Here is a 111,337-nt window from a genome sequence, read left to right as displayed (position 1 = left end):
GAGATGGCGGAGGGCGTGAGTACGTCCTGGAGGAGGCCATCACGACCGACTTCGGCCTGGTCCGTGCCTGGAAGGGCGACCGGCACGGCAACCTCGTCTTCAAAGACTCCGCCCGCAACTTCAACCCGCTCGCCGCGATGTGCGGGCGGATCACCATCGCCGAGGTCGAGGTGCTCGTCGAGCCGGGCGAGATCGAGCCCGACGACGTCCACACCCCCGGCGTCTACGTGCAGCGCGTGGTCGAGCTGACGCCGGCCCAGGCCGCGGACAAGCGCATCGAGAAGCGGACCGTGCGTCCGCGGTCGGAGGAGAGCTGACATGAGCTGGACACGTGAGGAGATGGCCGCCCGTGCGGCCTCGGAGCTGAGCGACGGCTCCTACGTCAACCTCGGGATCGGGTTGCCGACGCTGGTCCCCAACTACGTCGCCGACGACGTCGAGCTGGTGCTCCAGTCGGAGAACGGTGTGCTGGGGACCGGAGCCTGGCCGATCGACGGCGAGGAGGACCCCGACCTGATCAACGCCGGCAAGGAGACCGTCACCCTGCGCAAGGGCGCCTCGATCTTCGACTCCGCCATGTCGTTCGGGATGATCCGCGGCGGCAAGATCGACGCCGCGATCCTCGGAGCCATGCAGGTCTCGGCCGCCGGAGACATCGCCAACTGGATGATCCCCGGAAAGATGGTCAAGGGGATGGGTGGCGCGATGGACCTGGTCCACGGCGCCAAGCGGGTCATCGTGCTGATGGAGCACGTCGCTCGCGACGGCTCCTACAAGATCGTCGACGAGTGCTCCCTGCCCTACACCGGCCGCGCCGTGGTCCAGCGGATCATCACCGACCTCTGCGTGATCGACGTGCTGCCCGACGGTGGTGGGCTCACGCTCGTCGAGCTCGCCCCCGGGGTCACCGAGGACGAGGTGCGCGAGAAGACTGAGCCGACGCTGGTCTGAGGGCGGCCGTCACCGGGTGTGTCCCTGTTGAGACCGAAGCGCACTCATCTGCTTGTTATGCACGTGCACTCCTCCTACCAAGCGGGGTCTGCTCTCCGGAGGGCGCTGACCTCGTCGTGTATACGCCGCAGCAGCGCCCTGACCTCGTCCCTGTTACCGCCGATTCAACTGTGGAACTCCCAGTCTTCGATGGCTTCCGGACCGCCTATGACCTCGTTGAGCGCGTTGTTCATCCAGACCATCTCATCGCGGGTGAAGTCCATGTGCTGACGTTAGAACGGAACAGCCAGCGGCGTCGCTAAGCGTCTGACGGATCCTGGAGGGACCGGCCACGGCCTTCCGGGTCCGACGTCGATGACCGCGGGGCATAGGGCGCTGAACAGTGCGGTGGATCGCACGTGCCTGGTACGTGCGATCGACCGCACTGTCGAGATCCGTCCGCTTCTGCCGCGCACCGCGCGGTTCGCGACGACCGCGGGTGGTCGAGCTGCGACCGCGACAGGATGCTCGCGCTCGCTCTCGTACAGGGGGCGCAGCGTCGTGGCGATGCAGGCGACCTCCACCCGCCAGGCCGGAGGGCCGGCTGCGTTTCGTCCCACCTGACCCGACAGACCTCGAGGTCGTGGTGGTGACCGCATGTGCGGGCCGCAGCAGCGGTGACCCCCCGTCCGCGAGGAGCAACTCGGGCCCACCGCTGACGCCCTGCCGGGTCAGGTGTTCCAGCATGAGCTCGCTGGACCGGCTCTCGTGGATTGAGGCGGGCACCACCGGCGCGTTGAACGCCGGCTCCAGCAGGTCCACACGTCGTCGGCCAGGTCACGGGGGTACGACATGCCTCGCGCGGTGCCCACGTGGACCGGCCGTGCGTGACGGACACCTAGTCAGAGCTGCCCGAGCCAGGGGTGCCCCGGCGAGGTCAGGGTCAGGGACCGCACGAGCCACGCCCGCTGGTCCGGGTCGAGGACGTGCTTCATCACCCGGAGGTCCGCCTCGTCCTTGGGGCGCGGGGTCTTGCTCTTCTGGAGGAGCTGGATCTCCGGGCTGAGCACGCGCGGGTCGCCCTGGCAGGCGCCTCCGTCGAGCTCGGCGACCGGGCGCCGGATCCTGGCGTCCCGGCGATAGGTCCAGGTCCCGCCCTCCGCGTCGTCGATCATCACCTGTAGCGACCAGGGCGACGCCGGCGTGCGTCGGCACCAGACGTCGTGCACCGCGGCCGGGAGGATCTCGCCCGGACGCCACGGCCGCAGGCTCCCCGGCGGGTCGGCGGCATGGAGGTCCCACCCGACCAGGGCCTCCTGCATCGCCAGCTGGTCGGCGCGGAGGACCAGCACGTCGGTGTCGTCGTGGGGGCGGGTCTGGCGTCCGAGGTGGAGGTCGAGGGCCCAGCCGCCGGCGATCCACCAGGGACGATCGATGGTCCTGAGGAGGTCGGTCACCTCGGACGGCGCCATCGGCTCCCAGGGCCCGAGGTCGGAGGTCATGGGCGGACGCTACTTCGGCGGCAGACCGTGCACGACCGCGACGCCGCGGGCGACCCAGGCCACGAGGGCCTCGTCGGAGGCCACCGCGGCGGGTGCCACCTGGAGCCACGTGCGGGACTCGCGCCCGGCCATCGCCATCGGGGTCACGTGGGGCGGGTCGAGGAGCGCGTCCCGGTCCGGTGCGGTGACCCGAACGAGAAGGCCGCCATGGGCGCTGACGCAGACGGCCAGGTGCCCGCGGACCATGAAGGAGAGCCCGCCGAACGTCAGCTTCTCCTCGACCAGCCCGTGCTGCTGCACGAGCGGCCGGACGCGGGCGGCGAGGTGCTCGTCGTACGGCATGGCTCCATTCTGCGTCCCTGTGCGAGGCTGCGCCGGTGAGGATCGCAGTTGCCGGTGTCACCGGCGTGGTCGGCTCGTACGTCGGGCAGGTGGCGCAGGAGCGCGGCCACGAGGTCGTCGGCCTCGCCCGGTCCCTCGGGGTCGATCTCACCAGCGGCGCCGGTCTGGCCGAGCGCCTGGACGGGGTCGACGCGGTCGTCGACGTCACGAGCACCCCGGCCCAGAGGCGTCGGGATGCCGAGGCGTTCTTCGGCGGTGTCACGCGCCACCTGCTGGCGGCCGAGCAGGATGCGGGGGTCGGGCACCACGTCGCGCTGTCGATCGTCGGCATCGACCGCGTGCCGACCGGCTACTACCAGGGCAAGCTCCTGCAGGAGCAGGTCGTCGCCGCAGGGGCGGTGCCGTGGAGCATCCTGCGCGCCACCCAGTTCCACGAGTTCGCCCAGCAGGCACTGGGGTTCGTGCGCGTCGGGCCGCTTTCGCTCGTGCCGTGCATGCTCAGCCAGCCGATCGCTGCGGTCGAGGTCGCGCACGCGCTCGTCGACCTCGTGGAGGCCGGCCCCGCCGGTCGGGTCGACGACCTCGCCGGACCGGAGGTGCACCAGATCACCGACCTCGCCCGCCGCGTCTCGCAGGCCCGTGGCCTGCGCCGCAGGGTCGTGCCCGTGCGGCTGCCCGGAGCGGCCGGCGCCGCGATGCGTGGGGGCGGCCTGCTCCCGGTCATGGACGCTCCGAGAGGCACCCTGGCCTTCGACACCTGGCTGGCCACCTGAGACCGGAGCGGTGATGATGGCCCGATGGTTCTTCTCGGGACAGTCCATTGACCACCGACCGCACGGCCGACACGACTGACACGACGGCTGGTGAGCGACCGCCGAAGTGGCGGATCGTCGGGCCGGGTCTCGTCGTGGCCGCGACCGGGGTGGGGGCGGCCGACCTCGTGGCGACGCTGGTCGCCGGCGCGAAGTTCGGCTACACGCTGCTGTGGGTCGCGGTGCTGGGCGCCGTCATCAAGGTCGTGCTGGTGGAGGGCGCCGGGCGCTACTCGCTCGCGACCGGCCGCACGATCTTCGAGGGCTGGCGCAGTCTGGGGCGCTGGACCACGTGGTACTTCGCGCCCTACATCGTCATCTGGGGCCTGGTGTACGGCGCCACGGCGATGTCGTCGTCGGCGCTGCCGCTCGTGGCGCTCTTCCCGGACCTCTCGCTGCGGTGGACCGCGATGGCCATCGGCGTCGTCGGGCTGGTGCTGGTGTGGTTCGGCACCTACGCGTCGTTCGAGAAGATCATGGCGCTCCTGGTCGGGGTCATGTTCGTGACCGTGGTCGGCGCGGCCCTGCTCGCGACCCCCAACCTCGGCGAGATCGCCCTGGGCCTGCGCCCGATCTTCCCGGACGACTCGGTCGTCAACGTGCTCGCGATCGCCGGTGGTGTCGGCGGCACGATCACCCTCGCCGCCTACGGCTACTGGCTGCGCGAGAAGGGCTGGAGCACGCCGGCGTTCATGCGGGTGATGCGCATCGACAACGCCGTCGCCTACGTCGTCACGGGCGTCTTCGTCGTGGCGATGCTCGTCGTCGGCGCCGAGCTCTACTACTCCATGGGCATCGCCGCGGAGACCGGCGACCAGGCGCTCGTGCAGCTCTCCGGGATCCTCGACGAGCGCTACGGCGAGGTGTTCGGCAAGGTCTTCCTGCTCGGGTTCTTCGCGTCCTCCTTCTCCTCGCTCATCGGCGTGTGGAGCGGCGTGAGCCTGATGTTCGCCGACTACGTCGGCAACCTGCGCGAGCTGCCGTCGGGTCACCCCGACACGCGCACGGGCGGCCGCTTCTTCCGCGCCTACATGCTGTGGCTGACCTTCCCGCCGATGCTGCTCCTGCTGCTCGACGAGCCGATCGGGCTGATCCTGGCCTACGGCACCCTCGGTGCGCTCTTCATGCCGTTCCTCGCGATCACCCTGCTGGTGCTGCTCAACAAGCGCCGTGAGGGCGCGCTGCCGCACTCCGACGTGCCGGCCGAGTGGCGCAACGGCTGGATCTCCAACGGCCTGCTCGCGCTCTGCGCGGTGCTCTTCCTCGCCCTGGGCATCAACGAGCTCCGCGGCGTGATCAGCGACCTGGTCAACCTCTTCTAGCCGCTCCGGGCCGCGAGGGGTCCGGCGTACGCCCCGAGTAGGGTGCGAGGCATGACGAAATGGGAGTACCTGACCGCGCCGATCCTCACGCACGCGGCCAAGCAGATCCTCGACAACTTCGGGGCCGATGGGTGGGAGCTGGTGCAGATCGCGCCGGGCATGAACCCCGAGAACCTGGTGGGCTACTTCAAGCGGCCCCTCCAGTGACCGACGAGGCGGTCCGGACGCCGGAGCAGCGCCTCGAGGCGATGGGGCTCGCGGTCCCCGAAGTCGCCAAGCCGGTCGCGGTCTACGTGCCGGCCGTCCGCAGCGGCCACCACGTCTTCACGTCGGGCCAGCTGCCGATGCGCCGCGGTGAGCTGATGCTGACCGGCAAGGTCGGCGGCGAGGTGTCGGCCGAGGAGGCCTACGCGTGCGCGCAGCAGTGCGCGCTCAACGCGATCGCCGCTGTGAAGGCCCAGGTCGGCGAGCTCAGCGCGGTCAAGCGGATCGTCAAGGTCGTCGTCTTCGTTGCCTCCACCCCCGACTTCACCGGCCAGCCCCAGGTCGCCAACGGCGCCTCCGAGCTGTTCGGGGAGGTCTTCGGCGAGGCCGGGATCCATGCCCGGTCGGCCGTCGGCGTCTCGGTGCTGCCGCTCGACTCACCGGTCGAGGTCGAGATCCTCGTCGAGGTCTGAGCCGTGAGGATCCCGCTGCCACCGGTGCCGCTGCCCGAAGGCCTGATCGAGGTCGCCCGCGAGTTCGAGGACGGCTCGAAGACGCCGGCCGAGCCGCGCAACGCGGCCACCGTCGTCCTGATGCGTCCCTCGCCCGACGGCCCGGAGGTCTACCTCCTGCGGCGCCAGGTCTCCATGGACTTCGCCGGCGGCATGTGCGTCTTCCCCGGCGGCGGGGTCGACCCTCGCGACTTCGACGCGGCCGTGGCGTGGGCCGGTCCCTCGCCCGCCGAGTGGGCCCGTCGGCTCGGCACCGACGAGGAGACCGCGCGGGCGCTGGTCTGCGCCGCGGTGCGCGAGACCTTCGAGGAGTCCGGGGTGCTCCTGGCCGGAGCCTCGCCGGAGACCGTGGTCGCCGACACCACCGGTGATCAGTGGGAGGCCGACCGGCACGCGCTGGAGTCCCGCGAGCTCGCGATGACCGAGTTCCTCTCCCGTCGCGGGCTGGTGCTGCGCACCGACCTGCTCGGCACCTGGGACGGCTGGCTGACACCGGTCTTCGAGCCCAAGCGCTACCGCACCTGGTTCTTCGTCGCCCTGCTCCCCGAGGGACAGCTGACCCGCGACGTCTCCACCGAGTCGTCCTCGGTCCACTGGGTCCCGGCCCGGCTGGCCGCCGACCAGGCCGACGGCGGGGAGCTGGCGATGATGCCGCCGACGTACCTCACCTGCCTCGAGATCGGCCAGGAGTCGTCGCCGACCGAGGTCCTTGCCGTGGCCGAGGGACGCACGGTCGACATGTTCACCCCGTCGGTCGAGCCGTTGGGTGACGGCTGGACCCTCTCGATGCCCGACCGGATGCGTCCCCTGGTGGCCGATCGGCGTCGTCCGTGAGCGCGGACGGCGCCTGGAACGGCGGGTCCTTCGGGGAGCGGGCGCGCTGCGTGCTCGCGCCCAACCCCAACATGATGACCCTCGACGGCACCAACACCTGGGTGCTGCGTGAGCCGGGCGCGCGACGCTCGGTCGTGATCGACCCCGGTCCCTCGATCGAGTCGCACCTCGGCGCGATCGCTGAGCAGGCCGGCGAGGTCGCCGTCGTGCTCCTCACCCACCACCACCACGACCACGCCGAGGCCGCGCAGGAGTTCGCGGAGCGGATGGGCTGCGGCGTCCGCGCGCTCGACCCCGCCTACCGCCTCGGCTCCGAGGGTCTCGGCGACGGTGACGTCGTCGATGTCGACGGGCTCGAGCTCCGCGTGATCGGTACGCCGGGCCACACGGCCGACTCCCTCTCCTTCTTCCTGCCGGCCGAGGCCGCCGTCCTCACCGGCGACACGGTGCTCGGTCGGGGCACGACCGTGGTCGCCCACCCCGACGGCCGGCTCGGCGCCTACCTCGACTCCCTCGACCGGCTCCACGCGCTGGCCGCGTCCCACGAGGTCGCCTCGATCTGGCCCGGCCACGGCCCCGTCATCGGCGACGCCCTCGGGGTGCTCGACTTCTACATCGCGCACCGCAAGGATCGGCTCGGCCAGGTCGAGGCGGCGGTCGCCACCCTGCGCGACACGCCGCACCCCGAGGGGGTCGCGGTCGACGAGCTGCCGCGCCAGGTGGTCGAGATCGTCTACCAGGACGTCGACCCGGTGCTCTGGGGTGCCGCCGAGCTCTCGGTCCGCGCGCAGCTGGCCTACCTGGCCGAGCGCCGCTGACGGCGCCTCAGCGGCTCGACACCTCGGGCGTGCCACGCGCGATCAGCGACTCGCGGGTGTCCCGACCGCCGACCTGGAGTTCGCGCAGCAGACGCACCAGCGCCGGTCCGTCCGCGAGGAGGCCGGTGCGCAGCTCGATCCCCGGCTCGTGGGGGACGTGGTCGAGCGGGAGCAGCGAGGAGCGGGAGCGCACGTGGTGCGTGGCAGCGCCGGAGGCCGCGCCGATGCGCAAGGCGGCGCGTCGGGTGCCGACGTGGGCCCACTCGACGGTCGTGACGTCGTCCCAGTCAAGATCGACGAGGACCCCGGCCCCCTCGTGACGGAGCTGGTCGACACCGACGAGCAGGGCGGGCCTCCGAGCGGACACCCGGCCGAGCTCGCCTGCCAGCAGCAGCACGGCGGCGGCGATCAGCCCCACGACCACGGCTCCGACCAGCGAGTCGCCACCGACGGCGACGGCGCCGAGGGCCAGGGCGAGGCCGGTGGCCGTCAGGACCGCCACGACCGTGAGCGTGGCGGGACGACCGGGTCCCAGGCGCAGCCGCCAGGCAGGTCGCCCGTCGAGCTCCGCCGTCGACCAGACCCCTGGCTCGCGGACCAGGCTGACGAGCATCATCAGCGACACCGCGCCGGTGAAGAGCGCAACCGCGACCGAGCCCGCGCGGCCCTCCGGTTGGGTGACGGCGCTCCAGGTGGTGGCGGCGCACACCAGGGCGGTGATCGCCGCGGTGAAGAGGCCGACCGGGGTGGAGCGGTGCCAGCGAGGGGGATCAGAAGATGGAGTCAAAGACCTCGCCTGCTCCCTCGGCCAGGCCGCTGACCGTGTCGGCGATCTCGTCGGCTCCGTCGGCGACGGCGCCGCCCCAGTCGCCCAGGGAGTCGGCCCCGGACTCGAAGAGGCTGTCGACCGCCCCGGAGGTGAAGGCGCCGACGACGAGCCCGACGCCCGCGCCGACGACGACACCGGCGGCGGTGCCCACGCCGGGCACGGGGATGAAGGTGCCGACGATCGCGCCCGTCGCGGCGCCGGCAGCGACACCCGAGGCGATCGAGGCCGCGGCCGGGACCGCGTTGGAGGTGATGGCCTGGGCCGGCCCCTCCTCGTCCCAGTCGGAGTGGATGCTGTAGCCGGCGGCCGCCACGTCGAGGACCCACAGCCCGCGGGTCAGGCCGCGCGGCAGCTCCCAGCTCGGGAGGTTGCCGCGGGCTGCCGGGTGGGCGTCGTCGAGACGGTCGGCCTGGTCGAGGAGGTCGTAGAAGCGGGAGGGGTCGGAGATCTGCCCGTCCGGCGTTCGCAAGGCGTCGGCGTGGGCGCGCAGCTCGGCAGCCCGCGTCAGCATCGAGTCGACCTCCGCGGTCAGGATCGGCGTCGTACGACGGATCAGCTCGACCTGGACGCCCGCGGACAGCAGCTGCGCGGCGATGCCGACGTACTGCGAGTCATGGTCGGCCCAGGCGGAGCCGGCCGTGTCGAGCGCGGCCTGCCAGGCTTCCCACGCGGCGGTGGCGTCCTCGACGCACCGGTTCCACACCCGGACCCTGTCGGGGTGCTCCTGCACAGCCGCGTCGGGGTTGCGCACCCAGAACCCGTCCACCACCAGCTCGCCGACACAGGCAGCGACCCGGACGTCGGCCATTGCCTGTTGGGCGGTCCCGAGCGCCGTGGCCAGGGTCTCGACGTCATCCGCGACCTCACCGGTGATCTGGGCGCCGTCGTCGGCCGAGGTGGTCAGGGTGCCGGCTCGCTGGGCGAAGGCACTGCCGGCCTCGCCGTCCCAGTCGCCCTGAGCGGCCGAGCGCTGGGCGGCCACCGCGTCGCTCAGGTCGCCCAGTCCCGGGCGCAGGTCGCGGGTGAGCCAGGTCGCAACGCCACGGATGGTGGCGACACTGCCCTCGATCTCGGTGTCGAGATCGCTCACGGCGTGCCGCCGTCGACCAGGAAGGAGGCCGCGGCCTGGGAGTCTGCGGTCTGGACCGCGACGTTGCAGTCCTCCACGGCAGCCGCCAACCTCGACGACTCGAACGACAGTCGGCCAGCCGCCTCGCTCGCGGCGGCCAGGATCATCAGCAGCAGGGGCTCGGCCTGGCCGGTCCCTCCGGCGGACGGTCTGGTTGACCCGGCGGCGTCGAGATCACCCGCCGCGGTGCCCAGGCGGGCGGCGACCTGGGTGAGGGTCCCCGGGTCCACGACGAGGCTCGAGGGCGCCCCGCCGCCACCGTCCTCGGCGGCGTGGTTCATCCGGTGGCCCTCATCGGACCGGCCTCGGCGGGGTGGGCTCGCGTCGTTCCTCGGGGACGTAGACGTCGGTGCGGACGACGTCGAAGGGGCGCACGTCGTAGAGCCGCTGGAGCTCGTCCGTGGGCAGCCCGAACCACGGCTGCTCCTCGCCGCAGCAGGCGTGCAGGCGGTCTAGCGCGGAGTAGACCAGCAAGGCGCTGCGGCCGTCCTGGGTGGTGCGGTAGAGCGCCTCCGCGCCGGAGGCCTCCTGCACGTGCTCGCGGCACGGGATGTAGAGGAACGGCGGGTAGTCGCGGGGGATGGGACGGATGACGGGCTCCGAGTCAGCGGGTCAACGAGTGCGGTGGCCGCGGGTGCGACCGGGGGATCAGCGGGCGCGACGGGCCAGGCGCTCGACGTCCATGATCACGACCGAGCGGGGCTCGAGGCGCAGCCAGCCGCGCGAGGCGAAGTCGGCGAGCGCCTTGTTGACCGTCTCGCGGGAGGCGCCGACCAGCTGGGCGAGCTCCTCCTGGGTGAGGTCGTGGTGCACGTGGACGCCGTCGTCGGCGGTGCGGCCGAAGCGGTCGGCGAGGTCGAGCAGCGCCTTGGCGACACGGCCGGGGACGTCGGAGAACACCAGGTCGGCGACCACGTCGTTGGCCTTGCGGAGCCGACCGGCGAGCTGCGCGAGGAGGCCGCGCGCCACGACGGGGCGGCCCTCGAGCCAGCGCAGGAGGTCCTCGTGGGACAGCGAGGCGAAGGTGGTGTCGGTGACCGCGGTGACGGTCGCCGAGCGCGGGCCGGGGTCGAAGAGCGAGAGCTCGCCGAACATCTGGCCCGGGCCGAGGATGGCGAGGAGGTTCTCGCGTCCGTCGGACGACGAGCGGCCGAGCTTCACCTTGCCCTCGAGCACGATGTAGAGCTTGTCGCCCGAGTCGCCCTCGTGGAAGAGCACGTCGCCGCGGCGCAGCCGCGTGTCGGTCATCGAAGCCCGCAGTGCGGTGGCGGCCTCGTCGTCGAGAGCGCTGAACAGCGGGCCCTGACGGAGTACGTCGTTGTCCACGGATCCTCCTGGTGTGGTGTCACCGGTGATCCTATCCAGTGGGCGATCTCACAGAGAAACCCAACCCGCCCGAGCGGGGCTCGAGTTTCCGTGCGGGATGTCGACGTGGTCCTGTCAAGGGTGCTGTCCCCGGTGCGCCGTAGGCTGTCGGGGTGCCCGCGACCGAGACCCACACCGGCCTGGTGCGTCGGGCACGCAAGGTCGACCGGATCCTTGCCGAGACCTACCCCGACGCCCGCTGCGAGCTCGACTTCGAGAACCCCTTCGAGCTGCTGGTCGTGACGGTCCTGAGCGCGCAGACCACCGACCGGCGGGTCAACGCGGTCCGGCCCACCCTCTTCGCCGCCTACCCCGGTCCCGAGGCGATGGCCGCCGCCCCGCGGGAGCACCTCGAGCAGATCATCGGCCCGCTCGGCTTCTTCCGGGCCAAGACCGAGTCGCTGCTCAAGCTCAGCGCCGCCCTCGTCGAACGTTACGACGGACACGTGCCGGGGCGTCTCGACGACCTCGTGACGCTGCCGGGCGTCGGTCGCAAGACCGCCAACGTGGTGCTCGGCAACGCGTTCGGCGTGCCCGGCATCACTGTCGACACCCACTTCGGACGGCTCGTGCGGCGCCTGGGCTGGACCGAGGAGACCGACCCCGTCAAGGCCGAGCACGCGGTCGGGGAGCTCTTCGCGAAGCGTGACTGGACGATGCTGAGTCACCACCTCATCTGGCACGGACGGCGCCGCTGCCACGCCAAGAAGCCCGCGTGCGGTGCCTGCCCGCTGGCGCGACTGTGCCCGTCGTACGGCGAGGGCCCGACCGACCCGGTCGCCGCCGCGGCCCTGGTCAAGACCCAGGGGCCCGCGTGAGACGACTCGTCGTGGCGCCCGTCGTGGCGCTCGCCCTCCTCCTGTCCGCCTGCACCGGGGGCGACGACCGTCCGGAGGTGACGACCCTGCCCGAGGTCAGCCTGGCCGGCTTCGACTCCGCCGAGGAGGTCGACCTCGCGATGCTCCAGGGCCCGATGGTCGTCAACCTGTGGGCGTCGTGGTGCGGGCCGTGCGCGCGCGAGATGCCGGTGCTGGCCGACTTCGACGAGCGCTACGGCGACCAGGTCGCACTGCTCGGCATCAACCACCTCGAGACGCGACAGGACAGGGCCGAGGCGCTCGTGGCGAGGAGCGGAGTCACCTACGACCTGCTGGCCGACCCCGAGGGCCTGGTCAGCGACTCGCCGCCGTTCCCGTTCATCCAGGGCCTGCCGTTCATGGCCTTCGTCGACGCTGACGGCACGGTCGTGCACATGGAGTTCGTGGTCATCGAGTCGGTCGACGAGCTCAAGGAGCTCTCCGAGCGCTACCTGGACGTGACCCTGTGAGCGACCTTCCCGAGTGGCTGAGGCCCGTCGAGGAGGGCGCGCGCTCGATCACCGTCCACGAGCTGACCCGCTTCATGCCGCCCGAGGACTCCGAGCCCCGACGCGGTGCGGTGCTGATGCTTTTCGGCGAGACCGAGGCCGGTCCCGACCTGCTGCTGACCGAGCGGGCCCACCACATGCGCTCCCACCCCGGGCAGGTCTCCTTCCCGGGCGGGACGATCGACCCCGGCGAGACCCCCCGCGAGGCCGCGCTGCGCGAGGCGCAGGAGGAGACGGGTCTCGACCCGGCGGGCGTCGACATCTTCGCCGAGCTGCCCGAGCTGTGGCTGCCGCCGAGCAACTTCGCCGTCACCCCGTTGCTGGCGTGGTGGCGAGCGCCCAGCCCGGTCTCGGTGGTCTCCCCCGACGAGGTGCACGCGATCTACCGCGTCCCGCTGCGCGAGCTCGTCGAGCCGACCCACCGGATCAACGTGCGCCACCCCAGCGGGTTCACCGGTCCCGGGTTCATGATCGGTGACGACAAGGACGTGATCCTGTGGGGCTTCACGGCCGGCATCATCTCGCGGCTCTTCGACTTCCTCGGCTGGAACGCCCCCCACGACGACCCGCCGGTGCGCGAGCTCCCGTCCTACATGCTGCAGGGTGAACCCACTCGCCGCGACTTCGCGCCCAACACCCGCTTCGAGGAGCGCCCGTGAACGCCCTCGACTGGCTGCTCGTCGTCCTGGTCCTCGCCTACGCCCTCTCGGGCTACTGGCAGGGCTTCGTCACCGGGGCGTTCGCGACCACCGGCCTGCTGCTCGGCGGCCTGCTCGGCGTCTGGCTCGCACCGATCGCGCTGGGGGACGCCGACCCGTCGCTGATGGTCTCGCTGGGCGCGCTCTTCATCGTGATCCTGGCCGCGTCGCTGGGGCAGGCCGGCTTCCAGTACGCCGGCGCGCGGATCCGTGACCGCATCACCTGGCAGCCCATCCGGGCGATCGACGCGATCGGCGGTGCCGCGCTCAGCGCCCTCGCGGTGCTGATCGTCGCCTGGGCACTCGGCGTCGCGATCTCCGGCTCCCGGATCGGCTCGGTCACCCCGCTGGTCCGTGGCTCCACCATGTTGAAGGCCGTCGACTCCGCCCTGCCCCAGTCGGCCTCGGGTGTGCTCCAGGCCTTCAACGACGTCGTCGGCACGAGCTTCTTCCCGCGCTACCTCGAGCCCTTCGCGCCCGAGCGGATCGTCGAGGTCGGGCCAGGTCCCCAGCGTCTGCTGCGCGACCCGGACGTGCTCGACGCGGAGCCGTCCGTGCTCAAGATCCGCGGCACCAACGACTGCGGGCGTGGTGTCGAGGGCTCCGGCTTCCTCTTCTCCGAGGACCGGTTGATGACCAACGCCCACGTGGTGGCCGGCGTCGACGACCCTGAGATCATCATCGGCGACTCCTCCGTCCCGGCCGAGGTCGTGGAGTACAACCCCGACCTCGACATCGCAGTGCTGGCCTTCGAGAGCGACGACCTGCCGGTGCTCCGCTTCGACCTCGAGGTCGTGGCCGAGGCCGGTGTGGCGATCCTCGGCTATCCCCAGGACGGCCCGTTCGACATCCAGCCCGGGCGCATCCGCTCCGAGCAGCGCCTGCGCTCGCCCAACATCTACGGCGACGGCACGGTCATCCGTGAGGTGTTCTCGCTGCGTGGCCTGGTGCGGCCCGGCAACTCCGGCGGCCCGATCATCACCTCCGCCGGCGATGTCGCCGGCGTGGTGTTCGCGGCTTCGGTGACCGACCCCGAGACCGGCTACGCGTTGACCGCCGACCAGGTGGCCGACTCTGCCGCGATCGGGGTCACCAACACCGAGGCTGAGTCGACCGGAGACTGCGCGGGCTGAGGTCGGCCGTCCGACCCCGTCCGTCGAGACCTGCTGCGGCGGCGTACGGCCTTGGACCTGGCGCGCGAGTCTGTCGCTTGAGGGGTGTTGCACCACCCCTCAAGCGACAAAGTCCCCGGACATCCGGGTACTCATGCAGCCCACGACAGAGAGCGCGGAGGCTAGCTCTTGCCCTTCAGGGCACCAGGGATCCGCTTGCCCTGCCGGATCGCCTTCTCGGGCGCCTTGACCTGCTTGACCTTCTTGATGCCGACGAAGACCAGCAGCCCGGCGATCGCGAGGTAGAACGCGAAGACGATCAGGAATGCCCAGTGCAGCTCGAGGCCGTGGTCGTTCCAGTGGATGAAGTAGGCGAGCGCGACCGAGAGCATGATGATCGCGAGGACCGCGACGAACGCCGCCGCGGCGAACATCGCGACGCCGATGCCGCCGGCGGTGACGCTGACCTTCAGCTCGCTCTTGGCGAGCTCGATCTCCTTGGAGACCAGGGTCGAGATGTCGCGACTGGCGTCGGCGACGAGACGTCCGATGGTGGGATCGCCCTCAGCGGGCGGTGCCTTGACCGGTTCGGTTGCCATGCAGGGTCCTCTGGGCTCGGAGTGTGAGCCCGACCCTACAGAACGACGAGGGGTGGGTGCCCCGTCAGGAGGGGTGAGAGTCGTCGTGCTGGAAGACGTCCGGCACGCCGTCACTGTCCTCGTCGCGCTCCTCGAGCTCGCAGATGCGCCGGTAGACGCGGTTGCGCGCCCGCAGCACGATGGTCGCCAGGAGCGCCGCGGTCAGTGAGCCGACGAGCACCCCGACCTTGACGTGGTCCTCACGCGCGCTGCCCTGACCGAAGGCGAGCTCGCCGATCAGCAGCGAGACGGTGAAACCGATGCCGGCCAGCATCGCCATGCCGGTGACGTCGACCCAGGAGAGCTCGTCGTCGAGGTCGGCGCGGGTGAAGGTCGCCAAGAGCCAGGTGGAGCCCACGATGCCGACGGTCTTGCCCACGACGAGCCCGCAGACGATCCCGAGCGCGACGGGGTCGCGCAGCGAGTCGGCCAGCCCACTGAACCCGCCGACGGTCACCCCGGCGGCGAAGAAGGCGAAGACGGGCACCGCGAAGCCGGCCGAGATGGGCCGGACCAGGTGCTCGAGGTGCTCGGCCAGCCCAGGCTTGTCAGGGTCGGAGTCACGGCGCAGCACAGGCACGGTGAAGGCGAGCAGCACCCCGGCGACGGTGGCGTGCACGCCCGACTCGTGCACCAGCGCCCAGGCGACCAGGGCCAGCGGGACGAGCAGCCAGCCGCTGTGGATCCGCTTCTGCACCAGCAGGCCGAAGAGCCCGATCGGCACGAGCGCGAGCGCGAGGAACGCCAGGTCCAGCTCGTCGGTGTAGAAGATCGCGATGATCGTGATCGCCAGCAGGTCGTCGACGACCGCGAGCGTGAGCAGGAAGGTGCGCAGCCCGCTCGGGAGGTGGGTGCTGATCACGGCCAGGATCGCCACGGCGAAGGCGATGTCGGTCGCGGTCGGGATCGCCCAGCCGCGCAGCCCGCCGTCGCCGCCGAGGTTCCACAGCACGAAGATCAGCGCCGGCGCGGCCATGCCGCCCATGGCCGCGGCGACGGGGACGGCGGCCCGACGCGGGTCTCGCAGGTCGCCGGCGACGAACTCCCGCTTGAGCTCGAGCCCGGCCACGAAGAAGAAGATCGCCAGCAGCCCGTCGGCCGCCCACGTGCCGAGGCTCAGGTCGAGGTGCAACGACTCCGGGCCGACCCGCACGTCGCGGATCGACTCGTAGACGTCGGCCCACGGGGTGTTGGCCCAGACGATCGCGACCGTCGCGCCGATGATGAGCAGCAATCCGCCGGTCGTCTCTGCGCGGAGGATCTCAGAGACCCGGGAGTTCTCCAGGAAGGTGCCGCGCGAGAAGAGGCGGTGGCTCGTCGTACGGCCCGATGGCGACGGCGGGGTGGTCACAGGTGCGGCTCCAGACAATGGGGTCGGTCAGGTCGTTGCCGACCAGACTTCCAGGCGCACCAAAATCAGCCTATCGCGGTCGGGACGAGCGCCCGATTCCCCGAACGAGGCCGAGTCGGCACGATGGTGCATGCAACATCGCGCCGACTCGCCATGGTGGGTCAGTCGGCGGCCTTGCCGGAGGAGACTCCCTTGCTGATCAGGTCCATGACGGCGCCGTCGGCGAGGGTGGTGACGTCGCCGACCTCGCGGTGCTCGGCGACGTCCTTGAGCAGGCGGCGCATGATCTTGCCCGAGCGGGTCTTGGGCAGCTCGGGGACGACCAGGATCTGGCGCGGCTTGGCGATCGCGCCGATCTCCTTCTGCACGTGCTTGCGCAGCTCCTCGACGATGTCGGCGCCACCGTCACCGGCGGAGTCGCGCAGGATCACGAACGCGCAGACCGCCTGGCCGGTGGTCTCGTCGGCCGCACCGACCACGGCCGCCTCGGCGACCTTGGGGTGCGAGACCAGCGCCGACTCGATCTCGGTGGTGGAGAGCCGGTGGCCGGAGACGTTCATGACGTCGTCGACGCGGCCCAGCAGCCAGATGTCGCCGTCGTCGTCCCTCTTGGCCCCGTCGCCGGCGAAGTAGTAGCCCAACTTGCGGAAGCGCGCCCAGTAGGTCTCCTTGAACCGGTCGTCGTCGCCCCACAGGGTGCGGAGCATCGCGGGCCACGGCTCCTTGATCACCAGGTAGCCACCGGAGCCGTTGGGCACAGACTCGCCGTCGTCGTTGACGACGTCGACCTCGATGCCGGGCATCGGGGTCATCGCGGAGCCCGGCTTGCCGGCAGTGACGCCGGGGAGCGGGGAGATCATGATCTGGCCGGTCTCGGTCTGCCACCAGGTGTCGACGATCGGGCAGCGCTCACCGCCGACGACCTCGCGGTACCACATGTAGGCCTCGGGGTTGATGGACTCACCGACCGAGCCGAGGAGGCGCAACGAGGACAGGTCGAAGCCGTCGGGGATCTCGCGGCCCTGCTTCATGAAGGTCCGGATCGCGGTGGGCGCGGTGTAGAAGATGGTCACGCCGTAGTCGGCGATGATCTCCCACCAACGGCCCCGGTGAGGAGCATCGGGGGTGCCTTCGTACATGACCTGGGTCGCGCCGTTGGCGAGCGGGCCGTAGACCATGTAGGAGTGGCCGGTCACCCAGCCCACGTCGGCGGTGCACCAGTAGACATCGGTCTCGGGCTTGAGGTCGAAGACCGCGTTGTGGGTGTAGGACGTGCCGGTGAGGTAGCCGCCCGTGGTGTGCAGGATGCCCTTGGGCTTGCCGGTCGTGCCGGAGGTGTACATGACGTAGAGCGGGTGCTCGGAGTCGAAGAACTCGCAGTCGTGCTCGGCGGAGGCGTTGTCGACGACGTCGTGCCACCAGACGTCGACCGCGTCGTCCCAGCTGACCTCCTGGCCCGTGCGTCGTACGACGAGCACATGCTCGACGTCGAAGCCCTCGCCGGAGGCCTTGGCGCGGGCCTCGTCGACCGCTGGCTTGAGCGCCGAGGCGCTGCCGCGCCGGTAGCCGCCGTCGGAGGTGATGACGACCTTCGCGCCGCAGTCGACCAGCCGGGAGGCCAGCGCGTCGGAGGAGAAGCCGCCGAACACAACCGTGTGGGGGGCGCCGAGGCGGGCGCAGGCCAGCATCGCGACGACGGTCTCGGGGATCATCGGCATGTAGATCGCGACCCGGTCGCCGGCCTTGACCCCCAGGTCGACCAGGGCGTTGGCGGCACGGGAGACCTCGGCCTGGAGGTCGGAGTAGGTGATCGTGCGCTTGTCGTCGGCTGGCTCGCCGACCCAGTGGAAGGCGACCCGGTCGCCGTTGCCTGCCTCCACGTGGCGGTCGACGCAGTTGTAGGCGGCGTTGAGTCGCCCACCGACGAACCACTTCGCGAACGGGGGGTTGTCCCAGTCGAGGACGCGCTCCCAGGTCTGGTCCCAGGACAAGCGCTCGGCGGCCTCGGCCCAGAAGACCTCGCTGTCGCCCGCAGCGGCGTCGTAGGCCTCGGCCGTCACGTTGGCCGAGGCGGCCAGGTCTGCCGGCGGGGCGAACGTGCGCTCCTCGCGGGACAGGTTGGTCAGGGTCTCTTCGCTCACGATGTTCACTCCTGGACGTGCGGGTGGGGTGGCGCTCGCCACACTAGGACGCTTCGACCCAGGGTGCAGGTCGAGGGTTGCTTCGAGGTTGCTGCACTGCGAACGGCGCCTGCCGCGACGATGCCGGGCGGCCCTCCCCCCGGAGGGATCCACCCGACATCGGTTCAGGCGGGCGACGGACTCAGTGGATGATCGCCTTCTCGGAGCCGGCGCCGGTGAGGGCGCGGACCTCGAGCTCGGTGAAGCGTTCCTCGGCCTCGGGCTCGCGACGGCTGATGGTGCCGAGGTAGCCGAAGAGGAAGCCGAGCGGGATCGAGAGGATGCCCGGGTTCTCCAGGGGGAACCAGGAGATGTCGATGCTGGCCGGGAGCAGGCTCTGGTTGACGCCGTCGATGACGCCCTTGCCGGACATGACCGGGCTGAAGAACACCAGCAGCAGCGACGAGGCGAGGCCGCCGTAGATGCTCCACGTCGCACCGCGGGTGTTGAAGCGGCGCCAGAACATGTTGTAGACGATCGCGGGCAGGTTGGCCGACGCCGCGACCGCGAAGGCCAGCGCGACGAGGAACGCGATGTTGAGGTTCTGCGCCGGGATCGCGAGCAGGATGGCGACCAGGCCGATGGTGAACGCGGCGATGCGCGTCACCCGGATCTCCTGCTTCTCGGTGGCCTTGCCCTTCTTGATCACGTTGTTGTAGATGTCGTGTGCCACGGACGCCGACGACGTCAGCGTCAGACCGGCCACGACTGCGAGGATCGTCGCGAACGCGACTGCCGCAATCACCGCCAGCAGGATCGCGCCGCCCGTCGAGCCGGCACCACCTCCGACGGCCTCGGCGAGCAGTGGCGAGGCCAGGTTGCCCTTGCTGGTCGCCACCTCGGCGGCCTTGTCACCCTTGAGCAGCGCCGCGGCACCGAAGCCGAGGACCAGCGTGAAGAGGTAGAAGACACCGATTAGGCCGATCGCCCACAGCACTGACTTCCGGGCGTCGCGCGAGGTCGGCACCGTGTAGAAACGGATCAGGATGTGGGGCAGACCTGCCGTGCCGAGCACCAGGGCGATGCCGAGGCTGATGAAGTCGATCTTGCTGGTCGTCGAGACGCCGTACTTCAGGCCGGGCTCCAGGAACGCCTGGCCCTTGCCGGAGTTGGAGGCTGCGGCGCCGAGCAGGTCGGAGAGGTTGAAGTTGAACTTGGCGAGCACCAGGACCACGATCACCGCGGAGCCGGCCATGAGCAGGACGGCCTTGACGATCTGGACCCAGGTGGTGCCCTTCATGCCACCGACGGTGACGTAGAAGATCATCAGGATGCCGACGCCGAAGATGACGAGGTTCTTGACGGTCTGGCTGTCGACGCCGAGGAGCAGGGCGACGAGCGTGCCGGCGCCGACCATCTGGGCGAGCAGGTAGAAGATCGACACGACGACCGTCGAGGTCGCGGCCGCCATGCGGACCGGTGTCTGCTTCATCCGGTAGGCCAGCTGGTCGGCCATCGTGTAGCGACCCGAGTTGCGCAGCATCTCGGCGACCAGGAGCAGGGCGACGAGCCACGCGACCAGGAAGCCGATGGAGTAGAGGAAGCCGTCGTAGCCGGACAGCGCGATGGCGCCGGAGATGCCGAGGAACGAGGCAGCCGACATGTAGTCGCCGCCGATGGCCAGGCCGTTCTGGATCGGCGAGAAGGAGCGTCCGCCGGCGTAGAAGCTGTCGCTGCCGGAGTTGTCGCGGCTGGCCCAGAAGGTGATGCCGATGGTCAGGGCGACGACCGACATGAACAGGGTCGTGGTGAGGACTTGGTGATCCATGTCAGCGGCCCTTCGCGTTCAGGCCGGCTTCGTAGCGGTCGTTGAGGTCGCGAGCCAGCGGGTCGAGCTTGCTCGTCGAGAAGCGGCTGTAGACCCAGGCCAGCAGGAACGTCGTCACGAACTGCAGCAGCCCGAAGACCAGGGCGACGTTGATGTTGCCGAAGAGCTGGTGGTTCATGAACCCCGTCGCCCAGTTCGACATGAGGACGTAGAGCAGGTACCAGGCCAGGAAGGCCACGGTCGCTGGGAAGACGAACCCGCGGTAGAGCCGGCGCAGCTCCACGAACTCGGGGGTCACCGCCAGCTCGGCGTAGAGCGGATCGTGCGGTTCGGACTGGGTGTGAGCGGTGTGGACGTCGGACGTCACGGTGGGCCCCTTTCACGCGGGATGTGATCGTCGTCACCGTAAGAGGGTGAGTCGGGTCGCGTGGAGGGGTGTGCGCCGCCCCTGCGGCCAGCGGGAGCGGCGTTGCGCCGAGCGGTCGCCGCCGTACGACGAACGGTCGCGGCTGTGGGGTCGTGAGGACTGTGAGGCCGTGAGGACAAGTTGACCTCTCGGGTGTGCTCGTCCGCGGGCCGGCGAAACCTGCGCTGCCTTTGATGAGCGCATCCCGACGTTCCCAGGAGCCCTCACATGACCATGACCAGCACCCCGCCGGCCGAGCAGGCCACGGCGGCACCTCAGCGCAGGACCGGTCGGTGGATCGACGACTGGCGCCCTGAGGAGCCCGAGTTCTGGGCCGAGACCGGCCAGACGGTGGCCCGGCGCAACCTGGTGTGGTCGATCTTCGCCGAGCACCTCGGCTTCTCGGTCTGGCTGATCTGGAGCGTCTCGTCGGCGTTCCTCCTGGCCCAGGGCTTCGAGTTCACCGCGCAGCAGCTGTTCCTCCTGGTCGCCATCCCCAACCTGGTCGGCTCGCTGCTGCGGGTGCCCTACACCCTGGCGGTCGGCAGCTTCGGCGGTCGCAACTGGACGATGGTGAGCGCCGCGCTGCTCCTGGTGCCGACGCTCGGCTTCGCGGTCGCGGTGACCAACCCCGCGACGCCGTACTGGGCCTTCTGCATCATCGCGGCCACTGCCGGCTTCGGTGGCGGCAACTTCGCCAGCTCGATGGCCAACATCAACTTCTTCTACCCGGCGGCGAAGAAGGGCGCGGCGCTCGGCCTCAACGCCGCCGGCGGCAACCTCGGCGTCGCGCTGATCCAGTTCTTCCTGCCGGTCATCGTCGGCGGCGCCGGCATCTTCGGCCTGGTCAAGGCGAGCGAGGGCGGCATCCACCTCGAGCGCGCTGCCTGGATCTACGCCGGTCTGGCGGTCGTCGCGACCGCGGCGGCGTACTTCCTGATGGACAACCTCGGCACCGCCAAGGCCGACGCCCGGTCGCAGCTCGCGGTGCTGAAGAGCAAGCAGACCTGGGTCATGTCCTTGCTCTACATCGGCACCTTCGGCTCCTTCATCGGCTACTCCGCGGCGATGCCGCTGCTGATCAAGCTCAACTTCTGGCGCCAGCCGGTCCCCTCGATCCCGGGCATCGGCATCAACTTCGTCTTCTACGCCTTCCTCGGCGCGCTGGTCGGCTCGATGGCCCGCCCGCTCGGCGGCTGGCTCGCCGACAAGTACGGCGGCGCGCGGATCACCCTGGTCGCCTTCGGCGGCATGATCGCCGCCACCCTCGGCGTCCTCCACACGGTCAGCCTGCTCCAGCCGGTGCCGCCGCCGCCGGCTCCCGAGGTTCTCGCGCAGATCGCGGCCGACCCGGCGTCGTTCGACTACCCGCCGGCCGTGCTCGACGCGGTCAACGCCAACTCGGAGATCTTCCCGTTCTTCCTCGGCATCTTCCTGCTGGTCTTCGCCTTCAGCGGGATCGGCAACGGCTCGACCTACAAGATGATCCCGGCGATCTTCAAGACCGAGGCCGACCGCATCGGCGTGGACGGCAGCCCCGAGCGCAGGCACGCGGTGCTCAACGCCACCAAGCGGGCTTCCGCCGCGATCGGCATCATCGGAGCGGTCGGGGCGATCGGCGGCTTCCTGATCCCGATCACGTTCGGCTCGCCCTGGGTGAGCGACCCGATCGACGCCACCAAGGTCGCCTTCGTCATCTTCACCGCCTTCTACGTGGTCTGCGCGCTCGTCACCTGGACGGTCTACCTCCGCACGCCGGCCGAGGACCAGGCCGCGACCAGCTATGCCGGGGTCGGGATCTGAGGCATGACGGCCACTGCGACCCACTGCCCCTACTGCAGCCTCCAGTGCGGGATGACGCTCGTCCGTGAGGGTCGTGCCGCCCTCGCGGTGCAGGCGTGGCCCGCGTTCCCCGTCAACGAGGGGGCGCTGTGCCGCAAGGGCTGGAGCGCGGTCGGGCTGCGGGGCAGCCGCGAGCGGCTCACCAGCCCGCTCGTGCGTGACCGGGAGACCGGCGAGCTCCGCACCGCGTCGTGGGACGAGGCGCTCGACCTCGTGGCGTCGCGGGTGCGGTCGCTCCAGGCGGCCCACGGCGCGGATGCGATCGCGGTCTTCGGTGGCGGTGGGTTGACCAACGAGAAGGCCTACCAGCTCGGCAAGCTCGCCCGAGTCGCGCTGGGCACCTCGCAGATCGACTACAACGGCCGCTGGTGCATGTCCTCCGCGGCCTCCGCAGGCAACCAGGCCTTCGGGATCGACCGCGGGCTGCCGTTCCCCCTGGCCGACATCGAGGAGGCCGACGTCGTCGTGCTCGTCGGCTCCAACCTGGCCGAGACGATGCCGCCGGCGACGCGCCACCTCGACCGGCTGCGCGCTCGCGGCGGGCACGTGGTGGTGATCGACCCGCGTCGTACGCCGACCGCCGACCGCGCTGACACCTTCCTCCAGCCGGTGCCCGGCACCGACCTCGCGCTGGCGCTGGGGCTGCTCCACCTCGTGGTGGCCGCCGGCGACGTCGACGAGGCCTACGTCGCGGCGCGCACGACCGGCTTCGACGACGTACGCCGTTCGGGCGCCGCCTGGTGGCCCGAGCGGGTCGAGCGCGTGACCGGCGTGCCCGTCGCTGAGCTGCGGGCGCTCGCGTCGCTGCTCGGCCGCTCGGTGCGTGAGTCGGGCAAGGTGATGGTGCTGACCGCGCGCGGCGCCGAGCAGCACAGCCAGGGGACCGACACGGTGCTGGCCTGGATCAACCTGACGCTGGCGCTCGGCATGCCGGGTCGGCTGGGCGGGGGCTACGGCTGCCTCACCGGGCAGGGCAACGGCCAGGGCGGCCGCGAGCACGGTCAGAAGGCCGACCAGCTGCCCGGCTACCGGATGATCGACGACCCGGCCGCGCGCGAGCACGTGGCGCGGGTGTGGGGCGTCCCCGCCGCCTCGTTGCCAGGCAAGGGACGCTCGGCCTACGAGCTGCTCGACTCCCTCGGTCAGGACGGTGGAGCGAAGGCGCTGCTGGTCTTCGGCTCCAACGTCGTCGTCTCCGCCCCCAACGCGACCCACGTGACGTCGCGGCTGGAGTCGCTGGACCTCCTGGTCGTCGCCGACATCGTGATGTCGGAGACCGCGGCCATGGCCGACGTCGTGCTGCCGGTCACGCAGTGGGCCGAGGAGACCGGCACGATGACCAACCTCGAGGGTCGGGTGATCCTGCGCCAGCAGGCGGTCCCGCCGCCCGACGGGGTGCGGAGCGACCTCGAGGTGATGGCCGGGCTGGCGTCGCGGCTGGAGTCCGCCGGGGTCTTCTCGACCGATGCCGAGGAGGTCTTCGGCGAGCTGGCGCGGGCCTCGGCCGGCGGCAGGGCCGACTACGCCGGCATCACCTACGACCGGATCCGCAGCGAGCACGGGGTGTTCTGGCCGTGCCCGTCCGCGGACCACCCGGGGACCCCGCGGCTCTTCGCGTCCGCCTTCGCGACGCCCGACGGTCGCGCGCGGTGCGTGGCGGTCGAGCACCGAGGTGCCGCCGAGGTGCCGTGCGACGACTATCCGGTCCACCTGACGACCGGAAGGGTGCTCGCCCAATACCAGTCCGGCGCCCAGAGCCGCCGCATCCGCGACCTGCCCGACACCGGCCCGTTCGTCGAGCTGCACCCGATGCTGGCCGACCGGATCGGCGCCCACGCCGGCGACCTGGTCGTCGTGGCCACGCGCCGCGGCGAGCTCAAGGCGCCCGCGCGCGTGGTGTCGACGATCCGGCCGGACACGGTGTTCGTGCCGTTCCACTGGGTCGGCGCCAACCGGCTCACCAACGACGCGCTCGACCCGTCGAGCCGGATGCCGGAGTTCAAGGTCTGTGCCGCGGCGGTGCGGACATGAGCGCCCGTCGCGTCGTCGTCGTCGGCAACGGCATGGCTGCGACGCGGCTGGTGGAGGAGCTGGTCAGCACCGGCCGCGGGGGGCCTGCGCAAGCGCTCCACCTGACGGTGCTCGGCGACGAGGACCACCCTGCGTACAACCGGATCCTGTTGTCGGCCGTCCTCGAGGGCACGTACCGCCTCGACGCGCTGACGCTGCGCGCACCGGAGTGGTACGCCGAGCACGGCGTCGACCTGCGCCTCGGTGCACGCGTGCTCGGGGTCGACCGGGAGCGCCGCGACGTGATGCTCGTCGACGGCACGGTGCTGCCCTACGACCGGCTCGTCCTTGCCACGGGCTCCATCCCCAGCCTCCCGCCGATCCGCGGGCTGGTGCGTCTCGACGGCCGGCTGCACGAGGCCGTCCACGCGTTCCGCTCGCTCGACGACTGCCTTCGGCTGATGGAGGCGATCCGCCCTGACCAACGAGCGGTCGTGGTCGGCGGCGGCCTGCTCGGGCTGCAGGTGGCGCGGGCGCTGAGCGTGCGCGGCCTCGACGTCGAGATCGTGGAGGGCGGTGAGCACCTGCTGCGCAGCCAGGTCGGCGGCCCGGCCGGGCAGGTGCTGGCCCGCGACCTGCGTCGCCTCGGCACCACCGTCTACACGGGGGCGCGTGCGGTGCGGCTGAGCGATACACCCTCGACGAGCGGCGGTGAGGGCGCGGTCGGTCTGCGTCTCGACAACGGCTACACCCTCGACACCGACCTGGTCGTCCTCACGGCGGGCGGTCGTCCCTCGACCGCCCTGGCCCGCGGCGCCGACCTGGAGGTCAGGCGCGGCATCGTGGTCGACGACCACCTCGCCTCGGTCACGGACCCCGACGTCTTCGCGATCGGCGACTGCGCCGAGCACGACGGCCGCACGACCGGTTTCGTCGGACCGGCCTGGGAGCAGGCCGCACTGCTCGCGCGGCGCCTCACCGACCCCGACGCAGACGCCACCTACACCGGCAGCCGCAGCGTCGCACGCCTGCGCGCCACGGGCCTCGACGTCGCGGTCCTCGGTGACCCCGAGCGCGCGACCGCCGACGGGGGCGAGGTCGTCGAGGTCACCAACCCCATCGTCGGGTCGCACCGCAAGCTCGTCCTGCGCGACGGCGTCATCGTGGCCGCCACCCTGGTCGGGGACCTGTCGCGGATCGGCCTGATCACGCAGTACTTCGACCACGGCACCCGTCTCGCCGGCACCGAGCCCGCAGCCCTCCTCATGGGCGACCGCATGGCCCCGCCCGCGCGACTCGCCGACGACGCCGAGATCTGCGCCTGCGCCGGTGTCAGCGCCGGTCGGATCCGCGCCTGCTCCTCGCTCGACGAGGTCCGTGCCACCACCCGCGCCACCACCGGGTGCGGCGGCTGCTCGTCGTCCGTCGCCCAGGTCCTCGCCAGCCGTCCAGCCCTCACCGCAGCACCCTGACCCGCAGCACCCTGAAGGAGATCACCATGACCCCCACCCCGGACCACAAGCGACTGACCCTGGTCGTCGTCGGCCACGGCATGGTCGGCCACCGCTTCGTGCAGGCCGCGATCGAGCGCGGGCTCACCGAGACCTACGACGTGATCGTCGTCGGCGAGGAGTGCCGCCCTGCCTACGACCGCGTCGCTCTCACCTCCTTCTTCGAAGTCGGCGCCGAGGAGCTCTCGCTCCTGCCCGGCGGTGCGTACGACGACCCGCGGGTGCGGCTGGTCACCGGCACCGAGGTCACGGGGTTGGACACCGAGACGCGCACGGTGCTGCTCGCCGACGGCGAGGTGCTCGGCTTCGACGAGCTGGTGCTGGCCACCGGGGCGGCGCCGTTCGTCCCGCCGATCCCGGGCAAGGACCTGCCGGGCTGCTTCGTCTACCGCACCATCGAGGACCTCGAGGCGATCCGCGAGGCAGCGGCCGGTGCCACGGTCGGCGCGGTCGTCGGCGGCGGGTTGCTCGGGCTCGAGGCGGCCAACGCGCTGGCCCAGCTCGGCCTGGAGACCCACGTCGTGGAGATGGCGCCACGGCTGATGGCCGTGCAGGTCGACGACGCCGGCGGCGCCATGCTGACCCGCCACATCGAGAAGCTCGGGCTCACCGTGCACACCGGTGCGGCGACCGAGGCCGTGCTCGGCGAGTCGCACGTCACCGGCCTGGCGCTGCGCGATCGCGAACCCATCCTGGCCGAGGTCGTCGTCTTCTCCGCCGGCATCCGCCCCCGTGACGGCCTGGCCCGCGACGCCGGCCTCGACCTCGCCGAGCGCGGTGGCGTCCTGGTCGACGAGCAGTGCCGCTCCTCCGACCCACACGTCTGGGCGATCGGTGAGTGCGCGGCACCGGCCGGTCGGACGTATGGCCTCGTCGCCCCCGGCTACACGATGGCCGAGGTCGTCGTCGACGCGCTGCTCGGCGGACCCGGCGCGTTCACCGGCGCCGACATGTCCACCAAGCTCAAGCTCCTCGGCGTCGACGTGGCGTCCTTCGGCGACGCCCACGGCACCACGGAGGGCGCCCTCGAGCTGGTCTTCGCCGATGCCGTCGCGGGCCACTACAAGAAGCTGGTGGTGAAGGAGAACCCCGACGGGGACGGCACGATCCTGCTCGGCGGGATCCTCGTCGGCGACGCCTCGGCGTACGGCGTGCTGCGGCCGATGGTCGCCGCCGACGGCACGAGCGGCATCGAGCTCCCGCCCAACCCCGAGGACCTGATCCTGCCCGCGAGCCGCGGCGCGGTCGAGATCGGCCTGCCTGACGAGGCGGTGGTCTGCTCGTGCAACACCGTGACGAAGGGCGAGATCCTCGCGAGGGTCTCGACCGACGGAGCGGGCGACGCCGAGCCGTGCACCGACGCGACCTGTGTCACGAGGTGCTCAGGGGCGGGCAGCACCTGCGGTTCGTGCAAGCCCACGGTGAAGAAGATCGTGGAGGACCACTTCGCCTCCGTGGGGAAGGTCGTCGACCGGAGCCTCTGCGAGCACTTCGGCCTGACCCGCCAGGAGATCTTCGACGTCGTCGCGGTCCACGGCTACACCCGCTTCGACGACGTGATGGAGGGGCACGGCACCGGCCGCGGCTGTGACATCTGCAAGCCGGTCGTCGCCTCGGTCCTGGCCTCCCAGCTGGGTGGGCACGTCCTCTCGCCGGCCCACCGGCCGCTCCAGGACACCAACGACGCCTACCTCGCCAACATCCAGAAGAACGGCACCTACTCGGTCGTCCCACGCATCCCCGGCGGTGAGATCACGCCTGCGAAGCTGATCGTGATCGGCGAGGTCGCGCGCGACTTCAACCTCTACACCAAGATCACCGGCGGCCAGCGGATCGACCTCTTCGGCGCCCGGATGGAGGAGCTGCCGCTGATCTGGCGTCGGCTGGTCGACGCCGGCTTCGAGTCGGGGCACGCCTACGGCAAGTCACTGCGCACGGTGAAGTCGTGCGTCGGCTCGACCTGGTGCCGCTACGGCGTGCAGGACTCCACGTCGCTGGCCATCATGCTCGAGGAGCGCTACCGCGGGCTGCGCTCGCCCCACAAGCTCAAGGGCGGCGTCAGCGGCTGCGCCCGCGAGTGCGCGGAGGCGCGGTCCAAGGACTTCGGCGTCATCGCGACCGAGAAGGGGTGGAACCTCTACGTCGCCGGCAACGGTGGCGCCGCGCCGGTCCACGCCCGCCTCCTCGCTGGTGACCTCGACACCCAGACGCTGGTTAGCTACCTCGACCGCTTCCTCATGTACTACATCCGGACCGCCGACAGGCTCCAGCGCACCGCCCTGTGGGTCGACAGCCTCGACGGCGGCCTCGACCGTGTCCGCCAGGTGGTCGTCGAGGACTCGCTCGGGCTCGGCAGCGAGCTGGAGGCGGCGATGGACGCCCACGTCGACGGCTACTTCGACGAGTGGGCAGCCACGCTCGAGGACCCCGACAAGCTGGCGCGCTTCGTGTCGTTCGTCAACGCGCCCGGCACGCCCGACCCGCACATCACCTTCCGCGAGGAGCGCGACCAGATCGCCCCGGCCGACGCAGACGGTCCGGTCGTCCTGGGTGCCACCATCGCGGTGGGCGCACCTCTCGGCGCCGTGGCGGGGACCCGATGACGACCACGAGCCAGGCCACGAGCAGCGACCCCACGACGTACACGGTGGTGTGCCGGCTGGACCAGGTCGAGCGCGAGGGCGGCGTCGTGGCGCTGGTCGGTGGGGCCGCGGTGGCGGTCTTCCGGACCTACGACGACGAGGTGTTCGCCCTGGACAACTACGATCCCTTCTCACGGGCCTCGGTGCTGGCCCGCGGCATCGTCGGCACGCGGGGGGACATCTCGTTCGTGGCGTCGCCGATGCACAAGCAGGCGTTCGACCTACGCACCGGGCACTGCCTCGACGACGCGGCGGTGCGGGTCCCGGCGTACGACGTGCAGGTCACTGGCGACGGCCAGGTGCTGGTGGGAGGCGTGAGATCGAACAGCTAGACGGGACGACGGCCTCCCTGACCGGTTTCCGGATCGGGGTCACCGCCGCGCGCAAGGTCGAGGAGCAGGTCCAGCTCTTCGAGCGCCGGGGCGCCAGCACGGTGTGGGCGCCCGCGCTCTCGCTCGGTGCCAACCTTGTCGACGACGCCGTCCTGCGCGCCGCGACCGACGAGGTGCTGAGCCGCCCCGTCGACGTCTTCCTCGCGACGACCGGCATCGGCATGAAGGGCTGGTTCGCGGCCGCCGAGGGCTGGGGTGTCATCGACGACCTCCTGGCCGCGCTGGGGCGCGCCGAGATCCTCGCGCGCGGGCCCAAGAGCGTCGGCGCGCTGCGCAGGCGCGGGCTGCGCGAGCTGTGGTCGCCGGCCTCCGAGGAGTTCGAGGACGTGCTCGAGCACCTGCGCGGGCGCGACCTCACCGGCCTGCGCATCGTCGTCCAGGAGCACGGGCAGTCGCTGTCGATGGTCGCCCACGCGCTGCGGCGCCGGGGGGCGGACGTGACGACCGTGACGGTCTACCGCGTGGTGGCGGCCGAGGACCCCGAGCCGATGTTCCACCTCATCGACGAGATCGCCGACCGGGCCGTGCACGCGGTGACCTTCACCTCGGCCCCCGCCGTGGCCGCGCTGATGGACGCCGCCGGCTCGACGGGTCGGCGCGAGGACGTCGTCGGGGCCTTCCAGGCCGACGTGATCGCCTCGTGTGTCGGACCCGTCACCGCGGCCGCCTTCGAGATGTGGGGTGTGCCGACGATCTATCCCGAGCGCTCGCGGCTGGTCGCGATGGTCAAGCAGCTCGAGACCGAGCTGCCCTCACGCACCAGCGGCCAGACCCTCGAGGTCGCTGGCCACACGCTGCTGCTGCACGGCGACCTCATCCTCCTCGACGGCTCCGAGGTCAAGCTCTCGCCCGCCCCGTGGGCGGTCCTTCAGGCGCTGCTGGTCAACCCCGGTCACGTCGTCTCCCGTCGTGAGCTGCTCGCGTCGTTGCCCTCCGGCATCGCCGGCTCCGAGCACGCCGTCGAGATGGCCGTCGCGCGGCTGCGGGCCGCGATCGGGACGCGGATGATCCAGACGGTCGTGAAGCGCGGTTACCGGCTGGCGGTGAGCACGTGACGCGCCGCCCCCGGCTGGTGACCGTGGCGCACGGCACCCGCAAGAGCGGCGGCAACGAGGTCGCCCGCCAGATCACGCTCGCTGCGGGCCTCGCCCTCGGCGTCGAGGCGGTCTGCTCCTACGTCGAGCTGTCCGATCCCCTCTTCGAGGACGTCGTCGCGGCCGATGTGACCCCTACCGTCGTGGTGCCGCTCCTGCTCTCCACCGGCTTCCACCTCCGCCAGGACCTGCCGCGCATGGCTTCTGCTGCTGCCGGTCCGCTCGTCCTCGGACGCCCCCTCGGGCCGCACCGGCTGGTCGCGCAGGCGCAGCTGGAGCAGCTCGCGCGGGTGGGGGCCCGGCCCGGTGACGGGCGGCTGGTGCTCGTCGCTGCCGGCTCCTCCGACCCGCTCGCCACCCGCGACCTCACCCGTGCCGCCGAGCTGCTCGGTCGGTCGTGGGGCTCGGCCGTCGAGGTGGCCACCCTGTCCGCGCTGGGCCGTCGGCCCGCCGAGGTCGTGCGCGCGGGCGACGTCGTGTCGCCCTACCTGCTCTCGCCGGGCTTCTTCGCCGACCGCGCCCGAGACGAGTCGCTCGCCGCCGGGGCCGCGGTCATCGCCGACGTCATCGGCCCGCACCCCCTCGTCGTCGACCTGGTCGTGCAGCGCGCGCACGCGCTGGAGAGCGTGCGGCAGACCGCCTAGCCGCTCGGGAGGCGGACCTGGGGTGTGCCTGGTCGCCTGGGGTGCCCGGTCGCCTGGGGTGCCCGGTCCGCCGCTGGCCGGTCGTGTGCCGCCTGCAGCGCTGGCCCGCTGCCTCCGGCACACGAACCTCACGCCGGCCACCATGCGGCCGCCACCAGGCTGACCCACCTCACCCGCGGTCGAGGTCCAGCGCCTCGGGGGTGTGCAGCCGCACCATGAACCGCCGGGTGTGGACGGGCACCCGGCTCGCCGTCGCCCGCGACACCCCGATCATCACCGCGAACGCGAGGGGGACGCTCCAGGCAGCAGGCTGCTCGAGGAGTACGGCGGGCCAGCCGGTCGCGGACCCCTCCAGGAGCGTCCACATCACCCCGGCACCGGAGCCGAGTCCGCCGGCCAGCATTCCAGTGAAAGCCCCGACGTCGGTCAGCCCTCGCCACCAGATGCCCAGCAGCAGCAGGGGACAGAAGGTCGACGCCGCGACCGCGAAGGCGAGGCCGACCGCGCGGGCGACCCCGATGCTGGGCACAGCGAGCGCGATCGCAAGCGGCACGGCGACCGCGATGACGGCGGCCACCCGGAAGGCGGTGATGCCGGTCAAGCGCCGGTTGCCGAACGCCTTGCCGGTCACGTCCTGGCTGATGACGCCCGCGACGGCGATCGTCAACCCCGAGGAGGTGGAGAGGAAGGCAGCGAACGCCCCGGCGGTCACGAGCCCCGCGAGCAGCTCGCCGCCGATGCCCGGGACCATGAGCCGGGGGAGCTCGAGGACCAGGACGTCGGAGCGGCCCGACGCGGCCAGCTCCCCGGCGTAGATGCGACCGAGCGCGCCGTAGACCGGCGGCAGCACGTAGAAGATGCCCAGCAGCACGAGGACGACGAGGGTCGTGCGACGGGCGGCGCGGCCGTCGGGGTTGGTGTAGAAGCGCACGACCACGTGGGGCAGGCCCATGGTGCCGAGGAACGTGGCGATGATCAGCGAGTAGGTGAGGTAGAGGCCCTCGGAGCCCCCGCTGGCCAGCGGCACGGACCACGAGTCGTCGACCGGCATCCGGCTGCCGGGGGTGCCGTCGCCGACCCAGACGATCAGCAGCACCACGAGGGGGAGCAGGAGCGCGGTGAGCTTGAGCCAGTACTGGAAGGCCTGGACGAAGGTGATGCTGCGCATCCCACCGGAGGTGACGTTGGCGAGGACGACCGCCCCGACGATGACAGGACCGACCCAGGTGGGCGCGCCGATCGCGGCGCGGATCGTGAGGCCCGCGCCGTGGAACTGCGGCAGCAGGTAGAGCCAGCCGATCGCCACCACCATCACCGAGCAGGTGGCGCGCACGCGGCGTGAGCCCAGGCGGGCCTCGGCGAAGTCGGGGAGCGTGTAGGCGCCGCTGCGGCGCAGGGGCGCGGCGACCAGGACGAGCAGGAGGAGGTAGCCGGCCGTCCAACCGATGGGATACCAGAGCATGTCGGCGCCGAAGGTCAGCACCAGGCCGGCGACGCCGAGGAACGAGGCGGCGGAGAGGTATTCACCGCTGATGGCCGAGGCGTTGAGCGCCGGTCGCACCGAGCGCGAGGCCACGAAGAAGTCGCTGGTGGTGCGGGAGAAACGCAGCCCCCAGGTGCCGATCAGCAGCGTCGCGAGCGTCACGAGGACCACGGCGACGAGGCCGGTGACGGTCTCGGTGCTCATCGTTCGATCTCACCGAGCAGGTCGGCGAAGTCGCGCTCGTTGCGCTCGGCGCGACGGACGTAGCGCCAGCCCAGCAGCACCAGGAACGGGTAGACCAGGCCGCCGAGGAGCAGCCAGGCCAGCGGGATCCCGAGCACCGTGACCTCGGAGAGCCCGGGGAAGACCCGGAAGGCGAGCGGCAGCGACCCGACCGTCACGACCAGCACCAGGATCGTCCGGGCCGCCAGCCGGAGCTGCTCACGCAGCAGCGAGCCGAGGTAGACGCTGCCCAACCGGGTCTCGTCGTCGATGTCGCCGGTCCGCCTCCGTGGGGTGTGGCGTCGCGGGGGGCCGGTCACGCGGACCCGCTCGGGGCGGGGGCCCTCGGTCACGGGGTCACCGGCTGGTCGTCGAGTGACGCGGATTGCATGCTCCGACGGTGGTTGGGCATGCTCCTGGTGTCACTCGACGAGGTCCTCACCCGTCAGCCCGATTCAGCAGCAGGTCGCGCAGCTCGCGCGTGTGCCGCCGGCTGACGCCGAGCTGCACCAACGCTCCGGGTCCGCCGGGTCCGGTCACGACGACCGAGCACCGGCCGGCGTCCATCCGCACCTCGCGGACGTGGGCGAGGGCCACCAGCAGCGAGCGGTGGATCCGCACGAAGCCGGCGACCCGCCACTCCTCCTCGAGCGTCGACAGCGCCACACGGACCAGGTGTGAGCCCTCAGCGGTGTGCAACCGGGCGTAGTCACCCTGCGCCTCCACGTGCGTCACGTCGGTCCGGTCCACGAACCGGGTCACGCCGCCAAGCTCGACCGGGATCTGGGTGCTCTGCGCCGGGCCCGGCGCCCGATCGCTGCCCTCGACCACCCGTCGTACGGCCTCGGCGAGGCGGTCGGCGCGCACGGGCTTGAGGACGTAGTCGACCGCGCGCAGGTCGAACGCGTCGACCGCGTGGGCGTCGTGGGCGGTCACGAACACGATCGGCGGCGGGGTCTTGAACCGCGAGAGGACCTGAGCCAGCTCGAGCCCCGTCAGGCCCGGCATCTGGATGTCGAGGAAGACCACGTCGACGTCCATCTCGTGCAGCGTCCGCAGCCCCTCGGCCGCGGAGTCGCAGGTGATCACCTCACCGATGCGCGGGTCCCGGGCCAACAGGTAGGCGAGCTCGTCGAGAGCCGGCCGCTCGTCGTCGACGACAAGGACCTTGAGGTCGGTGGTGGGGCTCGTGCCGAGACTCGTCATGGCTGCACTCCGGGGGCGAACTTGGGCACGCGCACGATCACCTTGGTGCCGGCGCCGGGGGCAGTCTCCACCACCAGCCCGAAGTCGTCACCGAACGTGTTGCGCAACCGGCTGTCGACGTTGCCCAGCCCGACGGAGTCGAGGGAGGCGTCGCCGGCCAGCGCGCGCCGTACGCGCTCGGGGTCCTCGCCCACCCCGTCGTCCTCGACCTCGATCACGCACTCCTGGCCGCGGTCCAGCGCGACGATCCGCACGTGACCGGCCCCCTCCACGTTGGCCAGGCCGTGGCGCACGGCGTTCTCGACGAGGGGTTGGATGCACAGGAACGGTACGGCGACCGGCAGCACCTCCGGCGCGATGCTGAGCGTCACGGTGAGCCGGTCACCGAAGCGCGCCTGCTCGAGCAGGAGGTAGCGCTCCACGGAGCGGAGCTCCTCCGCGAGGGTCGTGAAGTCGCCGTGGCTGCGAAAGGAGTAGCGCGTGAAGTCGGCGAACTCCAGCAGCAGCTCGCGGGCCCGGTCGGGGTCGGTGCGCACGAAGCTGGCGATCGCGCCGAGGGAGTTGTAGATGAAGTGGGGGCTGATCTGCGCGCGCAGCGCCCGGACCTCGGCCTCGATCGCACGGGTCCGCGACGCGTCGAGCTCGGCCAGCTCGAGCTGGCCGGACACCCAGGTCGCGACCTCGTCGGCGGCCCGGGCCAGCCCGGCGGTGGAGTAGGGCGCGAAAGCCTGCAGCGTGCCGACGATGCGCTCCTCGACGACCAGCGGGCTGACCACCGCGGTGCGGACCGGGCAGCCGCTGTCCGCGCACGTCAGGTCGGGCCGGTCGAAGACCCGGGTGGTGCCGCGCTCGAGCGTCGCGGTCACCAGCGCGTCGGTCTGCTCGCGGTGGTGGGCGCCGGTGCCGTCCCAGGCCAGCGCGGTCGCGGTGTCGGTCAGGGCCATCGCAGGAGTGCCGAGCAGGGAACGCAGGTGCCTGATGGAGCGTTCGGCCGACTCGGCGGTCAGCCCGCGGCGCAGCGCGGGCGAGGCCAGGGAGGCGCTGTGGAGGGTCCGGAAGGTCGCTCGGTCGGCTTCCGTGCCGAGGTTGGTCCGCCGCCACGCGCGCATGGGGGTCATCGTGCACTACGCAGAGCCCCTGTCGCGGGCCCTTCAGCGGAAGTCGATGAGGAGCATCCCGCTGTCGTCGTCGGTGGGCGGCGGGATCGGCGGGATCGGCCGGATCGGCATGGTCGGCTCGTTGCGCGAGTCGCCGGCGCCGTCGCGGCGCTCCAGGTCGAGCCCGGGTGCGTCGGGCCGGTCGACGACCTGGGCGCGCAAGCAGCGCGTCAGGTAGGGCAGCTGCATCCCGTCCATGCCGCGGCCGTAGTCGTCGTAGAGCGCCAGCACCTCGGCCAGCTTGGCCGCGCGCTCCTCCTCGCCGAGGCTGATGACGTCGGAGCGGGAGGCGACGAGGTCCTGGATGGTGCGCCGATCGACGGTCTGCCAGTTCTTGAAGCTCTCCGTCGTCGGCTGGTCGAAGTCCTGGGCGGAGACGAGCACGGCCAGGGAGCCCTGCTCAGGCGGGGGGCTGGCGATGATGCGGCCGAGCTTCTTGACCCAGGGGATCCGCTCGTCGCGACTGTTGAACACGACCGCGAGGTGGCCGCCGGGCTTGAGCACCCGGGCGATCTCGGGCAGCGCCCGCTCGTGGTCGAACCAGTGGAAGGCCTGCGCGGCGATCACGACGTCGTAGGAGCGCCCGGTTGCCGGGATTTCCTCGGCCCCGGTCACCGACGTGCGGACCTCGGGCAGCCGGGCGCGCAGCAGGTCGAGCATCGCGGCATCCGGGTCGGTGGCGTGCACGTCGTGGCCCAGCGCGACCAGCTGCTCGGTCAGCTTGCCGGTGCCGGCCCCGAGCTCGAGCACCGTGAGGGGCTCGGCGGAGGTCGCCCAGGCGACGGCGTCGCGCGTGTAGGACGGGCGGCCACGGTCGTAGACGTCGGCCACGCTGCCGAAGGAGCGGCCATCGCTGCCGGTGGGGGAGGGTCGGTCGGTCATCAGGCCGAGGTTACCCGCGGATAGCCTTCGACCGTGGCTTCCGATCCCCTTGCGTGGCTGGTGTCTCTCGAAGGCGTCCCCTCCGCCTATGCCGCCGCGCGCGACGGCATCGACGTGATGCTCCGCGACCGGGGCCTGCGCCGCACCTCGCCCGAGACCACGGCCGAGTCGCTGCTGCGCGGCGCCCAGGCCAGCGCGGTGCTCGAGGGGTCCGCCTCGACCCTCGCCGAGGTCCGTGCAGGGACCGGTGACGACACGGCCCAGGACTCTCTGCGCGTCTCGACCGAGCTGCTCTCCCTCGCCCCGCTGATGGCGCGCTCGCCACTCCAGGCCCTCGCCCGGCTGCACGCGCTCGCCGCCGCCTCGCTGCCTGACGACCGGCGGGGCCGGCCACGCGACGACGAGTCCGCCGCGCGTCTGCGCGACATCTCCGCGCTGCTCACCCGGCCGACCGACGCACCCGCGCTGCTCGTGGCCTCGCTGATCCACGCCGAGCTGGTCACCGCGGCCCCCTTCGCCTCCCACAACGGCATCGTGGCCCGAGCAGCGGAGCGGCTGCTGCTCCTGTCTCGTGGGGTCGACGAGAAGTCGCTGGTCGTGCCGGAAGCCGGGCACCTGGCCCTCCGCCCGGCGTACGAGTCGAACCTGAGGGGCTATGCCGAGGGCGGCGCGGCCGGCATGCACGCGTGGATCCTCTACGGCGCCGAGGCGTTCGCCGCGGGAGCCGAGGCGAGCCCGCTGCGGCGCCCGAACGCGTGAGGGAGCTCCTGGTAGCACGTGCAGGTGGCGCCCGAATCTCTCTGGACTCGAACGCCACCGCTGACACGTGGGCGCTTGGCTACCAAGCGTGCATCGCCAACTGCTGCTCCGGGAATATCCCGAAAGACAGCGCCCTGTAGGAAGGGAGATCGCCGCGTGGGTACCCGGCTCACGTGCTGCTCTTGAGTTGTCGTTCTCCCTCAGTTCTACGCCGGTTTGCGCAGCCCTACAAGGGTTGACATTTCGCCTGGGGACGAGCCGGGCGTGGCGTCCCGACGTCGTACGACGGCACTCAGGCGCCGAGGCGACGCTTGCGTGCGTTGACCCACAAGACGCTGCCGACCGCGGCGGCGCCACCGACCGCGAGCACGGCGAGGGTGGGCTTCGCGGGAGGCAGGCGCAGGCCTTTGCCGAGGGCCACGGGCTTGGTGAAGACCAGCACGGGCCAGCCGTTGGCCGAGGCCACCTTGCGCAGCTCGCGGTCGGGATTGACGGCGTGGGGGTGCCCGACCGCCGCGAGCATGGGCACGTCGGTGATCGAGTCGCTGTAGCCGAAGCACTCGGCCAGGTCGTAGCCCACCTCGTCGGCCAGCTCGCGGATCGCCTCGGCCTTGACCTCGGCGTAGGCGTAGTAGGAGATCTCCCCGGTGTACTTGCCGTCCACGATCTCCAGGCGTGACGCCACGACGCGGTCGGCGCCGAGCAGCTCGCCGATCGGGTCGACGAGCTCACTGCCGGAGGCGGAGACGATCACGATGTCGCGGCCGGCGGCCCGGTGCTCCTCGATGAGCGAGACCGCCTCGTCGTAGACCAGCGGGTCGACCACGTGGTGCAGGGTCTCGGCGACGATCTCGCGCACCGTCGCGACGTCCCAGCCGGCGCACAGCTGCGACATGAACTGCCGCATCTTCTCCATCTGGTCGTGGTCGGCTCCGCCGACCAGATAGACGAACTGGGCGTAGGCAGAGCGCAGCACCGCGCGTCGCGAGATCAGCCCTCCGGCCTGGAAGGGGCGGGAGAAGGCGAAGGTGCTCGACTTGGCGATGATCGTCTTGTCGAGGTCGAAGAAGGCCGCGGTCGGCGCCATGGGCCCATCGTAGGGGGCCGGCCCGCGCGCCACCTGTCATCCACAGGTCAGGGTCTGGCCGGCTCGTCCACAGGCTGCGCCCAGCAGGGGTTGGGGTGTCCGCGGTCACGGGGATGCTTCCCGCATGACTGCTCCCTTGTTCGTGACCAGAGACGAGACCCTGCTCGACGAGCTGCTGCGGCTCGCGGCGGCCGCCGGCATCACCCCCGATGTCGCGCGTGACTGTGCGGCGGCACTGCGCGGGTGGGGCGGCGCGCCGCTGGTGCTGCTGGGGGCCGACCTCGCCGTGGAGATGGCCCACATCTCGCCAGCGAGACGACCCGGGGTGCACGTCGTGGCGTGGGGTGGCGTGCCGGACGAGCTCTTCCGCACGGCGCTCGCGGTCGGCGCCGAGGACGTCACGGAGCTGCCGCGCTCCGACACCTGGCTCATCGAGACCCTCACCGACCTGGGCGATGACACGCCCTCGCGCGGCATGGTGCTCGGCGTGGTCGGCGGCTCGGGCGGTGCAGGTGCGACGACTTTCGCCTGTGCGTTGGGCCAGACGGCGGCGCAGCGCGGCCCAGCGGTGGTGATCGACTGCGACCCGATGGGACCGGGCGTCGACCGGGTGCTGGGTGTCGAGGCCTACGACGGCTTCCGCTGGGACGCGTTGTGCCAGACGACCGGCCGGCTCAGCGGCCGGGCGCTGCGCGAGGCGCTGCCCCGTCGCGGTGCTCTCGGCGTCCTCTCGTGGTATTCCGGCTCCGCCGGCACGCTCCAACCGTTCGCCGTCCGGGAGGCGCTATCGGCCGCGCGCCGCGGCCACGACGCGGTCGTCCTCGATCTCCCGCGCTCGCCCCAGCCGGTGGTCGACGAGATCGTGTCGCGCTGCGACCTGGTGCTCATGCTGGTGGTGCCGACCGTGGCCGGGGTCGCGTCGGCCGCTCGCACCTGTGCCCGGCTCGGCGCCCCGACCCAGCTCCGGCTGGTGCTGCGCGGGCAGGGCCTGGCGGCCCGCGACGTCAGCCGCGCCACCGGCGTCGCGGTCGTCGCCGAGATGAACGACCAGCGTGGGCTCGCCGAGGCGATCGACCTGGGGCTCGGGCCGATCCGCTCGCGCCGCGGGCCGCTGGGTCGGGCCGCCACCGAGGTGCTGCAACGTGTGACCGTGATGGGTCAGGCCGCGTGACGCTCCCGGTCGGCGCGGTCGAGCAGGTCCGTGAGCGCCTCGCCCGCGACCCGGGTGACCTCACGCCCCACCGGGTCGCGGAGGCACTGCGAGCGACCGGGCGACCGGTCGGCGACGCCACGGTCCTCGAGGTCTATGAGAGCCTGCGCCGCGACGTTGTCGGGGCCGGCCCGCTGGAGCCGCTGCTGCGGTTGCCCGGCGTCACCGACGTCCTCGTCAACGGCCCCGACCAGGTCTTCGTCGACAGGGGAGCCGGGCTCGAGCGGACCGACGTGAGGTTCCCCGACGACGAGGCTGTACGCCGCCTCGCCCAGCGTCTCGCCGGCGCCGGTGGACGCCGGCTCGACGACGCGACCCCCTACGTCGACCTCCGGCTGGCCGACGGCACCCGCTGCCACGCGGTGCTCGCCCCCGTCGCCCGGCCGGGCACCGTCATCTCGCTGCGAGTCCCGCGCGGGCGAGTCTTCACCCTCGAGGAGCTGGTTGCCTCGCGCTTCCTCACCGAGCAGTCGGGCCGGCTGGTGAGCTCGATCATCCAGGCCCGGTTGGCGTTCCTCGTCAGCGGCGGGACGGGCACGGGCAAGACGACCCTCCTCGCGGCGCTGCTGTCGCGGGTGCCGGAGCACGAGCGGCTGGTCCTGGTCGAGGACTCCTCCGAGCTGCGCCCCGACCACCCTCACCTGGTCGGGCTCGAGGCCCGACCGGTCAACGTCGAGGGCTCGGGCGGGATCGACCTGCGCACCCTCGTCCGCCAGGCCCTGCGCATGCGCCCGGACCGACTGGTCGTGGGGGAGGTTCGCGGCGGGGAGGTCGTGGACCTGCTCGCCGCGATGAACACCGGCCACGAGGGCGGCTGCGGCACCCTGCACGCCAACTCCGCCCTCGACGTGCCCTCGCGGGTGGAGTCGCTCGCCCTGGCCGCCGGTCTGGGGCGCGAGGCGGCGCACAGCCAGCTCGCCTCCGCTGTCGACGTGGTGCTCCACCTGGTGCGCGGCCGCGACGGCCGTCGTCGGCTCGCCCAGGTCGCGGTCCCGGTGCGTGATCGCTCCGGGCTCGTCACGATGAGCACGGCGGTCGAGATCGACGCCGACGGCTCGGCGGCCGCCGGACCGGCCGAGGGCCGGCTCGTCGACCTCCTCGCGGCCCGCACGTCGTGACCACCGCGGCCGCGCTCGCTGTCGGTGCCGCTGTGGTCGCCGTCTGGCTGTCCGCGCCGGCGCCCGCGCTGCCGCAGCAGGCCTCCCACGCCCGGTCGGGGGCGCCGGACGGCAGGGGCCCGCTGTGGTGGCGTTGGCTGGTGGCACCCGGTGTCGCCGTGGTCTGGCTGGTGTCCGGGACCGCCCTGGTGCTGGTGGTCCTCACGTCGGCCGTGACCGTCGCCGCAGTGTTCCTGCTGCGTGCCCGGTCACGCCGGCTCGCCGACCGTGCCGCCGCCCAGCGGGTGCTCGAGCTCTGCGAGCACCTCGCCGGCGACCTGGGTGCCGGACAACCGCCCGGCGCCGCGCTGGAGCGGGCCGCGGCGACGTGGCCGGCGCTGGGACCGGTCGCCGCCGCCCACCGGATCGGCTCCGACGTCCCGACCGCGCTGCGCGAGGTCGCGCTGCAGGGGGGCACCTCCGACCTCCGGCTGGTCGCAGCCGCGTGGCAGCTGACCCACCGCACGGGTGCCGGTCTCGCCGACGCCGTGGATCGGGTGGCCCAGGACCTGCGGGCCGCGCACGCCACCCGACGGATCGTCGACGGCGAGCTCGCCTCCGCCCGCGCGACGTCGCGCCTGGTCGCGGCCCTGCCGCTGCTCGCCTTGGCGATGGGCTCCGGTGCCGGCGGCGACCCCTGGGGATTCCTCTTCGGCCACCCTGTCGGGCTCGCGTGCCTCGCAGCCGGGCTGGCCTTCGGATTCGCCGGCCTGTGGTGGATCGAGGCGATCGCCCGCGGCGTCGAGCGCGCCGGATGATCTGGCTCAGCGCCCTGGCGGTGGCGCTGGCGACCGCCCTCCTGCTGCCGACCAGACCGCGGTGGGAGCGCTCACCGCCCGTGCCGAGCGGCCCGGCCCCCGACGACGGCGGGTGGATGCGTCGACACCGCTGGCTGCTGTCGCTGCTCGCTGGGCTCGGTGCGTGGCTCTTCCTCGGCGGGACCCCGGGCCTGGTCGGTGGCACTGTCGCGGCGGTCGTCGCCTGGGTCGTCATCGGACGGGGTGAGTCGCCGGCAGCGCGCCGCGACCGCGAAGCCACCCGACGCGAGCTGCCGCACGTCGTCACCCTGCTGGCCGCGGCCCTGCGGGTGGGGGTGGCTCCGGCGGAGGCAGCGCGACTGGTCTGTCGAGCCCTGCCCGGTCCGGCCACCACCCGCCTCGACCGGTCGGTGGCCCGGCTCGAGCTCGGGGCCGATCCCGCTGAGGTGTGGTCCAAGCTCGCCCTGGAGCCGGGGCTGGCCCCGCTCGGCCGGGCGTTGTCGCGGTCCCACGACACCGGCGCCTCCGTCGTCACCGCCGTCGAGCGGCTCTCGGACCAGCTGGCCCGGGAGGCGCGCGGCGACGTCGAGGACCGTGCGCGTGCGGTGGGCGTGAAGGCGGCCGTGCCCCTGGGGCTGTGCCTGCTGCCAGCCTTCCTCCTGATCGGCATCGTCCCGCTGGTCGCCGGCCTGATGAGCTCGTTCCAGTGGTGATCGCCGGCCACCAGTCGTGCACAACCGACGTTCCGACCGCGTCGCCCACAGGAGGACCGGAGGCAGCTCGCGGGGGGTCCCAGGGCGGCGCAGTCTCGTCCTGCGCGGGCACGTCCGGTGACCGCGCCCGACCCGAAGGAGATCCTCTTGACCGCGATCACGCCCCTCGTCCCCTCCCGCCGCTCTGGTCATCCGCCTCGCAGCACGCTTCCCAGCACGCTTCGCTCGGAGCAGGGGATCACCACCGCCGAATACGCCGTGGGAACGGCCGCGGGCGCCGGCCTCGCCGGCCTGCTCTACAAGCTGCTGACCGGTGGCTTCGGCGACACGATGCTCAAGACCCTCTTCGACCACGTGCTCGGTCTGCTGGGCATCGGATGAGCCGTGCCGGTCGTCGCGAGCGGGGAGCCGTCACGGCCGAGCTGGCCCTGACACTCCCGATCCTCGTCGCAGTGACGATCGGCCTGGTCTGGCTGCTCGCCGTCGGTGCCGCCCAGGTCCGCGTCGTCGACGCGGCGCGCGAGACCGCCCGCAGCGTGGCTCGCGGTGACGAGACGTCCGAGGCGGTGGCCCGGGGGGAGCAGGTGGCGCCCGACGGCAGCTCGATCACCGTCACGCGGCAGGACGGTCGCGTCATCGCCGTGGCGACCGGATCGGTCGCCGGCCCCGGTGGGCTGTTCGACTTCCTCCCCGAGGTCCGGGTCCGTGCCGAGGCGGTCACCCTCGACGAGGAGGTGGGCCGGTGACACGTCTCCCACCCGGGCGCTGCGCGCGTCGCCATGACGCTCGGGGTGCGATCACGCTGCTCGTCGTGGCCATCTCGGGGCTGCTGCTCCTCCTGGGCTCGGCCCTGGGAGTGGTCGCCGCCATGGTGGTCGCACACCGCACGGCCCAGGCGGCCGCCGACCTCGCGGCCGTCGCGGGGGCCACCGCGCTGCAACGGGGCCGCGACCCCTGTGCGACGGCGGCCGACATCGCCGTGGCCAACGGCGCGAGCCTGACCTCCTGCACGGTCGACGGTCGCGACGTCCTGGTGGATGTCTCGGTCAGGGGTCCGAGGTGGCTCGGCCAGGAGGCCGACCTGGACGGTCGGGCGCGGGCCGGACCGGCGAGTGGGGTCCGTCAGTAGGGGCGGCGGTCGGGGTCGTTCTCGTCGATGTCGCGGCGACGCTCGGCCTCCGCGTGATCGAGCTTCTCGGACAGCTCGTCGATCTTCTTGGCCTCGCGACGCTTGGCCAGGGAGCGCTTCGCGCCGAACTTCGAGATGCCCAGGCCCCACAGGACCGCGACACCGGCGCCGACGCCGAGCAGGAAGAGGGTCAGCGCGCCGACCTCGGTGCCGAGCACCTCGAGCTGACCGCTGGCGGTGATCTCGGCGGTGAACACGGCAGCGACGACCAGCAGTGCGCCACCGGCGATGAGGAGCAGCCCCAGGATGAACATGGTGCTGAGGCTACTCGGATCCGGCCCTCGTGCGCCCACCAGGCCGTGACGGTGGTCAGCCCTGTGCGAGCAGCACGTCGAGGAGCCGGAGGGCGCCGACCTTGTCGAGCGGGTTGTTCTGGTTGCCGCACTTGGGCGACTGGATGCACGACGGGCAGCCCTCGGCGCACGCACAGGACGCGATCGCCTCGCGGGTCGCGCCCAGCCATGCCCGGGCCGCGGCGAAACCGCGCTCGGCGAAGCCGGCCCCACCTGGATGGCCGTCGTAGACGAAGACGGTCAGCATCCCGGTGTCGCCGTGCAGGGCGGTGGAGACCCCGCCGATGTCCCAGCGGTCGCAGGTCGCGAAGAGCGGCAGCAACCCGATCGAGCAGTGCTCGGCGGCGTGCGCGGATCCGGGCACGTCGGCGGCCGAGAGACCGGCGCCGGTCAGCAGGTCGTCGGGCACCGTCCACCACACCGCGCTGGTGCGCAGCGCCCGCTCGGGCAGGTCGAGCAGCTCCTCCCCGATCACCTCGCCGGAGGGCTGGCGCCGCTTGAGGTAGGACACGACCTGGTGGGAGACGTCGACCTCGCCGAAGGACAGGCGGCAGCGGCCCCAGTCCTCCCCGGTGCGCTCGGCCACGATCGAGATGTCGGTGATCTCGCGCGCCGAGGTGGAGTAGCCCGGGTCGGCGCGGCTCATCACCGCGACGTGCTCGTCGAGGTCGAGGGTCTCGACCAGCCAGATCTCGCCCCGGTGGACGTAGACCGCGCCCTCGTGGGCCTCGCTGTGCGCCCGCCCGCCGTCGACGGTGCCGACCACTCGACCGGTCTCCGACTCGACCAGCTGGATCGGCGACCCGCCGGCCGAGCGGATGTCGGTGAGGTCGACCGCGCGACGGCGGTCGGTCCAGAACCACCCTCGCGGTCGGCGGCGCAGCAGGCCGGCCTCCACCAGGCCCGCGACGACGTCGGGGGCCCTATCGCCGAAGAGCGGGAGGTCGGCATCGGTCAGCGGGATCTCCTGGGCGGCGGCGCACAGGTGGGGCCCGAGCACGTAGGGGTTGTCCGGGTCGAAGACCGTGGCCTCGACCGGTTGCCCGAACAGTGCCTCGGGGTGGTGGACGAGGTAGGTGTCGAGGGGGTCGTCGCGGGCGACCAGGATGCCGAGCGCGTCCTGGGCCTCCCGCCCGGCGCGGCCCACCTGCTGCCAGAGCCCGGCGCGGGTGCCGGGGAAGCCGGCCATGAGCACCGCGTCGAGCCCGCTGATGTCGATGCCGAGCTCGAGGGCGTTGGTGGCGGCCAGGCCGATCAGCGAGCCGTCACGCAGCGCCTGCTCGATCGCTCGCCGCTCCTCGGGCAGGTAGCCACCGCGGTAGGCCGCGACCCGACCGGTCAGCGACGGGTCCACCTCCGCGAGCAGCCCGGCTGCGGTGATCGCCACCTGTTCGGCGCCGCGTCGCGACTTGATGAAGGCGAGGGTGCGGACGTCCTCGGCGACCAGGTCGGCCAGCAGGTCGGCGGTCTCGGAGGACGCGGCGCGGCGCACCGGGGCGCCGTTCTCGCCGGCGTAGGAGGTGAACGGCGGCTCCCAGAGCGCGAGCGACACCTCGCCGCGCGGCGAGCAGTCCTCGGTGACCGCCGAGACCGGCAGCCCGGTGAGTCGCGCGGCCGCCGTCTCGGGCTCGGCCACCGTGGCGGAGGCCAGGACGAACGTCGGGTGCGCGCCGTAGTGGTCGCAGACCCGCCGCAGCCGCCGCAGCACCTGGCTGACGTGGGCGCCGAAGACCCCGCGGTAGTGGTGGCACTCGTCGACCACGACGTAGCGCAGCGAGCCGAGGAACGCCGCCCACCGAGCGTGACCCGGCAACAGGGAGCGGTGCAGCATGTCGGGGTTGGTCAGGATGTATTCGCCGTGGTCGCGCGCCCAGTCGCGCAGGTCGTGGCTGCTGTCACCGTCGTGCGTCGTGACGCGTACATCGAGCCCCAGGGAGGTCAGCCCGGCCAGCTGGTCCTGGGCCAGGGCCTTGGTCGGCGCGAGGTAGAGCACGGTCGCGCCGCGCTGGCCCCGGCTCCCGCGGCCGTCGCGGATCGCGGTGAGCGCGGGGAGCTGGTAGGCGAGCGACTTGCCCGACGCGGTGCCGGTCGAGAGCACGACGTGCTGCCCGGCGTGGGCGGCGTCGGCGGCCTGCACCTGGTGTCGCCACGGCTGGTCCAGGCCACGCGCCAGGAAAGCCTCACGCACGTCGTCGGCGACCCAGGTCGGCCATGGCGCGTGAACGGCCGCGCGCGGTGGCAGGGTCTCGAGGTGGGTGAGCCGGTCCTCGCGGCCGGGCACAGCGGCGAGGCGCCGCAGGGTCTCGGATCCGCGGCGAGCGCGGGAGGAGGCCGTCGACGTCATCTGTCGACTCTCCCAGGGACCACCGACATCGCCGCCTCGGAGCGTCTGCGCCGACATCGTGAGAGCCGGTCTGAAACCCCTGCGCCGCGACGTACTCCTACTTCTTTGTGCAGGTGAGCGGCGGGCGTGGTTTCATATTCCAGTCCAGGTTCGCGGTGCTAAGCCTGGACTTCGGAACTGATGACCGCCTCATGGGAGAGAACGTGGACCTGACTCTTGACACTCGCGAGGTCGGTGGCCGCACCATCGTGGCCGTCGGCGGGGAGATCGACGTCTACACGGCACCCAAGCTGCGTGACCGCATCACCGAGCTGGTCGCCGAGGGCGTCTACGACCTGGTGATCGACATGGAGGCCGTGGAGTTCCTCGACTCGACAGGCCTCGGAGTCCTGGTCGGCGGGCTCAAGAAGGTCCGGGCGCACGACGGCTCGCTGCAGCTGATCTGCAACCAGGACCGGCTGCTCAAGATCTTCCGCATCACCGGTCTCGCCAAGGTGTTCGTGATCCACGAGTCGGCCGAGGCCGCCCTGGCCTGAGTGCCCCCCTTCCCGCCCGTCACCGTCAGGTGCCGGGCGCTGCGGCATGCCGGTGTCCGACGACAGGCGACGTGGCCCGGGTCACACCTCCTGCCGTGTCGAGCCGACGGCGTGCGTAGACTCCCGCTCGTTCCGTGACCTGAGCCACATCTGGCTCGCTCTCATTTCGCAGGAGGACGTACATGGCCGGGATTCATCCCGCTGTCGTGGACCTCTCCGGCGGCAATCTCGTCCTGGTCATCGTCGTCGCCCTGATCGCGCTCGGCGCGCTCGCGATGGCGTTCATGTTCCGCCAGGAAGTCCTTGCTGCCGGTGAAGGCACCGCCAACATGCAGAACATCGCCCAAGCCATCCAGGAGGGCGCCAACGCCTACCTGACACGGCAGTTCAGGACGCTCGCGGTCTTCGCGGCCATCGCGTTCTTCGCACTCCTCGCGCTCCCCGCGGACGAGATGTCGGTCCGGATCGGCCGCTCGATCTTCTTCCTGGCCGGGGCCGGCTTCTCGGCCGCCGTCGGCTACCTCGGGATGAACCTCGCCGTGCGTGCCAACGTCCGAGTCGCAGCGGCCGCCAACGAGCCCGGCGGACGCGAGCCCGCCATGACGATCGGTCTGCGCACCGGCGCCATGGTCGGCATGCTCACCGTGGGCCTCGGCCTGCTCGGCGCGAGCATCGTGGTCCTGCTCTTCAAGGACCAGGCGCCCGACGTGCTCGAGGGCTTCGGCTTCGGTGCCGCGTTGCTGGCCATGTTCATGCGCGTCGGCGGTGGCATCTTCACCAAGGCCGCCGACGTCGGCGCCGACCTGGTCGGCAAGGTCGAGCAGGGCATCCCCGAGGACGACCCGCGCAACGCCGCGACCATCGCCGACAACGTGGGCGACAACGTGGGTGACTGCGCCGGCATGGCGGCCGACCTCTTCGAGTCCTACGCCGTCACGCTGGTCGCCGCGCTCATCCTCGGCTCGCAGGCGTTCGGCGACAAGGGTCTGGTCTACCCGCTGCTGATCCCCGCCATCGGTGCCCTCACCGCTGTCGCGGGCGTCTACCTGACCCGGCCCAAGGTGGGCGAGAGCGGTCTCACCACGATCAACAAGGCCTTCTACCTCTCCGCCGGCATCTCCGCTGTGGCGTGCGTGCTCCTGTCGTTCGTCTACCTGCCGACCAACTTCGCCGACTTCGAGGGACTGGGCACCAACACCCTGGAGCTGATCTCGGGTGCGCCGGAGGGCAACCCTGCGCTCATCGCGTCGGTGGCCGTGGTCATCGGCATCGTCATGGCCGCCGGCATCCTGGCCCTGACCGGCTACTTCACCGGCACCGAGTACAAGCCGGTCAAGGACGTCGGCAGGACCTCGCTGACAGGTGCGGCCACAGTCATCCTGTCCGGCCTCTCGGTCGGCTTCGAGTCGGCTGTCTACACCACGCTGGTCATCGGCTCAGCCGTGTTCGGGGCGTTCCTCCTGGGCGGTGCCTCGCTGACGGTCTCGCTGTTCGCCGTGGCCCTGGCCGGTTGCGGCCTGCTGACTACGGTGGGCGTCATCGTCGCGATGGACACCTTCGGTCCCGTCTCCGACAACGCCCAGGGCGTCGCGGAGATGTCCGGCGACGTCAGCCCCGAGGGCGCGCAGATCCTCACCGAGCTCGACGCAGTGGGCAACACGACGAAGGCCGTCACCAAGGGCATCGCGATCGCGACCGCGGTGCTGGCAGCCACGGCCCTGTTCGGCTCCTACGCGACCTCGGCCATCGAGTCCCTGGACGAGGCCGACGCACTCGACGAGCTCACCGGGTTCTTCGTGTTCGACCCGTCCGTGCTCGTGGGCGTGCTGCTCGGCTCGGCTGTCGTGTTCCTCTTCTCCGGTCTGGCCATCAACGCCGTGGCACGCGCCGCGGCTGCCGTGGTCTACGAGGTACGCCGCCAGTTCCGGGAGATCCCCGGGATCATGGAGGGCACCGGCCGCCCGGAGTACGGCAAGGTCGTCGACATCGTCACCAAGGACTCCCTGCGCGAGCTCACCACGCCGGGCATCCTGGCGGTGCTGGCGCCCATCGCGGTCGGCTTCGGTCTCGGTGTCACGGCGCTGGCCGGCTTCCTGGCCGGCGCCATCGGCACCGGGACCCTGATGGCGGTCTTCCTGGCCAACGCAGGTGGGGCCTGGGACAACGCCAAGAAGCTCGTCGAGGACGGCCACCACGGTGGCAAGGGCTCGGCCGCGCACGAGGCCACCATCATCGGTGACACCGTCGGCGACCCGTTCAAGGACACCGCCGGTCCGGCGATCAACCCGCTCATCAAGGTGATGAACCTGGTGTCGCTGCTGATCGTCGGTGCCGTCGTCTCGCTGAGCGTCGGCGAGGACGAGAACGACCTCGTTCGGATCCTCATCGGGCTGACGGCGACCGCAGTCATCGTCGTCGCTGTCTACATCTCCAAGCAGCGCGAGTCGGTCCTGGGCGACGACGCGGGCACCCCGCCGGCACCGACCCCGGCGCAGCCGGTCGTCACGGACCCCACGAGGCCCACGCCGACCTTCTGAGCCGCTCGTCGTACGCAGGCCCGTCCGGACTCCACCGGGACGGGCCTGCTGCGCTTGGCGGGGCCTTTGCGACGATGGGCGGGTGAGCGGACCCCTGGAGCGCATCGCGCTGATCTCCGACGTGCACGGCAACCTGACGGCGCTCGAGGCGGTGCTCGCCGACATCGAGGCCCGCGAGATCACCCGGATCTTCAACCTCGGCGACTACGTCGGCAAGGGCCCCCGCGGTCGCGAGGTGGTCGAGATATGCCAGGAGCGCTGCGAGGTCAACGTCCTGGGCAACTGGGACGACTTCCTGCCCGACCCGCACCGCAAGTACGACGACGACGCGCTGCGCTGGTGGGCCGGGCAGCTCGGCGAGGGCCAGGGGGAGTGGCTGCGCTCGCTGCCGTTCTGCCACGACGTCACGATGAGTGGCCGCCGGATCCGGTTGATGCACGCCTCGTCGGAGTCGGTGCACCGCCGTGTGCGCTACGTGCACGACGAGGCGGAGTTCCTCGGCCAGTTCGCCAACACGGCGGCAACGATCGGTGCGGTCGGCGACGGACCCGTGCCCGACGTCGTCGGCTATGCCGACTCCCACGACCCGTTCTACGAGACCCAGCTCGAGCGGCGCACGCTCTTCAACACCGGCAGCGTCGGCAACTGCATGGGCGATCCCACCCCGCTCTACGTGATCCTCGAGGGGGTGCTCGACAGCCTCGAGCCGGCGCCGTTCTCGATCGCGTTCGTGCGGGTGCCCTACGACGTCGAGGCCGAGCTGGCGCACGCCCTGGAGGTCAGCTGTCCGAGCCTGAAGGGCTACGAGGCCGAGCTGCGCCACGGCATCTACCGCGGTGCCGTCGAGCTCTTCGAGGCCGGTCGCCCGCTCACGGCCTACTATCACCTGCCCGGAGCGCCGCCCCGGGCCGAGCCCGGCGCCGCGCCCTCGGGCGGGGCGGGTGCTACCTCTTCCTCTTGAGCACCGTCAGGACGACCTTGGCCGACCGTGACGCTTTGGTGGCGGCGTTACCGCCGAAGGCCGCGGTCAGCGCGTGCTTGCCGGGCTTGAGCCTGGGCAGCGTGACCGTGCGGGTGCCGTTGTCGGCGCTGCGGACGGTGTAGGTCTTCAGCTTCCTCTTGCCGTCGAAGACCGTCACCTTGCCGGCCACCTTCAGGCCGGTCGCCGCGAGGGTGATCTTGAGCAGGCCCGCCTTGCCCTGGGCGATCCTCTTCTTGGGCAGGGCCAGCTTGGTGCGCGAGGCGACCTTGGCGACCGCCACCGGGGCGGTGGCGGCACTGCCGGGGGCGTAGCCGACACGGTTGGCCGTGACCAGGACGGCGAGGTTGCGGCCGGCCTCGGCCGGCTTGACGATGTACGTCGAGGCGTTGGCGCCACTGATCGGCGCGCCGTTGGCATACCACTGGTAGCCGAAGGTCGGCGTCGGCGTGCCCGCCCACGTGCCGGGCTGGACGGTCATCAGGTTGCCGGGTGCCGCATTGCCGCTGATCGACGGGGTGGTCGACGCGGTCAGCGCGTCACCGAGCTTGGCCAGGACCGGGCGGCTCGAGGCCGTCCCGGTGGTGCTGCCGGTCTTGGTCCCGGTCGCCCTCAGCGAGATCTGCTTGCCGAAGTCCTCGCCGACCAGGAGGTAGGTCTTCTGGACGGCGCCGGGGATCGCGACGCTGTTGCGGAGCCACTGGTAGGTCGTGGTGACACCCTCCTTGACGCTCCACTCCGGGTCGGTGCCGGTCAGCACGGTGCCGACCTTTTCGGCGCCGCTCACGGTGGGAGCGGCGGCCGCCGTGATGGCCCCGGGGTCGGCCGGGGCGATGCCCAGGGCGCTGGTGATTGCGGAGACGACCGGCAGGCCGGCCAACGTGCCGGTGATCAGCGCGGAGAGCTCGGTGCCGGCGAGGTCGGCGCCGGGGCTGAAGGAGAGTCCGGTGGCTCCGGGGATCGGGATGCCGTTGCTGAGCCACTGCACGGTGGTCGTGACGTCGAGCAGGTTCCACTCGATGGGGGTGAGGGCGATGACCTCACCCACGACGGGGAGGCCGGTCAGGGTCGGGATGGCGAGCAGGGCGAGCAGGTCGCCTGGCTCGGGAGTCCCCCCGCCGCCACCCGAGGGCAGCGGGATGTCGAGCGCGTTGGTGAGCACGGCGACCGGCAGGACGCCGAATAGCGAACCGGTCACGAGCGCGGTGATCTGGCTGCCGGCATCGCCCGCGGTCGGGGTGTAGGACGAGCCGGTGGCCCCGACGATCGGGATGCCGTTGCTCATCCACTGGTTGGAGTTGCTCACTCCCGGCAGGCTCCAGACGGGGCCGGTCAGCGTGAGGAGCGAACTGACGCCGGGGACGCCGGAGAGGACCGGGAGCACGTCCGCGACGAGAGCCAGCGGGGCAGGAGTCCCTCCGCCACCGCCGGGAAGTGGGATCGGGAGTGCGTTCGTGAGTGTCGAGACCGGCAGGAGACCGAGGAACGAGCCGGTCACCTGCGCGCTGAGGTCGTGCCCGGCGTCCGCGACGACGGGTGTGTAGGTCGGGCTGGTGGCGCCCGGGATGGCCGCGCCGTCGCGCAGCCACTGGAAGGAATTGGTGACGCCGATCAGGCTCCACACCGGGTTGGTGAGGGTGAGCACCGAGCCGACCCCTCCTGCGCCGTTGAGCACGGGCGGTTGGAGTGCCAGGAGCTCGAGAAGGACCTTCTGCTCCTGCGTCGGCCGCGGAGCAGCAGCCTGCGCGGTGGCGGCGGTCGCGATGCCGGCCCCCGAGGCGATGACGCTGGTGGCCACGGCCGCGCCGAGCCCGCGCTTGAGACGGTGCATTGGGTTTCCCTCCCCATAGGGCGCCCCAGTACCCGTCCCAGGCCGCACGTGTGTTCCCCCTCCACCGATGCTAGGAGCCGTCTGCGGAACCTGCAGGAGATCGTTCCGATCCGGGCGCCCGACAGGGCTAGTACGCCCGAGCGGCCCCCGACGCCTGGTCCGAACGGGTGGGGACGGTCATCCGATCGGACCATGCCGCTCGTGGCGGGCCGCGTGGCCTCTAACCTCGGCCCGTGACCTCTTCTGCCTCTGCCGCCACCGACCTCCCGGCCCGTCTGCGTGCCGCCCTCGAGCTGGCCGGCTTCACCTATGACGGGGTCGCCGACGTGCTGGGGTCCGAGGGCCACGCCGCGCTGATGCGCAACGAGACCACCCCTGCTCGCCGTCGTACGACGGGTGGCAGTGCCGTCGAGACGCTGGCGCGACTGTTCCTGCTGCAGGCTCCCGTGCCGGTCGCCGACGCCGAGGCGGCACTGCCGGGGCTGCTCGACCGGCTGACGGCCGAGGGCCTGGTCGAGCAGTCGGTGAGCGAGGTCGCCGCTCGCCTCGACATCCGTCCCTATGCGACCGACGACGAGACGTTCTGGGTCGTCAGCGACCTGACGCCCGGTCTGGACGGCGGCCCCCAGCGGGTCGGCGCCGACCACGTCCTCGGGATCAGCTCGGCCTCGACCTCGCTGGCCCAGCTGACGATCCGCGAGCCGGTGGCCCGCGCGCTCGACCTCGGCACCGGCTGCGGTGTGCAGGCGCTGCACCTCGCCGGCCACGCCGGACGGGTGGTGGCCACCGACGTCAACCAGCGCGCGCTGAGGCTCACCCGCTTCAACGTGGCGCTCAACGGGGTCGCCGACCGGGTCGACGTGCGCGACGGCTCCTACTTCCAGCCGGTGGCCGGCGAGCGCTTCGACCTGATCGCGACCAACCCGCCGTTCGTGATCTCGCCGGGCACGGGCGAGCGTCTGGTCTACCGCGACTCCGGGCTGCCCGGTGACCGGGTGGTCGAGGACATCGTGCGTGCCGCACCCGATCACCTCACCGAGGGCGGCTGGTGCCAGGTGCTGGCCAACTGGGTGATCGCCGAGGGACGCCCGTGGGACGAGCGGCTCTCCGAGTGGCTGGTCGGCGACTGCGACGCGCTGATCGTGCAGCGTGAGGTCGTCGACCCGTCGGTCTACGTCGAGCTGTGGCTCAAGGACGCCGGCCTGCACGGCTCGCCGGACTACCTGCGCCGCTATGACACCTGGCTGTCGTGGTTCGAGGAGCAGGGCGTCGAGGGCATCGGCTTCGGGTGGATCAACCTGCGCGCCTCCGGGTCCGCGTCCGGGTCCGCGTCCGCGTCGGGGTCCGCCGGAGTGGTCAGCGACTTCCTCGAGTGGCCCTACGACGTCGAGCAGCCGATCGCCCCCGCCATCCACGCGTGGGGCGAGGCGCTCCGCGACGAGGTCGACCTGGACACCCACCTGGTCGCGCGCCCCGACGTACGTCAGGAGACGGCGGGGCCGGCCGGCGCGGAGGACCCCGAGACGATCGTGCTGCGCCAGCAGCGCGGGTTCCGGCGGGCGCGGCAGGCCGACACCGTGGAGGCGGCGATGGTCGGTGCGAGCGACGGTGAGCTGAGCCTCGGGCAGATCCTCGACGCGGTCGCGACCCTCACCGACGCCGAGCCCGACCTGGTGCGCGACGCCTACCTCCCGGTGGCCCGCGAGATGGTGCGCGAGGGATTCCTCGAGGTGCCGTGACCTCCCATCAGTCGGCCGGCGAGGCGACGACGACGTCGGTGTGGGTGAAGTCGTCGCCCTTGAAGAGCAGCGGCGCACCGCTCACCGTCGCCAAGGCGTAGGAGAAGCAGTCGCCGAGGTTGAGGCGGGCCGGGGAGCCAGATCCCTTGCCGAACCGGGCGTAGGCCGCGCGCGCGGCGCGGGCGTGGTCCGCGCCGAAGGCGACGACCTCGGCCGCGCACGCCTCGAGGAGCTCGTCCAGGTCGCCGTGCCGTTGCTCGCCGACCACGATGGCGGCTTCCACAGCCGTGGGAGCTGCGATGGTGACCCGGTCCGCCTGCGCGAGTGCCGCGGCCCACGTTGCTGCGTCGGCCTCGTCGCGCAGCACGGCCACGATCACCGACGAGTCGAGGACTACCACGGCAACCCCCGCTCGTCGTAGAGGTCGTCGTCGGTGAGGACGGGACCCGGGCGGGCCGCGGAGCGACGACCGATCTCGAGGAGCCGCTCGGCGAGCCCGTCTCGTCGTGCCCGGTCCCGCTCGGCTGCTTCCTCCAGGGCCTGTCGCACCGCACGCGTCATCGAGGTCCCGCGCCGGGCGGCGAGCGCGGCGGCGAGCCGGTAGACCTCCGGGTCCTTGATGTTGAGCGTCGGCACAAGCCCGATTCTACCGTCCACGGTAGAAAGTTATGCGGCTTGGGCGGCCTGCGCCACCAGGGCCTGTTCGCGCACCCGGACCAAGTGGCGCCGCACGCCCGAGACCAGCAGGTCGGACCGCCCTGTCAGCAGGAGGTCCGGGAGCCCCGAGGGTCGAAAGCACGTCCGGTTGCGCGAGCGCAGGCCCCACAGCGCGTCCTCGACCTCGGCGTGGTTGCCCGCGAGCGACGCCCCGACCGCCAGCGCCTCGCGCACCTCCTTCATCCGCACCGAGCCCTGGGGCCCGAACAGCCCGTTGGCCTTGCCGACGACCCAGCACAGCGTGCCGGCGAGGTGCTGCGGCGAGCGCGGACGTCGTACGACGTCGGGCCGGGCCTGCCAGACCAGCGCGAGCGCCCGGCGCAGGGCGATGCCGAGCTCGTCGGCCTGCGCCGGCCCAAGAGCGTCGGTCAGCACGGTCGCAGCGACGCCGTCGAGGTGCTCCACGGTCTGCGCGAGACGCTCCCGGTCCGCGGGGTCGGACGCCTCGGGTCGATCATCGACGTCGACGAGCGGAGCGGCGTCCAGCTCGTGCACGCCCGCCCGCCCTCCACACGCGTCCTCGAGCCACAGCAGCGCCCGCTCGTAGGGCGGCGCCTGCGGGGGAGCCGGCGGCGCCGCGTGCCGTCGGGCCTCGCGGTCGAAGTGCTCGGCGTGGGCCTGCCACGGGGTGCCCTCCACCGGCTCGGTCCAGGTGTCGACGAGCCGGCCGTCGACCAGGACGAGGTGGCGCAACCGGTCCTGCCAGGCAGGGTCGGACGCGTAGTGGTCGTGGAGGATCGCGCGAGACCACACCTGGGGGTCGAAGCGGTCGGGGTCGTGCGTGTCGTCGTACATCGGGGGGCACCTCCGAGTGGAGCGGTCGGGGATCGAGGACCTCACGGTGGCACGCCGCGGGGACATCCGGCGGCCGTCCTCCACAGGCCTCCCGGCGGGCCCCGCCGAACGTCGACACGTCATCCACGGGCATCACCGGAAGTCGGGGCGTTGGACAGCACGCGCTACCGTGATCGGCCGTGAGCCCTTGTTCCCCCCGCTCACTCCTCTCGCAGCAGTAAGGAAATGGCAACGCAGTGGTACACAAGTTGGTGATCGTCGAGTCCCCGGCGAAGGCCCGCACCATCGGCGGCTACCTCGGTGACGGCTATGTCGTGGAGTCCTCCATCGGACACATCCGCGACCTGCCCAACAACGCAGCCGACACCCCGGCGAAGATCAAGGACAAGCCCTGGGGCCGGTTGGCCGTCGATGTCGAGAACGGGTTCACGCCCTACTACGTCGTGCCACGTGACAAGAAGTCGCACATCTCCAAGCTCAAGAGCCTGCTCAAGGACGCCGACGAGCTCTACCTCGCCACCGATGAGGACCGCGAGGGCGAGGCGATCGCCTGGCACCTCCTCGACGAGCTGAAGCCCCAGGGCATCCCGGTGCACCGGATGGTCTTCCACGAGATCACCAAGGCCGCGATCCTCACCGCGGTCGAGAACCCGCGCCAGATCAACGGCGACCTCGTCGAGGCCCAGGAGGCGCGCCGGATCCTGGACCGCCTCTTCGGCTACGAGGTCTCCCCGGTGCTGTGGAAGAAGGTCATGTCCGGCCTCTCGGCCGGCCGCGTCCAGTCCGTCGCCACCCGCCTGGTCGTCGACAAGGAGCGGGAGCGGATGAAGTTCCGCCTCGCGTCCTACTGGGACCTCGAGGCGACCTTCGATGCCGGCAGCAAGCACGACCAGCGGATGTTCCCTTCCAAGCTGCACTCCATCGACGGCACCCGCGTCGCCCGCGGCTCCGACTTCGGCCAGGACGGCCTGCTGAAGGACGCGTCCAAGGTCGTCCACGTCGACCGCACCCGCGCCGAGGCCCTCGTCACCAGCCTGCAGGACTCGACGTACGACGTCCGCTCGGTCGAGTCCAAGCCCTACAAGCGCTCTCCCTACGCGCCGTTCCGCACGACGACCCTCCAGCAGGAGGCGGGCCGCAAGCTCGGCATGACCGCCTCGGTCGCGATGTCGGTCGCGCAGCGGCTCTACGAGAACGGCTTCATCACCTACATGCGCACCGACTCGACCACGCTCTCGGGCGGTGCGGTCGAGGCCGCCCGCTCGCAGGTGCGCGAGCTCTACGGCGCCGACTACCTGCCGGACACGCCGCGCGTCTACGCCTCCAAGGTCAAGAACGCGCAGGAGGCCCACGAGGCGATCCGCCCCGCCGGCGAGTCGTTCCGCACCCCGGCCCAGACCGGGCTGACCGGCGACCAGTTCCGCGTCTACGAGCTGATCTGGATGCGCACCGTCGCCTCGCAGATGAAGGACGCGGTCGGCCAGTCGGTCTCCGTGCGCCTCGGCGGCACGTCGGCCGGGGGCGAGGACGTCGTGTTCTCCGCCAGCGGTCGCGTCATCACCTTCCACGGGTTCCTGAAGGCCTACGTCGAGGGCACCGACGAGGGGGCGGCCAAGGACGACCAGGAGACCCGCCTCCCGGCGCTCGTCGAGGGCGACGCCGTCTCGGCCGCGTCCGTCTCGGCCAGCGGTCACGAGACCAAGCCCCCCGCCCGCTACACCGAGGCCACGCTGATCAAGGAGCTCGAGGAGCGCGAGATCGGTCGCCCGTCGACGTACGCCGCGATCATCGGCACCATCCTCAACCGCGGCTACGTCTACAAGAAGGGCACCGCGCTGGTCCCGGCGTGGCTGGCCTTCTCGGTGATCCGGCTGCTCGAGGAGCACTTCGCGCGGCAGGTGTCCTACGAGTTCACCGCCGAGATGGAGGACGTGCTCGACGACATCGCCGGTGGCCGCAAGGACCGGGTCTCCGAGCTCGGCGAGTTCTACTACGGCTCCGAGAAGTTCAAGGGCCTCTACGACCTGGTCCACGAGCTCGGCGACATCGACGCCAAGGAGCTCGCGACCTTCCCGATCGGCGACCCCGAGCTGGGGATCAACCTGCGCGTGGGTCGCTACGGCCCCTACCTCGAGGGCCCGGACGACGAGGGCAACCCGGTCGGCAAGCGGGCCAACGTGCCCGACGACCTGCCCCCCGACGAGCTGACCATGGAGAAGGCCGTCGAGCTCTTCGCCAACCCGGCCGGCGAGGAGATCCAGCTCGGGGTGCACCCCGAGACCGGCCTCCAGGTCGTGGCCAAGAACGGCCGCTACGGCCCCTACGTCACCGAGCTCCTGCCCGAGGACGCGAAGAAGAACGACAAGCCCCGCACCGGCTCGCTCTTCAAGTCGATGTCGCTCGACACGATCTCGCTCGAGGACGCCCTCAAGCTGCTCTCCCTGCCCCGCGTCGTCGGCAACGCCGAGGACGGTGAGGAGATCACCGCGCAGAACGGCCGCTACGGGCCCTACCTCAAGAAGGGCACCGACTCGCGGTCGCTGACCGCCGAGGACCAGCTGCTCACCATCGGTCTGGACGAGGCTCTCAAGATCTACGCCCAGCCCAAGCAGCGTGGCCGTGCCGCGGCCGCGCCGCCGCTCAAGGAGCTCGGCAACGACCCCGTCTCCGGCCAGCCGGTCGTGGTGAAGTCGGGCCGCTTCGGTGAGTACGTCACCGACGGCGAGTTCAACGCCACCCTCCGCAAGGACGACTCCGTCGAGTCGATCACCCTCGCCCGCGCCGCCGAGCTGCTCGCCGACCGCCGCGAGCGCGGTCCGGCGAAGAAGGCGCCTGTCAAGAAGGGCGCCGCCAAGAAGGCCCCGGCCAAGAAGGCTGCTGCGAAGAAGACGACCACGAAGAAGGCCGCCACCAAGAAGACGGCGGCCAAGAAGACCACGACGAAGGCTGCTGCGAAGAAGGCCTGAGGGCGGGTTCTGGCCGCCCCCCACCCACCCGGACACCGATGTGTCGGCGCCGTCTCGTAGGTTCGGCGCGTGACCAGCGGCGGCGTCTACACCTCCACCGGGGTCTTTGTCTGCTTCGAGGGCGGCGAGGGCTCCGGCAAGTCCACCCAGTCGCGGCTGCTGCGCACGTGGCTCGAGGAGCGCGGCCACGACGTGGTGCTCACCTTCGAGCCCGGTGACACCCCGGTCGGCCGGGAGCTGCGCCGCATCGTGCTGAGCCCCGAGACCGGTGTGCTCGCCGACCGCACCGAGGTGCTTCTCTACGCCGCCGACAAGGCCGAGCACGTCGAGACGCTGGTGCAGCCCGCCCTCGACCGTGGTGCGGTCGTCGTCACCGACCGCTACGTCGACTCGACGCTGGCCTACCAGGGCGCCGGTCGCGCGCTCGCGGTCGACGAGGTCGAGCAGGTGGCCCGCTGGGCGACCCACGACCTGCGCCCCCACCTGAGCGTCGTGCTCGACCTCGAGCCGGCCGCGGGTCTCGGGCGCTTCGAGGGACGTGACCGCATCGAGGGGGAGTCGCTGGAGTTCCACCAGCGCGTCCGCGCGGCCTTCCTCGCCATGGCCGCGGCCGACCCCGAGCACTACCTCGTCCTCGACGCGCGCGGGACGGTCGACGACCTCGCCGGCGCCGTACGATCCCGGCTCGAGCCGCTCCTCGCACAGGCCGCGCGATGACCGTGTGGGACCAGCTCGTCGGCCAGCAGCACACGGTCAAGGCCCTCTCGACCGCGGTGGCTGGCCACGGCATGACCCACGCCTGGCTCTTCACCGGGCCGCCCGGCTCCGGCAGGTCCAACACCGCGATCGCCTTCGCCGCCGCGCTCCAGTGCGAGCAGGGCGGCTGCGGGGTGTGCCACGAGTGCCACACGGTTCTCGGCGGCACGCATGCCGACGTGTCGGTGATCCGCACCCAGAAGCTCTCCATCGGCGTCGACGAGGTCCGCGACCTCGTACGCCGGTCCGCTCTCGCCCCTGCCGGGCGGCGCTGGCAGATCATGATCGTCGAGGACGCCGACCGGCTCACCGACCAGGCGTGCAACGCGCTGCTCAAGGCGATCGAGGAGCCGACGGTGCGCACGCTGTGGATGCTGTGCGCCCCCACCGTCGAGGACGTCCTGCCCACGATCCGCTCCCGCTGCCGCCTGGTCACGCTGGCGACGCCGACGACACCCGAGGTGGCGGCGTTCCTCACCCGCATCGACGGCGTCAACGACGCGCTCGCCTCCTACGCCGCGCGGGCCAGCCAGGGCCACATCGGCCGGGCCCGGGCGCTCGCCCACGACGAGGCGACCCGCAACCGCCGCCGCGAGATCGTGTCCCTGCCGACCCGCCTGACCAGCCTCGGTGCCTGCATGACGGCCTCCGCCAACCTCGTGGAGGTGACCAAGGAGGAGGCCGACGCGATCACCAGCGAGCTCGACGCGCTGGAGAAGACCGACCTCGCCACGTCCTACGGGGTGGTGGAGCGGGGGCGCCGCCCCAGGGAGTACGCCCCCGCCCTGGCCGCGCTCGACAAGGCACAGAAGACCCGCGCCAAGCGTCGGCACCTCGACGTGGTCGACCGCGGGTTGATGGATCTCGTCTCGGTCTACCGCGACGCGATCGCTGTCGCGGTCCGGGCCACCGGAGCGCTGGTCAACGAGGAGATCCGCGGTGACGTCGAGAAGGTCGCCGCGACCTCGACGCCCGAGCTCAACCTGCGCCGGATCGGCTGGATCTTCGAGGCTCGCGAGCAGATGCTCGAGTTCAACGTGCCGATCGCCTTGGCGCTGGACTCCATGATGGTGGCACTGAAGGTGCCCGAAGGGAGCAACAGGTGAGCAGGACCGTCCGAATCGTCGTCATCGTGCTGCTGGTGCTCGCGCTGGCGGGCGCCAGCGCCCTGGCCGGGCTCTCGGTCCTGCTCGGCAACGACTCCGAGGGCGGGTCCTCGTCGGGCTCGTCGGGCTCGTCCGGACCGGCCGTCGTGGTCACGACCGCGCCCGCGCCCGGGGCCACGGAGCCGCCGAGCCCCGAGCTGGCGGCCTTATACTCCCAGAGGATCGCGTGGGAGGCCTGTGGCGACAACCAGTGCGGCACCCTCGAGGTCCCGATCGACTACCGCGACGCCGGCGGCGAGACGATCGGGCTGGCCCTGGTCAAGGTGCCCGCCGCCGACCCCGATGCCCGCATCGGCTCGATGGTCGTCAATCCCGGCGGCCCCGGTGCGTCCGGGGTGGCCTACGCCGAGGCGGCCGACCCGGTCTTCCGGTCCCCGATCCGCGAACACTTCGACGTGGTCGGCTTCGACCCCCGCGGCACGGGCGCCTCCGACCCCGTGGACTGCCTCACCGACGACGACATGACGGCGTTCCTCGCGCTGGACCCGGACCCCGACGACGCCGGGGAGGAGCAGGAGCTGGTGGGCGGCCTGCGCTCCTTCTTCGAGGGCTGCGTGGCCAACAGCGACGCCCTGGTCGGCCACGTGACGACGGCCGAGGCCGCGCGCGACATGGACGTCCTGCGCGCCGCGCTGGGCGAGGCGACCCTCACCTACTTCGGCGCCTCCTACGGCACCAAGCTGGGCGCGACCTACGCCGAGCTGTTCCCCGCCAAGGTCGGCCGGCTGGTCCTCGACGGCGCCGTGGACGTGGCGCTGTCCTCGCGCGAGCAGAGCCTGGGCCAGGCCGGTGGTTTCGAGGTGGCGCTGCGGGCGTTCGTCGACAACTGCGTGGCGGAGACCGAGAGCTGTTTCCTCGGCGACTCCGTCGAGGCGGGCCTGGTCACGATCAAGGGCCTGCTCGACGACATCGATGCCCAACCCCTGCCGACCTCCGACGGGCGTGAGCTCACCGTCGGCAGCGCGTTCTACGGCGTGGTGACCCCGCTCTACAACCGCGACTACTGGTATCTCCTGAGCCAGGGCCTCAGCACCGCCCTCGCGGGTGACGGCACCACGCTGATGCTGCTCGCGGACGCCTACGCCTCGCGCCAGGACGGGCAATACCTCGACAACAGCACCGAGGCGATCTATGCGATCAACTGCCTCGACGATCCCTACGCGATCGGGCCGGGCCAGGTCGAGGCGCAGGTGTCGGACTTCGAGGAGGCCTCCCCGACCTTCGGGCGCCTCTTCGCCTGGGGGCTGGTCAACTGCGGCGACATCCAGGTCGAGTCCTCCGAGCCGCCGCTGGACATCCGCGGTGAGGGCGCTGCCCCGATCCTCGTCGTCGGCACCACGCGCGACCCCGCCACGCCCTACGAGTGGGCCGTCGGGCTCGCCGACCAGCTGGCCACCGGGGTGCTGCTCTCGCGCGACGGCGACGGCCACACCGCCTACAACGCCGACAACGAGTGCATCGACGCCACGATCGAGGCCTACCTGATCGACGGCACGGTGCCGGAGGACGGGAAGTCCTGCTAGGGAGACCGGGAGCACGAGCGAAGCGAGTACTCCCCATGGAATGACGACGTCATCTCACGGGTTCGGCGATGGCCTGGATCCGGGCGGTGGCCAGCTCGATCATCAGCTGGGCCGCGGGGCTGAGCGTGGCGCCCGAGCGGTGCACGATCGCGAAGTAGTCCCACTGGCGGGGACGCAGCGACACGAAGCCGGCGTTGGGTGCCAGCCGCGGCAGCAGCTGCTCGGCCGCACCACGGGGCAGCACCGAGTCGGCGAGCCCCATCCCGACCAGCTCGACGGCGATCTCGGGGTCCTCGACCTCGATGCGGGTCTGGGGGTTGAGGCCGGTCTCGTGCAGCATCCGACGCAGGATGATCCGCACGGAGTCGTCGGCGCGGTAGGTCGTGTCCGGCATGACCAGCGACGCCTTCGCCAGCCGCGCGGCGGTCGCCGGTGAGGTGAGCCGCTCGGGGTCGGCGCTGATGTAGACGAGCTCGTCGCGCGCCACCGGGATCACGTCCATCCCCTCGCTGGTCACGTTGGGGATGGCGACCATGGCCGCCTCGAGCCGCCCTCGCCGCAGGTCCTCCTGCACCTCGGTCGAGTTCTGCCCGACCAGCTCCACGCGGACACCGGGGTGCCGCGCGAGCACGTCGGCGACCAGGCCGGCGCCGGCATAGAGGCGGGCCACGCCGAACATCCCGAAGCGGATGGTGCCGGTCTCGAGTCGTCGTACGCGTTGGGCGGCGAGCCGCGTCTCCTCCGCCGCAGCGATGGTGCGTTCGGCGTGCGGTCGCAGGGTGTCGGCCACCGTGGTGGGTACGACGCCCCGCCCGACCCGTCGGAACAGGCTGACCCCGAGGGTCTTCTCGAGCCCACGGATCTGCTCGGACACGCTCGGCTGGGCGTAGCCGAGCTCCTCGGCGGCCGCCGTCAGCGAGCCGTGCTCGTAGGTGGCGAGGAAACAGCGGAGCTGATGCAGTGAAAGCATAGGAATCTCCTTGAGAACCAGAAGGAAAGAGAGGCTACCCCTTTGCCTCACGGCGACGCACACTTGGTCCTGTCACCGTTGTCTGTCCTCTGAGGGAGGGTCCTTACAAATGTTCGCGCACACCTGCACCGCATGCTCCACCCGTTACCTGATCTTCCCCAGCCAGGTCACCGGGATCCGCAACTCCGACGAGGGCATCACCCTCGACTTCCTCTGCTGGTGCGACGCGCCGCAGAGCCAGCTCACGGGCAAGGCCGCTGGCCTGCGCAGCCGCGAGACCGTGGCTGCCTGACAGTCCCTCCCGGGCTCCATCGCCGGGGTGACGCGCCGGTTTCGCGCTCTGCGGGGCTGCTCCGTATACTTCCCCGGGTTGCCCGGCAGGTCCTGACTGCGCCGGGCAGCACGCCGCCTTAGCTCAGTCGGTAGAGCATCTCACTCGTAATGAGAAGGTCGTCAGTTCGACTCTGACAGGCGGCTCACCTCAAGGCCCCTGACCTGCAGCGATGCAGATCAGGGGCCTTCGTTTTGGGGTCGAGTTGACGCCAAGTCAACAGAAGGTCAACAGAAACTCCAAGGGCTGCGAGCCACGGCGACTTCCCTGACCTCACTTCCGCGAAGTCGGCACGGTCAGATGTTTCGGGACGTAGCGTCCCTGAGTGCCGCTCATGCTCTTTCCCGACAGCTCGAAGGACATCTCGACGGCTGCCGTCGCCTGCCCTCACTGTGGCCGCCCCAGCGCATCGGTCGTGCGTACGCCGCGGCAGCTGAACCTTCGACAGACGGTCAGGCGTGCCTCCGGCGTGGCGATCGCGATCGTCCTCTCCGCCGCGGTCGGGGGAGGGCCGGGGATCCTGATGGCCATGGACAGCGTTCGCAGTGGCCGGCGCATGGCTCGTGCGCCAGTCACGGCAGCAGTAGATCCCTCAACGCCGGGGCACCGCGAGCACCGGGTCGTCGAGCACGAGCTCGACCGCGACGTCGTGGCCGTCCACGTCGAGGGTCACCGGATCGAGGTCAAGCGGGGATCGCTGGACGGCAAGGTGGTCAATCTCCAACCCGAGTACGACGACGTCGCGCGGGTCGCAGGTCTCCTGGGGGCTTCCGGTGGTGGAGGTGCTTCGCGAAGCGACCACCCTGGGCGAGGCGAAAGGACGCGGCTTGTGAGGGCCTGTTGCTCGGCCGCAGAACCGCCCTACTGCCGGGCCTCCGGGTCAAGCAGGGTGGACGCGACGTCGCCCGTCGCCCGTCGCCCGTCGCCCGTCGCATGCTCAAGTGCGGATGCGCTCGGGCACACGGTGCGATCAGCCGATCAGCCGATCAGCAGCGTGAGCAGGAACGCGAGGACCGGTCCTGCGAACAGGAAGATGAGGCCCACCATCTCCTCGCGCGAGTCGTCACGGACGGTGGTGGGTGAGGTCGTGGCCATGATCTAGATGCTCACCCCTTCAGTGGCACCTCAAACACGCCAGTCGGCGATGTGACGCGCTTCATCCATGACCCGGCCACCGGGCGGTCCCAGCGTGACCGCTGGGCTAGTCGGCTCACCCCGAAGAGGTTGGTGGGTCAGGAGGGTCACTCGGTCGTCGCCGCACCACACGCCGCCGCAGAGTGGGGGAGGCCACCACCTCGTAGCCGGCCTCGAGAAAGACCTGCACCAGTCCGACCGACGCCTCGTCCCAGATCACGGACCGGCCAGGCGGCGGCTCGATCGGGTAGCCCTCCAGGACCACGGCGCCGACCTGTCGGCCGTACTCGACGGTCGCTGCGGCGAGCTCATAGGTCAGCCCTGCTTGTCGCCATCCTTTGCGCACGACGAAGCAGGTCACTGACCAGACGCCTTCCATCTCGGGGTCCATCCGCATCCACGCCTGCTTCCGGCTCCACAACCTGGGGTAGCTCGCACGCTGCTCGACCGCCACCCAGCCGGCCGGCTCGCCGTCGACGTACCCGATCAGCCCGGACGTCGGGCCGCCGGTGCCGCAGGCGGTCTGCTCGAGCAGCGCGGCGTCCCTCTGCTCCTGGGTGGTGTCACGCCAGATCCACCCCGGCACCTTCAGGGCTTGGCAACGGCACTTGTGGGCGCCTCCCGTGGCGAACACCGCCTCGACGTCCTCGACCGTTGCTTGGTTGGCGGGGAGCCAGGTGAAGTCGGACATGCAGCGACCCTAGGACACCGGTCTCGGAGAGGAGGGGCCATTGGGCACTACCGTCCCCGGGGCTGCGGAGCGCACCTGAGGAGCCGGCATGGACAGCCACGGCAGACACACCAGGACTCCCTTCCTTCGCGTTGCTGCCCCAGCTCTCGGCCGTTGCCGAGACGGCCCACATCGACCCGGCTGCGCTGTCGCGCGGGCCCGACCCTGCGGTGGTGCACCTGGTGCGCGACACCATCAGGGACGGCGACCTGATGGTTCCGGCGGCCAGGCGGGGTGAGCACCAGGCCCTGTGGGTCGTCTCCGGCGGCTCCCTCGTCCGCGACCACGACGTCGGCCCTCGCGGATGGACCCGAGTGGTCTTCATCAGTCGGACGCGAGATGTCGCATGCCACCCTGGTCGCCCTCACCGACCGTCGTGCCCTCATCGGCAGACGTGCCGGCTGGCACCGTCCCGCGACGGTGTGGTGGGACCTCGAGCGCGACCGGCTCAGTCGCCTCTACGCGCAGGCCGCTGTGGGCGTCGACGTCCGGCACGACAGGGTCGTCTTCGCGCGGCCCAGCGCAGGGGAGTTCTGCAACCGGGCCACCGTCATCGGGCGCCTCGACTGGGACACGGCCTGGGAGGACGACGCCCACTTCCTGTCCCTGGCCCAGAGCGACACGGGCAAGGCCGCCATCATCCGTTGCGACCTCGCCGGAGCCTGCGAGCGCGCGAGCAGGATGTGGGACATCCCCGTCTCCTCGGAGCCTTCGGTGTACTACGTGAGGCCGCCGGTGGTCCTGGCCACTCCGTGACAGGGACGGACACTGCTCAGATGGGTGTCCGCAACTACCTGGTGGAGGGGGTCTCCGGAACGGGGAAGACCTCGGTGTGTGAAGAGCTGGAGAGGCGTGGCCACCGGCCCGTCCACGGCGACAGGGAGCTGGCCTACCAGGGCGACCCCGTCACGGGTGAAGCAACCGACACTGCCGTGCACCAGCACCACATCTGGGACGTCGCTCGGGTGCGGGCGCTGGTGGAGGACGACCAGGCGCCGTTCATCGACCTGTTCGACGAGGTCTTCGTCCTCGACGTCGATCTCGAGACCCTGCACCGGCAACTCGACCAACGTCCGCAGGGCGGGTGGGGCTCGACGCTGTCGGAGCGCGATCTCGTCGTCCGGCTCCACCGGACCAGGGAAGACATCCCGGAGACCGGCACCGTGATCGAGGCGACGACGAGACCGCGTCCGCGAAGCCGGCACCTGACAAGCCCGACAGCCCCCAGGTGTGGACCCCGTCCCGGTAGAGGAGGTCACGGTGCGACCCTGACGACCACCGCTAAGGTGCACGGATGAGTGACGTCGATCACGAGCGGCGGGCCGTGGAGCTGGTGATCGGGTCGCAGCAGTACGCCGAGGCGCTGGCCGGCCTGGTGGAGCGGACCGAGCGCTCCGAGGCCGACCTGAGGAGCGACTCGCAGGCCGCCCTGACCGAGATGTCGGCGTACGTCGACGAGGCGGCCTCCCGCGTGTGGGACCGCATGGGTCGGTGGCTGACACGCTCCTACGAGGTCGACGTCGACACCAGCGGGCTGACGGAGCTGGTTGAGCTGGGGCGTCGGCACTCCTTGGTGTTCCTGCCCAACCACCGCTCCTACCTCGACCCGCTGGTCCTGCGCGCAGCCACGGCCGGGCACGGCCTGCCCAGCAACTACACCCTGGGCGGGATCAACCTGGCCATGTGGCCGCTCTCGGAGCTCGGCAAGCGCAGCGGACTGATCTTCATCCGCCGCTCCACGCGTGACGACCCGGTCTACCCGGCCATGCTGCGTCTCTACCTGGGCTTCCTGCTGCGCCAGCACGCCAACCTCGAGTGGTACTTCGAGGGGGGTCGCACCCGCACCGGCAAGCTCCGACCTCCGAGGATGGGGGTGCTGCGCTATCTCGTCGACGCCTTCCGGGCCAACGGTGAGGACGCCGACGACGCCTACCTCGTGCCGGTCTCGATCGTCTACGACCAGCAGCACGAGGTCTCGGCCCTGTCCCGGGAGGAGAGCGGCGGGAGCAAGGCGCCGGAGAGCCTGACCTGGCTCTACCGCTTCGCCCGCGCCCAGGGACGACGACGCGGCCGCGTCCACGTGCGGTTCGGCCCGCCGCTGTCGCTGCGTGAGGCCCTGACCGATGCCGGGTCGCGCGCCGAGACCGACGACCTCACCGAGGTGGTGCCCCGCGTCGCCTTCGAGGTGGCCCACCGCATCAACGCAGCGACCCCGATCACGCCGGCTGCTCTGGTGACCTTCGGGCTGCTCGACAACGACGGCCGCGCGATGACCCTGGCCGAGACGCTCGCCGTCCTCGAGCCGCTCGTGGCCTACGTGCGTCGACGCCGGCTGCCGCTCACCGCCGACGTCGACCTCGGACGCCCCGAGGGCCTGCGCAGGGCGCTGGCCACGCTCGTGCGCGAGGGCGTCGTGGTGGAGTACGCCGGCGGGCTCGAGCCTGTCTACGCGATCGCGCCCGACCGGCAGCACGAGGCGGCGTTCTACCGCAACACGGTCACCCACTACTTCATCGACCGCGCGATCCTCGAGGTGGCCCTCGTCCAGGCCGCCGAGGAGGATCCGGCCTCTGACGTGGACGTCGTGGCTGCCACCTGGACGCGCGCCCTGGCCCTGCGCGACCTGCTCAAGTACGAGTTCTTCTTCGCGACCAAGGGCGAGTTCGACACCCACCTGCGCTACGAGACCGAGCTGGTGCGTCCCGGCTGGGCCGAGGAGAGCGCCACTCCGAGCGAGGTGACCGAGCTGCTCGCCGGCTCCCACCTGCTCCTGGCGCACCGCGTGATCGGACCGTTCCTGGAGGCCTACTCGGTGGTGGCCGACCGGTTGGTCACCCGCGAGCCGGCTGCGCCCCTGGACAGCGACGGGCTGATCGCCGAGAGCCTCGGGGTGGCCCACCAGCGGTGGTTGCAGCAGGACCTCCACTCACCGGAGTCGATCTCCAAGGACCTCATGGGGGGTGCGCTCAAGCTCGCCGGCAACCGCGGCCTCCTGGGCCCCGGGGGTGACGAGCTCCGCCGGTCGCGCCAGGACTTCGCCGACGAGCTGGGTGCGGCTGTCGCCGCCATCGCCGTCGTCCGCTCCTGTGCTCTGACGACCTGATCGCGGGTGTGCCGGACCCTGAGGCCCGGCCCACCGGCCCCGATGCCGCAGGCCTCACGGCAGCGACGCGGCCCAGGGTTGGCGGGCGCCCAGCTCCAGACGGTGAGCTATCGCCTCGGCCGCATCCGCGAGCTGACGGGGCGCGACCCGCGACACGGCTGGGACCGTTCGGTGCTCGAGGTGGCGATCATCGGGAGCCGGTGAGCGCGGGAGCCCGACCGTCGGCGGCGACGACTTCGAGGGGCAGGGCATCGGCGGAAAGCTCGTCCGCCACGCCCTCAACGACGCCCGCTCGCACGGCCTCCGCGTGATCCCCACCTGCTCGTTCGTGAAGGGCTACGTCGAGAAGCACCCGGAGTACGCCGACCTGGTCGGCCCGGTCGGCCCGGTCGGCCCGCTCCGGTCGGCCCGCTCGGCCCGCGACCAGCGCGTGCGCTCGCGCCGCTGCTCTCAACTGACGGCAGCGAACGGCACCGGGAAGTCGACGACGGTCTCCTGGCCAGGTGTGATCGACCGACCACGGTCCCTCAGGTCAGGTAGGACGGCAACGTCCTGCGCATGACTGCCTCGGCGTCGCGACGATCGTGTCGATGACGTCGCGGCAGCTGGCGGCCTCGTCGATGAGGCCCTGGGTCTGCTGGGCGGGTCGACGGCTACTACGCCGACGAGAGCAAGGACCGCGTGCCGGTCGCGACCCGGGTTGTCCGTCAGCTCGGGAGCCCTCGACCCCGCGACGCGAGCGTCAAGCGGTGGTCGCGGAGCTCGTCCTGGGCATGCCTCGGGGCTCGACCAGGGCACCTACGCGCGGCGTCTCGGGACCTCGCGGACCCGACTGAACTCCAACCTCAGGGGCAGGACCGTCCCCTTGGCGACCGTCATGGTCCGAGCGCGGCGCATGGCCGCTGGCTCCTGAACGTCCAGCGGGAGGGTGGACGCTGCCCGGTGGTGGAAGAATCTCCAGGGTGACGGTGCAGGTGAGGTTCCCCAGCACGAGCGGGCCCGTGCTCGCTGGGCTGATCGACGAGCCCGAGGGGGACGTGCGCGGCTGGGGGGTGTTCTCGCATGGGTTCACGCTCGGCAAGGCGAGTGTCGCCGCGAGCCGGATCTGCAAGCAGCTGGCCCGTGAGGGCATCGGCATGCTCCGCTTCGACAACCTCGGCCTCGGTGAGTCCGAGGGCGACTGGGGCGACGGCTCCTTCTCGCACAAGGTCGCCGACACCGCCCAGGCCGTGAGGTTCATGAACGACCGGGGACACGACGTAAGGCTGCTCGTCGGGCACTCCTTCGGTGGCGCGGCGGTGATCGGCGCGGCTCACGAGGTCGACTCCGTGCGCGCCGTGGTCAGCATCGGGGCTCCCTTCGAGCCGGGCCACGTGGAGCACAACTACGACGCCCTCGTCGATCGGATCCTTGCCGAGGGTGAGGCCCCGTTTCTCATCGGCGGCAAGGCGCTGACGTTGCGGCGTCACTTCATCGAGGACGTCCGCGCCGCCGACATGGAGGACGAGATCCGGACCCTGCGGCGCGCACTGCTGGTGATGCACGCTCCGACGGACAACACGGTCGGCATCGCCAACGCGAGCGAGATCTTCCGGGCGGCTCGGCACCCGCGCAGCTTCGTCTCCCTGGAGGGCGCCGACCACCTGCTGACCGGTCGGGACCAAGCGGTCAGGGCAGCGCGCATCATCAGTGCCTGGGCGGATCCATACCTGTCGGAGCAGCGGGACCAGGCGTGAACTCGGCGACGAACAGGCGCCGTCCGGTGGCGAGGGGGCGAGAGACCACCGTCATCTCGCGCGTCGCCTCCTGGCCGTCGGCGAGGACGACGGGCACGGTGATGGCGTGGCCGAGCAGGGGGGCGCGGCCGTTGACGACGTGCAGCGTCGTGCCGGCGATGTGTGCCTGTCGGTAGCGCGGCGGCACGATGCAGGTGACCGCACGCCCGACCAGGTCACCGGCGTCCTCGTAGCCGAGCACCGCGAGCGCGGAGGGGCTGACAGCGACGATCAGGCTTGCGTCGTCCGTGGCGAGCAGGGCCTGCGGCGACCCGGACACCTCGGTGGAGTCCCATCCCTCGATGCCGCTGTCCGGCCCTCGGGGCCCCGCGGTCCGGTGCGGCTCCGGGGCGCTCCAGCTCCTGGGTGGCCGGCCGCTCCCTGACTGCTCGGTCACCTCCACGCACAACCAGTGCGACATCGCCCGGACCTCCGGCTGCGTGGGCGGCACCAGGAGGTGGTGGGAGGCCGCCAGGTGCAGGGCGTCGCTGATCAGCTCGTCGAGGACCGCGAAGTGCGCGACGGACCGGCCCGGCACCCGCAGGGTCATGGACTCGATCGACACGTGGGGCTCGAGGGCGTTGGCCATCACCGCGTCCGGGTCTGCTCCCAGGTCCGGGACCGGCACCTGCTCGTGGAGGATGTTCATGGCGTCGCTGGCCCGGGCGTGTCGCTCGAGGATGGTCGGGTCCTCGTCCAGCTTCACCAGCAGGTGCTCGCGCAGCAGCGCGGACGCGTGCTCCTGCCAGGCGGCGTGCATGAGGAGCGGGACGTTGCGCAGCTCGACCTGGGCGACGTCCTCGGCCGCGAGCTCCGGGGCGGTGAGGGATGGCCGGGCGCCGGCGAACGGAGCTCCCTGCGGGTCCTCCATCTCGACCCAGACCACCTTGCCCTGGCCGAGCCTGAACGTGCTCCAGCGCGTCACGAGGCTCTCGATCAGGTGCAGGCCGCGTCCGGTCCCCGAGGACGTCGAGTAGTCCCTGCGGACGGGTGGATGGGCGCTGTCGTCGGCGACATCGACCCGGAGCCCGGAGCCACTGAGGGCCAGGGTGAGGTGGACCTCGCCACCCGCGTGGACCAGGGCGTTCGTGACGAGCTCACTGACGACCAGCACGGCATCGTCGGTGAAGGCCTCCATCGGCGTCGCACCCAGGAGCGTGCGGACCATGCGGCGTGCGAGCCCGACGCTGGCTCCGTCCGGTGGCAGGACTCGCACGACACGCGACGTGGCTCCCCCGCCGTTCACCGCGGCCTCGTCCCCGGGCTGCCGGTACTCGATCGACAACATCGCCGAGGCGTCGCGAAGACGCTCCCCGGTCCAGTAGCGCCCCGGGGAAGGTCGGCTCCGACCGACACCACGCCGGCCCCGGCGCAGCTCGCCAGCCGGAGGGACCAGCCGGGCTCTGCGAGGGTGCCGTGCCAGAGGCCCGAGAAGAGGGTCGCCGAGACGCCAAGTCCCGCCACCGCCGCCGTACGACGGGGTCGGCAGCTGATCGATGCCAGGACGGCGGACGTGGCGTAGACCCCCGTGAGCTGGACGTCGCCGACGAGGTCGATCACGAGTGCCGTCACCAGGAACGCGACGCCCATTGCGGGGGCCACTGTGGGGGCCGCGGCACCACGGGTCCAGCTGGTCACAAGATCTCCTGACGTCTGGAACCTCGCGCGAACTCGAGGATATTAATGGATCATGCGCCGCCCGTCACGGGAGCGCGGCGAACGGGACCGGGACGTTTGCCCCTGGCCCGCGCGCGGACCGACGCGGTCCACTGGACGTGGAGGCTGATGGCGCCGTGTGTCCCGATCCGATCGTGCTGCGCCATCGAGCGCGCATGACGTTGCCCAGAGCCTGGACGTGGTTGATCGTGGGGGCGGCCGTGCTGGCGGCCTGCGGGAGCGCCGTCGGTCTCCTGGCGATCTCGAGCATCTACGGTGACGAGACCGACGTGTTCGCCGACACCGCCGTCGCCCAGGACGTCGTCAACCTGGCCTTGGTCGCCCCGGCGATGGCCGCCTTCGCGGTCGCGGCTGCCCGTGGATCCTGGCGGTCCTACCTGTGCCTGCTGGGCTTCCTGGCCTTCACGGTCTACAACTACGCGATCTATGCCTTCTCCCTCCAGTTCGGCCCGCTGTTCCTGGTGTGGGTCGGGGTGCTCGGGCTGGCCATCTTCGCGCTCGTCGGCAGCCTGTCATCCCTGGATGCCGACCAGGTCCGGGCGCGGTTCGCGAGCAGGGCGATGCCGAGGACCGCTGCGTTCCTGGTGTCCGTCGCGCTGTTGTTCGGCGTGCTCTGGATGAGCGAGATCGTGCCGGACCTGGTGGCCGGACGGCCGTCCAGCAGTGCGAGCGACTGGCGCGTTCCCACGAACCCGGTGCACGTCCTGGACCTGGCGTTCTTCCTCCCGGCACTGGTGGTCAGCGGGGTCCTCCTGCTGCGCCGTCACCCGCTGGGCTACGTCACCGTGGTGGGTCAGCTCGTCTGGATCGCGTTGACGTGCCTGCCGATCCTGGTCGTGCCGTTCGTCTCGAGCGCTCGTGGTCACGAGGCGGTCTGGGCCGTCGAGGCGCCGATCGGGATCCTCTGCGCCAGCACGCTGGTGGTGCTGGGGCTGCTCCTGCGGCGCGTCGGCGCACACGGCGAGACGGAGCCGTCACAGCTGGGCTGACAGGACCCCGAGCGTGCCCATGCGGATCGCTCAGCTGCTCCCGGCCACGAGCGGCACGGCGTCGAGCCAGCCGGTGGCGATCCAGTCGCCGAGCCGGTGCAGGGTCTCGGCGTCGAGCTGGTGCCCGCCGGGTCGGCGGAGGGACACGGTGGTCGCGCCGGACCCGGTCCGGAGGTAGTCCCAGGTGCGGTCGAGGAGCTCGCGGGGGATGACGTGGTCGTCCTCACCCTGGGCCACGAGGACCGGGAGGTCGGCCAGACGTCCGGCATCGGTCGGGACCCCGGCGTCGAACGGCATCGTGCCGAAGAGGATCGCTGCGCCCGCGTAGCGCGCGGGATCGTCCAGCACGAGGCCGCCGGCGAAGGCCGCGCCGCCGCTGAAGCCGACGAGGACGACGGGCCGCCCAGCGGGGGCGACGTCGTCGAGCCAGGTGCGGAACCAGCTCATCGTCTCGGTGAGCGAGGCGGCGACCGGTCGGCCGATGCCGCGGTTGGCGAACCACGCGAAGCCGCCGCCCTCGGCGATCGGGGCGCGCACGGCGGCGTAGGCCGGCCCGACCGGCAGGTGCTGGGCGAGCCCGAGGATCTCGTGCTCGGCCGAGCCGCGGCCGTGCAGTAGCACGACCAGGGGAGCCGAGGGGTCGGTCGAGCCGTGGGTCGCCACCACGGGTGTCGGGTAGGTCGCGGTCGTCACGACGCTTCCACCGGGGCGTCCACCGGGGCGTTTAGGGGGACCAGCTCGGCGGCGGTGTGGACGCCGGCCCACCGGCGTACCTCGCCGGGCAGGTCGAGGCGCTCGATGGGTGCGGCGTCGGCGTAGTCGCCCCAGCTGGCCTTGGGCAGCATCCACATGACCTCGAACTCGTTGCCGTCCGGGTCGTGCGCGTAGACGCTCTTGGTCGCGCCGTGGCTGGACTCGCCTGTCAGGGCGTCGAGGTCGGCGAGGGTGAGGCGGGCCTGCTCCAGCTCCTCGATGGTGTCGACCTGCCAGGCCAGGTGGTAGAGGCCGAGCGAGCCGCGCGGGCGCGCAGGCTGGGCGCCGACGCCGAAGAGGCCGAGGTCGTGGTGGTTGCCCGAGCGGGGGAGTCGCAGGAAGGCGGCGTCGGCGCGGGGCTCGCGCGCGACGATCCTCATGTCGAAGGCCTGCTGGTAGAAGGTGATGCTGCGCTCGAGGTCGGCGACGAAGAGCACGGCGTGGTTGAGGCGGACGGCGTTGACGGTCATGTGGCTGCTTCCCTGGAATTTGTTGTTGCTTCAATCAACACTCTAGCCGTTTTGATTGTTCCTTCAAGTGGTGTCCTAGCCTGGGCTCATGGAGCCGCGATGGTTGACCGAGGACGAGCGTGCGGCCTGGCTCCGGCTGGTGGCCGTCGTCGAGCTCCTCCCGGGTGCGCTGGACTCGCAGCTGCGCGCCGACTCGGGGCTGGCGCACTTCGAGTACTACGTCCTCGCCATGCTCTCCGAGGCCCCCGACCGCACCCTGCGCATGACCGTGCTCGCGCAGCGGACCAACGCCACGCTGCCGCGGCTGTCGCACGTCGTACGACGCCTGGAGGACCGCGGTCTCGTCCAGCGCTCCCCGTGCCCCGACGACGGGCGGGCGACCAATGCCGCCCTCACCCCGGCCGGTGTCGCAGCGGTGGCCGAGGCCGCCCCCGGGCACGTCGACAACGTGCGCCGGCTCGTCCTGGACCCGCTCGCCCCCGCCCAGGTGGCCTCCCTGCACGAGATCGCCGACGCGCTGCTGACCGAGCTCGACCCCCGAGGTCGGATGAGTGGGCTCTACGACCCGGGGCGGGAGCAGCGCGACGGCAGTTGAGGTGTCCGCGACACTGGACCGGTGAGTCCTCAGATCCCCAGCGTCACCGCCGTCCGTCTGTCCGGGGCCGCCCACCGTCACGACCTGCCCCTGCTCGTGCTCGGGCCTTCCCTGGGCACCTCGGCGATGACGTTGTGGTCCGTGTGTGCGGGCGGGCTGACCGACCGGTTCGACGTGCTCGCCTGGGACCTGCCCGGCCACGGGCACAACAGGGGCGTGCGCGAGGAGGGCTTCACGATGGCCGAGCTGGCGCAGGGGGTGCTGGCGGTCGTCGAGGACGTCCTCGCCCAGCGCGACCAGGTCGGCGGCAACTTCGCCTACGCCGGTGACTCCGTCGGTGGAGCCGTCGGCCTGCAGCTGCTCCTCGACGCCCCGGACCGGGTCGATTCCGCGGTGCTGCTCTGCACCGGCGCCAAGATCGGCGACGCGGCGACATGGGCCGGTCGGATGGGCCAGGTCAGCATCTCCGGCACGCCGGTGATGGTGCCCGGCTCGGCGGAGCGGTGGTTCGCCCCAGGCTTCGTCGACCGCGAGCCGGCGCTGGCCTCCGCGTTGCTCGGCGCGCTGACGGACACGGCGGACGAGGGCTACCTGCAGGTGTGTGCGGCGCTGGCCGACTTCGACGTGCGTGACCGGTTGGGCGAGGTCCGGGCGCCGGTGCTCGCCGTGGCGGGAGCGTGGGACGCGGTCACGCCTCCCGACCTCCTGCGGGAGATCGCCGACGGGGTCAGGGACGGACGGGTCGAGGTCCTGGCCGACGTGGGCCACCTCGCGCCCGCGGAGGCGCCCGTCGAGGTGGCGGCGCTGATCCGTCAGCACGTGTTGGGAGAGTCGCCCGTGGACGCTGCCGACGACCTGACCCTCGACGTCGGGGAGGTGGCTGCGGATCACGCCGCGGGGAGCCTCTGGAGCCGCCCGGGACTGGACCGCCACAGCCGCTTGCTCATCACCGTCACCGCCCTGGTCGCCCAGGGGCGCCACGACGAGCTCGACGCCCACCTGCGCGCCACCAGGTCAGACGGCCTCACGATCGAGGAGATCAAGGAGTGCCTGCTCCAGACGGCCATCTACTGCGGTGCGACCGACGCCACCGCCGCCTTCCGCATCGCCCGGACCGTCCTCGAGGAGGAGCGCGCATGACCCCCGGAGCACCGCCACCTCTCGCAGGTGCCGCGTCGTGAAGGTCTGCGACACCGCGGTCGAGGCGTTGGGTGCCGTCGAGGACGGCGCGACCGTGCTGGTCGGAGGCTTCGGGATGGCGGGGATGCCGGTCGCGCTGATCGCCGCGTTGATCGAGCAGGGCGCCACCGACCTGACGGTCGTGTCCAACAACGCTGGCAACGGCGACACCGGTCTCGCGGCACTCCTGGCCGAGGGGCGGGTGCGCAAGGTGATCTGCTCCTTCCCCCGCCAGGCTGACTCCTGGGTGTTCGACGGCCTCTACCGCGCCGGCGCGATCGAGCTGGAGCTGGTCCCGCAGGGCAACCTGGCCGAGCGGATGCGCGCCGCCGGCGCCGGGATCGGGGCGTTCTTCTGCCCCACCGGGGTCGGCACGCCGCTCGCGGAGGGCAAGGAGACGCGGGTCATCGACGGCCGCACCTACGTCCTCGAGATGCCGATCCGCGGTGACGTCGCCTTGATCGGCGCCCATCGCGCCGACCGGCTCGGCAACCTCGTCTACCGAAGGACCGCCCGCAACTTCGGGCCCGTCATGGCCACGGCCGCGACGAGGGTCGTCGCCCAGGTCAGCGAGGTGGTCGACGTCGGTGGGCTCGACCCCGAGAGCGTCGTGACGCCGTCGATCTACGTCGACGCGGTGGTCGCCGTATGACGCCCCGGGACGGCGGGTGCGTGGAGCACCCCGATCGCGGCCCCCTGAGCAAGGTCGAGATGGCGGCCCTCGTCGCCCGCGACATCGAGCCGGGGTCGTTCGTGAACCTGGGCATCGGTCAGCCGACGCTGGTGGCAGACCACCTCCCGGCGGGCTCCGGGATCGTGCTGCACACGGAGAACGGGATGCTCAACATGGGACCGGCCGCCACCGGCGACCAGGTCGACCCCGACCTGACGAACGCCGGCAAGCAGCCGGTCACCGAGCTGCCCGGGGCGTCGTACTTCCACCAGGCCGACTCGTTCGCCATGATGCGCGGCGGCCACCTCGACGTCTGCGTGCTGGGCGCCTTCCAGGTCTCGGCCTCGGGAGACCTCGCCAACTGGAGCACCGGTGCGGACGACGCCATCCCAGCGGTGGGAGAGGCGATGGACCTCGCCATGGGCGCGAAGCAGGTCTTCGTGATGATGTCGCTCTTCGCCAAGGACGGCACCCCCAAGCTGGTCCCGTCCTGCACCTTTCCCCTCACCGGGGTCGCGTGCGTGAGCCGGGTCTACACCGACGTCGCGACGTTCGAGCTCGGCGAGCACGGCGCCCGGGTGGTCGAGACCTTCGGCATCACCCGCGACGCGCTCGCCGCCCGGCTCGAGGTCGACCTGGCCTGAGGTCGACGCCTCAGGTCAGCATCGGGGAGGGAGATCGAGGGCGTCGTCCTCGCGATGTCCTTGACGAGCACGGGTCTGTGCTGCCAGATCGACTTCGACGCTCCCGACGCGGAGCTGAACCTCGCGCTGCCTCGGACCGTGACGCTCAGTCGAGAGATCCGATGCCCGGCGGCGTCTCCGGCTGCTGGGCCCAGCGCGGGATGATGAAGAGACCGTGGGCCTCCACGGCGGGCTCGGCGCCGGGACGGTCCTCGCGGATGGTCGCCCTGACCGTGATCTTGCGGTCGGACTCGTCGGCGACGGCCGCCTCCATGCGCACGGCGCCGAGCGGCAGCGGCCGCGCGTAACGCAGCGTGAGGGTCCCGGTCACCGTCACCCGGGTGTGCGCGGCGCTGGCGGTCTCGCCCATCAGGTGGTCGAGCAGGAGGGCAGAGACGCCACCGTGGACACTGCCCGGCGGGCCCTCGTAGGCCGCGCCGAGGTGCACGGCAGAGCGGGCGGTGCCGTCGTCGCTCCACTCGAGCCGCACCGGGGGAGCGAAGGCGTTGCGGAGGCCGACCACGGTGTTGCCCCAGTTCCACGAGCGCCCGTGGGCGTTGTAGTGGATGCCGGCCGGCCCCTCGGGTGCGTCCGCGGCCAGGAGGTCGGCTGCCTCACGCAGCAGGGCGCGGGCCCTGCCGACCTGCTCCGCGTCGGCGCGGGTGCGGATGGTCAGGTCGAGCACGCGGCGTACGTCGTCGGTGAGACCGCCGTAGAGCGCCTCCGCGGCCTCGACCTCGTCGTTGGTCAGGTCTTCGAAGGAGAAGGAGGACATCGACAGCTCGGCCACGGGGTCACCCTAGTTCTGGGAGTGACCGCTCCCGGCCGCGGTCGGGTCGGCCCTCGCGTCTATGCTCCGGAAGGTGGTGTCGGGGCGGGGTGTGGATGTCGGGCGTGTGCTCGAGGCTGCGGCGTCGAAGTCTCCGGTGGAAGCCGTGGAGGCCGTGGCTCGCGAGCTCGGCGCGGCCTTCGGCGCGGTCGCCGTGTCGTTCCTCATCGCCGACGTGTCCGGACGTGCCCTGGTGCGGCTGTCGCACGTCCCTGCGGCAGGCGGCGAGGCTGACGACCGCACACCACTGGGGCGCGGGGAGCGACGCGACCGTGAGGAGTCCGCGACGGTGCTGCCGTTCGACGGTGGACCGGCAGAGCAGGCGCTGCGCACCCAGACCGTCCAGGTGGTGGCGCCCGATCCGTCGCACGCGGCGCAGGGCGATCGCGCGTGGTGGCGGGTGCTGGGACCCGTGACCGAGCGGGGGGAGGCGATAGGCCTGCTGGAGCTCTACCTCGAGGAAGAACCTGTCCCACAGACGGTGACCGAGATCGGACAGGTCGCGCACCTGTTGGCCTACGTCGTGATCGCGAACCAGCGACACACGGACCTCTACGAGTGGGGCCAGCGCACCAGGTCCTTCAGCCTGTCCGCGGAGATCCAGCAACGCCTGCTCCCGGGTCCGCGGACATGCGAGGCGGCTGCGTTCACGCTCTCAGGCTGGTTGGAGCCAGCGGCGAGCATCGGCGGGGACACCTTCGACTACAGCTTGGATCGCGACGTCCTGCATGTGTCCCTGACCGACGCCATGGGTCACGGAGTGGGCGCTGCGATGACCGCGTCGTTGTGTCTGGGCAGCCTGCGCGGCGCCAGGCGGAGCGGGGCCACCCTGATCGAGCAGGCCGACCAGACGAACAGGGCGCTGGCTGACGAGTCAGCCTCACGAGGTCTCGATGACTTCGTGACCGGGCTGCTGGCGCGGGTCGACCTGCGCACCGGCATGTGCGAGATCGTGAACGCCGGACACGTGGCGCCGTACCTCGCCCGAGGCGCCGACGTGACGGCGCTGGAGCTGCCGGTAGACCTACCCCTGGGCCTGTTTCGCGACACGTCCTACCGCAGCACCCGGGCGGCTCTTCACCGTGGTGACCGGGTGGTCCTGATCACCGACGGCATGCTCGAGCGCAACCTCGGGGCGGGCGACCTGCTCGAGGCCATCGCCGACACCCGGGAGCTCCACCCGCGCGAGCTCGTCCGTGCGCTGGCAGACAGCGCGCTCGAGGCCACCGGCCACCAGCTCAGTGACGATGCGACCATCCTGTGCTTGGACTGGCACGGGACCCACGACGAGGATCGCTCCATCGTGGCCGGGGCTGATCCTGATCGCGCCAGCGATCCGCTCGGCTGATCAGCTGACAACGGGCCAGCTGACAAGGGGCCTGCGCGGTGCTAGCTAGCGCGGTGCTCGTCTGACCAGCGCCCGATCGATGGTGCGCAGCGTGTCGGGCTCGAAGCCGTTGCCCATGGCCCAGATCACCGCTTGCGAGCGCGAGCTGACCCCGATCTTGCGGTAGGCGGTGCGCACGTAGGTCTTCACGGAATTGATGCTGGGGTAGGCCCGGTCGGCGATCGCCTGGTTGCTCAGACCCTGGGCGATCAGGGCGAGCACCTCCGCCTCACGCGGCGAAAGCCCGACCGAGCGACCCGGCCAGTCACCGGCCCCGCCCACGCTCGACTCGTCGCTTCCCGGCAGGACGACGATCTCACCGCGAACGACCCGCCGCAGGGCGCTGACGACCTGGGGACCGGTCAGCACTTTCGACAGGTAACCCCGGGCTCCACCTGTGAGCGCCTGGACGATCATCTCGGGCTGCACGTTCCAGCTGTAGACGACGACGTGGGCGCCGCTGTCGCGCACGAAGTCCTGGAGGTCGATGCCGCTGCCCTGGACCTGACCGAAGGTGTCGTAGAGGACGACGTCGACGTCGCTGAGGACCGTCTGGGACGCGCCGGTCTCGACGACGTCGATGTGTTCCTCAGCGAGCAGTGCGGCGACTCCGGCGACCACGACGGCGTAGTCATCGACGATGGCCAGACGTATGGGGCGCGGCGTCTGAGTCACCGCAGCAGGGTAGCCACTCCTCCGGAGGCGCGCGTCGAATCTGGCGACGGGTCTGCGCTGCTCCGGCGGGTCGGGGGACCCGTCGAGGGGATTGGTCGTACAGACCGGAGCAATTGGAATCTTGCGGTTGATCTCGACCACCTGGGTCACGAGGTGCTCATTGGACGACGGCGGGCGTGCCAGCGGTTGACGACACAGCTGCCCCCACCCGCGGACGGGTAGGGGCAGTGCGGGTGCACGGGGGGGGATCAGCGGTGGTCGTGGTCCGCGGTGTCGACGTCGTAGAAGTCGCGGCTGCCGGACTTGGCGAGGCCGCGGCTGACCATGTAACCGATGGTCAGCAGGGAGACGTAGAACCAGGCCTCCTGGGCGCCGAAGTCGGAGGCGTCGACCATGGCCGAGGCGATGAGGACACCGAGGACGGCCGCGACGTAGGCGATCAGCTCGGTGGTCTTGAACGACGCCTTGGTCTCGGTGCTGACGCGGCGGTCGGACGAGAGGTTGCTGCGAGTGGTGGTGGTGTTGGACATCGGTTGTGCTCCTTGAGGTCGGGCGGTGTCGTCGCATCGACGGTCCTACCGGAATGGCGGTGTCGCGCACTGGCGCGACACCAGGAGGTACCCCACCCGCCAATGCCGATACTCATCCAGACGTGCTTCCCGTCACGTCCGGCTCGGTGTAGCCGGTCGACGGGGTGGCCGGCCAGACGGTGGTCACGATCCTCGTCGACCTGGGGAAGCTGCCGCACCGGTAGGTTCGACGCCATGAGCTCCTCGCCCGTGCGCGTCGCGATCGTCAACGACTACGAGATCGTCGTGCGGGGGCTGGCATCGGTGCTGGCGCCGCACGAGTCGCGGGTCGTGGTGGTGGAGATCGACAGCCGGCTGCCGGTGGTGAACACGGTTGACGTCGTCCTCTACGACACGTTCGGGCAGGTGCAAGGTGACGCGGTGGAGCTCAGCGAGCTGACCATCGGCAGTGACGCCCGGGTCGCTATCTTCACGTGGAACCTGCAGGCCGCCCTGGTCCAGGGTGCGCTCGAGCGCGGGGTCTCGGGCTACCTCTCCAAGAGCCTCAGCGCCGAGCAACTGGTGGATAGCATCGAGGCCATCCACAGGGGCATCGTGGTGGTGCCCGCCCACGCGGGCGGCGATGACGACGCGCTCGTGAAGGCCTGGCCAGGACGCGAGCACAAGCTGAGTGCGCGAGAGGCCGAGGTCGTCGCGCTGATCACCCAGGGCCTGTCCAACCAGGAGATCGCCGACAGGTGCTACCTCAGCATCAACTCGGTCAAGACCTATGTGCGCACGGCCTACCGGAAGATGGGTGTGTCCAGCCGGTCGCGCGCCGTCCTGTGGGGCATCGACAACGGCTTTCTGCCTGACCGGTCGCGGGCCATGGACCCGAACGGCTAGTGGATTCCGTGCTGGTGCGCCCAGCCGACTGCCTGTGACCTGCTCGTGACACCGATCTTGCGGTAGGCGGTGCGGATGTAGGTCTTCACGGTGTTGATGCTCAGGTAGAGCCGCTTGCTGATCTCCTCGTTGGAGAGCCCGCACGCCACCAGCGCGATCACGTCGGTCTCCCGCGAGGAGAGCAGCGCCGAGGGCGTCCGGTGGTCCGGGTTGCGGGTGTAGTCGAGGGACGCGAGCGACCCGTCCCCGAGGAGGTCGCCCAGTGCGGCCGCCCTGACGACCTCGTGGATCTCGCTGACCGTCGCCGAGAGGGAGATGACGCCGTCGACGCCCTTCTCCAGGGCCCGGTCGGCCAGGTCCGGCTTCAGCTCGCGTGCGACGGCGACGACCGCGGCATCAGTCTCCTTGACCAGGTGGGTGAGCTGGTCGTCCTCCCCGTGGCGCAGGCCGATCACGTCGTAGAGGACCACGTCGGCGTGGGCCTCGAGCGCGGGTCCTTCCGTGCGGCCCTGGACGAGGACCGCGTCGGGCAGCTCGGTGACCACCGACTCCAGGCCGCGGTGCACGACGTCGCCATCGGCCACGATCGCGACGCGGATGGTCGGGTCCATGGGTCAAATAGTGGCGGTCACGTCGGCCCGGTGCAAGTGCCTTGTCCACAAGGCATCGGCCTGCGTCCCGCGACGAGGCGACCCGCAAGCGGCGTGAGCGGTGGTGTGGGAGACGTGGGCGAGGCGGTCGACGTCGTCACAGGATCCCACCCGAAAGGGTTGACAAGTCCTCCGACCCAGGGGGCACCGGTGGAGAAGAACCTGTCGCACCCCACCGATCATCGGAGGAACCATGACCACCAGCTCCACGCAGGAGAGAGCCCACGCCGCCGCGTCGACCGCGGCCGACGAGGGCCAGCACGTCGCCGCCGTCGCCAAGGACGAGGTCCGCGCGGTCGCCGCCGAGGCAGCGAGCCAGGCGCGCGGACTCGCCGACGACGCGATCAGCCAGGTCACCGACCAGCTCGACGAGCAGACGCGCACGCAACGTGACCGCCTGGTCGAGACGCTGCACACGCTGAGCGACGACCTCGACCAGATGGCCTCGTCGAGCCAGGCCCCCGGCCTGGCCGCGGACCTGACCCGCGAGGTCGCCGACCGTGCCCGCACCATCGGATCCCACCTCGACGGCCGGGATCCTGCCGAGCTCCTCGAGAACGTGCGCAGCTTCGCACGTCGTCGCCCCGGCACGTTCCTGCTCGGAGCGCTCGTTCTCGGCGTCGTCGCCGGGCGTGTGGTCAGGGGCGCCAAGGACGCGGGCGCCACGCAGTCGTCGGCGCCCGCCGTGCCGCCGGTGCCGACCACACCCGCAGCACCCATCGGGGACGCCACGGTCCCGGTCCCGGTGGCCGACACTCCGGCCATCCCGCCGAGCACGTCGCCGTTCGACGCCGACCGTCCTGCCTTCGACCAGGACGGTCCGATGGGCACCGACGCCGCCGGCTACGGCGAGCGATCGGGCGAGACCGGGCGAGCGCTGTGACTCAACCGCCCATTGGCCTCGACCCAGGAGGCCCCGACCAGCGAAGCCTGGGCCAGATCGTGTCGGACGTGACCCAGGACCTCACGACCCTGATCCGTCAGGAGATGGACCTGGCCAAGACCGAGATGAAGCAGGAGGTGGTCAAGGCAGGCAAGGGCGCCGGGCTCCTCGGAGGAGCCGGTCTCGCCGGCTGGTTCCTGCTGCTGTTTCTCTCGCTCACCCTGATGTTCGCCCTCGACGAGGCGATGCCGATCTGGGCCGCGGCCCTGATCGTCACCGCCGTCTGGGGCATCGCAGCAGCGGCCCTCGCCCTCATGGGCAAGAAGGCCATCCAAGAAGCCAACCCCCAGCTGCCCGAGACGCAGCAGACCTTGAAGGAGGACGTGCAATGGGCCAGAGCACAGAAGAGCTGAGCACCCAGATCGCCGGGACCCGCGAGAGCCTGGCGCAGGACCTGGACGCGCTCCAGGACCGGGTGAGCCCCGCCGCGATCGTGGAGCGACGCAAGGAAGCAGTCCGGGGACGGGCCTCGTCGGCCCGTGACCGGGTGATGGGGACGGCGCGCAACGTCCAAAACACGGCCAGCGGGTCGGCGTCCGGGGCCGTCGACGGGGTCCGGGGCACTGCCCAGGACGCCGTGTCCCGCACCGGTGACACCGTCGAGGGCAGCCCCCTCGCGGCCGGCCTGGTGGCCTTCGGCGCCGGGCTCGTCATCGCTGCCCTCGTGCCGGCCTCGAAGCAGGAGTCGCGGGCAGCCCAGGCTCTCGTCGACACGGCCAAGGAGCAGGCCCAGCCGCTGCTCGAGCAGGCCAAGGTCGCGGGCCAGGACGTGGGCGAGAACCTCAGGGCCTCGGCCGCCGAGGCGGTCACCCAGGTCCAGGAGACGGCAGCCGACGCTGCCGCGACCATCAAGGACGAGGGCACGTCCTCGGCCCAGCACGTCCAGACCGAAGCACGACCCTGACGGTCGCGCCGCGACCGAGCAAGTCGACGGCCCGGACCCGGCACGCCGGGTCCGGGCCGTCGTACGTCGTCGTGGTGGGTCGTCGTCCGGGCTGACTGGCGGCGGGTCGTGCTGTCTGGGAACGTGACCCAGCGCGCCATCCTCTGCTCGGTCCCGTCAGCGCCGGACCGCTCCTGGTCGCCCTGCACGGCTTCCGGCTATTGGAGCCCGGCGTGCGGTCCTCACCGATCGGGCTCCCCGACCTGTCCGGCTACTCGCCGGTGGACGTGCCGGATGTCTGGGGGGTCATGGGGTCAGCTCCCTAATGCGTGGACGCTCGGATGTCGAGGCTGTACCCCTAGCGGCACCTCCGGACCTCTACCCGACGTAGCCGATCTGATGGCCCGGGGGCAACGGGTGCTCACGCCACCAGGTCGTCCCAGCCGGCGGCGAGGTAGTCGATGAACGCCGGGCCGACGTGCTCGGCGCGGAGGATGTCGCGGGAGACCGGGCGCTGACGCACGCGGAAGTCGGGGTCGGCGATCGCCCGCGTCGCGAAGTCGTGGTGCAGGATCGCGCCGGTCCCGATGGTGACGAGGTCGGCGCCCTTGTCCAGGCACCAGGCGGCATCGGCGGCCGACTGCACGAGCCCGGCGACCCCGAGACGGGTGCTGTGACGCGGCAGGTCGGTGAAATGGTCGATCAGCAGCCCTTCGCCCGCCTCGCGCCGGGGCTTCATGAAGACGTCCCAGAGCGACAGGTCGAGATGGTCCAGCAGCTCGCTGGCGAGCACCTGTCGTGTCGTCTCGACTCCCTCGGCGACGGTGACGCCGAAGCCCTCGGGCGACAGCCGCAGCCCGACCTGGAAGTCCGGACCGGTCGCCGCGCGGATGCCGTGGAGCACCTCCGTCATCGGGCGCATGCGGTTCTCCAGGCTGCCGCCGTAGCAGTCGGTCCGCTCGTGCCGTGGATCGAGGAACTGACCGATCAGGTAGCCGTGGGCGCCGTGCACCTGCACCCCGTCGAAGCCGGCCGTCTCCGCACGCACCGCCGCCCCGACGAACGAGTCGACCATGGCCTTGACTCCGGAGGTGCTGAGCGCGACCGCGCCGGTCTTCGGGTCGTCCCAGGGCGCCTGGAGCGGCCGACCGGTCAGGTCGGAGTCGGCGCGACGCCCCCCGTGGTGCAGCTGTACTGCGGAGCGCGCGCCGGTCGCGCGCAACGAGTCGGCCAGCCGGGTCAGCCCGGGCAGGTGCTCGTCGGAGGCGATGCCGAGCTGGCCCTGCCACGCCTGCCCCGCGGGATCGACGTACGCCGCACACGTCATGACCAGCCCGAAGCCGCCGCGGCCGCGCGCGACGAGCCAGTCGTGCTCGTCGTCGGAGAGCGTGCCGTCGGCGTTGCTCTGGGTGTTGGTGAGCGGCGCGAGGGCGAAGCGGTTGGCCCAGGCGGGGCCGTGCGGGAGCTGGAGGGGATCCGACGTCGAGGTCACTCCACGACACTGCCACACGACACTGACGCAAAACCCTTCGCCGCCTGCCGGTGACCTGGGACAGTGGGCTCGATCCCCCACGGCCACCGGGGCCGTCGACGAAGGAGAACCACCAGATGGGCTTCATGGACAAGGTGCGCGGCCAGTTCATCGACATCGTCGAGTTCCTCGACGACACTCGCGACACGCTGGTCTGGCGCTTTCCCCGCCAGGGCAACGAGATCAAGAACGGGGCGCAGCTGGTGGTCCGCGAGGGCCAGACCGCGGTCTTCGTCAACGAGGGTCAGATCGCCGACGTCTTCACGCCCGGGACCTTCGAGCTCACCACCCAGAACCTGCCGATCCTGAGCACCCTCAAGGGCTGGAAGTACGGCTTCAACTCGCCGTTCAAGGCCGAGGTCTACTTCGTCGGGACGCGTCAGTACACCGACATGAAGTGGGGCACGCAGAACCCCTTCACCGTCCGCGACGCGGAGTTCGGGATGGTCCGCCTGCGCGCCTTCGGCACCTACGCGCTGCGGGTGACCGACGCGAGCGTGCTGCTGCGCCAGCTCGTCGGCACCGACCCCGACTTCCGCACCGACGAGGTCTCGGAGTTCCTCCGGCAGACGATCGTCTCCCAGGTGACCTCGGCGCTCGCGACCGCCAACGTGCCGATGCTCGACCTCGCCGCCAACCAGCAGGCGATCTCCCAGCAGCTCGTCGGCACCCTCAGCGAGAGCCTCGTCGAGTTCGGCATCGCGCTGCCCCGCTTCGTCATCGAGAACATCTCGATGCCTCCCGAGGTCGAGGAGGCGCTCGACAAGCGCAGCCAGATGGGCATCCTCGGCAACCTGGACCAATACACCAAGTTCCAGGCCGCCAACGCCCTCGAGGACGCCGCCAACAACCCCGGCGCCGCCGGACAGGGAGCCGGCATGATCGTCGGCATGGGCCTGGGTCAGGCCGCGACCGGTGCCATGGCCAGCTCCCAGCAGGCCGCTCCCGCGGGCCCGCCGCCGCTGCCCGGCGGTGCCGCGCAGTGGTACGTCGCGGTCAACGGCGCGCAGGCCGGCCCCTTCGCGCTCTCGGCGCTGCCGGCCCAGGTGGCCGCGGAGAAGCTGAGTCGCGAGACGCTGGTGTGGACCGAGGCGATGTCGGCCTGGAAGCCCGCCGGTGAGGTGCCCGAGCTGGCCTCGTTGTTCGCTGCCACCCCGCCGCCGCTGCCCCCGCAGGGTTGAGCATGTCGACGACGCCGCCGCCACTCCCGCCCCAGGACGGCCCCCCGGGACCGCCCCCGGTCCCCGCCCCGCCCCCGGTCCCCGCCTCGGCTCCGGTCCCCGAGAAGCCGAGGGCGCTCTTCGCCTCGTGCCCCACGTGCGGGTCGCAGGTGACCTACGCTCCCGGCACCACTGTTCTCACGTGTGGCGCCTGCGGTGCCGAGCACCCGATCGAGGCCGGCGACGACACGAGCGTCGACGAGCACTCCTTTGACACCTGGATGGCCGAGAACGCCCAGGTGAAGGTCGCCTCGATCGGCGGCCAGGTGCTCAAGTGCCAGGGCTGCGCGGCCGAGATCGAGTCCATCGACCTGGCCGAGACCTGCCAGTTCTGCAGCGGCCACCTGATCGCACTGACCGCCCCGGCGGGCATCGTCGCCCCGGAGGCCGTGGTGCCGTTCGGTGTCCCGCGCAAGGGCGCCCAGAAGGCCTTCCAGGAGTGGATCGGCTCGCGCTGGTTCGCCCCCAACGCCTTGAAGAAGGTCGGCTCGACCGAGTCGTTGAAGGGCACCTACGTCCCTCACTGGACCTTTGACGCCAACACCGCGTCGGCCTACCAGGGGGAGCGCGGCGAGCACTACTACGTCACCAAGACCCGCCAGGTCTCCGACGGCAAGGGCGGCACCCGCACCGAGACCTACCAGGAGCAGCACACCCGCTGGCACCGCGCCTCCGGGCACGTCTCCCGCGCCTTCGACGACGTGACGGTCCCCGCGTCCCAGCGGCTGCCCGCCAAGCGACTCGACGAGATGGGGCCGTGGAAGTTCGAGACCGCGGTGGCCTACCAGCCGGAGTACCTCTCCGGCTACTCCGCCCTGCGTTACGACGTCGACCCGCAGGATGGCTCGACGATCGCGCGCAAGGAGATGCGCGACGTCATCGACGACGACGTACGCCGTGACATCGGCGGCGACGAGCAGCGCGTGCACCAGGTCAACGTCCAGTACGCCCGGGTGATGTTCAAGCTCGTGCTGCTACCGCTCTGGCTCGCGACCTACGTCCACGCCGGCAAGCAGTGGCAGGTGATGGTCAACGCCAACACCGGCGAGGTCACCGGCGATCGCCCGTGGTCGGTGATCAAGATCGTCTCGACGGTCCTCGCCGTCCTGGCAGTCATCGCGGTGCTGGTGTTCCTCTTCGCCGGCAGTGGCGAGGGGACTGCTTCGCCGTAGTGGTGGGCGGTGGCCCTTGGCTGGTGCGGGCGCGGCGCCATTGCCCGCGGGTCACCGCTGCCTGGGCCGGCGGCGGTGGGTGTTGGGTGTTGCTGGGTCGGCGTGATCGCCCACGGGTCGCCGTTGCCGGATGACGGGCTGGTGGCTGGTGGCTGGCGGTGGGTGTTGGGTGATGCTGGGTCGGCGTGATCGCCCACGGGTCACCGCTCCCGGATGACGGGCTGGTGGCTGGTGGCTGGCGGTGGGTGTTGGGTGTTGCTGGGTCGGCGTGATCGCCCACAGGTCACCGCTCCCCGGCGACGGGCCGGCGCCTCAGGCCAGCGTCGCCGGGAGGGTGGCGAAGCCGCGGAGGATGCGGGTGTCGCGACGACGGGCGCCGGGCTGGAGCCGGAGGTCGGGGTAGCGGTCGAAGAGGCGGCGCAGGCCGACCTCGCCCTCCATCCGGGCCAGGGCGGCGCCGAGGCAGAAGTGTCGACCGCCGGAGAACGAGACGTGCTCGGCGGCGTTGGGCCGGGTGACGTCGAAGGTGTCGGGGTCGGTGAAGACATCGGGATCGCGGTTGGCGGCGGCGAGCAGCACGGTGACGACGGCGCCTCGGGGGACCTGCACACCGGCGATCTCGGTGTCGCGCACGACGGTGCGGCCGGTCAGCAGCACCGGCGGGTCGAGCCGCAGCACCTCCTCGACGGCGCTGGGCCAGCGCGCGGGCTCGCGGCGGAGCAGGGCGAGCTGGTCGGGGTGGTCGTGCAGCAGGGCGATGCCGTTGCCCAGCAGGTTGACCGTGGTCTCGAAGCCGGCCGCGAGCACCAGCCCTGCGGTGGCCTTGAGCTCGGCGTCGGTCAGGGCGACGCCGTCCTCGTCGCGCGCCGCGACGAGCTTGCTCAGCAGGTCGTCGCCGGGCTCGCGGCGCTTGAGCTCGATGTGGTCGGTCAGCCATTCCTCGAAGCGCGACAGGGCGCTCTCGACGGCGCGGAACTCGCTCCACGACAGGCCGAGGTCGAGGCTGGGAGCCGCCCCGGTGCCGAACTCGAGGATCTTGCCGCGGTCGGCCTCGGGCACGCCGAGGACCTCGGCGATGACGGTCACGGGCAGCAGGGCGCAGTAGGCCTCGACCAGGTCGACCTGACCGGCGCCCGGTCGCGCAGCAGCCGAGGCCAGGGAGTCCAGGAGGTCGTCGGCGATCTGCTCGGTGCGCTCGCGCAGCCCGTTCACGGCCTTGACGGTGAAGACACGCGTCACGAGCTTGCGCATGCGGGTGTGGTCAGGCGGCTCGGTGACCAGCAGCGAGGGCGGCGTCAGCGGGCCGATCGGGGTCGTCTCCGCGGCCCAGGCGCCCAGCCGGCCGAGCGGCCCGGAGCCGTTGGCGATCTCGACCCCGGCACGCACGTCGGCGTTGCCGAGCACCTCGCGCACCACCGGCAGGCTGGCCGTGACGAACGCGAACTTCGAGCGCTGCAGCGGCCCCTCCGCGCGGATCCGCTCGAACAACGCGAGCGGCGCCTCGCTGCTGGTGCTGGTCGCGACGATCAGCTGCGCGTGCAGGTCGCCCTTGCGTGCGGCGCCGGCAATCACGCGCTTGGGCAGCGCGTGGTTGAGCCCCCACCGCACCAGCGGACGCAGGCGGTCGGTCGGGCGTGGGACGGGACGGCGCGGGGTGCCGATCAGCATGGAGGCTCCTCGATCGGGTGCGATACTCAACAGTATCCGATACTTTCCGGTATCGTCCGCCTCGTGTCAACGTCACGCCCGGACCCCGACCGGCATCCCGACCGGCGCCGCCGTCCCGCCCGCGACGACGTACGACGCGCCCTGCTGGACGCCGCAGCCCGGCTCTTCGCGCGACAGGGCATCGAGGGCGCCAGCCTCGACGACGTGGCGGCCGACGCGGGCTTCACCAAGGGCGCCGTCTACTCCAACTTCGGCAGCAAGGAGGGGCTGGTCGCGGCGCTGGTCGAGGACCGCACCTCGGCCTACCTCGACCTCGGCCTCGAGGCAGTCGACGAGCTCGACGGCTCGATGGCCGTCCGCGCGCAGGTGCTGGGCGACCGGCTGACCGCCGCCAGCGACGAGCAGCGCGACTGGCACCTGCTGTTCTTCGAGCTCTGGCAGCGCGCGGTGCGCTCCGACGACGCCGACGGTGCCTTCCGCGACCGACGTGAGTCGTTGCGTGCCGCGGTGGCCGAGGCGATGGAGGAGCACGCGGCCCGCGCCGGCGCCACCCTCTCGATGCCCGCGACCGACCTCGCGATCGTCCTGATGGCACTGTCCAACGGGCTGGCCATGGAGCGGATGGTCGCTCCCGAGGACGTGCCCGAGGAGCTCCTCGGCAAGGTCCTGGCGCTCGTCGTCGGAGACACGCCCGCGCCGCGCCCCGGTGACGCACAATGACGACCTGAGCCCCGCCGACCCTGGAGCAACGATGCCCCTGACCACGCCCGCCACCACGACGAACCCCGCCGTACGACGGCTCCTGGCCGCCCTCGTCGTGGTCACCCTCTCGGCCGCCGGCCTGGCCTGGGTGCAGGCGTCGGCCGAGGCGCCGCGACGACCGGCGGCCACGCCCCAGGCGCGCTGCCAGGGACCGGACGACCGGCCCGAGACGGGTCGTCAGGGCCGGGTCCCGCTCGTGGACTACACCAGCGGTCGCTACCGCCGCGGCTACCAGTGCAACACCGTCCAGGTCGCCCAGCAGGGCGGCTCGGGTGGCTTCAAGGTCCTGCGCTACCGCGACAAGACCGGCCGGGTCTGCGCCTTCTACGACTCCACGCTGCTCTTCCCTCGGGACGTCCTCTTCAACGCGACCCAGGGCCTCGGGGTCGTCGTGCTCGACATGACCAACCCCAGCAGACCCCGCAAGACAGCCCAGCTGACGAGCACCGCGATGCTCAGTCCCCACGAGTCGCTGCTGGTCAACCAGCGCCGCGGCATCCTCGCGGCCGTCCTGGGCGACCCGGCGACCAACGTCGGCGTCGTCGACCTCTACGACGTGCGCACCGACTGCCGTCACCCGCGGCTGCTCTCCTCCTCGCAGCAGGCGGCCTTCGGTCACGAGAGCGGCTTCTCCCCGGACGGCCGCACCTTCTGGGTCGCGGGCGCCGCCGGGCAGAACCTGACGGCGGTCGACATCACCAGGCCCCGTGAGCCCCGCAAGATCTTCGAGCAGTCGGAGGTCAACTACCACGGCCTGCGGTTCGCCCCGGACGGCCGCACGATGTACGTCGCCAACCTCGGCACCCAGCAGGGACCGGTCGAGGTCGTGGGACTGCGCATCCTCGACGTCAGCGCGATCCAGGACCGCCGCCGCGACCCGAGGGTGCGCGTCGTCTCCGACCTGACGTGGGGCACGATCTCGCTGCCGCAGGTCGCGGAGCCCTTCACCCGCAACGGCCGGCCCTACCTCCTCGAGGTCGATGAGTACTCCGACTTCCAGGGCGACCAGTCGGTCGGCGCCGCCCGCATCATCGACATCGCCGACCCTCGCCGACCGAAGGTCGTCTCCGACCTGCGCCTCGCGGTGCACCAGCCCCCCAACCGGCAGAGCCAGATGCTCGACCCGGGAGCCGCCATCCCCGTGCAGGGCTACGCCGGCCACTACTGCTCGGTGCCGTTCCCGACGAACCCCAAGATCGTCGCCTGCTCGATGATCGTCTCCGGCCTGCGGCTCTTCGACATCAGCGACCTGCAGCACCCGCGTGAGATCGGCTACTTCAACCGACCGATCCTGGCCGGCAGCAAGACCGTCAACCCGACCGCTGCCGGTGCCTTCGCCATGTCCCAGCCGGCGTGGGACGTGGAGCGGCGCCAGGTCTGGTACTCCGACGGCAACTCCGGCTTCTACGTCGTCGGCCTGCGCGGCGGGATCGGTCGCCTGCTGCGGCGCTGAGGCCGGCACCGGATCGCCATCGGCCGGCTGCCTCCTCACCCACGCAGAGGAGGCAGGGGCGGGTCCCGCCACGGCAGGGTGGACCCATGACCTCCGAGACCTTCGACCAGCCGCGCAGCGTCGACATCGGTGGCCTGGCCATCACCTACGACGGTCGCGTGCTCGAGCCGCGTCCCTGGACGGCGCTGCAGGGGAGCTGGGCCGCCGAGGTGCTGGCGAGCGAGCCGGGCGACGCGGCTGAGGGCGCGATCCTCGAGCTGTGCACAGGTGCCGGGCACATCGGGCTGGTTGCGGCCGTCGAGTCGGGTCGCGCGCTCGTCGCCGTCGACCTCGACCCGGTGGCCTGTTCCTACGCCCGCCGCAACGCAGAGGCAGCCGGGGTCGCGGACCGCACCGACGTGCTCGAGGGACCGATGGACGCCGTGCTGCGCGACGACGAGACCTTCGCGATCGTGGTCGCCGACCCCCCGTGGGTCACCAGCGCCGAGGTCGGCTGCTTCCCCGAGGACCCGCTGCTCGCGATCGACGGCGGCGTGGACGGCCTCGAGGTCGCGATGCTGTGCGTCGCGGTCGCCGGTCGCCACCTCGAGCTCGGCGGCAGCCTCCTGCTCCAGCTCGGCGACGACCAGCAGGCCGACATGGTGCTGTCCCGCACCGGCGGCGCGTGGCGCGACGCCGGACGCCGCGCGGGGACCGGAGGGATCGTCGTACGACTGGTGAAGGCGTGACGCTCCGCCGGCCGGGGGGAGATCAGTCGCGCAGCAGCTTGTGGGTGCCGTCGCACCACGGCTTGATCGCGCTGTGCCCGCAGCGGCACACGGCCGTGACCGGGCGGGTGGTGCGGTGACGCACACCGTCCTCGTCCTGGACGACCGCCGCGCCGCGCAGCAGCATCGGCCCGTCCGGGCACAGCACGATGTCGGCGTGCTCCTCCGAGGGGCGCGCACTCATGCGGCGTCCCACAGGCTCAGCAGCGCGCCGGCGGCGCGGGCCTCGAGGTCCGTGCAGGCCCAGGCGCCGAGCAGCACGTCGTCGTAGAGGTCGGGCTCGGCCGCGACCAGGGCGACGCAGATGTCGCGCAGCGCAAGCTGCTCGTGCACCGCGTCGGCCTCGACGTGCTCGTCGTAGTAGCTGGCCATCTCTTCGGGAAAGTCCAGCCGGCGCAGGCCCTGGGCCAGCTGTCGCGACGGCAGCGAGCTGGTGCCCTCGAAGGCGGCGAGGTGGCCGAGCGCTGCTCCGCGCAGCCGGCGCTGCAGGCCGAACATGCTGAGCACGTTGTTCTGCTCGAGGATCTCGACGACCGCCTCGTCGACGTAGGCGCCGTAGTCGCCGTCGAGCCCGGACGCGGCGATGCCGGCCTCGAAGAGCCGGTGGTGCAGGCGGCCGGGATCGCCGTTGCCGTACTCGTCGAACTGGATCTCCAGCAGTGCGGCCTTGGGCCCGGCGGTCAGGCGGGGGATCACCCAGCTCGTCGGGTCGGCCTCCTTGAGGTGGTAGAGCGAGCGCTGTCGCAGCAGCTGGAGGGTCTGCTCGCGCGTGGCGCGGCGCTGCACGTGGCGCGCCAGCGAGGGGCTGTCGTCATCGGCCAGGATGCGCAGCAGGTCGACGGCCAGGTCGCCGGTCACGACGGCCTCAGGCCGACGCGCGCGGAGGTCCGTCTCGAGGGCCCGCTCCAGCTCGGTGCGCAGCCCGATGGTCGAGGCCTGCCACTCCCAGCGCTCGTCGACGCCGGCGATGCCGCGGTAGTGCAGCTCGTGCAGCGTCCACAGCGTCAGCGCGTCGTCCGCACGGCCACCGGACGCCGCGAAGCTGCGCGGCTGGTCGTCGGGTGCGCTCAGCAGGGCAGCGATCACGGAGGCGCTGCGGGGACCGCGCGGTCGGGGAAGAGGAGTCACCCCTCCATGGTGTCGACCGGGCAGCCGCAGGGGCTCCTCCCCACGGGTGACTTCGGTGGTGCCGGGGGTTGCGTCGCGCCGCGAGGGGTACCGGCGGGTCGAACCCCACCACCGAGGAGAAACATGTCGACCGACGCCATCGTGCTGCTGAAGAAGGACCACCAGGAGATCCGCCGTGTCTTCACGGCGTTCGAGAAGGCCGGTGAGAAGGCCTACGTGGAGAAGGGCAAGCTCGTCGATCGCATCATCGAGCTGCTCACCGTGCACACCTACATCGAGAACGAGGTGATGTACCCGCGCATCCGCGAGCTCCTGCCCGAGCTCGAGGACGACGTCCTGGAGTCTTACGAAGAGCACCACGTGGCCGACGTCCTGGTCATGGAGCTGGTCGGGATGAAGCCCGACCACGAGCGCTTCGCGCCCAAGACGGCGGTCCTGATCGAGAACGTCCGTCACCACATGGACGAGGAGGAGGACGAGTGGTTCCCCCAGGTGCGTGAGGGACTCGGGCGCAAGGCGCTGCAGGAGATCGGCGCCGCCATGGAGGCGGCCCGCAAGAAGGCGCCCCGCAAGCCGTCGCAGCCGAGTGCCCTGAAGAAGACGATCGACGCCGTCATCGCCTGACGCGTCAGATCCGGTCAGTCCTTGCTGGGGTGTTCCGGGTCGTCCGCGGCATCGGTGGCCGGCCCCGCGGTCGCGGCCCCGCCCTCTCCGGTCCAGTCCGACGACTCGCCGTCGTCGAGGCTCGGGTCAGACGTGGTGTCGGGCTGCGGCTCGGGGGTCGTGTCGTCCTGGGAGGAGGTCATGGGGCCAGCCTTCCACGCGGGCAAGGCGCACACCCCACCTCCACGGGGGAACGTCGTCAGGACCGACGGCCGCCCCGGCCCAGCCGCAGGCGGTGGTGCAGCACCGCGGCCCGGGCGGCGTTCATGCCGGGAGCGCCGTGGACCCCGCCGCCAGGGTGGGCGGACGCCGAGCCCAGGTAGAGCCCGCGGACCCCGGTCTCGGAGCGGGCGAGGCCCGGCACCGGCCGGAACACGAGCTGCTGGTGCAGCTGGGCGGTGCCGCCGTTGAGCCCGCCGCCGACGAGGTTGGCGTCGAGGGCCTGCATGTCGTGCGGCCCCAGCACCCGGCGCTGCACGACGAGGTCACCGAAGCCGGGAGCCACGGCCTCGAGCCGCGCCTGGACGCGGTCCCCGAACCGCTCGCACTCGCTGCGGTCCCAGGCCCCGGTGATGCTGCCGTCGCCGGCGTCGCGCTGCACGTCCTGGGGCACGTGGGTGTAGGCCCAGAACGACTCCGTGCCCTCGGGTGAGCGGCTGGGGTCGGCGGTCGTCATCTGACCGGTCAGCAGGAAGGGCTCCGCGGGAACGGTCCGGGAGGTCACCTGGTGCAACGCCTGCGCCATCTGCTCGACCGAGTCGGCCACGTGCACGGTCCCCGGCGCGTAGGGCGGCGGCTCGCGCCACGGGACGGGTCCGGAGAGGGCCCAGTCGACCTTGACGGTGCCGGGGTCCATCTGGAAGTCGCGCATCCCCTTGACGACGCGGCCCGGCACGGCCTCGGGAGGCAGCAGCCGGCCGTAGAGGGCCGGCGCCACCACGTCGGCGATCACCGCCCGCCAGGCCCGGACCCGGTCGCCGTGGATGGTGCGGACAGCCACCGCCCGGCCGGACTCGACATCGATGCCGGTCACCTCGGTTGCGCACCTGATCTCCCCGCCCAGGCTGAGGATCCGGCGCGCCAGGGCCTGGGCGAGCTCGCCCGCACCGCCCTGGGGCACCGGGAAGCCGACGGTCTGCCCGAGCATGGTCATCAAGACGCCCATCAGGCCGGAGCCCGGTGCGTTGAGCGGGATGTCGGCATGACCGGCGTTGCCCGCGAGCAGGAGCCGGGGCGCCTCACCACCGAAGCGCTGTCGGCCGATGTCGGCGACGGGGGTCAGCATCTCGCGCACGAAGTGCGCACCACCCACCGACGGGAGGCGGCGCAGCGCCCCCAGTCCTGCGCGGACGGGCGGGAAGGGCGCGAGCAGCGCTCCGACGACGTCGTCACCGATGCGGTCCCACGTCTCGCACAGGGCCAGCCACGCGTCGCCGTCACCGGGATGCTGGCGGTCCATCAACGCCGCGGTGATCGTGCGGTCGCGGTGCAGGACTGCCCACTGCCCGTCGGCCATCGGGTGCCCGAGGACTGCGGGTGCGTGGCACCACGTCAGGCCGTGCCGCTCCAGGTCGAACGAGCGGATCGTGGGGCTGGTCGCGGCCAGCGGGTAGAACGCGCTGAACGTGTCGTGCACGAAGTCGGGGTGCACGTCGCGGTCGCTGCGCACCGCGCCACCGACCCCGGGCTGGGCCTCCAGCACGAGCACGGACCAACCGGCGTCCAGCAGGTGGTTGGCCGCCACCAGGCCGTTGGGCCCGCTGCCCACCACCACCGCGTCGTACGACGTGCCCTCCGTCATCAGGCCCCCCGCGGCTTGCGCGCCGCGCCGCGCAGTCGTAGGCCGAGGTTGCGAGCGATCCCGAGCAGCGCGTTGCCGTGGTCGCCGCGCAGCTGGTTGCCGGCCGGGACCGACTGCAGCACGTTGCCGTCGTTGGGCGGCACCGGTCGCGTCAGGTCGACGGCGGCGACGCCGAAGAAGGGCCGGACGATCCGCACGTAGACCGGGTGCACGGCGGTGAAGCCGAAGCGCAGCAGGTGGTTGGCGAGCGTCAGCTGGGCACCGGAGCGATGACCGTCGACCCGCGCCAGGATCTGGCGCGCGGTGCGCTCGGGGGTCGCGACCGGCGGTGGCGGCCGCCCCTCGAACCCGGCAACGTTGGCGGCCTGCGAGTAGATCGGCGTGTCGACGCCGCCCGGGGCGACGTAGAGGATCGAGACGTCCGGGTTCTCCAGCTGGAGGTGCTGGGCCAACGCCCGGACCCCCCACTTGCTGACCGCGTAGGCGCTCATCGAGGGCACCGCGACGTGACCGATGACCGAGCCCACCAGCACGAGGTCGCCGGCGCCCTGGCGCTGGAGCACCGGCAGGACGTGGCGCGCCACGTTGACCGAGCCGTGCAGGTTGGTGCGCAGGACGCCGTCGAAGACCTCGGCAGGGACCTCCTCGGCGCGGCCGTAGGCGACGACGCCGGCGCTGTTGACGACCACGTCGAGACGATCGTGCCGCCGGAGCGTGGTGGCGACGCAGGCGCGGACCTGGTCGTCGTCGCCCACGTCGGCCGTGACCACCAGGGCCGAGGCCGCACCGGCGTCGCGTGCCAGCGCCGCCACCTGCTCGAGGGCCTCCTCTCCACGGGCGACGAGGACGACGTGGTCGCCGTCGCCGGCCGCACGCAGGACCGTCGCGCGGCCGATGCCGCTCGAGGCTCCCGTCACCAGCACCACGCGGGGCTCGCTCACGGGCGTCGCTCCACGACGAAGGCGAGGCGTCGCAGCGTCTCCACGTTGCGCCAGGCCAGAGGCGGTTGGCGCAGGAACGAGGGGACCAGCGCGCCCGGGCCCGCCACCGCGTCCTCCTCGATGGTGATCGCGGTGCCGTCTGCGGCAGCCTCCGTGTGGATCACCACCTCGGCCTCCCCCGCGGGCCAGGCGCGGGCCCGGAGCCGCAGCAGCGACCCGGGGCGCACCTCGAGCACCTCGGTGTTGTCGTCGATCAGGGCGGGCCACGCGCCGACCGAGTGGTGCAGTCGGGAGCCCACGGCGGGCCACGTGTCGTCGACGTCGCGCATGCGCGAGGCGCCCACGACCCACAGGGGGTAAAGCCAGCCGTCGGAGAGCACTTCCCAGACCTGCTCGGAGGTGGCGCTGACGATCCGGGTGTTGCGGCTCATGGCGTGAACACGACCTTGATCATGCCGTCCTCCTTGTCGCGGAACTTGCGGTAGGCCTCGGGGGCGTCCGCCAGGGGCAGACGGTGCGTCACGAAGGACTCCGTGCCGAGCGGGTCGCTGTCGTCGAGCAGCAGCGGCAGGATGTCGTCGCTCCACCGGCGCACGTTGGCCTGGCCCATGCGCAGCTGGATCTGCTTGTCGAACATCGCCATCATCGGCATCGGCTCGGTCGCCCCGCCGTAGACGCCGGAGACGGACACGGTGCCGCCACGGCGTACGCACTCGAACGAGGCGTGCAGTGCTGCGGTGCGGTCGAAGCCGACCCTCTTCATCATCGGAGCGGCGAGCGCATCGGGCAGCAGACCGACCGCCTTGATGATCTTTTCGCCGACCGGGTTGCCGTGGGCCTCCATGCCCACGGCGTCGATCACGGAGTCGGCGCCGCGACCCGATGTCCGGTCGCGCACCTCGGCCGCGAGGTCGTCGACGGCGTCGATGTCGATCGTGTCCGCGCCGAGGGCGCCGACGCGGGCGAGGCGCTCGGGAACCCTGTCGGCCACGATCACGCGGTTGCCGTCACGCAGGGCGATGCGCGCCGCCATGTCGCCGATCGGGCCCGCACCCATGATGAGCAGGGTCCCGTCCGCAGGGACGTCCGCGTAGCGCACGGCCTGCCAGGCGGTGGGGATGACGTCGGAGAGCAGGACGAAGCGGTCGTCGACGGGTCCCTCGGGCACCTTGATGGGCAGGAAGTCGGCGAACTGCACGCGCAGGAACTCGGCCTGGCCGCCGGGCACGGCGCCGTAGAGCGAGCTGTAGCCCAGCAGGCTCGCGCCGGTGCCCTGGTCGCGGTTCTGCGTGGTCTCGCACTGGCTGTGCAGGCCGCGGTCGCACGTCCAGCACGAGCCGCAGCTGATGTTGAACGGCACGACGACCCGGTCGCCGACCTTCAGGTCCCGCACCCCAGGGCCGACCTCCTCGACGATCCCCATCGGCTCGTGCCCGACGATGTCGCCGGGGGTCATGAACGGCGCCAGCGGGTCGTAGAGGTGCAGGTCGGAGCCGCACAGCCCGGTCGTGGTCACGCGGATGACGGCATCCGTGGGATCGATGATCGCCGCGTCCGGCACGTCCGTGACGCGCATGTCTTGGGGCCCCTGCCAGGTCACTGCCTTCATGGTGTTCCTCTCGTCGAACCGTGGATGGCTGCCGGTACCCCCTCGGACCAGGGGACATCCGGTGTGAGGAGTCGGGGTACTGGTGCGCATGATCCATCTCCCGACACACCCGACCCCGAGCCCCACCGACGACCAGGTGTTGCGGCCGCCCGAGGACGCCGACCCGGACGCGGGCAAGGTCGACTCGCCGAGCGACCTGGACAAGCACTCGTGGCGCTACGTCGCGCGAAAGACGGTGCGGGAGTTCTCCGGGGACCAGTGCACGGACCTGGCAGCGGCGCTCACCTACTACGCCGTGCTGGCGCTCTTCCCGGCCGTCATCGCGCTGACGTCGTTGCTCGGCCTGGTCGGTCAGGGCACCTCGGCGGTGGAGACGCTGCTCGGCATCGTCGACGACCTGGGTGGCGCCTCCATGGTCGACACCGTGCGAGAGCCGTTGCTGGACCTGAGCCGCTCGCAGGGCGCTGGCCTCGCGCTGGTGCTGGGTCTGCTGGGGGCGCTCTGGTCGGCGAGCGGCTACGTCGGCGCCTTCGGTCGCGCGATGAACCGGGTCTACGAGATCCCCGAAGGCCGGCCGTTCTGGAAGCTTCGCCCCGCCATGCTGCTGCTCACCCTGGTCCTGCTCGTGCTCGTGGCGATCACCTTGCTGGGACTGGTCCTCACCGGACCGGTCGCCGACTCGGTCGGTCAGGAGCTCGGCCTCGGCTCGACCTTCCTGACGGTCTTCTCGATCGTGAAGTGGCCGGTCCTGCTGGGTGTCGTGGTCGTCGTGGTGGCTCTGCTCTACTACGCGACGCCCAACGTCAAGCAGCCGCGCTTCCGCTGGGTCAGCGTGGGTGCGGTGCTCGCGATCCTCACGTGGGTGGTCCTGTCGGCCGGCTTCGGCTTCTACGTCGCCAACTTCTCCTCCTACGACAAGACCTACGGGACGCTCGGCGGCGTCATCGCCTTCCTGTTGTGGCTGTGGCTGACCAACCTGGCCCTGCTCTTCGGGGCCGAGCTCGACGCGGAGCTCGAGCGTGGGCGCGAGCTCGCCTCCGGGATCGTTGCCGAGGAGACCCTGCAGCTCCCGCCGCGCGACACCCACGGCATCGAGAAGGCGGAGGCGAAGGAGGCCGACGACGTACGACGGGGGCGCGAGCTGCGTCTCACGCGTGATCGTTCCTCCCAGCAGGACTGACCTCACCCCGAATGGTGGTTCTCTTCACCCCGAATGGTGGTTCTCGGTCGGCAGCGTTTCGGACAGGGCCTGCGCGGTGAGAGATGGTGCATGGACCTTCTTGCGCAGCCCGGTGTCACCCACGACGTGCGTCGGGCCGAGACCAGCCGTCTCTTCGCTGAGGCCGCGGTCCTGAGCGGGCGGCGGCGTGACCAGTGCCTCGACGAGGTCGTGGTCCTGAACACGGGGGTGGCCTGCGCCGTGGCGCGTCGCTACCGTGGTCGCGGCATCGCCGACGAGGACCTCCAGCAGGTGGCCTGCCTGGCCCTGGTGCGTGCCGTCCGCCGCTTCGACGCCGGGCACGACCGTGACTTCCTGGCTTTCGCCGTGCCGACGATGAGCGGGGAGATCAAGCGCTACTTCCGCGACCACGGCTGGATGGTGCGCCCGCCCCGTCGGGTGCAGGAGCTGCGCGCTCGAGCGCTGGCCCTGCGATCCTCGACTCGCGAGGACGAGCTGCCGCTGGGTGACCACGACCTGGCCGCACGGCTCGAGGTCGGGGTCGAGGACCTGCGCGAGGCGCTCGGCGCCTCGGGTTGCTTCTCGCCGGACTCTCTCGACCGCACCACGGGTGACCAGCCCCACCTCGAGATGGCCGACCCCGGCAGCGAGGGGGCGATGGACTCCCTCGAGGCCCGGGTGACCCTCGGCCCACTGCTGCGCGTCCTCGACGAGCGGGAGCGGGTCATCGTCCAGCTGGTCTATGCCGAGGGGTGGCTCCAGCGCGAGGTCGCCGAGCACCTGGACATCACCCAGGCGCAGGTCTCGCGGCTGCTGGTGCGGATCCTGACGAAGATGCGGGAGCGGGCGGGGCTGGACCTGACCCCCGCCGCGGCCTGAGCTCCTCGCTCAGTCGGCCGAGAGGCGCCCGTCCTCGACCCGCCAACGCTGGTCGAGGTGGACGTTGTCGAGCAGGCGCCGGTCGTGGGAGACCAGCAGCAGCGCGCCGTCGTAGGCGTCGAGCGCCTGCTCGAGCTGCTCGATCGCGGGCAGGTCGAGGTGGTTGGTGGGCTCGTCGAGCACGAGCACGTTGACGGCGCGCGCCTGCAGCAGCGCCATCGCGGCGCGAGTGCGCTCGCCGGGGGAGAGACGCCCCACGAGGTTGCCCACCTGGTCGGCCTTGAGGCCGAACTTCGCCAGCAGGGTGCGCAGCTCGGCCGGTGACTGGTCGGGCACGGCGGCCTCGAAGGCATCGCCCAGGGTGCTGTCCTCGGCCAGCGCGCCGCGCGCCTGGTCGATCTCGCCGACGGCCAGCGACGCACCGTGCGAGGCGCGCCCGCCGTCCGGCACCTCGTGGCCGAGCAGCAGCCGCAGCAGGGTGGTCTTGCCGGCGCCGTTGGGCCCGGTGATGCCGATCCGGTCGCCCGCGTTGACCTGGACCGAGACCGGCCCGAAGGTGAAGTCGCCGCGCTGCAGCGTCACCTGGTCCAACGTCGCGACGACGGTGCTCGATCGGGTCGCCGGCGCGATCGCGAAGCGCAGCTCCCACTCCTTGCGCGGCTCCTCGACCTCGTCGAGCCGGGCGATCCGCGACTCCATCTGGCGCACCTTCTGGCCCTGCTTCTCCGACGACTCGCTCTGCGCCCGCCGACGGATCTTGTCATTGTCGGGGCTCTTCTTCATCGCGTTGCGCACGCCCTGCGAGCTCCACTCGCGCTGCGTCCGGGCCCGGGAGACCAGGTCGGCCTTGGTGTCGGCGAACTGCTCGTAGGCCTCGCGCGCATGACGCCGCACGACGGCACGCTCCTCGAGGAACGCGTCGTAGCCGCCGTCGTAGACCCGCACCTGCTGCTGCGCGAGGTCGAGCTCGACCACCCGCGTGACGCAGCGCGCGAGGAACTCGCGGTCGTGGGAGACCAGCACGATCCCGTTGCGCATCCCGGTCACGAGCGACTCGAGCCGCTCCAGGCCGTCGAGGTCGAGGTCGTTGGTCGGCTCGTCGAGCAGCACCACGTCGAAGCGGCTGAGCAGCAGCGCCGCCAGCCCCGCACGAGCCGCCTGCCCGCCCGAGAGCGAGGTCATCAGCGCGTCGGCCCCGACGTCGAGCCGCAGGTCGCCGAGCACGCCGGGGACGCGGTCCTCCAGGTCGGGCGCGCCGCTGGCCAGCCAGTGGTCGAGCGCCGCGGCGTAGGCGTCGTCGGCGCCGGGGGCGCCCGAGCCCAGCGCGGCCGCCGTGGCCTCCATCGTCCCGGCCGCCTCCGCCGCACCCGTACGACGGGCGAGGTAGGCGCCGACGGTCTCACCGGGCACGCGCTCGTGCTCCTGCGGGAGCCAGCCGACGAAGGCGTCGGACGGGGCGGTCGAGACCGTGCCTGCCAACGGGGTGTCCTGCCCGGCGAGGAGCCGCAGCAGAGTCGTCTTGCCGGCTCCGTTGGCACCGACCACCCCGACGACGTCGCCCGGGGCGACCGTCAGGTCGAGCCCCTCGAACAGCGTGCGGTGGGCGTGTCCCCCGGACAGGCCCTTGGCGACCAGGGTGGCACTCACCCCTCGATCGTAGGGGGCCGCCCCGCCCCACAAACCGCCGAGTCGGCGCAATGTTGCAGTGAACGGGCCGCCGCGCTGCAACATTGCGCCGACTCGGCAATTGAGGGTGACCACGGTCACTCGGGGACCACTACTCTCGGGCCGTGAAGCGACCCGAGAGATGGATCAACGCCGGTGTCCAGGCGGCGTGGACGTGGCTGCAGCGGGCGGGGGAGATCTCGCCCGGCACCCGGGCCGGTGACGCTTTCGGGAGCCTGGGGGTCGGGAGCTCGATCGGCTTCCCCATGGCCACCTTGATGGGCGCACGGGCGATCCACGTGGGCGAGCGGACCCTCATCGGACGACAGGTGACGCTGTCGGTGGGCTACGGGCCCACCGCGACGGTGCTGCCCGAGCGAGGGCTGGTGATCGGCGACCGGTGCGTCATCGGCGCGCGCACCAGCCTGACCGCCCACGAGTCGATCGTGATCGGCGACGACGTGTGGTTCGGCCAGGACGTGTTCGTGTCCGACGCCAGCCACGGCTACCAGGAGCTCGGGGCTCCGATCGGGCTCCAGCTCGGGGAGCACCAGCCGGTGATGATCGGCGCCGGCTCGTGGATCGGTCACGGCGCGATCATCCTGCCGGGCACGACGATCGGGGAGAACGTCGTGGTGGCGGCGGGCTCGGTCGTCCGCGGGGTGGTCGAGGACCGGGCGATCGTCGGCGGCGCACCGGCCCGCGTGCTGCGTCGCTTCGAGCCGACGGTCGGCTGGGTGACGCCCGGTGGCGACGTACGACCGGTGCTGGCGCCGCTGGCCGAGCGCTATGACCTCACCGGGGTCGTGACACCCTGATCGGGTGCACGAAGGCCAGGAGGAACGCCAGTCGACCCACGACGTGACGACCCTGCTGCGACGCACGGCCTGCCAGGACAAGCAGGCCTTCGCCGCGCTCTACGACGCGACGTCGGCCCGGGCCTTCGCGCTCGCCTGTCGTCTGGTGGGCGACCCGGCGCGGGCAGAGCGGGTGACGCAGGAGGCCTACCTGACGGTGTGGCGTACGGCGCCGCGCTTCGACCCGTCGAGCCGCAGCGGTCTCGCCTGGGTCATGGCGGTCGTGCACGGGGTGGCACGATCGAGCGCATGACCTCACGACCGGCCACGCAGTGACCCAGCCCCGGCTGCCGGTCGGCGTGCGTGCGATCGACCGGCTGATGAAGTCCAACAAGGCGTTCTCGATCGAGCACATGGACCAGCGGGCGCTGCAGCGCGCCCAGACGAGCGTGATCCCCGACGCCGGAGCGGCCGCGGTGGTCGCGTCCTTCTTCCTGGGCCGTCCCCGCGCCGGTGTCACGATCGCGACGAGCTCGTTCCCTGCGGCCCACGGCGAGGTGCCGCTGCGGGTCTACACCCCCGACCGGCCGGCACGTCCGCGGCCGGTCGTCGTCAACTTCCACGGAGGTGGCTTCGCGCTCGGCAGCGCCCGGCAGTGCGACTGGACCTGCAGCACGATCGCGTACGACCTCGATGCGGTCGTGGTCTCGGTCGACTACCGGCTCGCGCCGACGCACCGCTTCCCCGCGGCCGTCGAGGACTGCTACGACGCGTTGGTCTGGACCGTCGCCCACGCCGACGAGCTCGGCGGCGACCCGGAGCGGATCGGGGTGATGGGCGACAGCGCCGGTGGCAACCTCGCGGCCGTGGTCGCGATCATGGCGCGCGAGCAGGGTGGACCGCTCGTGCGCCACCAGGCGCTGATCTATCCCGCGACGGACCTCACCGACGCGCTGCGCGAGACCGAGTCCTATCGCGCCAACACCCGCGGGATCGTGCTCAGCAACGCCGACATGGAGATCTTCCGCGGCCACTACCTCGACGAGAGCATCGACTCGACCGACTGGCGGCTCTCGCCGCTGCACGCACCGGACCTCTCCGGCCTGCCACCGGCGGTCGTCGTGGTGGCCGGTCTCGACCCGCTGCACGACGCGGGGGTGGCCTACGCCGAGGCGCTCGTGGCGGCCGGCGGGTCCGCTCGCGTCGAGGACTTCCACGTCATGCCCCACGGGTTCCTGAGCTTCCCCTACTTCAGCCGGGGCGCGAAGCCGGCGCTCGCGGCGATCGTCGCCGCGCAGCGCGTGGCCCTCGCGGCCACCTAGCCTCCTCACCCGACCGGGTGGAACATGGACGATTGCCCGCCCCGGGGCCGGATCGTCTGACATTCTTCGCAACGAAGGGCCGATGCCCGGGAAACGCACCTCGGTGCCTGCCGGACCGAGTGAGGGGTGACTGTGGAGCAGGAGATCGCCGCGGCTCCGGGCGTGCCCGGGGTCGTCGTCGTCGTCGAGCAGCACGGCAACCACCAGCTCGCCCTGGTCAGCGGCGAGGTCGACATGGCCTCCGTCAGCGCGCTGCGCATGCAGCTGCGCGACCTCATCGTCGACGGCAGCTCCCACGTGCTGGTCGACCTCAGCGCCGTGTCGTTCATGGACTCCGCCGGGCTGGCCGCGCTCGTCGCCACCCGCAAGCACGCGCGGGTGCTCCAGGGCTCCTTCGGGCTGATCGCGCCCAGCAAGCAGGTCGGCCGACTGTTGTCGCTCACGGCGATGGACAAGGTCTTCCCGTGTTTCGACTCGCTCGGCGAGGCGCTGGCCGCCGGGTCCGAAGCCAACGTCTGAGCCGGCTCGGGGACTGCTGTGGCAGGCTCGACGGCATGTACTTCATCGTCGTCAAGTTCGAGACCTCGCCCGCATGGACCGACCGGTGGCTGGACCTGGTCGCCGACTTCACCGAGGCCACGCGTCAGGAGCCGGGCAACCTCTTCTTCGAGTGGTCCCGCAGTGTCGAGAACCCCGCCGAGTTCGTGCTCGTCGAGGCCTTCACCGACGACGGCGCCGGCCCCCACGTCAGCAGCGAGCACTTCAAGAAGGCGACCGGCGAGATGGGCCAGGCGCTCGTCGCCACCCCGAAGATCGTGAGCCGTCAGGTCGACGGTGACGGCTGGGGCGAGGTGGGTGAGGTCACGGTCGGCTGACCGCTAGCTCGCCCATCTCCGACCACGAGGTGCCCGGCACCGTCATGTTGATGATGCGCGGCGTCGCTGCCAGGTAGGGCGGCAGCTCCCGTTGGGCCGCGAAGAAGTGGTCGCTCGACACGTGCGCACCGGCAGCGGCGTCGTCCTCGAACGCCTCGAGCAGCACGTACTCGTCGGTGACGTCGAGGCTGCGCGACCAGTCGAACCACAGGCAGCCCGGCTCGGCGCGGGTGGCCTCGGTGAAGCTGCGGGAGATGTCGGGCCAGGCCTCGGCGTGCTCGGCCAGGACGGGGAAGCGGGCGGTGATGACGATCATCAGGACTCCTGTCGACGGAAGGGGCGAGTGGGTCAGGCGACGGCGGCGGGGGCGGGGGCCGGGCCGGTCGGGGCCGACGTCCGGTCGAAGGACGCCTGGATCTTCGCGCCCAGTACCTCGGAGACGATGCCGAGCAGCGCGCCGGCCACGATCGCGATCAGCACACCGCTGAGGTCGAAGGCGGTGCCGAAGAACAGGGCCGTCCCGGCGAACGCTCCCGGGATGAAGGAGAGCAGCGGCAGTGCCGCCTGCACGCACAGGACGAAGCCGAGCAGGGCGACAGCGATCGCCACCGCTCCGTTGAACGTCGCCTGCTCGAGCGCGAGGCTGGCCAGATAGGCCCACAGCACCCCGGAGACGTTGGCGGCCAGGCCCTTGACGAGCCCGGCCCGCCCGCCGCCGGCGGCGAAGAAGCAGGCCCAGGCCACGAAGGCGACCCAGGTGATGAGGGTCAGCTCGATGCTGAGCTGGGTCCAGAGTCCGGCGAGGACGCCGACAGAGATGCCGACTCCGAGGTAGTTCTTCATGGTCAGGCCTTTCACGGGGTGAGGATCGCGCGGCCGCGGACGCGGCCGCCGTCGAGGTCGTCGATGGCGGACTGGAAGTCGTCCAGTGCGTACTTCACGGTGTGCAGGGTCACCGCGCCGCGCGCGGCGAGGGCCATCAGGTCCTGCAGGTCGTTGTAGGAGCCGACGAGGTTGCCGATGAAGTTGATCTCGGCCGAGATGATGTCGATCGTCGGGATGTTCACGTTCTCGCCGTAGCCGACGACGTGGTAGTCGCCGGCGCGGCGCAGCATCTGCGCGCCCTCGGCGGTCGAGCCGCCCTCCCCGACGAAGTCGATGAGGACCTCGGCGCCGTGACCGTCGGTCAGCTCCAGGACCTCCTCGACCTGCTTGCCCTCCGCAACGACGCCGTGGTCGGCACCGATCGCGAGCGCGAGCTTGACGGCATCGGGGTTGCGGTCGACCACGATCAGCTCGGCGGGGCTGATCGCCTTCAGCACCTGGATGCCGATGTGGCCCAGGCCGCCGGCACCGATGACGACGCATCGGTCGCGTGGGCTCAGTCGTCGAGCCGCCTTCGCGGCGGCGTGGTAGGCCGTCAGCCCGGCATCGGCGAGGGCTGCCACGTCCGACGGCTCGAGGCGGTCGTCGATGCGCACCACGCTGCGCGCCGACGTCCTGAGGTACTCGGCGTACCCGCCGTCGGTGTCGATCCCGGGGAACTGGTTGGTCTCGCAGTGCACGTCGTCGCCGGAGCGGCAGGCGCGGCACAGCCCGCAGGTGATGAGCGGGTGGACGATGACCTTGTCACCCTCGCGGACGTTGGTGACTGCGGAGCCGACCGCGTGCACCCAGCCTGCGTTCTCGTGGCCGATCGTGTAGGGGAGGGCCACCCCGGACTTCTCGGCCCACTGCCCCTCGAGGATGTGGAGGTCGGTGCGGCACACGCCGGCGCCGCCGATCTTCACGACGACGTCGAAGGGACCGGTCGGCTCCGGCACCGGCAGCTCGGTCATCTCGAGTCGTCGGTGGTAGCCGACGACCTGGACGGCTCGCATGGTGCTCATGGCTGGATCTCCTCGGGGACGCGGGCGGTGGAGCGCCCTGCCGGGCGGGTCAGGGACGAGAGAGGGACGAAGGTCGGGTCGTACGCCGCGTCCGCAGCCTCCGCGCCGTCGGCGCGGTGGGTCTGCCCGGACTCCGACCCGGGGTAGCGGGTGCGGAGGAGTCCTCGGCAGAAGTGGGCGTTCCCGTCGATGGAGATGCGTGTTGAACGGGCCCTGCGCAGTGCCATCGGCACCTGCTCGGGCGGCGGGACCGTGCCCTCGTGGTCGACGAGGACCGGGGCGCCGTCGTGCTCGGGCAACCCCAGTGCCGCGCGGCGGCGCAGCAGGGCCTGGGTCGCCGGCTCGTCCGCGGGCAGGTCGCGCAGCCTCACGGAGCCCAGGTCCTCGACCGGTCGGTCGGGCTGGGCCCGGAGCAGCCGGGTCAGGCAGCGCTCCATCGCGGCGGTGTGCGCCTTGCGGCGAAAGGTGGCGCGCAGCTCCTCCAGGTCGTGCTCGGCCTCGTGCAGGAAGGTGCCCTTGTAACCGGCGTCTGCGGCGAGGCCGGCGTTGATCTGGTCGGAGTCGTGGTGGTCGTCGAGCTCGACGACCACCCGTTCTGCCCAGGGCAGTGCGACCAGCACGTCCTTGGCGTCGGAGGCCATCAGGTAGGCGAAGCTCGGCGAGCAGAACGACGTCGGCAGGCGCAGGTGGGCCACCACCTCGGTGCCGTCGACCACGAGGGAGCGCACAAAGCCCAGGTCGGTGATCGGCTCGTCCAGCTCGGGGTCCAGGACGACCGCGAGGGCGTCGTACGCCGCCTGCGCGAGCAGGTCCGGTGGGGTGAGGGTCGCGGTCATGTCAGACCGAGGCCAGGTCGGCGCCGCGGTCGACCCCGAGGTCGGCGCTCTCGGGCTGGCGCGGGCCGGTGGCGGTCTCGTCGGCGTCCGGGAGCCGGAGCTCGGCAGGGACGTCGATGTCGTAGAGCTTGGCGGCGTTGAGCCCCAGCACCTTCTTCTTCTGGTCGGTGGTCAGGGGGGCGTACTCCGCGAGCTCCTGCGGGATCTGGAAGTCGACGAACTTCTCGATGAGCCACCTGGGTGTCCAGATCGCGTAGTCGGAGGAGAAGAGGATCCGGTCCTCGCCGATCCAGTACATGAGCTCTCCCATGATCTGCGCGAAGTACTTCGGCCGCGTGTGGATGAAGGGCATCGCGACCGCGAGACCGCCGTAGACGTTGGGCTCCTGCGTCGCGATCCAGCAGAAGTCCTCGAGCCTCGGCAGGCCGACGTGCTCGACGATGAAGTTCAGGTCGGTGAAGTCGGAGGCCACGTGGTCGATGTCGGCGACGTCGAACGCGTCCCGGTCCAGCGGCCGGATCGTGGGGCCCTTGTGGACGTGGATGTTGGTGATGCCGAGCTCGCGGCAGGCCTCGAAGTAGCGGTAGGCCCACGGGTCGTCGAGCTTCCAGCCGCGCGACTGGCCGTGCCACTCGGCGGTGTAGAGCTTCACGCCCTTGAGGCCGAAGCGCTCGGCGTCGGCATGCAGCTGCTCCAGACCCTGCTCGCCGTTGCGCGGGTCGAAGTTGTGGTTGTAGGTCAGCTTGCCCGGGTTGGCCTGCGTGAGCGCGTGCGCCTCCTCGGACTGCCCGAAGCCCGTCTTGTAGAACTCGCTGAGGTAGGCCGGCTGGAAGATCGCGTGGTCGACGTAGCCGTCGGTGAAGATGTCCTCCATGAGGCGCTCGCCGCCCTGGTAGAGGTAGTCCTCGTAGGACCAGACCTCGGATTCGGGTGAGAGGTTGCGGTGGTAGTCGTAGAAGCAGTCGATGAACTGCTTGCCGTGGATGTTGCGCTGGTTCTCCGGGCGGGCGTCCCACAGGGCGATGTGGGCGTCGACGATGAAGTAGCTCTCGCCGTCCTTGGTGTACATGCGTCAGGCCTCCGATCGGACGTGACGGGCGTCACGGCTCTCGTGGCAGAACGTAGGACGGGTCGGGGGCCTCGTCGTCGGGTGCGACGTCTCAATCTGAGACCACCGCTGTCTCAATGTGAGACAGCTGGGGGTGCCGTCGCGTGGGCCCTGAATGTAACGTCGGTCACACGCCGCGGAGGAGCCCTGAATGTCCGAGACCGACCTGCCCGACCGGGCCCGTCTCTACGACGGGCCGCTCGACCGGGTGCCCCACCGGCTGGTCGCCTCGTGGCAGCGCAGCCAGGACTACGGGGTGTCCCTGGAGTCGATCGATCCGGTCTTCACCGGCAGCTATGACGACGAGTCGCTGTTCTTCCAGTGCGGTCGCGAGGTCCTGACGGGCCTGCACCGCTCCCTGGCCAACGAGCCGATCAGCCTGATGCTCACCGACGCCGACGGGCTGGTGCTCAACCGCTTCAGTGGCGACTCCGACCTGCTGCGGGCTCTCGACAAGGTGCACCTGGCGCCGGGGTTCGCCTACTCCGAGCGCGAGGCCGGCACCAACGGGCTCGGGCTGGCGCTGGCCGACCGGGCGCCGACGGTGGTGCGCGCGGAGGAGCACTACTCGTTGAGCCTCACGACCTACACGTGCGCGGCCGTGCCCGTGCTCGACCCGCTCACCGGCCACCTCGAGGGTGCCGTCAACCTCACCACCTGGTCGCGCTCCTCGAGCGACCTGCTGCTCGCGCTGGCGCAGTCGGCCGCCGGCAACACCGCTGCGCTGATGCTGGCACGGTCGCAGGGGCGTCATCCGCGCCCGGTGCCGCGTGGGGAGGTCTTCCGTGTCGAAGTGCCTCGGCTCGAGCCCGGCGCCGGCACCCTGCAGGACCTCTCCGGCAGCTGGAGCGAGGCGCTGCGCCGGGCCCGCCAGGCACTCACGGACGGGATGGTCGTGGCCGCGGTGGGCGAGCCGGGGTCGGGCCGCAGCACGGTGCTGGCCCAGGCGGAGCGCCTGACGCGACCGCGCGACCGCATCCTCTCGGCGAGCCCGCCGGCGCCCCAGGACGTCGACGCCTGGCTCGGGCTGTGGACGCCGGAGCTCGGCAAGGAGCACACCGCGGTCGTCGTGCGCGACGTCGACGCCCTGCCCGCCTGGGTGGCCGAGCGGCTGCGCGACCTGGTGCTGCGCTGCGCAGGGGAGAGCGGTCGCCCGCTGGGTCACTCCGTGGCGTTCTCGCTCACCGCCCAGCGCTTCGAGGACATCCCTGCGGCACTCGCCGGTCTCGTCGACACCGTGGTGGAGGTGTCGCCGCTGCGCGAGCGCCTCGACGACGTGATGCCCCTGGCGCGGCAGGTGGCTCGTCGTACGCGAGGGCGGGAGGTGGCGTTCACCGCCGGTGCCGAGCGGGCGCTGACCCAGCACCGGTGGCCGGGCAACGTCGAGCAGCTGTTGCGGGTCGTGCGTCAGGCGGCCATGCGCGGCGACGTCGTCGACGTGCGGCACCTGCCGGCCGAGGTGCTGTCCGGCTCGACGCACCGGCTGTCCCGGATCGAGGAGTTCGAGCGTGAGGAGATCGTGCGCGTGCTCTCGCGACCCGGCGTGGTGATGAAGGACGCCGCCGCCGAGCTCGGCATGAGCCGCGCGACGATCTACCGCAAGCTCGCGCAGTACGACATCCACCTCGAGCGCGACTGACCTGCGCGCGGCCCGGTCTCCCAAGTGGTCGGCCTACAGGTGGTCGACCAGGTCGCCGGTGAACATCAGCCGGCTGGCCACCCCCGTCGCGGCGCAGAGCGCGTCCGCATCGGTCGCCGTCGCGCCCATCTCGGGCGTCCTGAGCGCGGCCGCCATCGTCTCGGCGTCGTCGAACCACAGCTCCGCGATGAGGTACGGCGCGTCCCCGCCGAGGCCGCGGGGGTGCGACGTGACGAAGCGGCGCAGGCCCGGCAGGCCGCCCACCAACGGGACGTGGACGTCGCGGTAGTGGGCCTCGAAGGCCTCGACGTCGGCAGGCGCGGCGTACTCGATCGTCAGTCGGTGCATGCCTGCGACCCTACTCAGCGGACGACGAGCTCCTTGGCCGTGGCGTCCCACACGACCTCGGAGGCGTCGCCGCGGATCGCGTCGAGGAGCCGGTCGACCACGACCGAGCCGGCCAGTGGCTCGGGCAGGCGGGGCGGGGTGCCGGCCAGGCCCCGGTCGGACAGTCCGGTGTCGAGGTGGGGCGGGCGCACGTCGATGACGTGGAAACGCCGGCGGTTCTCGCGTCGTACGACGCCCAGCCAGGCCGACAGGGCGCTCTTGGACGCGGAGTACTCCGCCATCTGGTTGGTCGGCAGGTCGGCCAGGATCGCGGAGAGCACCGCGACGAATCCTCCGTCGAGGTGGCGCGACGCCGCACGCACGAGCGCCATGGGGCCCAGGGTGTTGACCGCGAAGAGCTCCTCCGCGACAGCCGGGTCGGTCTCCATCGCAGGCCCGAAGGCGGGCACCCCGGTCGCGACGACGATCCCGTCCAGCCCACCCAGGGTTGCGGCTGCGGCGTCGACGGCGGCCGCGCAGGCCTCCACGTCCACGACGTCCAGCGTGATGGGGTCGTGGCCGGTCACGGTGGCGACATCCGTCAGCCGCTCGGCGTCACGTCCCGTCACGACCACCCGGGCGCCCTGCTCGACCAACGCGCGGGCGGTGAGCCCGCCGAGGACACCGGTCGCCCCGACGACCAGCACGCGTGCTCCGGACAGCTCCATGGGTGTTGCCTCCTGGGTCGACGAGGGTGCTCTCGCCCCGACGCTACGGCGGTGGTCCTAGGGGGCCCTAGGGTCAGGGCATGGACGACAACACCCGAGACCTCGAGGAGGGGATCGTCACCGACCTCGAGGACAAGCTCAGCTATGCGGCCTACCTCGACCTGCCGCGGCTGCTCTCCGCGCAGCACCCGCGCAGCAGCCCGGTCCAGCACGACGAGCTGCTCTTCATCGTGCAGCACCAGACCTCCGAGCTGTGGCTCAAGCTGCTGCTCCACGAGCTGGTCGCCGTGCGCGCCCACCTGGGCGGTGACGACCTCGGCTCCGCGCTCAAGGGGCTGGCGCGGGTCAAGCGGATCGTCGAGACGCTGACCGTGCAGTGGTCGGTGCTGGCGACGCTGACGCCCAGTGAGTACGCCGAGTTCCGGCCGTTCCTCGCGTCGTCCTCGGGCTTCCAGTCCAGCCAGTACCGCGCGGTGGAGTTCGTCCTGGGCAACAAGAACGCCTCGATGCTCGACGTCTTCGCCGACGACGCACCGGCCCATGCGCACCTGTCGCGGCTGCTCTCCGAGCCCACCCTGTACGACGAGTTCCTGCGGCTGCTGGCCCGTCGCGGTCTCCCGGTCCCCACCGCGGTGCTCGAGCGGGACGTGACGCAGGGGCACGTCTTCGTGGGGGACCTGGTGCCGGTGCTGGCGACCGTCTACCGCGACCGTCCGGCGTACTGGGACCTCTATGAGGCGAGCGAGACGCTCGTCGACCTCGAGGACGCCTTCCAGCTGTGGCGCTTCCGGCACCTGCAGACCGTGCAACGGATGATCGGGCACCAGCCGGGCACCGGTGGCTCCAGCGGCGTGCCGTTCCTGCGTCGGGCGCTCGACCTGACGTTCTTCCCCGAGCTCTACGCCGTGCGGGCCGATGTCGGTTCCTGAGAGGCCGAGTCGGCGCAATGTTGGCTCTTGTGACTTATCCGTGGGTCATGGTGGGCTGGGGAGTGCTCGGCCGGGGAGTGCGGGGCGGTGTCCGCCGAGGTTGAGCATTGCGAGGGCGATGAGTGCGTCGGGTGATCGGAATCCGAAGGCGATGCGGGTGATGAGGCGGATCTTGGTGTTGACCGATTCGATGCGTCCGTTGGACAGGCCGTGCTCGATCGCGGCGAGGATCGCGTGTCGGTGTTTCACGATGCGTCGTTGGAGCTCGACGAAGGCCGGGAGCCGGCAGCGGCGGGCCCATCTGATCCAGGCCTCGAGTGCCTCGACGGCTTCGCCGTAGGGGAGT

At 71.5% G+C, this 111,337-nt stretch carries 117 protein-coding genes, 1 tRNA gene and 2 pseudogenes (1 of these 120 cut by a window edge); 69 read left to right on the top strand and 51 right to left on the bottom strand.

The genetic code is table 11. The features are described 5' to 3' along the window. Together BM204_RS04930 and BM204_RS04925 are read left to right on the top strand one after the other, a co-directional pair. Nucleotides 1–317, top strand: the end of a protein-coding gene (locus BM204_RS04930) for a CoA transferase subunit A (RefSeq protein ID WP_091110913.1). The gene continues 469 nt to the left of window position 1, outside the view; only the last 317 of its 786 coding nucleotides appear in the window; its start codon lies off the left edge, out of view; the stop codon is at nt 315–317. Nucleotide 318: 1 nt separating this feature from the next. Further along, the gene (locus tag BM204_RS04925) at nt 319–951 is read left to right on the top strand and encodes a 3-oxoacid CoA-transferase subunit B (protein ID WP_091110912.1); all 633 of its coding nucleotides are present in this window, start codon (nt 319–321) and stop codon (nt 949–951) included. A gap of 881 nt (nt 952–1,832) precedes the next feature. Here BM204_RS04925 and BM204_RS04920 read toward each other — a convergent pair. Both BM204_RS04920 and BM204_RS04915 read right to left on the bottom strand, forming a co-directional pair. After that, nucleotides 1,833–2,432, bottom strand: coding sequence for a nucleotidyltransferase domain-containing protein (locus BM204_RS04920; protein ID WP_091110910.1), 600 nt, complete (start codon nt 2,430–2,432; stop codon nt 1,833–1,835). Nucleotides 2,433–2,441: 9 nt separating this feature from the next. Then, entirely contained in the window at nt 2,442–2,774 is a 333-nt protein-coding gene (locus tag BM204_RS04915; RefSeq protein WP_091110908.1) for a TfoX/Sxy family protein, read from the bottom strand. Nucleotides 2,775–2,809: 35 nt separating this feature from the next. Here BM204_RS04915 and BM204_RS04910 point away from each other — a divergent pair, with 35 nt between their 5' ends. From BM204_RS04910 to BM204_RS04885, 6 genes are all read left to right on the top strand, one after another. Then, nucleotides 2,810–3,547: an SDR family oxidoreductase gene (locus tag BM204_RS04910; protein ID WP_091110906.1), complete on the top strand. Its 738-nt coding sequence runs from the start codon at nt 2,810–2,812 to the stop codon at nt 3,545–3,547. A gap of 47 nt (nt 3,548–3,594) precedes the next feature. Next, on the top strand, nt 3,595–4,908 hold the full coding sequence (locus BM204_RS04905) for an Nramp family divalent metal transporter (protein WP_091110905.1): 1,314 nt from the start codon (nt 3,595–3,597) through the stop codon (nt 4,906–4,908). A gap of 51 nt (nt 4,909–4,959) precedes the next feature. Beyond that, nucleotides 4,960–5,115: a Sp36 family protein gene (gene sp36, locus BM204_RS04900; RefSeq protein WP_091110903.1), complete on the top strand. Its 156-nt coding sequence runs from the start codon at nt 4,960–4,962 to the stop codon at nt 5,113–5,115. Then, nucleotides 5,112–5,585 (top strand): RidA family protein, encoded by a 474-nt coding sequence (locus BM204_RS04895; protein WP_091110901.1) that lies wholly within the window; start codon nt 5,112–5,114, stop codon nt 5,583–5,585. The genes sp36 and BM204_RS04895 overlap by 4 nt, the downstream gene beginning before the upstream one ends. 3 nt (nt 5,586–5,588) lie before the next feature. Then, nucleotides 5,589–6,458, top strand: coding sequence for an NUDIX hydrolase (locus BM204_RS04890; protein WP_091110900.1), 870 nt, complete (start codon nt 5,589–5,591; stop codon nt 6,456–6,458). A gap of 71 nt (nt 6,459–6,529) precedes the next feature. Further along, a complete protein-coding gene (locus tag BM204_RS04885) occupies nt 6,530–7,276 on the top strand; it encodes an MBL fold metallo-hydrolase (RefSeq protein WP_091111232.1) in 747 nt (248 codons plus the stop codon). A 7-nt stretch (nt 7,277–7,283) separates the two neighbouring features. Here the strand turns inward: BM204_RS04885 and BM204_RS04880 are convergent, their stop codons facing one another. The 5 genes from BM204_RS04880 to BM204_RS04860 all read right to left on the bottom strand — a co-directional run bounded on the left by BM204_RS04880 (nt 7,284) and on the right by BM204_RS04860 (nt 10,560). Then, a complete protein-coding gene (locus BM204_RS04880; protein ID WP_143099655.1) occupies nt 7,284–8,063 on the bottom strand; it encodes a hypothetical protein in 780 nt (259 codons plus the stop codon). Further along, on the bottom strand, nt 8,047–9,195 hold the full coding sequence (locus BM204_RS04875) for a hypothetical protein (protein WP_091110896.1): 1,149 nt from the start codon (nt 9,193–9,195) through the stop codon (nt 8,047–8,049). The genes BM204_RS04880 and BM204_RS04875 overlap by 17 nt, the downstream gene beginning before the upstream one ends. Next, the gene (locus BM204_RS04870; protein ID WP_091110894.1) at nt 9,192–9,515 is read right to left on the bottom strand and encodes a hypothetical protein; all 324 of its coding nucleotides are present in this window, start codon (nt 9,513–9,515) and stop codon (nt 9,192–9,194) included. The genes BM204_RS04875 and BM204_RS04870 overlap by 4 nt, the downstream gene beginning before the upstream one ends. A 10-nt stretch (nt 9,516–9,525) precedes the next feature. Further along, nucleotides 9,526–9,768 carry an SAV_915 family protein gene (locus tag BM204_RS04865; protein ID WP_218031289.1) on the bottom strand — a complete coding sequence of 81 codons (243 nt, stop codon included), beginning with the start codon at nt 9,766–9,768 and terminating at the stop codon, nt 9,526–9,528. Between the two features lie 114 nt (nt 9,769–9,882). Next, entirely contained in the window at nt 9,883–10,560 is a 678-nt protein-coding gene (locus tag BM204_RS04860; protein WP_091110890.1) for a Crp/Fnr family transcriptional regulator, read from the bottom strand. Between the two features lie 152 nt (nt 10,561–10,712). Between BM204_RS04860 and nth the strand changes: the two genes are divergently transcribed. The 4 genes from nth to BM204_RS04840 are packed head-to-tail and all read left to right on the top strand — an operon-like array spanning nt 10,713 to nt 13,796. Further along, nucleotides 10,713–11,417: an endonuclease III gene (gene nth / locus BM204_RS04855; protein WP_246166387.1), complete on the top strand. Its 705-nt coding sequence runs from the start codon at nt 10,713–10,715 to the stop codon at nt 11,415–11,417. Then, complete coding sequence (locus BM204_RS04850; RefSeq protein ID WP_170259229.1) at nt 11,414–11,926, top strand: TlpA family protein disulfide reductase; 513 nt, start codon at nt 11,414–11,416, stop codon at nt 11,924–11,926. The genes nth and BM204_RS04850 overlap by 4 nt, the downstream gene beginning before the upstream one ends. Next, entirely contained in the window at nt 11,923–12,624 is a 702-nt protein-coding gene (locus BM204_RS04845) for an NUDIX hydrolase (RefSeq protein ID WP_246166384.1), read from the top strand. The genes BM204_RS04850 and BM204_RS04845 overlap by 4 nt, the downstream gene beginning before the upstream one ends. Next, nucleotides 12,621–13,796 (top strand): MarP family serine protease, encoded by a 1,176-nt coding sequence (locus BM204_RS04840; protein WP_091110887.1) that lies wholly within the window; start codon nt 12,621–12,623, stop codon nt 13,794–13,796. Before BM204_RS04845 ends, BM204_RS04840 begins: the two co-directional genes overlap by 4 nt. Before the next feature lie 161 nt (nt 13,797–13,957). Here the strand turns inward: BM204_RS04840 and BM204_RS04835 are convergent, their stop codons facing one another. The 5 genes from BM204_RS04835 to BM204_RS04815 form a co-directional block, all read right to left on the bottom strand. Continuing rightward, the gene (locus tag BM204_RS04835) at nt 13,958–14,374 is read right to left on the bottom strand and encodes a phage holin family protein (RefSeq protein ID WP_091110886.1); all 417 of its coding nucleotides are present in this window, start codon (nt 14,372–14,374) and stop codon (nt 13,958–13,960) included. Nucleotides 14,375–14,438: 64 nt separating this feature from the next. Further along, the gene (nhaA, locus tag BM204_RS04830) at nt 14,439–15,764 is read right to left on the bottom strand and encodes a Na+/H+ antiporter NhaA (protein WP_218031288.1); all 1,326 of its coding nucleotides are present in this window, start codon (nt 15,762–15,764) and stop codon (nt 14,439–14,441) included. Between the two features lie 161 nt (nt 15,765–15,925). Continuing rightward, on the bottom strand, nt 15,926–17,905 hold the full coding sequence (acs, locus tag BM204_RS04825; protein WP_091111227.1) for an acetate--CoA ligase: 1,980 nt from the start codon (nt 17,903–17,905) through the stop codon (nt 15,926–15,928). A gap of 181 nt (nt 17,906–18,086) precedes the next feature. Then, entirely contained in the window at nt 18,087–19,712 is a 1,626-nt protein-coding gene (locus BM204_RS04820; protein WP_091110882.1) for a monocarboxylic acid transporter, read from the bottom strand. 1 nt (nt 19,713) lies between these two features. Beyond that, a complete protein-coding gene (locus tag BM204_RS04815) occupies nt 19,714–20,079 on the bottom strand; it encodes a DUF485 domain-containing protein (RefSeq protein WP_091110881.1) in 366 nt (121 codons plus the stop codon). A 267-nt stretch (nt 20,080–20,346) separates the two neighbouring features. Here BM204_RS04815 and BM204_RS04810 point away from each other — a divergent pair, with 267 nt between their 5' ends. Genes BM204_RS04810 through BM204_RS04780 form a run of 7 tightly spaced genes read left to right on the top strand, consistent with a single transcriptional unit; the run spans nt 20,347 to nt 30,253 of the window. After that, nucleotides 20,347–21,921 (top strand): MFS transporter, encoded by a 1,575-nt coding sequence (locus tag BM204_RS04810; RefSeq protein WP_246166382.1) that lies wholly within the window; start codon nt 20,347–20,349, stop codon nt 21,919–21,921. Between the two features lie 3 nt (nt 21,922–21,924). Continuing rightward, entirely contained in the window at nt 21,925–23,991 is a 2,067-nt protein-coding gene (locus BM204_RS04805) for a molybdopterin oxidoreductase family protein (protein ID WP_091110878.1), read from the top strand. Continuing rightward, nucleotides 23,988–25,442 (top strand): FAD-dependent oxidoreductase, encoded by a 1,455-nt coding sequence (locus BM204_RS04800; RefSeq protein WP_091110877.1) that lies wholly within the window; start codon nt 23,988–23,990, stop codon nt 25,440–25,442. The genes BM204_RS04805 and BM204_RS04800 overlap by 4 nt, the downstream gene beginning before the upstream one ends. A gap of 26 nt (nt 25,443–25,468) precedes the next feature. Continuing rightward, a complete protein-coding gene (gene nirB / locus BM204_RS04795) occupies nt 25,469–28,084 on the top strand; it encodes a nitrite reductase large subunit NirB (protein ID WP_091111224.1) in 2,616 nt (871 codons plus the stop codon). Next, nucleotides 28,081–28,455 (top strand): nitrite reductase small subunit NirD, encoded by a 375-nt coding sequence (nirD, locus tag BM204_RS04790; RefSeq protein ID WP_091110875.1) that lies wholly within the window; start codon nt 28,081–28,083, stop codon nt 28,453–28,455. Before nirB ends, nirD begins: the two co-directional genes overlap by 4 nt. Continuing rightward, nucleotides 28,443–29,570 carry a uroporphyrinogen-III synthase gene (locus tag BM204_RS04785; RefSeq protein ID WP_091111222.1) on the top strand — a complete coding sequence of 376 codons (1,128 nt, stop codon included), beginning with the start codon at nt 28,443–28,445 and terminating at the stop codon, nt 29,568–29,570. The genes nirD and BM204_RS04785 overlap by 13 nt, the downstream gene beginning before the upstream one ends. Continuing rightward, on the top strand, nt 29,567–30,253 hold the full coding sequence (locus tag BM204_RS04780) for a sirohydrochlorin chelatase (protein WP_091110873.1): 687 nt from the start codon (nt 29,567–29,569) through the stop codon (nt 30,251–30,253). The genes BM204_RS04785 and BM204_RS04780 overlap by 4 nt, the downstream gene beginning before the upstream one ends. A 169-nt stretch (nt 30,254–30,422) precedes the next feature. On the opposite strand, the gene BM204_RS04775 is transcribed toward BM204_RS04780, so the two are convergent. The 5 genes from BM204_RS04775 to BM204_RS04755 all read right to left on the bottom strand — a co-directional run bounded on the left by BM204_RS04775 (nt 30,423) and on the right by BM204_RS04755 (nt 35,203). Continuing rightward, nucleotides 30,423–31,940 carry a sodium/solute symporter gene (locus BM204_RS04775; protein ID WP_091110872.1) on the bottom strand — a complete coding sequence of 506 codons (1,518 nt, stop codon included), beginning with the start codon at nt 31,938–31,940 and terminating at the stop codon, nt 30,423–30,425. Further along, nucleotides 31,937–32,311: a hypothetical protein gene (locus BM204_RS04770; RefSeq protein WP_091110870.1), complete on the bottom strand. Its 375-nt coding sequence runs from the start codon at nt 32,309–32,311 to the stop codon at nt 31,937–31,939. Before BM204_RS04770 ends, BM204_RS04775 begins: the two co-directional genes overlap by 4 nt. An 85-nt stretch (nt 32,312–32,396) precedes the next feature. Continuing rightward, the gene (locus BM204_RS04765; protein WP_091110868.1) at nt 32,397–33,164 is read right to left on the bottom strand and encodes a LytR/AlgR family response regulator transcription factor; all 768 of its coding nucleotides are present in this window, start codon (nt 33,162–33,164) and stop codon (nt 32,397–32,399) included. Continuing rightward, nucleotides 33,161–34,273: a sensor histidine kinase gene (locus BM204_RS04760; RefSeq protein WP_091110867.1), complete on the bottom strand. Its 1,113-nt coding sequence runs from the start codon at nt 34,271–34,273 to the stop codon at nt 33,161–33,163. Before BM204_RS04760 ends, BM204_RS04765 begins: the two co-directional genes overlap by 4 nt. 42 nt (nt 34,274–34,315) lie before the next feature. Next, a complete protein-coding gene (locus BM204_RS04755) occupies nt 34,316–35,203 on the bottom strand; it encodes a class I SAM-dependent methyltransferase (protein WP_091110866.1) in 888 nt (295 codons plus the stop codon). Between the two features lie 33 nt (nt 35,204–35,236). On the opposite strand from BM204_RS04755, the gene BM204_RS04750 reads away from it, so the two are divergent. Further along, nucleotides 35,237–35,962, top strand: coding sequence for a Fic family protein (locus tag BM204_RS04750; RefSeq protein WP_091110864.1), 726 nt, complete (start codon nt 35,237–35,239; stop codon nt 35,960–35,962). A 292-nt stretch (nt 35,963–36,254) separates the two neighbouring features. On the opposite strand, the gene BM204_RS04745 is transcribed toward BM204_RS04750, so the two are convergent. Then, nucleotides 36,255–37,049, bottom strand: a complete 795-nt coding sequence (locus BM204_RS04745; RefSeq protein ID WP_091110863.1) for an HAD family hydrolase — start codon at nt 37,047–37,049, stop codon at nt 36,255–36,257. 124 nt (nt 37,050–37,173) lie between these two features. Between BM204_RS04745 and ssd the strand changes: the two genes are divergently transcribed. The 7 genes from ssd (at nt 37,174) to BM204_RS04710 (ending at nt 42,016) form a co-directional block, all read left to right on the top strand. Beyond that, the gene (gene ssd, locus BM204_RS04740; RefSeq protein ID WP_091110861.1) at nt 37,174–38,220 is read left to right on the top strand and encodes a septum site-determining protein Ssd; all 1,047 of its coding nucleotides are present in this window, start codon (nt 37,174–37,176) and stop codon (nt 38,218–38,220) included. Further along, the gene (locus tag BM204_RS04735; protein ID WP_091110860.1) at nt 38,217–39,377 is read left to right on the top strand and encodes a TadA family conjugal transfer-associated ATPase; all 1,161 of its coding nucleotides are present in this window, start codon (nt 38,217–38,219) and stop codon (nt 39,375–39,377) included. The genes ssd and BM204_RS04735 overlap by 4 nt, the downstream gene beginning before the upstream one ends. After that, the gene (locus tag BM204_RS04730; RefSeq protein ID WP_091110858.1) at nt 39,374–40,174 is read left to right on the top strand and encodes a type II secretion system F family protein; all 801 of its coding nucleotides are present in this window, start codon (nt 39,374–39,376) and stop codon (nt 40,172–40,174) included. The genes BM204_RS04735 and BM204_RS04730 overlap by 4 nt, the downstream gene beginning before the upstream one ends. Continuing rightward, nucleotides 40,171–40,887 carry a type II secretion system F family protein gene (locus BM204_RS04725; protein ID WP_091110856.1) on the top strand — a complete coding sequence of 239 codons (717 nt, stop codon included), beginning with the start codon at nt 40,171–40,173 and terminating at the stop codon, nt 40,885–40,887. Before BM204_RS04730 ends, BM204_RS04725 begins: the two co-directional genes overlap by 4 nt. Nucleotides 40,888–41,034: 147 nt before the next feature. Next, the gene (locus BM204_RS04720) at nt 41,035–41,268 is read left to right on the top strand and encodes a DUF4244 domain-containing protein (RefSeq protein WP_246166379.1); all 234 of its coding nucleotides are present in this window, start codon (nt 41,035–41,037) and stop codon (nt 41,266–41,268) included. Then, nucleotides 41,265–41,633 carry a TadE family protein gene (locus tag BM204_RS04715; protein WP_091110854.1) on the top strand — a complete coding sequence of 123 codons (369 nt, stop codon included), beginning with the start codon at nt 41,265–41,267 and terminating at the stop codon, nt 41,631–41,633. Before BM204_RS04720 ends, BM204_RS04715 begins: the two co-directional genes overlap by 4 nt. Then, entirely contained in the window at nt 41,630–42,016 is a 387-nt protein-coding gene (locus BM204_RS04710) for an Rv3654c family TadE-like protein (protein ID WP_246166377.1), read from the top strand. Before BM204_RS04715 ends, BM204_RS04710 begins: the two co-directional genes overlap by 4 nt. Here BM204_RS04710 and BM204_RS04705 read toward each other — a convergent pair. Beyond that, complete coding sequence (locus BM204_RS04705; RefSeq protein WP_091110853.1) at nt 42,010–42,330, bottom strand: hypothetical protein; 321 nt, start codon at nt 42,328–42,330, stop codon at nt 42,010–42,012. The genes BM204_RS04710 and BM204_RS04705 overlap by 7 nt on opposite strands. A 55-nt stretch (nt 42,331–42,385) precedes the next feature. Beyond that, nucleotides 42,386–44,713: a DEAD/DEAH box helicase gene (locus tag BM204_RS04700; RefSeq protein ID WP_091110851.1), complete on the bottom strand. Its 2,328-nt coding sequence runs from the start codon at nt 44,711–44,713 to the stop codon at nt 42,386–42,388. A 191-nt stretch (nt 44,714–44,904) separates the two neighbouring features. Here BM204_RS04700 and BM204_RS04695 point away from each other — a divergent pair, with 191 nt between their 5' ends. From BM204_RS04695 to BM204_RS04685, 3 genes are all read left to right on the top strand, one after another. Next, nucleotides 44,905–45,249 carry an STAS domain-containing protein gene (locus tag BM204_RS04695; RefSeq protein ID WP_281290201.1) on the top strand — a complete coding sequence of 115 codons (345 nt, stop codon included), beginning with the start codon at nt 44,905–44,907 and terminating at the stop codon, nt 45,247–45,249. 182 nt (nt 45,250–45,431) lie between these two features. Beyond that, the gene (locus tag BM204_RS04690; protein ID WP_091110849.1) at nt 45,432–47,786 is read left to right on the top strand and encodes a sodium-translocating pyrophosphatase; all 2,355 of its coding nucleotides are present in this window, start codon (nt 45,432–45,434) and stop codon (nt 47,784–47,786) included. Between the two features lie 82 nt (nt 47,787–47,868). Beyond that, the gene (locus BM204_RS04685) at nt 47,869–48,747 is read left to right on the top strand and encodes a metallophosphoesterase family protein (RefSeq protein ID WP_218031287.1); all 879 of its coding nucleotides are present in this window, start codon (nt 47,869–47,871) and stop codon (nt 48,745–48,747) included. Here BM204_RS04685 and BM204_RS04680 read toward each other — a convergent pair. Continuing rightward, the gene (locus BM204_RS04680; RefSeq protein WP_091110848.1) at nt 48,731–50,596 is read right to left on the bottom strand and encodes an Ig-like domain repeat protein; all 1,866 of its coding nucleotides are present in this window, start codon (nt 50,594–50,596) and stop codon (nt 48,731–48,733) included. The genes BM204_RS04685 and BM204_RS04680 overlap by 17 nt on opposite strands. Nucleotides 50,597–50,829: 233 nt before the next feature. Here BM204_RS04680 and BM204_RS04675 point away from each other — a divergent pair, with 233 nt between their 5' ends. After that, nucleotides 50,830–52,335: a DUF7059 domain-containing protein gene (locus BM204_RS04675; protein WP_091110846.1), complete on the top strand. Its 1,506-nt coding sequence runs from the start codon at nt 50,830–50,832 to the stop codon at nt 52,333–52,335. 7 nt (nt 52,336–52,342) lie between these two features. Here the strand turns inward: BM204_RS04675 and BM204_RS04670 are convergent, their stop codons facing one another. From BM204_RS04670 to BM204_RS04660, 3 genes are read right to left on the bottom strand one after another with little or no spacing between them, the layout of a single operon-like run. Beyond that, complete coding sequence (locus tag BM204_RS04670) at nt 52,343–52,735, bottom strand: type II toxin-antitoxin system VapC family toxin (RefSeq protein WP_091110844.1); 393 nt, start codon at nt 52,733–52,735, stop codon at nt 52,343–52,345. Further along, nucleotides 52,729–52,971 (bottom strand): type II toxin-antitoxin system VapB family antitoxin, encoded by a 243-nt coding sequence (locus BM204_RS04665; protein ID WP_091110843.1) that lies wholly within the window; start codon nt 52,969–52,971, stop codon nt 52,729–52,731. Before BM204_RS04665 ends, BM204_RS04670 begins: the two co-directional genes overlap by 7 nt. A gap of 30 nt (nt 52,972–53,001) precedes the next feature. Further along, nucleotides 53,002–53,847 (bottom strand): hypothetical protein, encoded by an 846-nt coding sequence (locus BM204_RS04660; protein WP_091110841.1) that lies wholly within the window; start codon nt 53,845–53,847, stop codon nt 53,002–53,004. A 236-nt stretch (nt 53,848–54,083) separates the two neighbouring features. Here BM204_RS04660 and topA point away from each other — a divergent pair, with 236 nt between their 5' ends. From topA to BM204_RS04640, 4 genes are all read left to right on the top strand, one after another. Continuing rightward, on the top strand, nt 54,084–56,813 hold the full coding sequence (gene topA, locus BM204_RS04655) for a type I DNA topoisomerase (protein WP_091110839.1): 2,730 nt from the start codon (nt 54,084–54,086) through the stop codon (nt 56,811–56,813). 69 nt (nt 56,814–56,882) lie between these two features. Further along, nucleotides 56,883–57,530: a dTMP kinase gene (tmk, locus tag BM204_RS04650; RefSeq protein ID WP_091110837.1), complete on the top strand. Its 648-nt coding sequence runs from the start codon at nt 56,883–56,885 to the stop codon at nt 57,528–57,530. Continuing rightward, on the top strand, nt 57,527–58,675 hold the full coding sequence (locus BM204_RS04645; RefSeq protein WP_091110836.1) for a DNA polymerase III subunit delta': 1,149 nt from the start codon (nt 57,527–57,529) through the stop codon (nt 58,673–58,675). The genes tmk and BM204_RS04645 overlap by 4 nt, the downstream gene beginning before the upstream one ends. Beyond that, nucleotides 58,672–60,258: an alpha/beta hydrolase gene (locus BM204_RS04640; RefSeq protein ID WP_091110834.1), complete on the top strand. Its 1,587-nt coding sequence runs from the start codon at nt 58,672–58,674 to the stop codon at nt 60,256–60,258. The genes BM204_RS04645 and BM204_RS04640 overlap by 4 nt, the downstream gene beginning before the upstream one ends. A gap of 49 nt (nt 60,259–60,307) precedes the next feature. Here the strand turns inward: BM204_RS04640 and BM204_RS04635 are convergent, their stop codons facing one another. Then, on the bottom strand, nt 60,308–61,228 hold the full coding sequence (locus tag BM204_RS04635) for a LysR family transcriptional regulator (RefSeq protein WP_091110833.1): 921 nt from the start codon (nt 61,226–61,228) through the stop codon (nt 60,308–60,310). Nucleotides 61,229–61,337: 109 nt separating this feature from the next. On the opposite strand from BM204_RS04635, the gene BM204_RS04630 reads away from it, so the two are divergent. The 3 genes and pseudogenes from BM204_RS04630 to BM204_RS23495 all read left to right on the top strand — a co-directional run. Next, a complete protein-coding gene (locus BM204_RS04630) occupies nt 61,338–61,520 on the top strand; it encodes a hypothetical protein (RefSeq protein WP_091110831.1) in 183 nt (60 codons plus the stop codon). 112 nt (nt 61,521–61,632) lie between these two features. Continuing rightward, a tRNA-Thr gene (locus tag BM204_RS04625) sits at nt 61,633–61,705 on the top strand. 188 nt (nt 61,706–61,893) lie between these two features. Further along, nucleotides 61,894–62,259, top strand: a pseudogene (locus BM204_RS23495) (hypothetical protein); the annotation flags it as partial. Nucleotides 62,260–62,769: 510 nt separating this feature from the next. On the opposite strand, the gene BM204_RS04620 reads toward BM204_RS23495, so the two are convergent. Next, on the bottom strand, nt 62,770–63,384 hold the full coding sequence (locus BM204_RS04620) for an N-acetyltransferase (protein WP_091110829.1): 615 nt from the start codon (nt 63,382–63,384) through the stop codon (nt 62,770–62,772). Between the two features lie 378 nt (nt 63,385–63,762). Here BM204_RS04620 and BM204_RS04615 point away from each other — a divergent pair, with 378 nt between their 5' ends. The 6 genes and pseudogenes from BM204_RS04615 to BM204_RS04590 all read left to right on the top strand — a co-directional run bounded on the left by BM204_RS04615 (nt 63,763) and on the right by BM204_RS04590 (nt 68,262). After that, entirely contained in the window at nt 63,763–64,179 is a 417-nt protein-coding gene (locus tag BM204_RS04615; RefSeq protein ID WP_091110828.1) for a hypothetical protein, read from the top strand. Between the two features lie 20 nt (nt 64,180–64,199). Further along, a complete protein-coding gene (locus BM204_RS04610; protein WP_218031286.1) occupies nt 64,200–64,721 on the top strand; it encodes a DEAD/DEAH box helicase family protein in 522 nt (173 codons plus the stop codon). Beyond that, nucleotides 64,718–66,526, top strand: a complete 1,809-nt coding sequence (locus BM204_RS04605) for a 1-acyl-sn-glycerol-3-phosphate acyltransferase (RefSeq protein WP_091110826.1) — start codon at nt 64,718–64,720, stop codon at nt 66,524–66,526. Before BM204_RS04610 ends, BM204_RS04605 begins: the two co-directional genes overlap by 4 nt. Before the next feature lie 102 nt (nt 66,527–66,628). Next, complete coding sequence (locus BM204_RS22525) at nt 66,629–66,730, top strand: helix-turn-helix domain-containing protein (protein WP_170259228.1); 102 nt, start codon at nt 66,629–66,631, stop codon at nt 66,728–66,730. A 37-nt stretch (nt 66,731–66,767) separates the two neighbouring features. Beyond that, a pseudogene (locus BM204_RS04595) lies at nt 66,768–67,088 on the top strand (GNAT family N-acetyltransferase); the annotation flags it as partial. Nucleotides 67,089–67,488: 400 nt separating this feature from the next. After that, nucleotides 67,489–68,262, top strand: a complete 774-nt coding sequence (locus tag BM204_RS04590; protein ID WP_091110821.1) for an alpha/beta hydrolase family protein — start codon at nt 67,489–67,491, stop codon at nt 68,260–68,262. On the opposite strand, the gene BM204_RS04585 is transcribed toward BM204_RS04590, so the two are convergent. Continuing rightward, nucleotides 68,213–69,589 (bottom strand): ATP-binding protein, encoded by a 1,377-nt coding sequence (locus BM204_RS04585; RefSeq protein WP_091110820.1) that lies wholly within the window; start codon nt 69,587–69,589, stop codon nt 68,213–68,215. The genes BM204_RS04590 and BM204_RS04585 overlap by 50 nt on opposite strands. A gap of 544 nt (nt 69,590–70,133) precedes the next feature. Between BM204_RS04585 and BM204_RS04580 the strand changes: the two genes are divergently transcribed. After that, nucleotides 70,134–70,967, top strand: coding sequence for a hypothetical protein (locus BM204_RS04580; RefSeq protein WP_143099652.1), 834 nt, complete (start codon nt 70,134–70,136; stop codon nt 70,965–70,967). Nucleotides 70,968–70,997: 30 nt separating this feature from the next. On the opposite strand, the gene BM204_RS04575 is transcribed toward BM204_RS04580, so the two are convergent. Together BM204_RS04575 and BM204_RS04570 are read right to left on the bottom strand one after the other, a co-directional pair. Then, on the bottom strand, nt 70,998–71,660 hold the full coding sequence (locus BM204_RS04575) for an alpha/beta hydrolase (RefSeq protein WP_091110817.1): 663 nt from the start codon (nt 71,658–71,660) through the stop codon (nt 70,998–71,000). After that, nucleotides 71,657–72,190 carry a VOC family protein gene (locus tag BM204_RS04570; RefSeq protein WP_091110815.1) on the bottom strand — a complete coding sequence of 178 codons (534 nt, stop codon included), beginning with the start codon at nt 72,188–72,190 and terminating at the stop codon, nt 71,657–71,659. The genes BM204_RS04575 and BM204_RS04570 overlap by 4 nt, the downstream gene beginning before the upstream one ends. 88 nt (nt 72,191–72,278) lie before the next feature. On the opposite strand from BM204_RS04570, the gene BM204_RS04565 reads away from it, so the two are divergent. The 4 genes from BM204_RS04565 to BM204_RS04550 are packed head-to-tail and all read left to right on the top strand — an operon-like array spanning nt 72,279 to nt 75,281. Further along, on the top strand, nt 72,279–72,785 hold the full coding sequence (locus BM204_RS04565; protein WP_091110813.1) for a MarR family winged helix-turn-helix transcriptional regulator: 507 nt from the start codon (nt 72,279–72,281) through the stop codon (nt 72,783–72,785). A gap of 21 nt (nt 72,786–72,806) precedes the next feature. Then, the gene (locus BM204_RS04560) at nt 72,807–73,925 is read left to right on the top strand and encodes an alpha/beta fold hydrolase (RefSeq protein WP_246166605.1); all 1,119 of its coding nucleotides are present in this window, start codon (nt 72,807–72,809) and stop codon (nt 73,923–73,925) included. Between the two features lie 37 nt (nt 73,926–73,962). Then, nucleotides 73,963–74,616, top strand: a complete 654-nt coding sequence (locus BM204_RS04555) for a 3-oxoacid CoA-transferase subunit A (protein ID WP_091110812.1) — start codon at nt 73,963–73,965, stop codon at nt 74,614–74,616. Nucleotides 74,617–74,636: 20 nt separating this feature from the next. Continuing rightward, nucleotides 74,637–75,281 (top strand): 3-oxoacid CoA-transferase subunit B, encoded by a 645-nt coding sequence (locus BM204_RS04550; RefSeq protein WP_439895888.1) that lies wholly within the window; start codon nt 74,637–74,639, stop codon nt 75,279–75,281. Nucleotides 75,282–75,426: 145 nt separating this feature from the next. Here BM204_RS04550 and BM204_RS04545 read toward each other — a convergent pair whose 3' ends face one another. Next, nucleotides 75,427–76,110, bottom strand: coding sequence for a PaaI family thioesterase (locus tag BM204_RS04545; RefSeq protein ID WP_091110809.1), 684 nt, complete (start codon nt 76,108–76,110; stop codon nt 75,427–75,429). Between the two features lie 136 nt (nt 76,111–76,246). On the opposite strand from BM204_RS04545, the gene BM204_RS04540 reads away from it, so the two are divergent. Continuing rightward, the gene (locus BM204_RS04540; RefSeq protein WP_218031397.1) at nt 76,247–77,497 is read left to right on the top strand and encodes a PP2C family protein-serine/threonine phosphatase; all 1,251 of its coding nucleotides are present in this window, start codon (nt 76,247–76,249) and stop codon (nt 77,495–77,497) included. A 45-nt stretch (nt 77,498–77,542) separates the two neighbouring features. Here the strand turns inward: BM204_RS04540 and BM204_RS23165 are convergent, their stop codons facing one another. Beyond that, on the bottom strand, nt 77,543–78,211 hold the full coding sequence (locus tag BM204_RS23165) for a response regulator transcription factor (RefSeq protein ID WP_091110805.1): 669 nt from the start codon (nt 78,209–78,211) through the stop codon (nt 77,543–77,545). A gap of 248 nt (nt 78,212–78,459) precedes the next feature. Then, a complete protein-coding gene (locus tag BM204_RS23160) occupies nt 78,460–78,741 on the bottom strand; it encodes a hypothetical protein (RefSeq protein WP_091110804.1) in 282 nt (93 codons plus the stop codon). Nucleotides 78,742–78,975: 234 nt separating this feature from the next. On the opposite strand from BM204_RS23160, the gene BM204_RS04525 reads away from it, so the two are divergent. Continuing rightward, the gene (locus BM204_RS04525; RefSeq protein ID WP_091110802.1) at nt 78,976–79,626 is read left to right on the top strand and encodes a response regulator transcription factor; all 651 of its coding nucleotides are present in this window, start codon (nt 78,976–78,978) and stop codon (nt 79,624–79,626) included. Here the strand turns inward: BM204_RS04525 and BM204_RS04520 are convergent. Beyond that, complete coding sequence (locus BM204_RS04520; RefSeq protein ID WP_091110800.1) at nt 79,623–80,237, bottom strand: helix-turn-helix transcriptional regulator; 615 nt, start codon at nt 80,235–80,237, stop codon at nt 79,623–79,625. The two genes, BM204_RS04525 and BM204_RS04520, sit on opposite strands and share 4 nt — an antisense overlap. 232 nt (nt 80,238–80,469) lie before the next feature. On the opposite strand from BM204_RS04520, the gene BM204_RS04515 reads away from it, so the two are divergent. The 3 genes from BM204_RS04515 to BM204_RS04505 all read left to right on the top strand — a co-directional run bounded on the left by BM204_RS04515 (nt 80,470) and on the right by BM204_RS04505 (nt 82,123). Continuing rightward, on the top strand, nt 80,470–81,159 hold the full coding sequence (locus tag BM204_RS04515; RefSeq protein ID WP_091110799.1) for a hypothetical protein: 690 nt from the start codon (nt 80,470–80,472) through the stop codon (nt 81,157–81,159). Between the two features lie 68 nt (nt 81,160–81,227). Further along, complete coding sequence (locus tag BM204_RS04510; RefSeq protein ID WP_218031399.1) at nt 81,228–81,572, top strand: phage holin family protein; 345 nt, start codon at nt 81,228–81,230, stop codon at nt 81,570–81,572. Continuing rightward, nucleotides 81,548–82,123: a DUF3618 domain-containing protein gene (locus BM204_RS04505; RefSeq protein ID WP_091110796.1), complete on the top strand. Its 576-nt coding sequence runs from the start codon at nt 81,548–81,550 to the stop codon at nt 82,121–82,123. The genes BM204_RS04510 and BM204_RS04505 overlap by 25 nt, the downstream gene beginning before the upstream one ends. 400 nt (nt 82,124–82,523) lie before the next feature. Here the strand turns inward: BM204_RS04505 and BM204_RS04500 are convergent, their stop codons facing one another. Next, nucleotides 82,524–83,594 carry an NADH:flavin oxidoreductase gene (locus BM204_RS04500; RefSeq protein WP_091110795.1) on the bottom strand — a complete coding sequence of 357 codons (1,071 nt, stop codon included), beginning with the start codon at nt 83,592–83,594 and terminating at the stop codon, nt 82,524–82,526. Between the two features lie 116 nt (nt 83,595–83,710). Here BM204_RS04500 and BM204_RS04495 point away from each other — a divergent pair, with 116 nt between their 5' ends. Both BM204_RS04495 and BM204_RS04490 read left to right on the top strand, forming a co-directional pair. Beyond that, nucleotides 83,711–84,814: an SPFH domain-containing protein gene (locus BM204_RS04495; protein ID WP_091110793.1), complete on the top strand. Its 1,104-nt coding sequence runs from the start codon at nt 83,711–83,713 to the stop codon at nt 84,812–84,814. Between the two features lie 2 nt (nt 84,815–84,816). Beyond that, complete coding sequence (locus tag BM204_RS04490) at nt 84,817–86,025, top strand: hypothetical protein (RefSeq protein ID WP_218031400.1); 1,209 nt, start codon at nt 84,817–84,819, stop codon at nt 86,023–86,025. A 312-nt stretch (nt 86,026–86,337) separates the two neighbouring features. Here the strand turns inward: BM204_RS04490 and BM204_RS04485 are convergent, their stop codons facing one another. Further along, nucleotides 86,338–87,693: a cytochrome P450 gene (locus BM204_RS04485; RefSeq protein WP_091110790.1), complete on the bottom strand. Its 1,356-nt coding sequence runs from the start codon at nt 87,691–87,693 to the stop codon at nt 86,338–86,340. A gap of 63 nt (nt 87,694–87,756) precedes the next feature. Here BM204_RS04485 and BM204_RS04480 point away from each other — a divergent pair, with 63 nt between their 5' ends. From BM204_RS04480 to BM204_RS04470, 3 genes are all read left to right on the top strand, one after another. Further along, nucleotides 87,757–88,413, top strand: a complete 657-nt coding sequence (locus BM204_RS04480) for a TetR/AcrR family transcriptional regulator (protein ID WP_170259321.1) — start codon at nt 87,757–87,759, stop codon at nt 88,411–88,413. 31 nt (nt 88,414–88,444) lie between these two features. Further along, on the top strand, nt 88,445–89,908 hold the full coding sequence (locus BM204_RS04475) for an LVIVD repeat-containing protein (protein WP_091110788.1): 1,464 nt from the start codon (nt 88,445–88,447) through the stop codon (nt 89,906–89,908). A gap of 86 nt (nt 89,909–89,994) precedes the next feature. After that, entirely contained in the window at nt 89,995–90,636 is a 642-nt protein-coding gene (locus tag BM204_RS04470) for a methyltransferase (protein ID WP_091110787.1), read from the top strand. A 22-nt stretch (nt 90,637–90,658) separates the two neighbouring features. On the opposite strand, the gene BM204_RS04465 is transcribed toward BM204_RS04470, so the two are convergent. Together BM204_RS04465 and BM204_RS04460 are read right to left on the bottom strand one after the other, a co-directional pair. Then, a complete protein-coding gene (locus BM204_RS04465) occupies nt 90,659–90,859 on the bottom strand; it encodes a CDGSH iron-sulfur domain-containing protein (protein ID WP_091111210.1) in 201 nt (66 codons plus the stop codon). Continuing rightward, on the bottom strand, nt 90,856–91,803 hold the full coding sequence (locus tag BM204_RS04460) for an iron-containing redox enzyme family protein (RefSeq protein ID WP_091110785.1): 948 nt from the start codon (nt 91,801–91,803) through the stop codon (nt 90,856–90,858). Before BM204_RS04460 ends, BM204_RS04465 begins: the two co-directional genes overlap by 4 nt. 123 nt (nt 91,804–91,926) lie before the next feature. On the opposite strand from BM204_RS04460, the gene BM204_RS04455 reads away from it, so the two are divergent. After that, on the top strand, nt 91,927–92,427 hold the full coding sequence (locus BM204_RS04455; protein ID WP_091110784.1) for a hemerythrin domain-containing protein: 501 nt from the start codon (nt 91,927–91,929) through the stop codon (nt 92,425–92,427). Between the two features lie 14 nt (nt 92,428–92,441). On the opposite strand, the gene BM204_RS22520 is transcribed toward BM204_RS04455, so the two are convergent. From BM204_RS22520 to BM204_RS04430, 5 genes are read right to left on the bottom strand one after another with little or no spacing between them, the layout of a single operon-like run. Then, nucleotides 92,442–92,609, bottom strand: coding sequence for a hypothetical protein (locus BM204_RS22520; RefSeq protein ID WP_170259320.1), 168 nt, complete (start codon nt 92,607–92,609; stop codon nt 92,442–92,444). Nucleotides 92,610–92,665: 56 nt separating this feature from the next. Then, entirely contained in the window at nt 92,666–94,267 is a 1,602-nt protein-coding gene (locus tag BM204_RS04445) for a phytoene desaturase family protein (protein ID WP_091110781.1), read from the bottom strand. After that, nucleotides 94,267–95,208, bottom strand: coding sequence for an SDR family NAD(P)-dependent oxidoreductase (locus tag BM204_RS04440; RefSeq protein ID WP_091110779.1), 942 nt, complete (start codon nt 95,206–95,208; stop codon nt 94,267–94,269). Before BM204_RS04440 ends, BM204_RS04445 begins: the two co-directional genes overlap by 1 nt. Then, on the bottom strand, nt 95,205–95,639 hold the full coding sequence (locus BM204_RS04435) for an SRPBCC family protein (RefSeq protein ID WP_091110777.1): 435 nt from the start codon (nt 95,637–95,639) through the stop codon (nt 95,205–95,207). Before BM204_RS04435 ends, BM204_RS04440 begins: the two co-directional genes overlap by 4 nt. Continuing rightward, on the bottom strand, nt 95,636–96,817 hold the full coding sequence (locus BM204_RS04430) for an alcohol dehydrogenase catalytic domain-containing protein (RefSeq protein ID WP_091110776.1): 1,182 nt from the start codon (nt 96,815–96,817) through the stop codon (nt 95,636–95,638). The genes BM204_RS04435 and BM204_RS04430 overlap by 4 nt, the downstream gene beginning before the upstream one ends. Before the next feature lie 88 nt (nt 96,818–96,905). On the opposite strand from BM204_RS04430, the gene BM204_RS04425 reads away from it, so the two are divergent. Together BM204_RS04425 and BM204_RS04420 are read left to right on the top strand one after the other, a co-directional pair. Beyond that, nucleotides 96,906–97,997: a YihY/virulence factor BrkB family protein gene (locus BM204_RS04425; RefSeq protein WP_218031396.1), complete on the top strand. Its 1,092-nt coding sequence runs from the start codon at nt 96,906–96,908 to the stop codon at nt 97,995–97,997. Nucleotides 97,998–98,087: 90 nt separating this feature from the next. Next, nucleotides 98,088–98,876, top strand: coding sequence for a sigma-70 family RNA polymerase sigma factor (locus BM204_RS04420; RefSeq protein ID WP_091110774.1), 789 nt, complete (start codon nt 98,088–98,090; stop codon nt 98,874–98,876). A gap of 9 nt (nt 98,877–98,885) precedes the next feature. Here BM204_RS04420 and BM204_RS04415 read toward each other — a convergent pair whose 3' ends face one another. Then, a complete protein-coding gene (locus BM204_RS04415) occupies nt 98,886–100,523 on the bottom strand; it encodes an ABC-F family ATP-binding cassette domain-containing protein (protein ID WP_091110773.1) in 1,638 nt (545 codons plus the stop codon). 143 nt (nt 100,524–100,666) lie between these two features. On the opposite strand from BM204_RS04415, the gene BM204_RS23415 reads away from it, so the two are divergent. From BM204_RS23415 to BM204_RS04390, 5 genes are all read left to right on the top strand, one after another. Then, nucleotides 100,667–101,359, top strand: coding sequence for an acyltransferase (locus BM204_RS23415; RefSeq protein ID WP_281290227.1), 693 nt, complete (start codon nt 100,667–100,669; stop codon nt 101,357–101,359). Between the two features lie 4 nt (nt 101,360–101,363). Then, entirely contained in the window at nt 101,364–101,651 is a 288-nt protein-coding gene (locus BM204_RS04405) for a sigma factor (protein WP_091110771.1), read from the top strand. A 19-nt stretch (nt 101,652–101,670) separates the two neighbouring features. Then, complete coding sequence (locus tag BM204_RS04400; protein WP_091110769.1) at nt 101,671–102,660, top strand: alpha/beta hydrolase; 990 nt, start codon at nt 101,671–101,673, stop codon at nt 102,658–102,660. 132 nt (nt 102,661–102,792) lie between these two features. Beyond that, entirely contained in the window at nt 102,793–103,179 is a 387-nt protein-coding gene (locus BM204_RS04395; protein ID WP_170259319.1) for an STAS domain-containing protein, read from the top strand. Between the two features lie 35 nt (nt 103,180–103,214). Then, nucleotides 103,215–103,535, top strand: a complete 321-nt coding sequence (locus tag BM204_RS04390) for a putative quinol monooxygenase (RefSeq protein ID WP_091110766.1) — start codon at nt 103,215–103,217, stop codon at nt 103,533–103,535. Here the strand turns inward: BM204_RS04390 and BM204_RS04385 are convergent. Genes BM204_RS04385 through BM204_RS04365 form a run of 5 tightly spaced genes read right to left on the bottom strand, consistent with a single transcriptional unit; the run spans nt 103,522 to nt 107,329 of the window. Beyond that, on the bottom strand, nt 103,522–103,851 hold the full coding sequence (locus BM204_RS04385; protein ID WP_091110764.1) for a putative quinol monooxygenase: 330 nt from the start codon (nt 103,849–103,851) through the stop codon (nt 103,522–103,524). The genes BM204_RS04390 and BM204_RS04385 overlap by 14 nt on opposite strands. A 32-nt stretch (nt 103,852–103,883) precedes the next feature. Beyond that, nucleotides 103,884–104,393: a DUF1097 domain-containing protein gene (locus tag BM204_RS04380; protein WP_091110762.1), complete on the bottom strand. Its 510-nt coding sequence runs from the start codon at nt 104,391–104,393 to the stop codon at nt 103,884–103,886. Then, nucleotides 104,390–105,424 carry an NAD(P)-dependent alcohol dehydrogenase gene (locus BM204_RS04375; protein ID WP_246166604.1) on the bottom strand — a complete coding sequence of 345 codons (1,035 nt, stop codon included), beginning with the start codon at nt 105,422–105,424 and terminating at the stop codon, nt 104,390–104,392. The genes BM204_RS04380 and BM204_RS04375 overlap by 4 nt, the downstream gene beginning before the upstream one ends. Continuing rightward, entirely contained in the window at nt 105,421–106,260 is an 840-nt protein-coding gene (locus tag BM204_RS04370; protein ID WP_091110761.1) for an iron-sulfur cluster assembly protein, read from the bottom strand. The genes BM204_RS04375 and BM204_RS04370 overlap by 4 nt, the downstream gene beginning before the upstream one ends. A gap of 1 nt (nt 106,261) precedes the next feature. Further along, complete coding sequence (locus tag BM204_RS04365) at nt 106,262–107,329, bottom strand: amidohydrolase family protein (protein ID WP_091110759.1); 1,068 nt, start codon at nt 107,327–107,329, stop codon at nt 106,262–106,264. A 190-nt stretch (nt 107,330–107,519) separates the two neighbouring features. On the opposite strand from BM204_RS04365, the gene BM204_RS04360 reads away from it, so the two are divergent. Next, complete coding sequence (locus BM204_RS04360; protein ID WP_091110758.1) at nt 107,520–109,007, top strand: AAA-type ATPase lid domain-containing protein; 1,488 nt, start codon at nt 107,520–107,522, stop codon at nt 109,005–109,007. A gap of 33 nt (nt 109,008–109,040) precedes the next feature. Here the strand turns inward: BM204_RS04360 and BM204_RS04355 are convergent, their stop codons facing one another. Both BM204_RS04355 and BM204_RS04350 read right to left on the bottom strand, forming a co-directional pair. Further along, nucleotides 109,041–109,355: an EthD family reductase gene (locus tag BM204_RS04355; protein WP_091110756.1), complete on the bottom strand. Its 315-nt coding sequence runs from the start codon at nt 109,353–109,355 to the stop codon at nt 109,041–109,043. A gap of 14 nt (nt 109,356–109,369) precedes the next feature. Further along, the gene (locus BM204_RS04350; RefSeq protein WP_091110755.1) at nt 109,370–110,062 is read right to left on the bottom strand and encodes an SDR family NAD(P)-dependent oxidoreductase; all 693 of its coding nucleotides are present in this window, start codon (nt 110,060–110,062) and stop codon (nt 109,370–109,372) included. An 80-nt stretch (nt 110,063–110,142) separates the two neighbouring features. Here BM204_RS04350 and BM204_RS04345 point away from each other — a divergent pair, with 80 nt between their 5' ends. Continuing rightward, nucleotides 110,143–110,991 (top strand): tryptophan 2,3-dioxygenase, encoded by an 849-nt coding sequence (locus BM204_RS04345; RefSeq protein ID WP_091110753.1) that lies wholly within the window; start codon nt 110,143–110,145, stop codon nt 110,989–110,991. A gap of 45 nt (nt 110,992–111,036) precedes the next feature. Here BM204_RS04345 and BM204_RS04340 read toward each other — a convergent pair. Further along, the coding region (locus BM204_RS04340; protein WP_143099651.1) for a transposase at nt 111,037–111,337 on the bottom strand (301 nt) is incomplete at its 5' end.

This window comes from Nocardioides psychrotolerans, from assembly GCF_900113685.1.
In the GTDB taxonomy this organism is placed as follows: Bacteria; Actinomycetota; Actinomycetes; order Propionibacteriales; family Nocardioidaceae; genus Nocardioides; species Nocardioides psychrotolerans.
The sequence above is the reverse complement of the archived record's forward strand: the minus strand, read 5'-3'. Positions and strand labels throughout refer to the sequence as shown.

Bases quoted from the DNA above. Each gene is read 5' to 3' on its own strand.
- BM204_RS04805 (WP_091110878.1), top strand. From the start codon at position 21,925: ATGACGGCCACTGCGACCCACTGCCCCTACTGCAGCCTCCAGTGCGGG.
- BM204_RS04475 (WP_091110788.1), top strand. From the start codon at position 88,445: ATGCCCCTGACCACGCCCGCCACCACGACGAACCCCGCCGTACGACGG.
- BM204_RS04365 (WP_091110759.1), bottom strand. From the start codon at position 107,329: ATGTACACCAAGGACGGCGAGAGCTACTTCATCGTCGACGCCCACATC.
- BM204_RS04455 (WP_091110784.1), top strand. From the start codon at position 91,927: ATGTCGACCGACGCCATCGTGCTGCTGAAGAAGGACCACCAGGAGATC.
- BM204_RS04515 (WP_091110799.1), top strand. From the start codon at position 80,470: ATGACCACCAGCTCCACGCAGGAGAGAGCCCACGCCGCCGCGTCGACC.
- BM204_RS04585 (WP_091110820.1), bottom strand. From the start codon at position 69,589: ATGTTGTCGATCGAGTACCGGCAGCCCGGGGACGAGGCCGCGGTGAAC.
- BM204_RS04760 (WP_091110867.1), bottom strand. From the start codon at position 34,273: ATGCGCGCGTGGCGGCGGACCAACCTCGGCACGGAAGCCGACCGAGCG.
- BM204_RS04775 (WP_091110872.1), bottom strand. From the start codon at position 31,940: ATGAGCACCGAGACCGTCACCGGCCTCGTCGCCGTGGTCCTCGTGACG.
- BM204_RS04660 (WP_091110841.1), bottom strand. From the start codon at position 53,847: ATGTACGACGACACGCACGACCCCGACCGCTTCGACCCCCAGGTGTGG.
- BM204_RS04520 (WP_091110800.1), bottom strand. From the start codon at position 80,237: ATGGACCCGACCATCCGCGTCGCGATCGTGGCCGATGGCGACGTCGTG.
- BM204_RS04870 (WP_091110894.1), bottom strand. From the start codon at position 9,515: ATGAACCACGCCGCCGAGGACGGTGGCGGCGGGGCGCCCTCGAGCCTC.
- ssd (WP_091110861.1), top strand. From the start codon at position 37,174: ATGACTGCTCCCTTGTTCGTGACCAGAGACGAGACCCTGCTCGACGAG.
- BM204_RS04385 (WP_091110764.1), bottom strand. From the start codon at position 103,851: ATGATCGTCATCACCGCCCGCTTCCCCGTCCTGGCCGAGCACGCCGAG.
- BM204_RS04390 (WP_091110766.1), top strand. From the start codon at position 103,215: ATGTACTTCATCGTCGTCAAGTTCGAGACCTCGCCCGCATGGACCGAC.
- BM204_RS04355 (WP_091110756.1), bottom strand. From the start codon at position 109,355: ATGCACCGACTGACGATCGAGTACGCCGCGCCTGCCGACGTCGAGGCC.
- BM204_RS04565 (WP_091110813.1), top strand. From the start codon at position 72,279: ATGGAGCCGCGATGGTTGACCGAGGACGAGCGTGCGGCCTGGCTCCGG.
- BM204_RS04350 (WP_091110755.1), bottom strand. From the start codon at position 110,062: ATGGAGCTGTCCGGAGCACGCGTGCTGGTCGTCGGGGCGACCGGTGTC.
- BM204_RS04430 (WP_091110776.1), bottom strand. From the start codon at position 96,817: ATGAAGGCAGTGACCTGGCAGGGGCCCCAAGACATGCGCGTCACGGAC.
- BM204_RS04705 (WP_091110853.1), bottom strand. From the start codon at position 42,330: ATGTTCATCCTGGGGCTGCTCCTCATCGCCGGTGGCGCACTGCTGGTC.
- BM204_RS04645 (WP_091110836.1), top strand. From the start codon at position 57,527: ATGACCGTGTGGGACCAGCTCGTCGGCCAGCAGCACACGGTCAAGGCC.
- BM204_RS04420 (WP_091110774.1), top strand. From the start codon at position 98,088: ATGGACCTTCTTGCGCAGCCCGGTGTCACCCACGACGTGCGTCGGGCC.
- BM204_RS04695 (WP_281290201.1), top strand. From the start codon at position 44,905: ATGGGAGAGAACGTGGACCTGACTCTTGACACTCGCGAGGTCGGTGGC.
- BM204_RS04620 (WP_091110829.1), bottom strand. From the start codon at position 63,384: ATGTCCGACTTCACCTGGCTCCCCGCCAACCAAGCAACGGTCGAGGAC.
- BM204_RS04800 (WP_091110877.1), top strand. From the start codon at position 23,988: ATGAGCGCCCGTCGCGTCGTCGTCGTCGGCAACGGCATGGCTGCGACG.
- BM204_RS04715 (WP_091110854.1), top strand. From the start codon at position 41,265: ATGAGCCGTGCCGGTCGTCGCGAGCGGGGAGCCGTCACGGCCGAGCTG.
- BM204_RS04885 (WP_091111232.1), top strand. From the start codon at position 6,530: ATGATGACCCTCGACGGCACCAACACCTGGGTGCTGCGTGAGCCGGGC.
- BM204_RS04360 (WP_091110758.1), top strand. From the start codon at position 107,520: ATGTCCGAGACCGACCTGCCCGACCGGGCCCGTCTCTACGACGGGCCG.
- BM204_RS04725 (WP_091110856.1), top strand. From the start codon at position 40,171: ATGATCTGGCTCAGCGCCCTGGCGGTGGCGCTGGCGACCGCCCTCCTG.
- BM204_RS04445 (WP_091110781.1), bottom strand. From the start codon at position 94,267: ATGACGGAGGGCACGTCGTACGACGCGGTGGTGGTGGGCAGCGGGCCC.
- BM204_RS04810 (WP_246166382.1), top strand. From the start codon at position 20,347: ATGACCATGACCAGCACCCCGCCGGCCGAGCAGGCCACGGCGGCACCT.
- BM204_RS04635 (WP_091110833.1), bottom strand. From the start codon at position 61,228: ATGCTTTCACTGCATCAGCTCCGCTGTTTCCTCGCCACCTACGAGCAC.
- BM204_RS04755 (WP_091110866.1), bottom strand. From the start codon at position 35,203: ATGACCGACCGACCCTCCCCCACCGGCAGCGATGGCCGCTCCTTCGGC.
- BM204_RS04345 (WP_091110753.1), top strand. From the start codon at position 110,143: ATGGACGACAACACCCGAGACCTCGAGGAGGGGATCGTCACCGACCTC.
- BM204_RS04820 (WP_091110882.1), bottom strand. From the start codon at position 19,712: ATGGATCACCAAGTCCTCACCACGACCCTGTTCATGTCGGTCGTCGCC.
- BM204_RS04465 (WP_091111210.1), bottom strand. From the start codon at position 90,859: ATGAGTGCGCGCCCCTCGGAGGAGCACGCCGACATCGTGCTGTGCCCG.
- BM204_RS04700 (WP_091110851.1), bottom strand. From the start codon at position 44,713: ATGACGTCGACGGCCTCCTCCCGCGCTCGCCGCGGATCCGAGACCCTG.
- BM204_RS04425 (WP_218031396.1), top strand. From the start codon at position 96,906: ATGATCCATCTCCCGACACACCCGACCCCGAGCCCCACCGACGACCAG.
- sp36 (WP_091110903.1), top strand. From the start codon at position 4,960: ATGACGAAATGGGAGTACCTGACCGCGCCGATCCTCACGCACGCGGCC.
- BM204_RS04915 (WP_091110908.1), bottom strand. From the start codon at position 2,774: ATGCCGTACGACGAGCACCTCGCCGCCCGCGTCCGGCCGCTCGTGCAG.
- BM204_RS04835 (WP_091110886.1), bottom strand. From the start codon at position 14,374: ATGGCAACCGAACCGGTCAAGGCACCGCCCGCTGAGGGCGATCCCACC.
- BM204_RS04495 (WP_091110793.1), top strand. From the start codon at position 83,711: ATGGGCTTCATGGACAAGGTGCGCGGCCAGTTCATCGACATCGTCGAG.
- BM204_RS04615 (WP_091110828.1), top strand. From the start codon at position 63,763: ATGTCGCATGCCACCCTGGTCGCCCTCACCGACCGTCGTGCCCTCATC.
- BM204_RS04525 (WP_091110802.1), top strand. From the start codon at position 78,976: ATGAGCTCCTCGCCCGTGCGCGTCGCGATCGTCAACGACTACGAGATC.
- BM204_RS04490 (WP_218031400.1), top strand. From the start codon at position 84,817: ATGTCGACGACGCCGCCGCCACTCCCGCCCCAGGACGGCCCCCCGGGA.
- BM204_RS04690 (WP_091110849.1), top strand. From the start codon at position 45,432: ATGGCCGGGATTCATCCCGCTGTCGTGGACCTCTCCGGCGGCAATCTC.
- BM204_RS23160 (WP_091110804.1), bottom strand. From the start codon at position 78,741: ATGTCCAACACCACCACCACTCGCAGCAACCTCTCGTCCGACCGCCGC.
- BM204_RS04435 (WP_091110777.1), bottom strand. From the start codon at position 95,639: ATGAGCCGCAACACCCGGATCGTCAGCGCCACCTCCGAGCAGGTCTGG.
- BM204_RS04745 (WP_091110863.1), bottom strand. From the start codon at position 37,049: ATGGCGCCGACCGCGGCCTTCTTCGACCTCGACAAGACGATCATCGCC.
- BM204_RS04680 (WP_091110848.1), bottom strand. From the start codon at position 50,596: ATGCACCGTCTCAAGCGCGGGCTCGGCGCGGCCGTGGCCACCAGCGTC.
- BM204_RS04375 (WP_246166604.1), bottom strand. From the start codon at position 105,424: ATGAGCACCATGCGAGCCGTCCAGGTCGTCGGCTACCACCGACGACTC.
- BM204_RS22520 (WP_170259320.1), bottom strand. From the start codon at position 92,609: ATGACCTCCTCCCAGGACGACACGACCCCCGAGCCGCAGCCCGACACC.
- BM204_RS04605 (WP_091110826.1), top strand. From the start codon at position 64,718: ATGAGTGACGTCGATCACGAGCGGCGGGCCGTGGAGCTGGTGATCGGG.
- BM204_RS04765 (WP_091110868.1), bottom strand. From the start codon at position 33,164: ATGACGAGTCTCGGCACGAGCCCCACCACCGACCTCAAGGTCCTTGTC.
- BM204_RS04580 (WP_143099652.1), top strand. From the start codon at position 70,134: ATGACGTTGCCCAGAGCCTGGACGTGGTTGATCGTGGGGGCGGCCGTG.
- BM204_RS04470 (WP_091110787.1), top strand. From the start codon at position 89,995: ATGACCTCCGAGACCTTCGACCAGCCGCGCAGCGTCGACATCGGTGGC.
- BM204_RS04505 (WP_091110796.1), top strand. From the start codon at position 81,548: ATGGGCCAGAGCACAGAAGAGCTGAGCACCCAGATCGCCGGGACCCGC.
- BM204_RS04920 (WP_091110910.1), bottom strand. From the start codon at position 2,432: ATGACCTCCGACCTCGGGCCCTGGGAGCCGATGGCGCCGTCCGAGGTG.
- nirB (WP_091111224.1), top strand. From the start codon at position 25,469: ATGACCCCCACCCCGGACCACAAGCGACTGACCCTGGTCGTCGTCGGC.
- BM204_RS04485 (WP_091110790.1), bottom strand. From the start codon at position 87,693: ATGCTGATCGGCACCCCGCGCCGTCCCGTCCCACGCCCGACCGACCGC.
- BM204_RS04925 (WP_091110912.1), top strand. From the start codon at position 319: ATGAGCTGGACACGTGAGGAGATGGCCGCCCGTGCGGCCTCGGAGCTG.
- nirD (WP_091110875.1), top strand. From the start codon at position 28,081: ATGACGACCACGAGCCAGGCCACGAGCAGCGACCCCACGACGTACACG.
- BM204_RS04610 (WP_218031286.1), top strand. From the start codon at position 64,200: ATGGGTGTCCGCAACTACCTGGTGGAGGGGGTCTCCGGAACGGGGAAG.
- BM204_RS04630 (WP_091110831.1), top strand. From the start codon at position 61,338: ATGTTCGCGCACACCTGCACCGCATGCTCCACCCGTTACCTGATCTTC.
- BM204_RS04370 (WP_091110761.1), bottom strand. From the start codon at position 106,260: ATGACCGCGACCCTCACCCCACCGGACCTGCTCGCGCAGGCGGCGTAC.
- BM204_RS04570 (WP_091110815.1), bottom strand. From the start codon at position 72,190: ATGACCGTCAACGCCGTCCGCCTCAACCACGCCGTGCTCTTCGTCGCC.